The 110,852-nt window shown below is 70.5% G+C and carries 109 protein-coding genes, 4 tRNA genes, 2 pseudogenes and 1 riboswitch (1 of these 116 running past the window's edge); of the genes and pseudogenes, 56 read left to right on the top strand and 59 right to left on the bottom strand.

Annotated features, from left to right (window positions below):
• Both ABZ386_RS29020 and ABZ386_RS29015 read left to right on the top strand, forming a co-directional pair.
• Positions 1–55, top strand: partial view of a helix-turn-helix domain-containing protein gene (locus ABZ386_RS29020; RefSeq protein ID WP_351342023.1) — the final stretch only. Its footprint begins 587 nt before the window's first position; only the last 55 of its 642 coding nucleotides appear in the window; its start codon lies beyond the left edge, outside the window; the stop codon is at positions 53–55.
• 120 nt (positions 56–175) lie between these two features.
• Entirely contained in the window at positions 176–967 is a 792-nt protein-coding gene (locus ABZ386_RS29015) for a S16 family serine protease (RefSeq protein ID WP_351342021.1), read from the top strand.
• Here ABZ386_RS29015 and ABZ386_RS29010 read toward each other — a convergent pair.
• The 7 genes from ABZ386_RS29010 to ABZ386_RS28980 are packed head-to-tail and all read right to left on the bottom strand — an operon-like array spanning position 964 to position 5,937.
• Positions 964–1,134 carry a hypothetical protein gene (locus ABZ386_RS29010; RefSeq protein ID WP_355716190.1) on the bottom strand — a complete coding sequence of 57 codons (171 nt, stop codon included), beginning with the start codon at positions 1,132–1,134 and terminating at the stop codon, positions 964–966. The two genes, ABZ386_RS29015 and ABZ386_RS29010, sit on opposite strands and share 4 nt — an antisense overlap.
• 14 nt (positions 1,135–1,148) lie before the next feature.
• Positions 1,149–1,724, bottom strand: a complete 576-nt coding sequence (locus tag ABZ386_RS29005; protein WP_358966505.1) for a helix-turn-helix domain-containing protein — start codon at positions 1,722–1,724, stop codon at positions 1,149–1,151.
• Positions 1,725–1,780: 56 nt separating this feature from the next.
• Positions 1,781–2,746, bottom strand: a complete 966-nt coding sequence (locus ABZ386_RS29000) for a glycine betaine ABC transporter substrate-binding protein (RefSeq protein WP_351342015.1) — start codon at positions 2,744–2,746, stop codon at positions 1,781–1,783.
• Complete coding sequence (locus tag ABZ386_RS28995) at positions 2,743–3,555, bottom strand: ABC transporter permease (protein ID WP_358966502.1); 813 nt, start codon at positions 3,553–3,555, stop codon at positions 2,743–2,745. Before ABZ386_RS28995 ends, ABZ386_RS29000 begins: the two co-directional genes overlap by 4 nt.
• Entirely contained in the window at positions 3,552–4,808 is a 1,257-nt protein-coding gene (locus tag ABZ386_RS28990) for a betaine/proline/choline family ABC transporter ATP-binding protein (RefSeq protein ID WP_358966500.1), read from the bottom strand. Before ABZ386_RS28990 ends, ABZ386_RS28995 begins: the two co-directional genes overlap by 4 nt.
• On the bottom strand, positions 4,801–5,448 hold the full coding sequence (locus ABZ386_RS28985; protein WP_351342009.1) for an ABC transporter permease: 648 nt from the start codon (positions 5,446–5,448) through the stop codon (positions 4,801–4,803). The genes ABZ386_RS28990 and ABZ386_RS28985 overlap by 8 nt, the downstream gene beginning before the upstream one ends.
• An 18-nt stretch (positions 5,449–5,466) precedes the next feature.
• Positions 5,467–5,937, bottom strand: coding sequence for an Lrp/AsnC family transcriptional regulator (locus tag ABZ386_RS28980; RefSeq protein WP_031113178.1), 471 nt, complete (start codon positions 5,935–5,937; stop codon positions 5,467–5,469).
• Between the two features lie 123 nt (positions 5,938–6,060).
• On the opposite strand from ABZ386_RS28980, the gene hppD reads away from it, so the two are divergent.
• Positions 6,061–7,206, top strand: coding sequence for a 4-hydroxyphenylpyruvate dioxygenase (gene hppD / locus ABZ386_RS28975; protein ID WP_351342005.1), 1,146 nt, complete (start codon positions 6,061–6,063; stop codon positions 7,204–7,206).
• Between the two features lie 85 nt (positions 7,207–7,291).
• Complete coding sequence (locus ABZ386_RS28970; RefSeq protein ID WP_358966614.1) at positions 7,292–8,698, top strand: FAD-linked oxidase C-terminal domain-containing protein; 1,407 nt, start codon at positions 7,292–7,294, stop codon at positions 8,696–8,698.
• A gap of 10 nt (positions 8,699–8,708) precedes the next feature.
• Here ABZ386_RS28970 and ABZ386_RS28965 read toward each other — a convergent pair whose 3' ends face one another.
• Positions 8,709–9,119 carry an SsgA family sporulation/cell division regulator gene (locus ABZ386_RS28965; RefSeq protein WP_351342003.1) on the bottom strand — a complete coding sequence of 137 codons (411 nt, stop codon included), beginning with the start codon at positions 9,117–9,119 and terminating at the stop codon, positions 8,709–8,711.
• A gap of 245 nt (positions 9,120–9,364) precedes the next feature.
• Between ABZ386_RS28965 and ABZ386_RS28960 the strand changes: the two genes are divergently transcribed.
• Both ABZ386_RS28960 and ABZ386_RS28955 read left to right on the top strand, forming a co-directional pair.
• The gene (locus ABZ386_RS28960; RefSeq protein ID WP_358966498.1) at positions 9,365–11,242 is read left to right on the top strand and encodes an RDD family protein; all 1,878 of its coding nucleotides are present in this window, start codon (positions 9,365–9,367) and stop codon (positions 11,240–11,242) included.
• Between the two features lie 91 nt (positions 11,243–11,333).
• Entirely contained in the window at positions 11,334–12,056 is a 723-nt protein-coding gene (locus ABZ386_RS28955) for an RDD family protein (protein WP_358966495.1), read from the top strand.
• 54 nt (positions 12,057–12,110) lie between these two features.
• On the opposite strand, the gene ABZ386_RS28950 is transcribed toward ABZ386_RS28955, so the two are convergent.
• A complete protein-coding gene (locus tag ABZ386_RS28950; RefSeq protein WP_351342177.1) occupies positions 12,111–12,389 on the bottom strand; it encodes a hypothetical protein in 279 nt (92 codons plus the stop codon).
• 403 nt (positions 12,390–12,792) lie between these two features.
• Here ABZ386_RS28950 and ABZ386_RS28945 point away from each other — a divergent pair, with 403 nt between their 5' ends.
• Positions 12,793–15,153: an immune inhibitor A domain-containing protein gene (locus ABZ386_RS28945; RefSeq protein WP_358966493.1), complete on the top strand. Its 2,361-nt coding sequence runs from the start codon at positions 12,793–12,795 to the stop codon at positions 15,151–15,153.
• Positions 15,154–15,275: 122 nt separating this feature from the next.
• Positions 15,276–15,620 carry a hypothetical protein gene (locus ABZ386_RS28940; RefSeq protein ID WP_351341995.1) on the top strand — a complete coding sequence of 115 codons (345 nt, stop codon included), beginning with the start codon at positions 15,276–15,278 and terminating at the stop codon, positions 15,618–15,620.
• A gap of 15 nt (positions 15,621–15,635) precedes the next feature.
• Here ABZ386_RS28940 and ABZ386_RS28935 read toward each other — a convergent pair whose 3' ends face one another.
• Together ABZ386_RS28935 and ABZ386_RS28930 are read right to left on the bottom strand one after the other, a co-directional pair.
• Positions 15,636–16,226 (bottom strand): isochorismatase family protein, encoded by a 591-nt coding sequence (locus ABZ386_RS28935; protein WP_351341993.1) that lies wholly within the window; start codon positions 16,224–16,226, stop codon positions 15,636–15,638.
• Positions 16,227–16,363: 137 nt separating this feature from the next.
• Entirely contained in the window at positions 16,364–17,710 is a 1,347-nt protein-coding gene (locus tag ABZ386_RS28930; protein WP_351341991.1) for a nicotinate phosphoribosyltransferase, read from the bottom strand.
• A gap of 97 nt (positions 17,711–17,807) precedes the next feature.
• On the opposite strand from ABZ386_RS28930, the gene clpS reads away from it, so the two are divergent.
• From clpS to ABZ386_RS28895, 7 genes are all read left to right on the top strand, one after another.
• Positions 17,808–18,125: an ATP-dependent Clp protease adapter ClpS gene (gene clpS, locus ABZ386_RS28925; RefSeq protein ID WP_356501083.1), complete on the top strand. Its 318-nt coding sequence runs from the start codon at positions 17,808–17,810 to the stop codon at positions 18,123–18,125.
• A 32-nt stretch (positions 18,126–18,157) separates the two neighbouring features.
• Positions 18,158–18,766, top strand: coding sequence for a DUF2017 domain-containing protein (locus tag ABZ386_RS28920; protein ID WP_351341989.1), 609 nt, complete (start codon positions 18,158–18,160; stop codon positions 18,764–18,766).
• Between the two features lie 365 nt (positions 18,767–19,131).
• Positions 19,132–20,559: an amino acid permease gene (locus ABZ386_RS28915; protein ID WP_351341987.1), complete on the top strand. Its 1,428-nt coding sequence runs from the start codon at positions 19,132–19,134 to the stop codon at positions 20,557–20,559.
• A gap of 133 nt (positions 20,560–20,692) precedes the next feature.
• Complete coding sequence (locus tag ABZ386_RS28910) at positions 20,693–21,115, top strand: M67 family metallopeptidase (RefSeq protein ID WP_114253083.1); 423 nt, start codon at positions 20,693–20,695, stop codon at positions 21,113–21,115.
• A 99-nt stretch (positions 21,116–21,214) separates the two neighbouring features.
• Entirely contained in the window at positions 21,215–21,310 is a 96-nt protein-coding gene (locus ABZ386_RS28905) for a putative leader peptide (protein ID WP_311688247.1), read from the top strand.
• Between the two features lie 123 nt (positions 21,311–21,433).
• The gene (locus ABZ386_RS28900) at positions 21,434–21,712 is read left to right on the top strand and encodes a MoaD/ThiS family protein (RefSeq protein WP_031113213.1); all 279 of its coding nucleotides are present in this window, start codon (positions 21,434–21,436) and stop codon (positions 21,710–21,712) included.
• Positions 21,713–21,718: 6 nt separating this feature from the next.
• Positions 21,719–22,669, top strand: a complete 951-nt coding sequence (locus ABZ386_RS28895) for a cysteine synthase (RefSeq protein ID WP_358966489.1) — start codon at positions 21,719–21,721, stop codon at positions 22,667–22,669.
• Positions 22,670–22,729: 60 nt separating this feature from the next.
• Here the strand turns inward: ABZ386_RS28895 and ABZ386_RS28890 are convergent, their stop codons facing one another.
• The gene (locus ABZ386_RS28890; protein ID WP_355715917.1) at positions 22,730–23,179 is read right to left on the bottom strand and encodes a type II toxin-antitoxin system PemK/MazF family toxin; all 450 of its coding nucleotides are present in this window, start codon (positions 23,177–23,179) and stop codon (positions 22,730–22,732) included.
• A gap of 211 nt (positions 23,180–23,390) precedes the next feature.
• Here ABZ386_RS28890 and ABZ386_RS28885 point away from each other — a divergent pair, with 211 nt between their 5' ends.
• Positions 23,391–24,143, top strand: coding sequence for an MBL fold metallo-hydrolase (locus ABZ386_RS28885; RefSeq protein ID WP_114253075.1), 753 nt, complete (start codon positions 23,391–23,393; stop codon positions 24,141–24,143).
• 62 nt (positions 24,144–24,205) lie between these two features.
• Here ABZ386_RS28885 and ABZ386_RS28880 read toward each other — a convergent pair whose 3' ends face one another.
• Positions 24,206–25,468 carry a PTS transporter subunit EIIC gene (locus tag ABZ386_RS28880; protein WP_351341965.1) on the bottom strand — a complete coding sequence of 421 codons (1,263 nt, stop codon included), beginning with the start codon at positions 25,466–25,468 and terminating at the stop codon, positions 24,206–24,208.
• A gap of 555 nt (positions 25,469–26,023) precedes the next feature.
• Between ABZ386_RS28880 and ABZ386_RS28875 the strand changes: the two genes are divergently transcribed.
• Complete coding sequence (locus ABZ386_RS28875) at positions 26,024–26,257, top strand: PTS glucose/sucrose transporter subunit IIB (RefSeq protein WP_351341963.1); 234 nt, start codon at positions 26,024–26,026, stop codon at positions 26,255–26,257.
• 32 nt (positions 26,258–26,289) lie between these two features.
• On the opposite strand, the gene ABZ386_RS28870 is transcribed toward ABZ386_RS28875, so the two are convergent.
• Positions 26,290–27,492 (bottom strand): transposase, encoded by a 1,203-nt coding sequence (locus tag ABZ386_RS28870; protein WP_358966486.1) that lies wholly within the window; start codon positions 27,490–27,492, stop codon positions 26,290–26,292.
• 253 nt (positions 27,493–27,745) lie between these two features.
• On the opposite strand from ABZ386_RS28870, the gene rph reads away from it, so the two are divergent.
• The 3 genes from rph (at position 27,746) to rdgB (ending at position 29,771) form a co-directional block, all read left to right on the top strand.
• Positions 27,746–28,483 (top strand): ribonuclease PH, encoded by a 738-nt coding sequence (gene rph / locus ABZ386_RS28865; protein ID WP_358966484.1) that lies wholly within the window; start codon positions 27,746–27,748, stop codon positions 28,481–28,483.
• A gap of 142 nt (positions 28,484–28,625) precedes the next feature.
• The gene (locus tag ABZ386_RS28860) at positions 28,626–29,027 is read left to right on the top strand and encodes a hypothetical protein (RefSeq protein WP_351341957.1); all 402 of its coding nucleotides are present in this window, start codon (positions 28,626–28,628) and stop codon (positions 29,025–29,027) included.
• A 141-nt stretch (positions 29,028–29,168) separates the two neighbouring features.
• The gene (gene rdgB / locus ABZ386_RS28855) at positions 29,169–29,771 is read left to right on the top strand and encodes an RdgB/HAM1 family non-canonical purine NTP pyrophosphatase (protein ID WP_355715907.1); all 603 of its coding nucleotides are present in this window, start codon (positions 29,169–29,171) and stop codon (positions 29,769–29,771) included.
• 52 nt (positions 29,772–29,823) lie between these two features.
• Here rdgB and ABZ386_RS28850 read toward each other — a convergent pair.
• The 4 genes from ABZ386_RS28850 to bcp form a co-directional block, all read right to left on the bottom strand.
• Positions 29,824–29,896: transfer RNA gene (locus ABZ386_RS28850), tRNA-Leu, on the bottom strand.
• 15 nt (positions 29,897–29,911) lie between these two features.
• Positions 29,912–30,406, bottom strand: coding sequence for an HNH endonuclease (locus ABZ386_RS28845; protein WP_355715904.1), 495 nt, complete (start codon positions 30,404–30,406; stop codon positions 29,912–29,914).
• Positions 30,403–31,044, bottom strand: a complete 642-nt coding sequence (locus ABZ386_RS28840) for an HNH endonuclease signature motif containing protein (RefSeq protein ID WP_356501075.1) — start codon at positions 31,042–31,044, stop codon at positions 30,403–30,405. Before ABZ386_RS28840 ends, ABZ386_RS28845 begins: the two co-directional genes overlap by 4 nt.
• A gap of 149 nt (positions 31,045–31,193) precedes the next feature.
• Positions 31,194–31,661 carry a thioredoxin-dependent thiol peroxidase gene (gene bcp / locus ABZ386_RS28835; protein ID WP_351341951.1) on the bottom strand — a complete coding sequence of 156 codons (468 nt, stop codon included), beginning with the start codon at positions 31,659–31,661 and terminating at the stop codon, positions 31,194–31,196.
• A gap of 95 nt (positions 31,662–31,756) precedes the next feature.
• On the opposite strand from bcp, the gene ABZ386_RS28830 reads away from it, so the two are divergent.
• The 3 genes from ABZ386_RS28830 to ABZ386_RS28820 all read left to right on the top strand — a co-directional run bounded on the left by ABZ386_RS28830 (position 31,757) and on the right by ABZ386_RS28820 (position 32,980).
• A complete protein-coding gene (locus ABZ386_RS28830; protein ID WP_114253056.1) occupies positions 31,757–32,086 on the top strand; it encodes a DUF3618 domain-containing protein in 330 nt (109 codons plus the stop codon).
• A gap of 44 nt (positions 32,087–32,130) precedes the next feature.
• A complete protein-coding gene (locus ABZ386_RS28825) occupies positions 32,131–32,487 on the top strand; it encodes a co-chaperone GroES (RefSeq protein WP_010040015.1) in 357 nt (118 codons plus the stop codon).
• Between the two features lie 65 nt (positions 32,488–32,552).
• A riboswitch (guanidine-III (ykkC-III) riboswitch) is annotated at positions 32,553–32,625 on the top strand.
• A gap of 34 nt (positions 32,626–32,659) precedes the next feature.
• On the top strand, positions 32,660–32,980 hold the full coding sequence (locus ABZ386_RS28820; RefSeq protein WP_031113232.1) for a multidrug efflux SMR transporter: 321 nt from the start codon (positions 32,660–32,662) through the stop codon (positions 32,978–32,980).
• A gap of 7 nt (positions 32,981–32,987) precedes the next feature.
• On the opposite strand, the gene ABZ386_RS28815 is transcribed toward ABZ386_RS28820, so the two are convergent.
• Positions 32,988–35,387, bottom strand: a complete 2,400-nt coding sequence (locus tag ABZ386_RS28815; RefSeq protein WP_355715897.1) for a transglycosylase domain-containing protein — start codon at positions 35,385–35,387, stop codon at positions 32,988–32,990.
• Between the two features lie 472 nt (positions 35,388–35,859).
• Here ABZ386_RS28815 and ABZ386_RS28810 point away from each other — a divergent pair, with 472 nt between their 5' ends.
• Genes ABZ386_RS28810 through ABZ386_RS28795 form a run of 4 tightly spaced genes read left to right on the top strand, consistent with a single transcriptional unit; the run spans position 35,860 to position 39,266 of the window.
• Positions 35,860–36,660 (top strand): ABC-2 family transporter protein, encoded by an 801-nt coding sequence (locus tag ABZ386_RS28810; RefSeq protein WP_358966480.1) that lies wholly within the window; start codon positions 35,860–35,862, stop codon positions 36,658–36,660.
• Positions 36,653–37,507: an ABC transporter permease gene (locus ABZ386_RS28805; protein ID WP_351341945.1), complete on the top strand. Its 855-nt coding sequence runs from the start codon at positions 36,653–36,655 to the stop codon at positions 37,505–37,507. Before ABZ386_RS28810 ends, ABZ386_RS28805 begins: the two co-directional genes overlap by 8 nt.
• Positions 37,508–37,532: 25 nt before the next feature.
• Positions 37,533–38,501 carry an ATP-binding cassette domain-containing protein gene (locus tag ABZ386_RS28800; protein WP_358966611.1) on the top strand — a complete coding sequence of 323 codons (969 nt, stop codon included), beginning with the start codon at positions 37,533–37,535 and terminating at the stop codon, positions 38,499–38,501.
• 33 nt (positions 38,502–38,534) lie between these two features.
• A complete protein-coding gene (locus ABZ386_RS28795; protein ID WP_351341943.1) occupies positions 38,535–39,266 on the top strand; it encodes a DUF1707 domain-containing protein in 732 nt (243 codons plus the stop codon).
• Positions 39,267–39,390: 124 nt separating this feature from the next.
• Here the strand turns inward: ABZ386_RS28795 and ABZ386_RS28790 are convergent, their stop codons facing one another.
• The gene (locus ABZ386_RS28790) at positions 39,391–40,725 is read right to left on the bottom strand and encodes an SGNH/GDSL hydrolase family protein (RefSeq protein ID WP_351341941.1); all 1,335 of its coding nucleotides are present in this window, start codon (positions 40,723–40,725) and stop codon (positions 39,391–39,393) included.
• A 194-nt stretch (positions 40,726–40,919) separates the two neighbouring features.
• On the opposite strand from ABZ386_RS28790, the gene ABZ386_RS28785 reads away from it, so the two are divergent.
• Positions 40,920–42,260: a DUF445 domain-containing protein gene (locus tag ABZ386_RS28785; protein WP_356501067.1), complete on the top strand. Its 1,341-nt coding sequence runs from the start codon at positions 40,920–40,922 to the stop codon at positions 42,258–42,260.
• Positions 42,261–42,358: 98 nt separating this feature from the next.
• Positions 42,359–43,852, top strand: coding sequence for an MFS transporter (locus ABZ386_RS28780; protein ID WP_358966477.1), 1,494 nt, complete (start codon positions 42,359–42,361; stop codon positions 43,850–43,852).
• A gap of 60 nt (positions 43,853–43,912) precedes the next feature.
• Here ABZ386_RS28780 and ABZ386_RS28775 read toward each other — a convergent pair whose 3' ends face one another.
• Together ABZ386_RS28775 and ABZ386_RS28770 are read right to left on the bottom strand one after the other, a co-directional pair.
• Positions 43,913–45,379: an alginate lyase family protein gene (locus ABZ386_RS28775; RefSeq protein WP_358966608.1), complete on the bottom strand. Its 1,467-nt coding sequence runs from the start codon at positions 45,377–45,379 to the stop codon at positions 43,913–43,915.
• A gap of 431 nt (positions 45,380–45,810) precedes the next feature.
• On the bottom strand, positions 45,811–46,113 hold the full coding sequence (locus ABZ386_RS28770) for a hypothetical protein (RefSeq protein WP_031113249.1): 303 nt from the start codon (positions 46,111–46,113) through the stop codon (positions 45,811–45,813).
• 213 nt (positions 46,114–46,326) lie between these two features.
• On the opposite strand from ABZ386_RS28770, the gene ABZ386_RS28765 reads away from it, so the two are divergent.
• The 4 genes from ABZ386_RS28765 (at position 46,327) to ABZ386_RS28750 (ending at position 48,884) form a co-directional block, all read left to right on the top strand.
• Entirely contained in the window at positions 46,327–46,749 is a 423-nt protein-coding gene (locus ABZ386_RS28765; protein ID WP_351341933.1) for an Hsp20/alpha crystallin family protein, read from the top strand.
• A 166-nt stretch (positions 46,750–46,915) separates the two neighbouring features.
• Positions 46,916–47,437, top strand: coding sequence for a DUF2267 domain-containing protein (locus tag ABZ386_RS28760; RefSeq protein WP_356501053.1), 522 nt, complete (start codon positions 46,916–46,918; stop codon positions 47,435–47,437).
• An 83-nt stretch (positions 47,438–47,520) separates the two neighbouring features.
• On the top strand, positions 47,521–48,321 hold the full coding sequence (locus ABZ386_RS28755; RefSeq protein WP_358966473.1) for an alpha/beta hydrolase: 801 nt from the start codon (positions 47,521–47,523) through the stop codon (positions 48,319–48,321).
• A gap of 86 nt (positions 48,322–48,407) precedes the next feature.
• Positions 48,408–48,884, top strand: a complete 477-nt coding sequence (locus ABZ386_RS28750) for a MarR family transcriptional regulator (protein WP_358966470.1) — start codon at positions 48,408–48,410, stop codon at positions 48,882–48,884.
• A gap of 233 nt (positions 48,885–49,117) precedes the next feature.
• Here the strand turns inward: ABZ386_RS28750 and ABZ386_RS28745 are convergent.
• From ABZ386_RS28745 to ABZ386_RS28730, 4 genes and pseudogenes are all read right to left on the bottom strand, one after another.
• A pseudogene (locus ABZ386_RS28745) lies at positions 49,118–50,008 on the bottom strand (DMT family transporter); the annotation flags it as partial.
• Between the two features lie 52 nt (positions 50,009–50,060).
• Entirely contained in the window at positions 50,061–50,198 is a 138-nt protein-coding gene (locus ABZ386_RS28740; RefSeq protein ID WP_358966467.1) for a hypothetical protein, read from the bottom strand.
• A gap of 73 nt (positions 50,199–50,271) precedes the next feature.
• Positions 50,272–50,931, bottom strand: a complete 660-nt coding sequence (locus tag ABZ386_RS28735; protein WP_358966464.1) for a haloacid dehalogenase-like hydrolase — start codon at positions 50,929–50,931, stop codon at positions 50,272–50,274.
• A gap of 89 nt (positions 50,932–51,020) precedes the next feature.
• Complete coding sequence (locus ABZ386_RS28730) at positions 51,021–51,818, bottom strand: SDR family oxidoreductase (RefSeq protein ID WP_358966461.1); 798 nt, start codon at positions 51,816–51,818, stop codon at positions 51,021–51,023.
• Between the two features lie 59 nt (positions 51,819–51,877).
• On the opposite strand from ABZ386_RS28730, the gene ABZ386_RS28725 reads away from it, so the two are divergent.
• Entirely contained in the window at positions 51,878–52,258 is a 381-nt protein-coding gene (locus ABZ386_RS28725) for a MerR family transcriptional regulator (RefSeq protein WP_351342169.1), read from the top strand.
• A gap of 184 nt (positions 52,259–52,442) precedes the next feature.
• Here ABZ386_RS28725 and ABZ386_RS28720 read toward each other — a convergent pair.
• The 4 genes and pseudogenes from ABZ386_RS28720 to ABZ386_RS28705 all read right to left on the bottom strand — a co-directional run bounded on the left by ABZ386_RS28720 (position 52,443) and on the right by ABZ386_RS28705 (position 55,422).
• Positions 52,443–52,964 (bottom strand): annotated as a pseudogene (locus ABZ386_RS28720) (DUF6879 family protein).
• A 28-nt stretch (positions 52,965–52,992) separates the two neighbouring features.
• Positions 52,993–54,201, bottom strand: a complete 1,209-nt coding sequence (gene tgmC / locus ABZ386_RS28715) for an ATP-grasp peptide maturase system methyltransferase (RefSeq protein WP_351341919.1) — start codon at positions 54,199–54,201, stop codon at positions 52,993–52,995.
• Positions 54,179–55,186, bottom strand: coding sequence for an ATP-grasp ribosomal peptide maturase (gene tgmB / locus ABZ386_RS28710; RefSeq protein WP_358966458.1), 1,008 nt, complete (start codon positions 55,184–55,186; stop codon positions 54,179–54,181). Before tgmB ends, tgmC begins: the two co-directional genes overlap by 23 nt.
• A 2-nt stretch (positions 55,187–55,188) precedes the next feature.
• Positions 55,189–55,422 (bottom strand): putative ATP-grasp-modified RiPP, encoded by a 234-nt coding sequence (locus ABZ386_RS28705; RefSeq protein WP_358966605.1) that lies wholly within the window; start codon positions 55,420–55,422, stop codon positions 55,189–55,191.
• Positions 55,423–56,162: 740 nt separating this feature from the next.
• Between ABZ386_RS28705 and ABZ386_RS28700 the strand changes: the two genes are divergently transcribed.
• Positions 56,163–57,437, top strand: coding sequence for a transcriptional regulator (locus ABZ386_RS28700; protein WP_351341913.1), 1,275 nt, complete (start codon positions 56,163–56,165; stop codon positions 57,435–57,437).
• On the opposite strand, the gene ABZ386_RS28695 is transcribed toward ABZ386_RS28700, so the two are convergent.
• Together ABZ386_RS28695 and ABZ386_RS28690 are read right to left on the bottom strand one after the other, a co-directional pair.
• Positions 57,418–58,080: an HAD family hydrolase gene (locus ABZ386_RS28695; protein ID WP_351341911.1), complete on the bottom strand. Its 663-nt coding sequence runs from the start codon at positions 58,078–58,080 to the stop codon at positions 57,418–57,420. The two genes, ABZ386_RS28700 and ABZ386_RS28695, sit on opposite strands and share 20 nt — an antisense overlap.
• A gap of 60 nt (positions 58,081–58,140) precedes the next feature.
• The gene (locus ABZ386_RS28690) at positions 58,141–58,920 is read right to left on the bottom strand and encodes a hypothetical protein (RefSeq protein WP_351341909.1); all 780 of its coding nucleotides are present in this window, start codon (positions 58,918–58,920) and stop codon (positions 58,141–58,143) included.
• A gap of 182 nt (positions 58,921–59,102) precedes the next feature.
• On the opposite strand from ABZ386_RS28690, the gene ABZ386_RS28685 reads away from it, so the two are divergent.
• Entirely contained in the window at positions 59,103–60,860 is a 1,758-nt protein-coding gene (locus tag ABZ386_RS28685; RefSeq protein WP_351341907.1) for a DUF262 domain-containing protein, read from the top strand.
• A 137-nt stretch (positions 60,861–60,997) separates the two neighbouring features.
• Here the strand turns inward: ABZ386_RS28685 and ABZ386_RS28680 are convergent, their stop codons facing one another.
• From ABZ386_RS28680 to ABZ386_RS28665, 4 genes are all read right to left on the bottom strand, one after another.
• Complete coding sequence (locus ABZ386_RS28680) at positions 60,998–64,165, bottom strand: DUF3427 domain-containing protein (RefSeq protein ID WP_358966455.1); 3,168 nt, start codon at positions 64,163–64,165, stop codon at positions 60,998–61,000.
• A gap of 336 nt (positions 64,166–64,501) precedes the next feature.
• On the bottom strand, positions 64,502–64,960 hold the full coding sequence (locus ABZ386_RS28675; protein WP_358966453.1) for a DUF3592 domain-containing protein: 459 nt from the start codon (positions 64,958–64,960) through the stop codon (positions 64,502–64,504).
• Between the two features lie 153 nt (positions 64,961–65,113).
• The gene (locus ABZ386_RS28670) at positions 65,114–66,130 is read right to left on the bottom strand and encodes an SEC-C domain-containing protein (protein WP_355716263.1); all 1,017 of its coding nucleotides are present in this window, start codon (positions 66,128–66,130) and stop codon (positions 65,114–65,116) included.
• 120 nt (positions 66,131–66,250) lie between these two features.
• Positions 66,251–67,726, bottom strand: coding sequence for a beta-1,6-galactanase (locus tag ABZ386_RS28665; protein WP_358966450.1), 1,476 nt, complete (start codon positions 67,724–67,726; stop codon positions 66,251–66,253).
• Positions 67,727–67,963: 237 nt separating this feature from the next.
• Here ABZ386_RS28665 and ABZ386_RS28660 point away from each other — a divergent pair, with 237 nt between their 5' ends.
• From ABZ386_RS28660 to ABZ386_RS28650, 3 genes are all read left to right on the top strand, one after another.
• Complete coding sequence (locus ABZ386_RS28660) at positions 67,964–68,275, top strand: DUF6412 domain-containing protein (protein WP_358966448.1); 312 nt, start codon at positions 67,964–67,966, stop codon at positions 68,273–68,275.
• Positions 68,276–68,359: 84 nt separating this feature from the next.
• The gene (locus ABZ386_RS28655; RefSeq protein WP_351341897.1) at positions 68,360–69,070 is read left to right on the top strand and encodes a YidC/Oxa1 family membrane protein insertase; all 711 of its coding nucleotides are present in this window, start codon (positions 68,360–68,362) and stop codon (positions 69,068–69,070) included.
• A gap of 168 nt (positions 69,071–69,238) precedes the next feature.
• Positions 69,239–70,096 carry a fumarylacetoacetate hydrolase family protein gene (locus tag ABZ386_RS28650; RefSeq protein WP_351341895.1) on the top strand — a complete coding sequence of 286 codons (858 nt, stop codon included), beginning with the start codon at positions 69,239–69,241 and terminating at the stop codon, positions 70,094–70,096.
• An 80-nt stretch (positions 70,097–70,176) separates the two neighbouring features.
• Here the strand turns inward: ABZ386_RS28650 and ABZ386_RS28645 are convergent, their stop codons facing one another.
• The 3 genes from ABZ386_RS28645 to ABZ386_RS28635 form a co-directional block, all read right to left on the bottom strand.
• Entirely contained in the window at positions 70,177–71,043 is an 867-nt protein-coding gene (locus tag ABZ386_RS28645; RefSeq protein WP_356501024.1) for an LLM class F420-dependent oxidoreductase, read from the bottom strand.
• Positions 71,044–71,130: 87 nt separating this feature from the next.
• Positions 71,131–71,652: a heme-degrading domain-containing protein gene (locus ABZ386_RS28640; RefSeq protein WP_351341891.1), complete on the bottom strand. Its 522-nt coding sequence runs from the start codon at positions 71,650–71,652 to the stop codon at positions 71,131–71,133.
• A complete protein-coding gene (locus ABZ386_RS28635) occupies positions 71,649–72,752 on the bottom strand; it encodes a Gfo/Idh/MocA family oxidoreductase (RefSeq protein WP_358966444.1) in 1,104 nt (367 codons plus the stop codon). The genes ABZ386_RS28640 and ABZ386_RS28635 overlap by 4 nt, the downstream gene beginning before the upstream one ends.
• Before the next feature lie 95 nt (positions 72,753–72,847).
• Between ABZ386_RS28635 and ABZ386_RS28630 the strand changes: the two genes are divergently transcribed.
• Positions 72,848–73,933 (top strand): ROK family transcriptional regulator, encoded by a 1,086-nt coding sequence (locus ABZ386_RS28630; protein WP_358966602.1) that lies wholly within the window; start codon positions 72,848–72,850, stop codon positions 73,931–73,933.
• A gap of 86 nt (positions 73,934–74,019) precedes the next feature.
• Here ABZ386_RS28630 and ABZ386_RS28625 read toward each other — a convergent pair whose 3' ends face one another.
• Positions 74,020–74,790: a TetR/AcrR family transcriptional regulator gene (locus ABZ386_RS28625; RefSeq protein ID WP_358966441.1), complete on the bottom strand. Its 771-nt coding sequence runs from the start codon at positions 74,788–74,790 to the stop codon at positions 74,020–74,022.
• Between the two features lie 187 nt (positions 74,791–74,977).
• Between ABZ386_RS28625 and ABZ386_RS28620 the strand changes: the two genes are divergently transcribed.
• The 5 genes from ABZ386_RS28620 to ABZ386_RS28600 all read left to right on the top strand — a co-directional run bounded on the left by ABZ386_RS28620 (position 74,978) and on the right by ABZ386_RS28600 (position 79,526).
• Positions 74,978–75,739: an LPXTG cell wall anchor domain-containing protein gene (locus ABZ386_RS28620; RefSeq protein ID WP_358966438.1), complete on the top strand. Its 762-nt coding sequence runs from the start codon at positions 74,978–74,980 to the stop codon at positions 75,737–75,739.
• Positions 75,740–75,924: 185 nt separating this feature from the next.
• Entirely contained in the window at positions 75,925–76,704 is a 780-nt protein-coding gene (locus ABZ386_RS28615; protein WP_351341881.1) for an HAD-IIA family hydrolase, read from the top strand.
• Positions 76,705–76,830: 126 nt separating this feature from the next.
• Positions 76,831–77,466 carry a hypothetical protein gene (locus ABZ386_RS28610; RefSeq protein ID WP_356669241.1) on the top strand — a complete coding sequence of 212 codons (636 nt, stop codon included), beginning with the start codon at positions 76,831–76,833 and terminating at the stop codon, positions 77,464–77,466.
• Positions 77,467–77,468: 2 nt separating this feature from the next.
• The gene (locus ABZ386_RS28605; RefSeq protein WP_358966434.1) at positions 77,469–78,140 is read left to right on the top strand and encodes a class F sortase; all 672 of its coding nucleotides are present in this window, start codon (positions 77,469–77,471) and stop codon (positions 78,138–78,140) included.
• 348 nt (positions 78,141–78,488) lie between these two features.
• Positions 78,489–79,526, top strand: a complete 1,038-nt coding sequence (locus ABZ386_RS28600) for a glycoside hydrolase family 6 protein (protein ID WP_355721296.1) — start codon at positions 78,489–78,491, stop codon at positions 79,524–79,526.
• On the opposite strand, the gene ABZ386_RS28595 is transcribed toward ABZ386_RS28600, so the two are convergent.
• The 5 genes from ABZ386_RS28595 to ABZ386_RS28575 all read right to left on the bottom strand — a co-directional run bounded on the left by ABZ386_RS28595 (position 79,523) and on the right by ABZ386_RS28575 (position 89,160).
• Entirely contained in the window at positions 79,523–83,722 is a 4,200-nt protein-coding gene (locus ABZ386_RS28595; RefSeq protein ID WP_356616330.1) for a trypsin-like peptidase domain-containing protein, read from the bottom strand. The genes ABZ386_RS28600 and ABZ386_RS28595 overlap by 4 nt on opposite strands.
• A 165-nt stretch (positions 83,723–83,887) precedes the next feature.
• Entirely contained in the window at positions 83,888–85,828 is a 1,941-nt protein-coding gene (locus ABZ386_RS28590; RefSeq protein ID WP_356616328.1) for a kelch motif-containing protein, read from the bottom strand.
• Entirely contained in the window at positions 85,825–87,828 is a 2,004-nt protein-coding gene (locus ABZ386_RS28585) for a cellulose synthase catalytic subunit (protein WP_356671203.1), read from the bottom strand. Before ABZ386_RS28585 ends, ABZ386_RS28590 begins: the two co-directional genes overlap by 4 nt.
• 326 nt (positions 87,829–88,154) lie before the next feature.
• A complete protein-coding gene (locus ABZ386_RS28580) occupies positions 88,155–88,868 on the bottom strand; it encodes a FadR/GntR family transcriptional regulator (protein WP_114252961.1) in 714 nt (237 codons plus the stop codon).
• A 218-nt stretch (positions 88,869–89,086) separates the two neighbouring features.
• Positions 89,087–89,160: transfer RNA gene (locus tag ABZ386_RS28575), tRNA-Lys, on the bottom strand.
• A gap of 199 nt (positions 89,161–89,359) precedes the next feature.
• On the opposite strand from ABZ386_RS28575, the gene ABZ386_RS28570 reads away from it, so the two are divergent.
• The 5 genes from ABZ386_RS28570 to ABZ386_RS28550 all read left to right on the top strand — a co-directional run bounded on the left by ABZ386_RS28570 (position 89,360) and on the right by ABZ386_RS28550 (position 94,951).
• Entirely contained in the window at positions 89,360–90,712 is a 1,353-nt protein-coding gene (locus tag ABZ386_RS28570) for a peptidoglycan-binding protein (RefSeq protein ID WP_358966429.1), read from the top strand.
• 105 nt (positions 90,713–90,817) lie between these two features.
• The gene (locus tag ABZ386_RS28565; protein WP_356501013.1) at positions 90,818–91,939 is read left to right on the top strand and encodes an SPFH domain-containing protein; all 1,122 of its coding nucleotides are present in this window, start codon (positions 90,818–90,820) and stop codon (positions 91,937–91,939) included.
• Positions 91,940–92,040: 101 nt separating this feature from the next.
• The gene (locus ABZ386_RS28560; protein ID WP_351341860.1) at positions 92,041–92,646 is read left to right on the top strand and encodes a lytic polysaccharide monooxygenase; all 606 of its coding nucleotides are present in this window, start codon (positions 92,041–92,043) and stop codon (positions 92,644–92,646) included.
• A 99-nt stretch (positions 92,647–92,745) separates the two neighbouring features.
• Positions 92,746–93,240 (top strand): hypothetical protein, encoded by a 495-nt coding sequence (locus tag ABZ386_RS28555; RefSeq protein ID WP_358966426.1) that lies wholly within the window; start codon positions 92,746–92,748, stop codon positions 93,238–93,240.
• 40 nt (positions 93,241–93,280) lie between these two features.
• Positions 93,281–94,951, top strand: a complete 1,671-nt coding sequence (locus ABZ386_RS28550) for an AMP-binding protein (RefSeq protein WP_358966423.1) — start codon at positions 93,281–93,283, stop codon at positions 94,949–94,951.
• Positions 94,952–95,006: 55 nt separating this feature from the next.
• Here the strand turns inward: ABZ386_RS28550 and ABZ386_RS28545 are convergent.
• The 6 genes from ABZ386_RS28545 to ehuB all read right to left on the bottom strand — a co-directional run bounded on the left by ABZ386_RS28545 (position 95,007) and on the right by ehuB (position 99,199).
• Positions 95,007–95,080, bottom strand: a tRNA-Lys gene (locus tag ABZ386_RS28545).
• A gap of 97 nt (positions 95,081–95,177) precedes the next feature.
• Positions 95,178–95,939 (bottom strand): IclR family transcriptional regulator C-terminal domain-containing protein, encoded by a 762-nt coding sequence (locus ABZ386_RS28540; RefSeq protein WP_351341854.1) that lies wholly within the window; start codon positions 95,937–95,939, stop codon positions 95,178–95,180.
• Between the two features lie 198 nt (positions 95,940–96,137).
• Complete coding sequence (gene ehuA / locus ABZ386_RS28535; RefSeq protein WP_356501007.1) at positions 96,138–96,935, bottom strand: ectoine/hydroxyectoine ABC transporter ATP-binding protein EhuA; 798 nt, start codon at positions 96,933–96,935, stop codon at positions 96,138–96,140.
• The gene (ehuD, locus tag ABZ386_RS28530; protein ID WP_114252947.1) at positions 96,925–97,575 is read right to left on the bottom strand and encodes an ectoine/hydroxyectoine ABC transporter permease subunit EhuD; all 651 of its coding nucleotides are present in this window, start codon (positions 97,573–97,575) and stop codon (positions 96,925–96,927) included. The genes ehuA and ehuD overlap by 11 nt, the downstream gene beginning before the upstream one ends.
• Complete coding sequence (ehuC, locus tag ABZ386_RS28525) at positions 97,572–98,273, bottom strand: ectoine/hydroxyectoine ABC transporter permease subunit EhuC (protein ID WP_351341849.1); 702 nt, start codon at positions 98,271–98,273, stop codon at positions 97,572–97,574. Before ehuC ends, ehuD begins: the two co-directional genes overlap by 4 nt.
• Entirely contained in the window at positions 98,270–99,199 is a 930-nt protein-coding gene (ehuB, locus tag ABZ386_RS28520) for an ectoine/hydroxyectoine ABC transporter substrate-binding protein EhuB (RefSeq protein WP_351341847.1), read from the bottom strand. The genes ehuC and ehuB overlap by 4 nt, the downstream gene beginning before the upstream one ends.
• 107 nt (positions 99,200–99,306) lie before the next feature.
• On the opposite strand from ehuB, the gene ABZ386_RS28515 reads away from it, so the two are divergent.
• Positions 99,307–99,801, top strand: coding sequence for a DUF3830 family protein (locus ABZ386_RS28515; protein WP_351341845.1), 495 nt, complete (start codon positions 99,307–99,309; stop codon positions 99,799–99,801).
• On the opposite strand, the gene ABZ386_RS28510 is transcribed toward ABZ386_RS28515, so the two are convergent.
• The gene (locus ABZ386_RS28510; RefSeq protein WP_355717616.1) at positions 99,782–101,191 is read right to left on the bottom strand and encodes an amidase; all 1,410 of its coding nucleotides are present in this window, start codon (positions 101,189–101,191) and stop codon (positions 99,782–99,784) included. The genes ABZ386_RS28515 and ABZ386_RS28510 overlap by 20 nt on opposite strands.
• Before the next feature lie 17 nt (positions 101,192–101,208).
• Positions 101,209–102,156 (bottom strand): D-2-hydroxyacid dehydrogenase, encoded by a 948-nt coding sequence (locus ABZ386_RS28505; RefSeq protein WP_351341841.1) that lies wholly within the window; start codon positions 102,154–102,156, stop codon positions 101,209–101,211.
• 197 nt (positions 102,157–102,353) lie between these two features.
• On the opposite strand from ABZ386_RS28505, the gene ABZ386_RS28500 reads away from it, so the two are divergent.
• Together ABZ386_RS28500 and ABZ386_RS28495 are read left to right on the top strand one after the other, a co-directional pair.
• Positions 102,354–103,169, top strand: a complete 816-nt coding sequence (locus ABZ386_RS28500) for an aspartate/glutamate racemase family protein (protein WP_114252934.1) — start codon at positions 102,354–102,356, stop codon at positions 103,167–103,169.
• On the top strand, positions 103,166–103,897 hold the full coding sequence (locus tag ABZ386_RS28495) for an aspartate/glutamate racemase family protein (RefSeq protein ID WP_351341838.1): 732 nt from the start codon (positions 103,166–103,168) through the stop codon (positions 103,895–103,897). Before ABZ386_RS28500 ends, ABZ386_RS28495 begins: the two co-directional genes overlap by 4 nt.
• Before the next feature lie 57 nt (positions 103,898–103,954).
• Here ABZ386_RS28495 and ABZ386_RS28490 read toward each other — a convergent pair whose 3' ends face one another.
• Complete coding sequence (locus ABZ386_RS28490; RefSeq protein WP_358966420.1) at positions 103,955–104,143, bottom strand: hypothetical protein; 189 nt, start codon at positions 104,141–104,143, stop codon at positions 103,955–103,957.
• Positions 104,144–104,342: 199 nt separating this feature from the next.
• Between ABZ386_RS28490 and ABZ386_RS28485 the strand changes: the two genes are divergently transcribed.
• On the top strand, positions 104,343–104,612 hold the full coding sequence (locus tag ABZ386_RS28485; RefSeq protein WP_351341836.1) for a hypothetical protein: 270 nt from the start codon (positions 104,343–104,345) through the stop codon (positions 104,610–104,612).
• Between the two features lie 94 nt (positions 104,613–104,706).
• The gene (locus tag ABZ386_RS28480) at positions 104,707–105,798 is read left to right on the top strand and encodes an LLM class flavin-dependent oxidoreductase (RefSeq protein WP_356500996.1); all 1,092 of its coding nucleotides are present in this window, start codon (positions 104,707–104,709) and stop codon (positions 105,796–105,798) included.
• Here the strand turns inward: ABZ386_RS28480 and ABZ386_RS28475 are convergent.
• On the bottom strand, positions 105,774–107,633 hold the full coding sequence (locus ABZ386_RS28475) for an EAL domain-containing protein (RefSeq protein ID WP_351341832.1): 1,860 nt from the start codon (positions 107,631–107,633) through the stop codon (positions 105,774–105,776). The genes ABZ386_RS28480 and ABZ386_RS28475 overlap by 25 nt on opposite strands.
• Before the next feature lie 307 nt (positions 107,634–107,940).
• Here ABZ386_RS28475 and ABZ386_RS28470 point away from each other — a divergent pair, with 307 nt between their 5' ends.
• The gene (locus ABZ386_RS28470) at positions 107,941–109,206 is read left to right on the top strand and encodes a M6 family metalloprotease domain-containing protein (protein ID WP_351342165.1); all 1,266 of its coding nucleotides are present in this window, start codon (positions 107,941–107,943) and stop codon (positions 109,204–109,206) included.
• 61 nt (positions 109,207–109,267) lie between these two features.
• Here ABZ386_RS28470 and ABZ386_RS28465 read toward each other — a convergent pair.
• From ABZ386_RS28465 to ABZ386_RS28450, 4 genes are all read right to left on the bottom strand, one after another.
• A tRNA-Lys gene (locus ABZ386_RS28465) sits at positions 109,268–109,341 on the bottom strand.
• Positions 109,332–109,940 carry a bifunctional DNA primase/polymerase gene (locus ABZ386_RS28460; RefSeq protein ID WP_351341830.1) on the bottom strand — a complete coding sequence of 203 codons (609 nt, stop codon included), beginning with the start codon at positions 109,938–109,940 and terminating at the stop codon, positions 109,332–109,334. Before ABZ386_RS28460 ends, ABZ386_RS28465 begins: the two co-directional genes overlap by 10 nt.
• A gap of 124 nt (positions 109,941–110,064) precedes the next feature.
• A complete protein-coding gene (locus ABZ386_RS28455; protein WP_351341828.1) occupies positions 110,065–110,433 on the bottom strand; it encodes a hypothetical protein in 369 nt (122 codons plus the stop codon).
• A 122-nt stretch (positions 110,434–110,555) separates the two neighbouring features.
• The gene (locus tag ABZ386_RS28450) at positions 110,556–110,705 is read right to left on the bottom strand and encodes a hypothetical protein (RefSeq protein ID WP_351341827.1); all 150 of its coding nucleotides are present in this window, start codon (positions 110,703–110,705) and stop codon (positions 110,556–110,558) included.
• Between the last annotated feature and the right edge of the window lie 147 nt (positions 110,706–110,852).

Here is a 110,852-nt window from a genome sequence, read left to right as displayed (position 1 = left end):
GGTCGGACAGCGGGTCGTCGAAGCGGCCCGGGAGGTCGCGGACGCACTGCGCTGACGACGGCGGTGTCCCGGGCCGGGAGGTCGCGGGCGTACCGCGCTGACGGCGGCCGTGTCTCGGGCCGGGCTCCGGTGACCTGGGGCCGGCCGTATCCCACCCCCGCGTTAGATTGATCCCGTGTTCTCTCGCCTCACGCGCCCCCAGGCCATCGCCGTCTGCGCCCTGCCCGTCGTGGCCCTGCTCGCCACGGCGGTGTTCGCGCCGCTGCCGTTCTCGGTGGCGCAGCCGGGCGAGACGGCGAACGTGCTCGGCGAGCACAAGGGTGAGCCGGTGATCACCATCTCGGGGGCGCCGGCCCGGGAGACCCGTGGACAGCTGCGGATGACGACCATCGTGGCGACCTCCCCGGACACCCGCGTCTCGCTCTCCGACGTCCTCGACGGCTGGTTCCGCACCGACGAGGCCGTCATGCCGCGCGACGCCCTCTACCCGAGCGGGGACAGCGTCAAGGAGATCGAGCGGCACAACGAGAAGCAGATGAAGGAGTCCCAGGACGCGGCGACGCAGGCCGCGCTGGGCTACCTCGGTCTCGACGCCAAGGACGTCAAGGTCAGCCTGAAACTCGCCGACGTGGGCGGGCCCAGCGCGGGGCTGCTGTTCTCCCTGGGGATCATCGACAAGCTCGACGGCGACGGCACCGGTGGGGATCTCACGGGCGGCCGTGTCATCGCCGGTACGGGCACGATCGAAGCGGACGGCACGGTCGGTGCGGTGGGCGGGGTCTCCCTCAAGACGCAGGCCGCGAAGCGCGACGGTGCGACGGTGTTCCTGGTGCCGAAGGCGGAGTGCGCGGACGCGCGGGCGGAGCTGCCGGAGGGCCTGCGGCTCATCCCGGTGACCACGCTGAAGAGCACGGTGAATTCCCTGGTGGCCCTGGAGACGGGCAAGGGGTCCGTGCCCAGCTGTTAGTGGGCGGGGAGGGGCCGGGGCTGGGTGGCGAGCTTCAGCCCGACCTCGATGAGGGTCCAGCCGAGGCGCGTACGGAGTGGGTGCCGGCGCGCCGGGCGGGGGCCGGCCTCGGCACGGAGTTCCGCGGCGCGGGCGTGGTGCAGGGTGAGGTGGATGTCAGGGTGCATCGGGTGGTCGCCTCTCACAGCGTCGTCTGACTGGGGAAGACGTGCGTGTGGACGCGCACCGTTTCCGCGTCCGGGGTGCCCTCGGGCAGAGGGCGGTAGCTCTGGATGAGCTCGTGCATCTTCCCGACCAGCTCACGGGCGAGGTCGGGGGTGAGCCGCAGGGTGAAGTCGCTCAGATCGGTGGCGCCGTCCCATTCCTCGGCCCAGTCGTCCGTGGTGCCCAGCCAGGTCGCGACCTCGCGGGTGTGCACGTTGGCGATCTCGTAGCGGAACATGGCGACGGCTCCGCGCACGGCCGGGTCCGGGTCCTTGATCAGGGTCTCGTCGAGCTGGACGCCCTGGTCCATCGCTTTCCACCAGCGCTCGCGGCCCTTGCCGCGCTCCGGGTCGTCCGCGACGAAGCCGTGCGCGGCGAGCTGCCGGAGGTGGTAGCTGGTCGCGCCGCTCGACTCGCCCAGTTTCTCGGCGAGTTGGGAGGCGGTGGCAGGGCCGCCCCGGCGCAGCGCGATCAGCAGCTGCATGCGCAGGGGATGGGCCAGTCCGCGCAAGGAGCGGGCGTCGAGCAGACGGGGAGCCGGTTCTTCGAGCATGGATGCAAAGGTATCCTTGCAAAGAAACCCTTGCAAGGGTTTCTTTGCAACTCGCCCTACCCCTCCCTGACCAACCCCTCCTCCACCATCCAGTCCAACGCCACCTGATGCGGATCCTCCCCGTCCACATCCACCTTCGCGTTCAGCTCCTGCGCGACCGCGTTGTTCAGCCGTGCCGTCACCGGGTCCAGGACGTCCGCGATCGCCGGCCACTCCTTCAGCGTCCTCGCGTTGATCATCGGCGCGGCGTTGTAGTTCGGGAAGAACTTCCGGTCGTCGTCCATCACGACCAGGTCCATCGACTTGATGCGCCCGTCCGTCGTGAACACCTCGCCGTACGGGCAACTGCCCTTCGCCGTCTGCGTGTAGATGATCCCCGTGTCCATCTGCGTGACGTTCCGCGCCGGCAGGTCCATCCCGTACCGCCGCTGCATGCCCGGCAGCCCGTCCGCCCGGTTCGCGAACTCGACCTCCACGCACAGCCGCACGGCACCGGGGTCGGACTTCGCCAGCTCCGCCACGTCCGACATGGTCTTCGTGCCGTACTTCTGCGCGTTCCGCCGGTTCATCGCCAGCGCGTAGGTGTTGTCGAGGGACGACGGCCGGAGCCAGGCCAGCCCGTTCGCGGCGTCCTCCTTCTTCACGGCCTCCCACTGCCGCCGCGGATCGGCGATCGGCTCGCTGTGCCCCAGGTACGTGATCCAGGCCGTGCCCGTGTACTCGTACCCGGCGTCCGCGTCGCCCTTCCGTACCGCCTCCCGGCTGCCGACGGAGCCCTGGATGCCCGTGCGGTCGAGCACCTCCGCCCCGGCCGCCTCCAGGGCGATGCCCATGACCGCGCCGAGGATCAGGCCCTCGGTGAACGACTTCGACGTCACCGTCAGACGCGCGCCCTTGAGCGGCTCGCCCCGCCCGACCGACCCGGGCCGGACGTCGTCGGCCATGGGGGAGCCGCTGGTCAGGCCGCAGCCGGAGGCCGCCACCAGCAGCCCGAGCGCGGCGAGGCCCGCCCGCCCCCTCATGCCCGCAACCCCCGGGGCCGCAGCAGCAGTTCCGCCAGCGAGGCCAGCCAGTCCACCAGCAGCGCCAGCACCACCGTGAGGACCGAGCCCAGCACCAGCACCGGCATCCGCTGGTTGGTGATCCCGGTCGTGATCAGGACACCGAGGCCGCCGCCCCCGCCGAAGACCGCCAGGGTCGCCGTACCGACGTTGAGGACCAGGGCCGTGCGCACGCCCGCCAGGATCAGCGGGACCGCCAGCGGCAGCTCCACCCGGGTCAGCACGCCTGTGGGGGACATGCCGATGCCCCGCGCCGCCTCCAGCAGGGCCGGGTCGTTCGCCTTCAGGCCGGTGATCGTGTTCGACAGCACCGGCAGGACGGCGTAGGCGATCATGCCGATCAGGGCGGCCCGGCGGCCGATGCCCAGCCAGATCACCAGGAGCGCCAGCAGGCCGATCGCGGGGGTCGCCTGGCCCATGTTGGCGAAGGCCATCGCCACCGGAGTGGCCCTGCTGAACGCCCTCCGGGTCAGCAGGACACCGAGCGGGATCGCGATGACCAGCACGAAGAACGTGGAGATCGCGGTGAGTTGGATGTGCTGCCACAGCGCCTTGGACACCTGCCCGCCGGACAACGCGTTCCGCGTCAGCGCGTCCAGGTCGGCCTGCTGGAACCAGAGCCAGGTGGCCAGCAGCACGGCGATCAGGCCCACGGGCAGGAACGTCAGCTTCCGCCAGCCGACGCGGGCCGGCCGGGGTCGTCGCCCGGGCCGCCGCCGGGGCGCCTCGCCGAGAGGCCCGGGGGCTTGCCCGGCCTCCGTGGCCGTCACTGCCGCCCTCCGGGGCCCACGCCCGTCACACCGCCGGCCCCCTCCTGCTCCGCGTGGGTCTGCGCGGCCCGCAGTTCCTCCAGTTCGTGCTGGTGCTCCCGCGCGTCGAGCCGGTCGGCCTCCAGCATCTCGTGCACGGAGTTCAGGAGCGTCTCCATGTCGACGACGCCCGTGTACTCGCCGCGCCGCCCGGTCACCGCCACGCGTCCGGCGTTGTCGGTGAGCACCGCCTCCAGCGCGTCGCGCAGGGTCGCGTCCCGGGTGACCGTGTCGTGCACCAGCGTCCCGGCCCGGGCCAGTGACCCGCGCGCCCGCATCAGGTCGCCGCGCCGCAGCCACTTGTAGGGGCGGCCGCGCCGGTCGAGCAACAGGACCTCGTTGGTGCCGCCGGCCCGCAGCCGGTTGAAGATCTGCTGGAGCGGATCGTCGACCGTGACGGTCGGGTAGTCGGTGATCTCCACGTCCCGTACGCGGGTCAGGTTCAGCCGCTTCAGCGCCGCCCCGGCGCCCACGAACCCGGAGACGAAGTCGTCCGCCGGGTTGGTGAGGATCGCCTCGGGGGTGTCGAACTGGGCGATGTGCGAGCGCTCGCGCAGCACGGCGATGCGGTCGCCGAGCTTGATCGCCTCGTCGAAGTCGTGGGTGACGAAGACGATCGTCTTGCGCAGCTCGTGCTGCAGCCGGATCAGCTCGTCCTGGAGGTGGTCCCGGGTGATCGGGTCGACCGCCCCGAACGGCTCGTCCATCAGCAGCACCGGCGGGTCGGCGGCGAGGGCCCTGGCCACGCCCACGCGCTGCTGCTGGCCGCCGGAGAGCTGGCGCGGGTAGCGGCCGTGGAACTCGCCGGGGTCGAGGCCGACGAGGTCGAGCAGTTCCTCGGTCCGCTCCCTGACCCGGGCCTTCGGCCAGCCGATCATCCTCGGGACCAGGCCGATGTTCTGCGCGACCGTCATGTGCGGGAAGAGCCCGGCGGACTGGATCGCGTAGCCGACCTTGCGGCGCAGCCCCACCGGGTCGATGTCGGTGACGTCCTCGCCGCCCATCCGGATCCGGCCGCCGGTCGGCTCGATCAGCCGGTTGATCATCCTGAGCGTGGTCGACTTCCCGCAGCCCGAGGGCCCGACGAGGACGACGACCTCGCCCGCCTTGATCTCCATGCTCACGTTGTCCACGGCCGGCCGCGCACCGCCGGGGAACCGCTTGGTCAGGTTCTCCAGCTCGATGGAGGCGCCGTGGCCATGGGTGTCAGGCACGGATCCCCCTGGGGATGGTCAGCCGCCCGATCAGGACGTACGCGGCGTCGAACAGCAGCGCCAGGACGATGATCCCGAGCGTGCCCGCGAGGACCTGGTTGAGCGCGTTGGCGCTGCCCAGCGAGGCCAGCCCGCGGAAGATGACGTTGCCGAGTCCCGGGCCCGAGGCGTACGCGGCGATGGCGGCGATGCCCATCAGCATCTGCGTCGCGACCCGGATCCCGGTCAGGATCGGCGGCCAGGCCAGCGGCAGCTCGACCCGCAGCAGCCGGGCCGGGCGGGACATCCCGATGCCCGTGGCCGCGTCCACCAGCGCCGGGTCGACGCCGCGCAGCCCGACGATCGCGTTGCGCACCACCGGCAGCAGCCCGTACAGGGTCAGCGCGATCACCGTGGGCGCCACGCCGAGCCCCACGACCGGGACGAGCAGGCCGATCAGGGCGAGCGCCGGCACGGTCAGGACGGTGGCGGTGGCCGTGGTCGCGAGGTTCCCGGCCCACTCGCTGCGGTAGGTGGCGACCCCGATCAGCACCCCGAGCAGGGCCGCCACGACCACGCACTGGAAGACGGCGCTCGCGTGCTGGTAGGCGTCCGCGAGCAGCTGCTCGTGCCGGCCCGCCAGGTACTCCCAGAAGCTCACACGCGCTCACCCCACGACTCAGGTCTCCTCCGCGGCCTGCTCCACCAGCGGGATGATCCGCGGCGGGACGGGGTTCTCCATGACGATCGCCGTGGAGGCCCGGACGATGCCATCAAAACCGACGACCCGGTCGATCACACGCTGGAGATCGGCGTTCGAGCGGGCCACGAGACGGCACAGCATGTCCCCGCTGCCGGTGGTGGTGTGCAGCTCCAGCACCTCGGGCACGGACGCCAAGTGGGCCCGTACATCGGCTCCTTGGCCCTGGCGGATCTGCAGCGTGGCGAAGGCGGTGACCGGATAGCCGAGCGCGGCCGGATCCACCTCCGGGCCGAATCCGCGGATGACTCCGTTCGACTGAAGCCGGTCCAGCCGCGCCTGCACCGTGCCCCGGGCCACGCCCAGCCGCCGCGACATCTCCAGCACCCCGATCCGCGGCTCCCGGGCGAGCAGCAGGATGATCCGGCCGTCCAGACGATCGATCGACACAGCAGCCTCCCGAGGTGGTCATCCTGTACAGAAGGACCGATACTTCGGCCGTATTGCTGAACAGATTGCCCAGCGGAAACGCAAACTATTGCGCACCTTGCCGAGCGGGGAGACCCTGCGGCTATGACGCAGACCACACACCACACTCCCGACACCGCCCGGCAGGCCGACCCCTTCCCGGTCAAGGGAATGGACGCGGTCGTCTTCGCCGTGGGCAACGCCAAGCAGGCGGCGCACTACTACTCCACCGCCTTCGGCATGAAGCTGGTCGCCTACTCCGGACCGGAGAACGGCAGCCGCGAGACCGCTGCCTACGTCCTGGAGAACGGCTCCGCCCGCTTCGTCCTCACCTCGGTCATCAAGCCGTCCACGGACTGGGGCCACTTCCTCGCCCGGCACGTCGCCGAGCACGGCGACGGCGTCGTCGACCTCGCCATCGAGGTCCCGGACGCGCGCGCCGCGTACGCCTACGCCATCGAGCACGGCGCCCGCTCGGTCGCCGAGCCGTACGAGATGAAGGACGAGCACGGCACGGTCGTCCTGGCCGCCATCGCCACCTACGGCGAGACCCGCCACACCCTCGTCGAGCGCAGCGGCTACGACGGCCCCTATCTGCCCGGTTACGTCGCCGCCCGGCCGATGGTCGAGCCGCCCGCGCAGCGCACCTTCCAGGCGATCGACCACTGCGTCGGCAACGTCGAACTCGGCCGCATGAACGAGTGGGTCGGCTTCTACAACAAGGTCATGGGCTTCACGAACATGAAGGAGTTCGTGGGCGACGACATCGCCACCGAGTACAGCGCGCTGATGTCGAAGGTCGTCGCCGACGGCACGCTCAAGGTCAAGTTCCCGATCAACGAGCCGGCCATCGCGAAGAAGAAGTCGCAGATCGACGAGTACCTGGAGTTCTACGGCGGCGCGGGCGTGCAGCACATCGCGCTGAACACCAACGACATCGTGCAGACGGTCCGCACGATGCGCGCGGCCGGCGTCGAGTTCCTCAACACGCCCGACTCCTACTACGACACGCTGGGGGAGTGGGTCGGCGAGACCCGCGTCCCGATCGACACCCTGCGCGAACTGAAGATCCTCGCCGACCGCGACGAGGACGGCTACCTGCTGCAGATCTTCACCAAGCCGGTCCAGGACCGTCCGACGGTCTTCTTCGAGATCATCGAACGCCACGGCTCCATGGGCTTCGGCAAGGGCAACTTCAAGGCCTTGTTCGAGGCGATCGAGCGCGAGCAGGCCCGCCGCGGCAACCTGTAGCCGACGGCGCTTCATGGGCCGTGCGGGTGTCACGGGGCACCCGCACGGCCGCGGGGTTCACAGCGCCCGCCCCGGATGCGAACCTCTGATCATGAGCCGTATCGAAGCGCCTCGCGACGACCGGACCGGCAACCTCGTCGACCTGCTGCTCGGCGGCCTCCCCGCCGAGGCGGTGCTCACCGACCCCGACATCACGGGCTCCTACGCCCACGACATGGCGAGCTTCTGCCCGGCCGGCACCCCGGCCGTCGTCGTACTGCCCCGTACGGCCGAACAGGTCCAGCACGTGATGCGCACCGCCACCGCCCTTCGCGTCCCGGTCGTCCCGCAGGGCGCCCGCACGGGCCTGTCCGGCGCCGCCAACGCCTCCGACGGCTGCATCGTGCTCTCCCTGACGAAGATGGACCGGATCCTGGAGATCAACCCGGTCGACCGCGTCGCCGTCGTCGAGCCCGGCGTCGTCAACGCCGCCCTGTCCCGGGCCGTCGGCGAACACGGCCTGTACTACCCGCCGGACCCCTCCAGCTGGGAGATGTGCACCATCGGCGGCAACATCGGCACGGCCTCGGGCGGCCTGTGCTGCGTGAAGTACGGCGTCACCGCCGAGTACGTCCTCGGACTGGACGTGGTGCTGGCCGACGGGCGGCTCATGTCCACCGGCCGCCGCACCGCCAAGGGCGTCGCCGGCTACGACCTCACCCGGCTGTTCGTCGGCTCGGAGGGCTCGCTCGGCATCATCGTCCGGGCCGTCCTCGGCCTGCGTCCCAAGCCGCCGGAGCAGCTGGTGCTGGCCGCCGAGTTCGCCTCCTCGGCCGCCGCCTGCGACGCCGTGTGCCGCATCATGGAGGGCGGCCACGTCCCGTCACTCCTCGAACTCATGGACCGTACGACGGTCAAGGCCGTCAACGACCTGGCGCAGATGGGCCTCCCCGAGACCACCGAGGCCCTGCTCCTGGCCGCCTTCGACACCACCGCCCCGGCCGCCGACCTGGCCGCCGTCGGCGCGCTGTGCGAGGCCGCCGGCGCCACCCAGGTCGTCCCCGCCGACGACACGGCCGAGTCCGAACTGCTCCTCCAGGCACGCCGCCTGTCCCTCACCGCCCTCGAAGCCGTCAAGGGCGTGACGATGATCGACGACGTGTGCGTACCGCGCTCCCGGCTCGCCGAGATGCTCGACGGGGTCGACCGGATCGCCGAGAAGTACCGGCTCACCATCGGCGTCGTCGCCCACGCGGGCGACGGCAACACCCACCCGACGGTCTGCTTCGACCCGGCGGACCCCGACGAGTCCCGCCGCGCCCGCGAGTCCTTCGACGAGATCATGGCCCTCGGCCTGGAACTCGGCGGCACCATCACCGGCGAGCACGGCGTGGGCGTCCTGAAGAAGGAGTGGCTGGCGCGCGAGATCGGCCCCGTCGGGATGGAGATGCAGCGGGCCGTGAAGCAGGCCTTCGACCCGCTGAACATCCTGAACCCCGGCAAGCTGTTCTGAGGCCGGCGGCTCACTGGGCGAGCAGCTCGGCCAGCTCGTCGTCGAGCCCGAGCCGCTCGCCCTCCGTCCCCGGCGGGACCGCCCGCAGCGTGCGCTCCAGCCACGCCGACACCTGCGCCGCCGGGGCCTCCAGCAGGGCGTCCCCGTCGGGTGAACTCAGCGCCATCAGCACGACACCGCGCCCCCCGCTCTTCGTCGGCCACACCCGCACGTCCCCCTGCCCGCACGGCCGGAACACGCCCTCCACCAACAGGTCCCGGGCGAACGTCCAGTGCACGGGGTGCGCGGAGTCGACGTGGAAGGTGACGTGGACGGCGTACGGATCGCCGGTGAGGTACCCGAGCCGGGCCGGCACCGTGACCCTGCGCTCCGGCGACAGGACGAGCTTCAGCTCCAGTTCCCGCTCCACCACGTTATGCATGGCGGTCTTCCCTTCTCCTGACGGCTGCCCTCGCGGGCCGGTCGGGAGGAGAGAGCGGGCGGGGGCCGCGCCATTACGCGCGTTGCCGGAAGTTTTTTCGCAGGGGGACGCGCCGGGGCCGGGCGACGCGTAGCACATCGGTGCTCGAAAGGGGTGGGTCCGGTGGGAGCGGCGGTGGGGGTTGCGCTCGTCTGATAGATGTGGAGGCCCCCATTTGGCCCCCGAGCAGATACGGGACGACGGACATGAGCGCCCCAACCCCGGCCCCCGGTGACGACAGGCCCCGCGAAGGGTATTACCCGGACCCGTCCATTCCTGGATATGTCCGGTACTGGAACGGTGCCTCCTGGGTACCGGGCACCAGCCGTCCGGCGCCCAAGGACGGCGAGTCGCTCGCGCCGCCGCCCGGTGCGGGGGCCCCGGCCGCCTCGGTCGAGGAGACCGGCCCGCACTTCTTCGACGAGGACCCGGTCGAGGACCGCTCCGCCGCGGACGCCCAGCACGGCAGCCGTCCCGAGCCCGCGTCCGCCTGGGGCGCGGACCGCTCCCGCCAGTCCGGTTTCGGCGGCGGCCAGGACCGCCGCGTCTCGTGGGGCGCACCACAGGGCGCGCAGGGCGCGCAGGGGGCCCAGGGGGCTGACCCGAGGGTGGCGCCCGGGGACCGGCAGGACCGGCAGCCTGACGGCGAGTCCGCGGCCCGCCCCGCCGAGCAGGAGGAGAGCGCCGCGGCCGCCGGCAGCACGTTCGTCTTCCGACGCCCGAAGGGCGAGTCCGGGGGCGGGGCAGCGGCCTCCGCCGACCGCCCCGACGAGGGCACGATGACGTTCCGCGCGGTCTCACCGCGCACGGGTCCGGGCACGCCCCCGTCCGCCGGCGACGCACCGTCGGCGGGCCCCGGCGGCAAGTCCGGCGCCGCGGGCTTCGGTTCGCAGGGCCCCGCGGGGGCCGCCTTCGGCGCCCCGGGCGCCCCGGGCGCCCCGGGCGGCGCGGCCGGTTCGGGCGGTGGCCCGGCGGGGTCCGGGTTCGGTGGGCAGGCCGGGGCGGCAGGCCGGGGTGGTAGCTCTGGAGCTTCCGGCGCGGCCGGTTCGGGAAGTGGTCCGGCCGGGTCCGGATTCGGTGGGCAGTCTGGAGCGGCGGGCCGGGGTGGTAGCTCCGGGGCTTCCGGCTTCGGACCGGCGGGCTCGGGCGGTTCCGGCGGTTCGGGTGGTGGTTCGGCCGGGCCGGCCTTCGGGGCGCAGGCCGCCGGCTCGGGTGGTGGTCCGGCGGGGCCCGCCTTCAGCGCGCAGGGCGGTGCCGCCTCCGCCGGGGCCCCGGACCGCCCCGGCTTCGGCGCAGGCAAGGCCGCTGCCGCCCGGGCCGCCGCCGCGCAGGCCGGTGCGGCCGCCTCGACCGCGCTGTCCGGACCGCAGGCGGCCCCCACGGTTCCTCCGCAGTCCGGCGGACCGCAGCCGGGCGGGCCGCAGCCCGGTGCCGTCGCCTCCGCCGCCACGCCCCTCAGCCCCGGCCCCGGCGGCGGTCAGTCGTCCTGGGCGCAGCAGGTGCACCGGCTCGCCGGAGCCGGCGGGGACGACGAGCAGCCCGTCGCGCCCTGGAAGCCCCCGGTCGACGACCCGTTCCAGGCGGCCGCCCGGCGCCAGGCGGCCGCCCGCCCCGCGGGGCTCGGCAAGCGCCTGGCCGCCCGGCTGCTGGACACCGTCGTCCTGGCCGGCCTGACCGCCGTGGCCGCCGTCCCCCTCGGCGGCAAGGCGATCGACCACGTCAACGAGAAGATCGACGCGGCCAAGCTCTCCGGCGAGACGGTCACGGTCTGGCTGCTCGACGGCACCACGTCGGTCTACCTCGGCATCATCCTGGCCGTCCTGCTGCTCGCCGGTGTCGTCTCCGAGGTGCTGCCCACCGCCAAGTGGGGCCGCACCCTCGGCAAGAAGCTGATGGGCCTCGAAGTACGGGACATCGAGGGCCACGACGCCCCGGAGTTCGGCGCGGCCCTGCGCCGCTGGCTCGTCTACAGCGTGCCCGGCCTCCTCGCCGTCGGTCTCGTCGGCGTCGCCTGGTGCCTCTTCGACAAGCCGTGGCGCCAGTGCTGGCACGACAAGGCCGCGCACACGTTCGTCGCGGGCTGAGCGGCCGCCGGGGGACCGGGCCAGGTGAGCCCGTGCCTCGGACGGCCGTCCGCCGGATGCGGAGCCGAGGGGTTCGCGGTCGACTCGGGCCATGAGCAGTGAACCGCCCCCCGGCTCCGGTCAGCAGCCCCCGGAAGACGACCCGCTCAGAAAACGGCCCCCGAGCGAGCCGCCCGGCGAGGGCACGGGCGGCCCGCACGACGGCAGCGGACTCCCGCCGTATCCGGGCGAAGGCCCTTACGGCGACGGCCCGTACGGCGGTGGTGCTTACGGAGGTGGCCCATCCGGTGGTGGCCCGTACGGCGGTGGTCCTTACGGTGGTGGTCCCTACGGCGGCGGCCCCTACCCCGACGCCCCCGTCTCCGACCTGCCCCCGCTCGCCGACGGCGCCAAACGCACCCTCGCCCGCGTCATCGACCTGATCCTGGTCGGCGCCGTCATGTGGCTGCTCACCTGGGGCCTCGGCGTCAACGAGTACGACGTGGACACCGACCGCATCGACGTCGCCCAGTCGCTCTGGCGGTCCGTGGTCGCCGCCGTCCTGTACGTCGCCTACGACACCGTCCTGACCGCCAGGACGGGCCAGACCCTCGGCAAGAAACTGCTGGGCCTCCGGGTGGTCGACCTCGACAGCGCCGCCACACCCTCCGCGCAGAACGCGCTGACGCGCGCGGCGGTGCTGTGGCTCCCGGCCACCTTGTGCTGCCCCTGCCTCTGGCTCGTGATCTGCGGCGGCTGGAGCTTCTTCAACGAGCCCTACAAGCAGGGCCTGCACGACAAGGCGGCCAAAACGGTCGTGGTCAGCGCGAATTGAGGCACAGCGGGATCAACTGGTGGTACGGAACAGTACGCAAGGATCAGCGGGCGGTCAGGAGGCCGCCCGCTCGCGCACCGGCTCCTGGACCGGCGCGGTGACCGAGGCCCGTACGGGCTCCACGGGCGCGGGCTGTTCCACCGCGGCCGGGCGCTTGCCGGGCAGCGGCACCGTCATGGCGACCAGCAGCCCGAGGGCGAGCGCCGCGACGGTGATGGTCGCGATCCCCGCGCCCGAAGTCGTCTGTGACAGCAGCAGCATGGCGAGGGTCGAGAAGATCACGGTGCACGAACCGTAGGCGAGCTGTGCGGCAGTCGGACGGGGCATGGCCATCATGTCCTCGAAAGTGGGGGTCCACGGGGGCGTCGGCCTGGCATTCCGCCAGCTTTCGGGCGTTCCGTCAAGCGACTCTAACCGGCAGCGTGCCCGAGCGGAACGAACGGTAAGCGTGACCTAATCAACAAGGGCGGTGCACAGGGGGCGCACGGAGTCATGGCGTCCACCTGGTGGACAGCTGCACGCGCCCACAGGGCGGCGGGACCCAGGGTTGGTTGTCCGTAAAACGAACCTCGGATCCGCATAGTGCACTTGTCCTGTGCAAGTCAAGGTCTGTCTTTTCTTCTAAACCTCTAGTCAAATGTCGTCACTTGACTACACGCGTTGATCACGCGCGCGCGGACCTTCCATGACCGGGACCCCTTCCTTCCGCGCGCTCGGACGCGGGGGAGGAACTCAAGTGACCAGCAGACCCTGGACGTTCCGAGCGGCTGCCATCGGTGTGGCGCTCGCGGCGGCCACCGCCACCCTCTCGGCCTACGGCGTGGCCCAGGCGGACGACCACACCTCCGCTCCCCGGCCCGCCACCGTGGACCGGCGCGACCCGGCGGATCACCAGCACGACGAGCACGACCTCGAAGGCCCGCTGAGCAAGACCCAGGAGGCGCAGCGCCAGGAGGCCCTGAACCAGGTCATCTCCGGCAAGGCCACGGTCAAGAACCGTGAGGGCTCGAAGGTCGTCCAGCTCAAGAGCAAGAAGGGCGACAGCAAGTACGTCGAGCTCGGCCGCGAGAAGACCGACAAGATCTTCACGATCCTGGTCGAGTTCGGCGACCAGATAGACAGCCGCTACGGCGGCACCCCGGGTCCCCTGCACAACCAGATACCCAAGCCGGACCGCAAGAAGGACAACTCCATGGCCTGGCGCGCGGACTACGACCGCACGTACTTCGAGGACCTCTACTTCGGCACCGGCAAGAACACCGAGTCGGTGAAGAAGTACTACGAGAAGCAGTCCTCCGGCCGCTACTCGGTCGACGGCGAGGTCTCCGACTGGGTCAAGGTCCCCTACAACGAGGCCCGTTACGGCAACAACGCCTGCGGTGACAAGAACTGCCCGAGCGTGTGGAACGTCGTCAGCGACGGTCTGAACGCGTGGGTCTCCCAGCAGAAGGCAGCTGGGAAGACCGACGCCGAGATCAAGGCGGACGTCAAGCAGTACGACCAGTGGGACCGCTACGACTTCGACGGCGACGGCGACTTCAACGAGTCCGACGGCTACATCGACCACTTCCAGGTCGTGCACGCCGGCGAGGACGAGTCCGCGGGCGGCGGCGCCCAGGGCGAGGACGCGATCTGGGCCCACCGCTGGTACGCCTTCGGCACCGACGCCGGCGCCACCGGCCCCGAGGACAACAAGCTCGGCGGCGCGAAGATCGGCGACACCGGCGTCTGGGTCGGCGACTACACCGTCCAGCCGGAGAACGGCGGACTCGGCGTCTACGCCCACGAGTACGGCCACGACCTCGGCCTGCCCGACCACTACGACACCGCGGGCGGCGAGAACTCCACCGGCTTCTGGACGCTGATGTCCTCCGGCTCCTGGCTCGGCACCGGCAAGAACGAGATCGGTGACCTGCCCGGCGACATGACCGCCTGGGACAAGCTCCAGCTGGGCTGGCTGAACTACGACCGCGCCAAGGCGGGCGTCAACTCCTGGCACAAGCTGGGCGTGGCGGAGTACAACACCAAGCACAAGCAGGCGCTGGTCGTCGAGCTCCCCAAGAAGGCGGTCACCACCGAGCTCGTCACCCCCGCCGAGGGCAAGACGCAGTGGTGGAGCGGCAGCGGCAACAACCTGCAGAACACGCTGACCCGCTCCGTCGACCTGACCGGGAAGAAGTCGGCGTCGCTGACCCTCGACGGCTGGTACGAGATCGAGGCCAACTACGACCACCTCTACGCCGAGGTCTCGACCGACGGCGGCGCCAACTGGACCGCCCTGGACGGCACCGTGGACGGCAAGCCGATCCCGCGGGACGGCAGCGACAAGCCGGCCCTGAGTGGCGCGGTCGACGGCTACAAGAAGCTGGCGTACTCCCTGGACGCCTACGCGGGCAAGAAGTTCGACCTGCGCTTCCGCTACCAGACCGACGGCGGCCTGGCGATGAAGGGCTTCACGGCCGACCGGATCGCCGTGACCGCCGACGGCGCCGCCGTCTTCTCCGACGACGCCGAGTCCGCGGACGCGGCCTGGACGGCGAAGGGCTTCTCCCGCATGGGCGAGTCCTTCACCAAGGACTACGCGCAGTACTACATCGCGGAGAACCGCCAGTACGTGTCGTACGACAAGACCCTCAAGGCCGGCCCGTACAACTTCGGGTTCACCGACACCCGCCCGGACTGGGTGGAGCACTACGCGTACCAGAACGGTCTGCTGATCTGGAAGTGGGACACCTCCCAGGCTGACAACAACACCAGCGAGCACCCGGGCGCCGGTCTGCTGCTGCCGATCGACTCGCACCCGGCCCCGCTGAAGTGGGCCGACGGCACGCTGATGCGCAACCGCATCCAGAGCTACGACGCGCCGTTCAGCACGTTCCGTACGGACGGCATGACGCTGCACAAGGCGGGCGTGGCGACCCGCATCCCGTCGTCGAAGGGCGTGCCGGTCTTCAACGACCGCACCCACGACTACTACGACGAGTCGAACGACGCCGCCGGCGTCAAGATCACTGACACCAACACCAAAATCAAGATCCTCAAGGAGGCCGGCGACGGCTCGACGATCGAGCTCGAGGTCGGCCCCGCGGTGAAGTAGATCGCGTTTTAGCAGGTCAGAGCATGATCGGCGGTGACCCACTGGCGGGTCACCGCCGATCCGTGTTTAGGTGCGTCCTGTGGCTCGCTTATTGACACCGACCGACACGGGGGTATGACCACATGGCCGCAGGAGGTTTCTGCAAGCTGCCGAACGGCACGGTGGTGGTGGCACTGAACCTGCCCAGCCCCGCCGCCGACGGCCCCGGCGCCGTCCGCGTCCTGGTTCATTCCGCGAACCGCGCCCGAGCCCTGACCAGGCTCCGCAACCTCGGCCTGCGCTCGGTGTACCTGCGCGGCAACGCCTCCCCGCCGACCCCGGACGAGGTCACCGCGGTCCTCCACCACCCCGACGGCCTCATATGGCGCACGGCCCCCGACAACGGTGTCGTCGGCGGCCCGGACCTGGTCCAGGAGCTGTGGCGCCCGATCAGGTCGCTGCTGCGGCGCCCGACGGCCCAGACCTGACCTGCCGGGCGCGTCCTACTGGACCACCGGCTTCCCCGACAGCTCCACGCCCGCTTCCCGCAGCTCCTCCAGGGCCCGCTCGGTGGTCGCCTGGGCCACCCCGGCCGTGAGGTCGAGCAGGACGTGCGTGCGGAAGCCCTCCTTCGCGGCGTCCAGGGCCGTGGCGCGCACGCAGTGGTCCGTGGCGATGCCGACGACGTCGACCTCGGTGACCTCGCGGGAGCGGAGCCAGTCGGCCAGTTTCGTGCCGTTCTCGTCCGTGCCCTCGAAGCCGCTGTACGCCGCCGCGTACGCCCCCTTGTCGAACACGGCGTCGATCGACCCGGAGGCGACCGCGGGGGCGAAGTTGGGGTGGAAGCCGACGCCCTCCGTGCCGGCGACGCAGTGCGCGGGCCAGGAGCGGACGTAGTCGGGGTTGGTGGAGAAGTGCCCGCCGGGCGCGATGTGGTGGTCGCGGGTGGCCACCACGTGCTGGTAGCCGGACCCGCCGGCCTGTCCGATCAGCTCGGTGACGGCGGCGGCCACATCGGCACCGCCGGCCACCGCGAGGCTGCCCCCCTCGCAGAAGTCGTTCTGCACGTCTACGACGATCAAGGCGCGGCGCATGGTCGGTGTCCTTCGGCTATGAGGTCGGCAAGCCCGGCCGGTGAACTTCCGAGCCTATTGACTTGGGGGAGGAGACGGGAGGGGCACGGGTCGGCGCATCGCCGCACGCCCGTCGGCCAGGGGCTGTCCGGCAGGCTCTAACTACCCGAAGGCCCCTGGACGTACTCCGTCGGAATGACCGGTTCCCCGCGCGAGAGCTGCGTCGCCGACATCGGCAGGCCCGCGCGCGCCGCCGCGTGCCGGTCGCGCGCCGCGTCCAGCGGTTCGCGGGCCACGACCTCGCCGCCCTTGACCAGCTCCACCAGCAGCTGCCGGTCCGCGAGCCGCCCGGGCACCGGCCCGGTGCCGATCACCTCGGCCTCGGCGACCCCGTGCGCGTCCAGCCGCCGCGCGGCCCACTTGCGTCCGCCCACCGACGTCTTGCCGCCGCTGGACTTCTTCGCCACCGGCACCAGCGGCGCCTTCGGGTCGGCGGACTCGGCCCGGGCGACCAGCTTGTAGACCATCGAGGAGGTCGGGTGGCCGGAGCCGGTCACCAGCTGCGTGCCGACGCCGTAGGCGTCCACGGGCGCCGCCGCCAGCGAGGCGATCGCGTACTCGTCCAGGTCCGAGGTCACGATGATCTTCGTGTCCGTCGCGCCCAGCTCGTCCAGCTGCTGCCGCACCCGGTGCGCCACCAGCAGCAGGTCCCCGGAGTCGATCCGCACCGCTCCCAGCTCGGTCCCGGCGACGTCGACGGCCGTGCGGACCGCCTCGGCGACGTCGTAGGTGTCCACCAGCAGCGTGGTGCCCCGGCCCAGCGTGTTCACCTGGGCCTGGAAGGCGTCCCGCTCGCTGTCGTGCAGCAGGGTGAAGGCGTGCGCGGAGGTGCCGACGGTCGGGATGCCGTAGCGGAACCCTGCGGCCAGGTCGGAGGTGGTCGCGAAACCGCCGACGTACGCGGCCCGGGAGGCGGCCACCGCCGCCAGTTCGTGGGTGCGCCGGGCGCCCATCTCGATCAGCGGCCGGCCGCCCGCCGCCGCCGACATGCGCGAGGCCGCCGCGGCGATCGCGGAGTCGTGGTTGAGGATCGACAGGATCACGGTCTCCAGCAGCACGCACTCGGCGAAGGTGCCCTCGACGCGCATGATCGGCGAGCCCGGGAAGTACACCTCGCCCTCGGGGTAGCCCCAGATGTCCCCGCTGAACCGGTAGCCGGCGAGCCACTCCAGGGTCTGCTCGTCGACGATCTCCCGCTCGCGCAGGAAGCCGAGGACGCCCGCGTCGAAGCGGAAGTTCTCCACCGCGTCGAGCACGCGCCCGGTGCCCGCCACGACGCCGTAGCGGCGCCCGTCCGGCAGCCGCCGGGTGAAGACCTCGAACACGCTGCGCCGCTCGGCCGTGCCCGCCTTCAGGGCGCCTTGCAGCATGGTCAGCTCGTACTGGTCCGTGAAGAGCGCCGTCGAGGGAACATCCACCGGCAGCCCAAGGTCCGCTGTGTTCATGAGCGGGATCGTACCCCCATTTCGTCAGTTTGACGATTTGCATCAAGGTCCCCGGTTTCCAGGCCCGTTTGTGCGACTACCCCCCTCGGGTGGCAGCATGGGCAGTGTGACGTCACCCGCGCCCCTGGAGATCGAACGCACCGAGTCGGCGGAGGAGGTCTTCGCCGCACCCGAGCCGGACGTCCCCTGGGTCACCATCGTCCACAACGACCCGGTCAACCTCATGAGCTATGTGACGTACGTCTTCCAGACGTACTTCGGCTACTCCAAGGACAAGGCCACCAAGCTCATGCTCGACGTCCACCACAAGGGCCGGGCGGTCGTCTCCAGCGGCAGCCGCGAGGAGATGGAACGCGATGTGCAGGCCATGCACGGCTACGGCCTGTGGGCCACCCTCCAGCAGGACCGCAAGTAGCCAGCAGCCCGCCCAGCAGTGAAAAGGCGTTCATGCCCGGAACCTTCGAACCGCTTCCCGGCGGCGGCGCGGCCGTCGCCCTCGACGACGTCGAGATCTCCATCATCCGGTCGCTGGCCGTCCAGCTCCTGGAGCTCATCGGCCCCGGCCCCGCCGCGGACGCCCCCGACGACCCGCTCGCCGAGCTGTTCGCGGAGGGCCCGAGCGAGCCGCCCTCCGACCCGGTGCTCAAGCGGCTCTTCCCGGACGCCTACAGCGACCCCGAGCAGCCCTCCTCGCCCCGGGACGCCGAGGAGCAGCGCGCCTACTCCGCCGAGTTCCGCCGCTACACCGAGAACGACCTGCGGGCCGGCAAGCGGGACAACGCCCTCGCGGTGATCCGCTCCCTGGACGCGCTCGCCTCGGCCTCGGCCGGTGAGGGCGGAGCGGTGCTGAAGCTGTCGCCGGGGGAGTCCCAGCAGTGGCTCGGCGCCCTGAACGACCTGCGCCTCGCGATCGGCTCGCGCCTGGAGATCACCGAAGAGGAGGACACCGACCTCCTCTACCGGCTTCCGGACGAGGACCCGCGCAAGCCGATGGTGATGGCGTACCTGTGGCTGGGCGGCCTCCAGGAGACGCTGGTCGGAACGCTTATGCCCTGATCTGTGGGGATTCTGTGACCGGTGGGTGACCCTTCGGTGTTCGCTCAGAGGACACTCAAATCCGGATAACGATCCCGTCACCGCACCCGCCCTCTATGGCCTCTTCGGGTGCGCTTTGTCCGTATTCCCCTGTGTGGTGCGCCACATCGCGCCCCTGTGATCAGTATTGCGGCCGTGATAAATCTTCACGACCGCCCGGCGAGCACCACCCGAATGTTCGGCCGGGTGCGCCACCGAGCCGGCAACCGCCGGCCAGGCACGAGCGGGCTCCCGAGATCCGCTCAGCTCCATCAATCCGGGGGGATCGAGACCCGATCCGAGGCCGACGAGAGGCCCGGGTCGGCATGGAGAAAGGCGCACCACACATGACCTCTGCGCAGGTCGACACGGACAACGTGCCCGAAGAGGGGTACGAGCGCGGACTCGGCAGCCGCCAAGTCCAGATGATCGCGATCGGCGGCGCCATCGGCGTCGGCCTGTTCATGGGTGCCGGAGCGAACATCGCCAAGGCAGGCCCCAGCATCATCCTCATGTACGCCCTCGCGGGCGTCGTGATCTTCTTCATCATGCGGGCGCTGGGCGAACTGCTCCTCTACCGGCCCGTCTCCGGCTCCTTCGCCGAGTACGCCCGCGAGTTCCTCGGCCCGTTCTTCGGGTTCGTCACGGGCTGGACGTACTGGCTCATGTGGGTGGTCACCGGCATGGCCGAGCTCACGGCCGCCGCGATCTACATCCACTTCTGGTTCCCGGAGATCCCGCAGTGGGTCAGCGCCCTGGTGTTCCTGGTGGTGCTCTTCGGCGTCAACCTGATCTCCGTCAAGATCTTCGGCGAGGTCGAGTTCTGGTTCTCGATGATCAAGGTCACGGCCATCATCGGCATGATCGTCATCGGCCTCGGCGTGCTCACCCTCGGCTTCTCCGACGCCGGTGACACCGCCACCGTCTCCAACCTCTGGTCGCACGACGGCTTCTTCCCGAACGGCATCGGCTCCAGCCTGATGACCCTCCAGGGCGTCATGTTCGCCTACCTCGCCGTCGAACTCGTCGGCGTCACCGCGGGCGAGTCCGAGAACCCCGAGAAGACCCTGCCCAAGGCCATCAACACCCTGCCCTGGCGCATCATCGTCTTCTACGTCGGCGCCCTGCTGGTGATCCTCTCCGTCGTCAAGTGGACCGAGTTCTCCGCCGGTGAGAGCCCCTTCGTCCACGCCTTCGGCGAGATCGGCATCCCGCTCGCCGCGGGCATCGTCAACTTCGTGGTGCTCACCGCGGCCCTGTCGTCCTGCAACTCGGGCATGTACTCCACCGGCCGGATGCTGCGCGACCTGGCCGCCAACAGCGAGGCCCCGCAGGCGTTCGGCAAGCTCAACGCCCGCAAGACGCCCGCCGTCGGCATCACGGTCTCCGTGGCGCTCATGGGCATCGGCGTCGTGCTGAACTACGTCGTCCCGGAGAAGGCGTTCCTCTACGTCACCTCCGTCGCCACCGCGGCCGGCATCTGGACCTGGATGATGATCCTCGTCAGCCACATCCGCTACCGCGCCGCCGTCGACGCGGGCCGGCTGCGCGCCTCGTCCTTCCCCGCCCCCGGCGGAGCGCTCTTCAGTTGGGTCGCGCTCCTCTTCCTCGTCGGCGTGACCTGCATGATCGCGTACGACAAGGACGCGCGGATCTGCCTGTACGTCGCGGCCGGCTGGGCGGTCGCCCTCGGCATCGGCTGGGCGGTCCTCAAGAGCCGCAACCCGCAGATCGCCGAGCGCCGCGGCGACGCGGAGTTCGAGAAGGTCGGCTGACCAACCCCGCGGGACGCCCGCCGCAGGGAGTTCTCGTGGCACTCCCTGCGGCTGCCGCTCAGGGCGTCCGGCATGTGGGCCGTTCCGTACCAACCCTCGGTACGGAACGGCCCTTCTGCTTATCCTGACGAGCATGCTGACCATCACCCAGGCCCTCGTCGACCAGATCGTCGCCCATGCCCGCAAGGACCACCCCGACGAGGCATGCGGCGTCGTCGCGGGCCCGGCGGGCTCGGACCGCCCCGAGCGCTTCATCCCCATGCTGAACGCGGCCATGTCACCCACGTTCTACGAGTTCGACTCCGGCGACCTGCTCAGGCTCTACCGCGAGATGGACGACCGCGACGAGGAGCCGGTGGTCATCTACCACTCCCACACGGCGACCGAGGCCTACCCCTCGCGCACCGACATCTCCTACGCCAACGAGCCCGGCGCGCACTACGTCCTGGTCTCCACCGCCGACACCGACGGGGCCGGAGAGTTCCAGTTCCGCTCCTTCCGGATCGTCGAGGGCGAGGTCACGGAGGAGGAGGTCACCATCGTCGAGGCGTACTGAGCAGGCCCTGAACTCGGGAATCTCGACATGCGGATGAATGACGTCCGAAGTGTGGGATCACACTCCGGAGGCCCGGCCGGGAATCGATACGATGAGCCCATGGTTTTCCACGACGTGAGCGAAAAGACGCCGGGCGATCTGCTCGTGGCGCGGCTGCACGTCGACCTGTGCAGGCTCGCCAGCGCCATCTGTTGACGCAGCACCCTGCCGCCGTACGGCCGTGAGCCGCGGCGAAACGCTCCACCTGCGTACGACCACGCACGCCCGCGCCGCCGCGCGCCACCACCCGACGACACCTTCCGACAGGAGCCCTGAGCCATGGCCATCGAGGTCCGCATCCCGACCATCCTCCGCCAGTACACCGACGGCCAGAAGGCGGTGGAGGGCACCGGTGACACCCTCGCCGAGCTGTTCACCGACCTCGAGACCCGGCACGCGGGCATCCAGGCCCGCATCGTGGACGGCGACCAGCTGCGCCGCTTCGTCAACGTGTACCTGAACGACGAGGACGTCCGCTTCCTCGACGGCATCAACACCAAGCTGTCGGACGGCGACAACGTCACGATCCTGCCGGCCGTGGCCGGCGGCATGGTCTGATCACCCATGCGCTACGACTCACCCCTGGCCGCGGTCGGCAACACCCCCCTGGTGCGCCTGCCGCGGCTGTCGCCGTCCCCCGACGTCCGCATCTGGGCGAAGCTGGAGGACCGCAACCCCACCGGCTCGGTCAAGGACCGCCCCGCCCTGCACATGATCGAGCAGGCGGAGAAGGACGGCCGCCTCACCCCCGGCTGCACGATCCTGGAGCCCACCTCGGGCAACACCGGCATCTCCCTGGCCATGGCGGCGAAGCTCAAGGGCTACCGCATCGTGTGCGTGATGCCCGAGAACACCTCGCAGGAACGCCGTGACCTGCTGGCCATGTGGGGCGCCGAGATCATCTCCTCCCCGGCCGCGGGCGGCTCCAACACCGCCGTGCGCGTCGCCAAGGAACTCTCGGCCGAGTACCCGGACTGGGTGATGCTGTACCAGTACGGCAACCCGGACAACGCGGGCGCCCACTACGCGACCACGGGCCCCGAGATCCTCGCCGACCTGCCCTCCGTCACGCACTTCGTCGCGGGCCTCGGTACCACCGGCACGCTCATGGGCGTGGGCCGCTACCTGCGCGAGCACAAGCCCGACATCCAGATCGTCGCCGCCGAACCGCGCTACGACGACCTCGTCTACGGTCTGCGCAACCTCGACGAGGGCTTCGTGCCCGAGCTGTACGACGCGTCCGTGCTCACCACCCGCTTCTCGGTCGGCTCGGCCGACGCGGTCACCCGGACCCGCGAACTGCTCCAGCAGGAGGGCATCTTCGCCGGCGTCTCCACGGGCGCCGCGCTGCACGCCGCGATCGGCGTCGGCCGCAAGGCCGTGAAGGCCGGTGAGCCGGCCGACATCGTGTTCGTCGTCGCCGACGGCGGCTGGAAGTACCTGTCGACCGGCGTCTACACGGCGGCCACCACGGAGGAGGCCATCGAGACGCTCCAGGGCCAGCTCTGGGCGTAGCCCACGGCACGGACACACCGAGGGGCCGGAGTCGCGACTCCGGCCCCTTCGCCGTCCGGATCACCCGGCCAGGTACCGCACCTGGTCCCACAGCGCCGGATCCACCACCCCGACCCGCCGCCGGAAGCCCCACACCGGCACCTCGCGCAGCTCGTCCGTCTCCAGGAAGCTCGCGCGGCCCTGCGTGTCGCCGACCGAGCCCGGGGGGAGCGGGATGACGCCGGTGCGTGCGTCGCGGAAGCGGGTGGTGATCTTCGCGACGGTGGCCCGCTCCCCGCGCACCGCCAGGACCAGGCAGGGCCGGTCCTTCGTCCGGGCCTCGTCCTCGTAGGGGACGTCCGCCCACCAGATCTCCGCCGGCTGCGGCCGCCCGGTCCCCGGGCCGGCCGGTGCCGTCACCCCGGTCCGCCGCTCCCGCCACCGCCGCCCGCGCCCCCAGCCGTCGACGAGCGTGGCGACGAGCGCGAGCAGTACCACCGCGGCGAGCGCCAGCCACCAGGACGTGTCCATACTGAGACGTTACCGGCGCCATCGCTCCAGCGCGCCCCCCTCGCGAGGATCACCGCCGGCCCTGCCAGCCGAACCGGTGACAGCACAGGTGAGTTCGCCCACAACAGCCCTTGGCGGAGGAGCTACCGGAGGTTTTGCGCCTTACGCTCGACGAACCGCACGACCCCCGACGCCCCTCTCAGACATTCCCGCCAGCGGAGGTTTCTGCTTCATGAAGCTCACCGTCGTCGGCTGCTCGGGGTCGTTCCCGTCCGCGGAATCGGCCTGCTCGAGCTACCTCGTCGAGGCCGACGGCTTCCGGCTGCTTCTCGACATGGGCAACGGTGCCCTGGGCGAGCTGCAGCGCCACTGCGGTCTCTACGACCTCGACGCGATCTTCCTCAGCCACCTGCACGCCGACCACTGCATCGACATGTGCGCGTACTTCGTCGCGCGCTACTACCGCCACGACGGCGGCCGCTGCGACCCGCTCCCCGTCTACGGACCCGAGGGCACGGAACACCGGCTGACCACCGCCTACGCGGACACCCCCTCCGCCTCGTCCATGAGCGAGGTCTTCGACTTCCACACGGTCAAGCCGTCCACCTTCGAGATCGGCCCCTTCACGGTGCACACCGAGCGGGTGGCCCACCCCGTGGAGGCGTACGGCATCCGCGTCGAACACGACGGCAAGGTCCTCACGTACTCCGGCGACACCGGCGTGACCCCGGCCCTGGACGAACTCGCCAGGGACGCCGACCTGTTCCTGTGCGAGGCGGCGTTCACGCACGGCAAGGAAAACATCCCCGACCTGCACCTCAACGGCCGCGAGGCGGGACAGACGGCGGCCCGGGCCGGTGCCCGCCGCCTGGTCCTCACCCACATCCCGCCGTGGACCGACCCGCAGGTCAACCTCGTCGACGCCCGCGAGGTCTACGACGGTCCCGTGGAGCTCGCCGTACCCCGGCAGACGTACGAGATCTGAACGATCCACCCGCGCGAAGGCCCCGGAACCGAGCGGTTCCGGGGCCTTCGGCGGTCGGCGGACTACTTGGCCTCCGCCTTCTGCAGCTCGGCGAGTTCCTCGTCGGACTCCCGGCCGGGCGTCGGCAGGTTGAACTTGGTGATCGCGAAGCGGAAGACCACGTAGTAGACCGCCGCGAAGCACAGGCCGACCAGGGCCAGGCCCCACGGGTTGGTCGCGATGCCCAGGTTCAGGAAGAAGTCCACCGCGCCGGCCGAGAAGCCGAAGCCGTCCTTCATTCCGAGAGCCCAGGTCAGGGCCATGGAGACACCGGTGAGCACCGCGTGGATCGCGTACAGCACCGGGGCGATGAACATGAAGGTGAACTCGATCGGCTCGGTGACACCGGTGACGAACGACGTCAGCGCGAGGGAGAACATCATGCCGCCGACGACCTTGCGGCGCTCGGGCCGGGCGCAGTGCACGATCGCCAGGCAGGCGGCCGGCAGCGCGAACATCATGATCGGGAAGAAGCCGGTCATGAACTGCCCGGCGCTCGGGTCGCCCGCCAGGAACCGGGCGATGTCGCCGCTCTTGCCCTCGTAGGTGCCGGCCTGGAACCAGGGGAAGGAGTTCAGCAGGTGGTGCATGCCGATCGGGATCAGCGCGCGGTTGGCGACACCGAAGATGCCCGCGCCGACCGCGCCGGAGCCGACCAGCCACTCGCCGAAGTTGTGCAGGGCCGTGCCGAGGACCGGCCATATGTAACCGAAGACGATGCCGATGACCAGGCCCGCGAAGGCCGACAGGATCGGCACCAGGCGGCGGCCGCCGAAGAAGCCCGCCCAGTCGGGCAGCTTGGTGCGGTAGAACCGCTGGTAGAGCAGGGCGACGACGAGGCCCATCACCACACCGCCGAGCACCTTGGCGTCCACCGGCGCGTCCGTCATCACGATCTTGCCGTCGACGACCTTCGCCACCTGCGGCAGGCTCTTGTCGGTGAACGTCGCCAGCACGTTCTTGAAGACCAGGTAGCCCACCACGGCCGCCAGCGCGGTCGAGCCGTCCGACTTCTTGGCGAAGCCGATCGCGATGCCCACGGCGAACAGCAGCGCCATGTTGTCCAGGATCGCGTTGCCGCCGGCCGCCATGAAGCCCGCGATCTTGGTGATGAAGGCGGGGAACGACTCGCGCCCGAGCATGTCGGTGTTGCCGAGGCGGACCAGCAGGGCGGCGGCGGGCAGCACGGCGACGGGCAGCATGAGGCTGCGGCCGATGCGCTGCAGGACGGCCATCACGGCCGAGCCCTTGCCCGGGCTCGCGGGCGCGGCTGTATCAGTGGACATGTACTTCCTCCAGGGGGCGCGGCGCCGCCCAGGAAGAATGCGACGGGGGACGGCGGCGTCTCGAAGAATGGGGAACGCGGTCTCCACCGCGCGGCCTCCACCAGGGAGTGGTGTAGACCAGTTGTAGCACGGTAGGCCGAACGAGTGGAACCCGCCAATTCCGCCCGCCCCGACGATCACGCCTTGGCGCTGTCCTCGACGTCCTCCACGGGCTCCCGCCCCGGAGTCCTCAGGTCGAACCGCGTGAGTCGCCGTCGTTGGCGCCAGGCCGGGCGCGTGTGGGTGAACCATAAGTTCAACCCTTGAAACAGCTAGTTCCAGCGAGCGCGGAGGGGACTGACGGCGGCCTCGGTGCCGACGGGGTTGTCGGCACTCATTCCGGTCCCCTTTGTCGAGAGACTTTTGTCGAGAGGCGGGCTCGTGGTGTAGACCAGTCGAACGGATGGCCGCACGCTGACGTGACGCCATCCTTCGGCACGCACGACATGGCCGCTCGCAAAGACGGGCCAACTGTGGGTTACTGCGATAAAGCGGTTCGGATCAGGGAGAACGAACATGGCCACCAAGGCTGAGAAGATCGTTGCCGGGCTCGGCGGCATCGACAACATCGAAGAGGTCGAAGGCTGCATCACCCGCCTCCGCACCGAGGTCGTCGACCCCGCCAAGGTCGACGAGGCCGCCCTGAAGGCCGCCGGCGCCCACGGCGTCGTCAAGATGGGCACGGCCATCCAGGTCGTCATCGGCACCGACGCCGACCCCATCGCCGCGGAGATCGAAGACCTGATTTGAATGCTCCCCTCTCTGAAGAGGGGATTCCTGGCTCAGGCCGCCTCCTGGAGCAGCGCTCCAGGAGGTCTCACGCCCTCGACGCCAGCCGGGTTCAGACCAGCCCGGACGAGCATCACGCCGGCGGAGTTCTTGTCCCTGGGGGATACGGCTCCGCAGGCGGTGCATGTGTAGGTGCGTTCCGACAGAGGCAGTGCGTGCTTGGTTCTCGCTCCGCACTGCGCGCAGTCCATGGTGGTGTGTGCGGGATGCACCAGGCGCACGTCGCGCCGGTGTTTGCGGCCCATCTCGACCAGGGCGCGCTTCGTGGCGCCGATGGCGGCGTCCGCTGCCTTACGGGCCATCGGTGTCCGAGCGAGGAACTTCGGGCGGAAGTCCTCCACCGCGATGGCGTCGTGGTCGGTCACGACCTTCTTCGCCCACTTGCGTGCGGTGTCCTGCCGCTGCCGGGCGACCTTCTTGTACGCCTTGGCGCGCAGCTTCTTCGCCTGCCGGTAGCCCTTCGACGCCGGCTGCCCCGTGGCGGTTTTGCGGCGGGCCATCATCCGGTCGTACCGGGTGAGCTTCGCCCTGCACTTCCTTCCGTGTTCGGCGTGCGGGAGGTCGTGGGCGTCGGATGTGGTGGTGGCGGTCTCCTTCACCCCCCAGTCGATCCCGATCACGCGGCCGGTGGCGGGCAGTGGCTGGACTTCGGCGGGAACGACGAAGGAGGCGTACCAGTGACCGAGGCAGTCCCGGTACACGCGCACACTGGACGGCTCGGCGGGCAGTGCGCGGGACCACACCACTGTCAGGAGGATGTTCCCGGCCAAGTGCAGGCGCCCATCCTTGAGCCGGAAACCGCGCCGCGTGTAGTTGAGAGTGGGGTCGGCTTCGCGCTTTTTCCTGTACCTCGGCATACCGGCCCGCTGTCGCTGCGGAAGACGGTCCTTGATGTCCTTGAGCGCCTTTGCGCGGGACTTGCCGAAGTCACGAATGAGCTGCTGCTGCGGCACCGACGAGCCCTCGGCCAGCCACGGCGTCACGGCACGCGCCTCGGTCAGCATCCTGTCCAGCCGGGCGGGACCGCACGCCTCCCCCTCCTGGTGGGCCTTCCTGGAGCGGGCAACGCACTCATTCCAGATCCACCGGCAGCGGGCCCACTCCGCCAGTAGCGCCGCGCAGGCCGTCGACGACACGCGCAGCCGGTACGTGTACCGGGCATGGCTGCCCGCCACGGCCTCCCTCGCCTCCGCCACGACCTCCTCCTCCCGCGCGCCGCCAACTCGATCCGGCTAATGACTGCACGGTACGTGCGACATGCGCACACCCGTACCCTCGTCCCGGCACGGCCATCACAATCGGCGAGCATGGGAACAAGCGTTCGCTTCTTTGGTGATGTGCCGTGTCATCGGCACGGCATGTGATTCCTCTCAGACATGAGCGCCGGGTCCTCCGTCCCTCCCCACCACGGGAGGGGTCCCTTCCGCAGGTACGGATAGGCTCAGCGCCATGTCTCGAATCGACGGCCGCACCCCCCCGCAACTCCGCCCCATCACCATCGAGCGCGGCTGGAGCAAGCACGCCGAAGGATCCGTCCTCGTCTCCTTCGGCGACACCAAGGTCTTCTGCACCGCCTCCGTCACCGAAGGCGTCCCGCGCTGGCGCAAGGGCAGCGGCGAAGGCTGGGTCACCGCCGAGTACTCCATGCTGCCCCGCTCCACCAACACCCGCGGCGACCGCGAGTCCGTCAAGGGCCGCATCGGCGGCCGCACCCACGAGATCAGCCGCCTCATCGGCCGCTCCCTGCGCGCCGTCATCGACTACAAGGCCCTCGGCGAGAACACCGTCGTCCTCGACTGCGACGTCCTCCAGGCCGACGGCGGCACCCGCACGGCCGCCATCACCGGCGCCTACGTCGCCCTCGCCGACGCCGTCGCCTGGGCCCAGCGCAAGAAGCTCATCAAGGCCGGCCGCCAGCCCCTCACCGGCACCGTCTCCGCCGTCTCCGTCGGCATCGTCGGCGGCGTCCCCCTCCTCGACCTCTGCTACGAGGAGGACGTCAAGGCCGAGACCGACATGAACGTCGTCTGCACCGGCGACGGCCGCTTCGTCGAGATCCAGGGCACCGCCGAAGCCGAACCCTTCGCCCGCGAGGAACTCAACGCCCTCCTCGACCTCGCCGTCGCCGGCTGCACGGAACTCGCCGCCCACCAGCGCACGGCGCTTGATACCGTCCTCGAAAAGTAAAGGGCGCGCCAAGACAGGTGCTCGGCACGGGCAACCGCGCCGAGCACACTCGCGTCTGAAGGAGTACGGGCGCACGGCTCATCCCTGTGCGCTCGGCCAGCCACACGGGCCGCCCGGCCCGACCGACGAGAGGGACCGTTCCATGGCCGCGAGCCGCCGCCGACGCCGCACCGCAGCCGTCGCCGCCACCCTGGCGGCCGTCGCGCTGACCGCCGGACTCACGACCGGCTGCGCCGCCGTCGACAAGGCGCTGGACTGCGTCCAGACCGCCGACGCCATCGCCGACAGCGTCACGGAGCTCCAGCAGGCCGTGGACAACGCCGCGAACGACCCGACGCAGCTCGACGAGTCCCTCGACTCCATCGACAAGAACCTCGGCGAGATCGGCGACAAGACGGACAACGCGGACGTCAACAAGGCCGTGGACGACCTCAACGCGGCGGTGGACAACGTCCGCACGGCCATCAAGAACGGCGACGAGACGCCCGACATCAGTCCGGTGACGGACGCGGCGGGCGAACTGACGAAGGTCTGCACGCCGTAGCGCTGCGCTGGCTGGGCCGGGCTTCTCGTGTGCCGGGTTTCCGCGCGTGGACGGGTGCGGGTCCACGGGGGCTGGTCGCGCGGTTCCCCGCGCCCCTTACGGGGCGCGGCCCCACAGGGGAAGGGTCATACTGTTGGGTCCATGACCCGCCTGATCCTCGCCACCCGTAACGCCGGAAAGATCACCGAGCTTCGCGCGATCCTGGCCGAAGCCGGGCTGCCCCACGAACTCGTCGGCGCCGACGCCTACCCGGACATCCCCGACGTCAAGGAAACCGGCGTGACGTTCGCCGAGAACGCGCTCCTCAAGGCCCACGCCCTGGCCCGGGCCACGGGCCTGCCGGCCGTCGCCGACGACTCCGGCCTGTGCGTCGACGTCCTGAACGGCGCGCCCGGCATCTTCTCCGCCCGCTGGTCCGGCCGCCACGGCGACGACAAGGCCAACCTGGACCTGCTCCTCGCCCAGCTGTCGGACATCGCCGACGAGCACCGCGGCGCCCACTTCGCCTGCGCGGCGGCCCTGGCCCTGCCGGACGGCACGGAGCGGGTGGTCGAGGGCCAACTCCGCGGCGTCCTGCGCCACTCGCCGGCCGGCACGAACGGCTTCGGCTACGACCCGATCCTCCAGCCGGAGGGCGAGACCCGTACCTGCGCGGAACTGACCCCCCAGGAGAAGAACGCGATCAGCCACCGGGGGAAGGCGTTCCGGGCGTTGGTGCCGGTGGTCCGGGAGCTGCTGGGCTGAATGGGACAGCCCCGCGCCCTTGAATCGAAGGTGCGGGGCTGTGCCCTCTCTGTACGCCCGGTCGGATTCGAACCGACAGACACGACCACCTAAAGATCGCCGCTCAGCCGTTGGCGTACGGGCGCCAGCAGGTTTCTACTCTACTGGGCGAGATTATGTCGCCGCTGCCCTCCCCGACACCAGGTGTTCGTGACCGCGTGGCAGTTGGGGCACAGCAACCGCAGATTCTCCAGCCGGTCGTCGCTCCAGTCCCCGTTGATGTGATCGACCTCCAGCGTCATGGGCTTGCCGAGCCACTCGGGACCGATCCCGCAGTCGGCGCACTCTTCGGGCAGGCCCACCTCGTGGAGCGCCCGGCGCAACACAACCGTGCGGGTCCGACGCTTGCCGTCGTGCTTGACCAGAATGTCCTGAGGGCGTCTGGCCGAGGTCGGGCGGGGTTTCCCACGCTGGTGCGCCTGTCCCAGGAAGTGCTCCGTGCTGAGCCGGTCCTCGGCGATCCACTGACGCAGCTGCGCGCGCTGTGCGCCGCTGTCCGTGCGCCCCAGGCGGCGCAGCGTGCCCGCAAGCGAGACGGACTCGGCGACCGCGACACGAAGTTCCTCGGGGGTGGGCCGTGCCCGTCGGTCGCTCATGAGGCACGCCTTTTGCCGCGCCCTCGGTAACTGTCCGTCGTCGCGTGGCAGTTGGGGCACAGGAGTCGAAGATTCTCGATCCGGTTGTCCCGCCAGCGGCCGTTGACGTGGTCGACCTCCAGGGGAAGCGGGCGGCCCCGCCAGACCGCTTCGGTGCCGCACAGCGCGCATCGCTCCGCCACGCCACAGGCCGCCATCGCCCACTTGAGGCGGTCGCTCGGAATGCGCCGGGCGCGATCGGCCGGCTGCTCGACGAGGAGCGCCTCCGGGGTCCGCGGCCGCCAGGGTTTCCCACGTCTCGTCGGCACCTGGAAGTGCGAGGTGTCGATGCCGTACGCCTTGATCCGACGGCTGATGTGCGTGTGATGTCCGCCCACCACGTCAAGCCCGAGATGCCGCAGCACTTCGCACATGTTCGTCGAGGCCGCGACCGCCCGCTCGAGGACGTCCCTGGTCCACTTCACCCCCTCTCGCTCGAAGTGCGACACATCCACCCCGAGCCTCTTCATCCGCTCAAAGACATACCGCCGGGTAGAACTCCGCGGATCCACCCCCAGCCTCCCCAGCGCCTCCGACAACGTCCGTGCCCCCCGAGCCGCCTCCTCCAGCCGCTCCTTGGTGTACGCACTCGCCCCCATCGGACCCTCTCCGCCGCTCCGCTCCCGACCATCCGTTCGTGATCCGTGCGAAGTAACGAACCGATGGTCGGACAGTCACGCTCGGAATACGGAACGGCCCGTACCGGAGGGCTCCCGGTGCGGGCCGTTCGCTGGAGAAGTGGCGGGGTTCAGATCCCCAGGTCCTTGATGATCTTGGCTACGTGGCCCGTCGCCTTGACGTTGTACAGGGCGCGTTCGACCTTGCCCTCCTCGTCCACGATCACCGTGGAGCGGATGACGCCGACGACCGTCTTGCCGTACAGCTTCTTCTCGCCGAAGGCGCCGTAGGACTCCAGGACCTTCTTGTCCGGGTCGGCGAGGAGGGTGACCTTGAGGGACTCCTTGTCGCGGAACTTCGCGAGCTTCTCCGGCTTGTCGGGGGAGATGCCGATGACCTCGTAGCCCGCGCCGGCCAGCAGCTCCAGGTTGTCCGTGAAGTCGCAGGCCTGCTTCGTGCAGCCGGGGGTGAGGGCGGCCGGGTAGAAGTAGACGATGACCTTGCGGCCCTTGTGGTCCGACAGGGACACCTCGGTGCCGTCGGCGTCGGGCAGGGTGAAGGCGGGGGCCACGTCCCCCGGCTGGAGTCGCTCGCTCATCAGGCCAGGGTAACCGGGGGTCGGGACAGTGCGATGAGCCGTGGAGCTGACAGACTGTCCGGCACAGGCTTCATACCGACTTCGGAGGCGACACGGTGGCGGACACGGCGGACACCAGGACCCCGGCGCAGATCGAGGCGGACATCAGGCGCCGCCGCGAGACCCTGGCCGAGACCCTCGACGAGATCGGGGTGCGGGTGCACCCGAAGACGATCGTCGGGGACGCCAAGGCCAAGGTCGCGTCGAACATCGATCACACCCTCGGGCGGGCCTACGTGGAGATCAACAGGGCCGTCACCGATGTCCGGGCCCGCTTCGTGGACGAGGACGGGGCGCCGCGGCTGGAGCGGGTCGTGCCGGTCGCCCTCGTGGTCGTCGGCGTGGTCGGCCTGCTGGCCGTCGGTACGCGGCGCCGCAAGGGCTGACCCGACTGCGTACGTCCGCCGGGAAGACAGGTAGGTTTCAGGGCGTGAGCGCCAAGAGAAACGAGCACAGCACCCATCCCGACAAGCTGCCCATCCGGATGCTGCACGACCGCGTACTCGTGCGGCAGGACACCAGCGAGGGCGAGCGGCGTTCCGGCGGCGGCATCCTGATCCCCGCCACGGCGGCGGTCGGCCGGCGGCTGGCCTGGGCCGAGGTCGTCGCGGTGGGGCAGAACGTACGGACCGTGGAGCCGGGCGACCGGGTTCTGTTCGACCCGGAGGACCGTGCCGAGGTCGAGGTGCGGGGCATCGCGTACGTGCTCATGCGCGAGCGTGACCTGCACGCCGTGGCCGCGGACCGGTTCGAGGGGTCGGAGGACTCGACGGGCCTGTACCTGTAGGGCGGAGACCTGTAGGCGAGCGGCACGCGCGAAGGGGCCGGTGACCCAGGTCACCGGCCCCTTCGGCGTGCCTTTGCTACGTTGGGGGGACCCCCGACGAGACGCGCCGTACCGGGATCAAGGCAAAGACGACGCACCGACACCGTCAGCCCGTTTCCCGGAGGTGCCCGTCATGGCCTGGGTTCTGCTCGTCGTCGCCGGTCTGCTCGAAGTCGGGTGGTCCGTCGGTATGAAGTACACCGACGGCTTCACGCGCCCGCTGCCCAGTGTGCTCACCGGCGCCGGCATCGTCGCCAGCATGCTGCTGCTGTCCCAGGCCGCAAGGACCCTCCCCATCGGTACCGCCTACGGCGTGTGGGTGGGGATCGGGGCGGCCGGGGCGGCGGTGTTCGGCATGGTGGTGCTCGGGGAGCCGGCCACCGCCGCCCGGATCTTCTTCGTGTGCCTGCTGCTGGTCGCCGTGGTGGGGCTCAAGGCGACGTCAGGCCACTGAGGCCGGCCTATTCGCGGCGCGCGCCCTGCGGCATCACGCCCCAGCCGGGGCCCGTCGGGCCGCCCGTCGCGCCGCCGTCGGTCGCGTCGCCGCCGCCCTCCGTCGTACCGCCGTCGGTGGTGCCTCCGTCGGTGGCGGTGCCGCCGTCGCCGGTGCCGCCGTCCGCGGTGCCGCCGCCGGTCGGGGACTCGCCGCCCGTGCCGCCGTCGGTGGTGCCGCCGTCGGTCTGGCCCTGGGTCTGCCCCTCGGGCGCGCTCGGCGACTGGCCGGGCGTCTCGGTGCCGGTCTCCTGGCCGCCGGTGGACGTGCTGCCGCCGTCGGTGGTGCCCGTGGTCGGGTCGGCCGGGGGCTCGGTGCCCGGCGCCTGGGAGACGTCGGCGCCCGGCTGGAGCCGCAGGTCGAACTCCTTGACCGGCTTGCCCTTGAGGGCGTCCTGGGTGAACTGCGTCCAGATCTCCGTGGGCGCCCCGCCGCCGTTGATGCGCGGCAGGCCCATCGCGCCGTACAGCGACTTGTGGGCGGCGGTGACCGGGTCCTGGCCCATCACGGAGACGACCGTGGCGAGCTCGGGGGTGTAGCCGGCGAACCAGGCGGCGGTGTCCTCCTCGGCGGTGCCGGTCTTGCCGGCGACGGGGCGGCCGAGGGCCTGGGCGGCGGAGGCGGTGCCGTTCTGGACGACGCTCTGGAGCATGGAGGTGGTGGTGTCGGCGGCCTCGCGGCTGACGGCCTGCCGGGTGCGCCGCTCGGGCAGCTCGATCGGCATGCCCTCCTTGGTGACCTTCTTGACCATCGTGTACGTGCCGTGGCGGCCGTGGTTGGCGAGCGTGGCGTAGGCCTCGGCCATGTCGAGGACGCTGGCGGTGGCCGTGCCGAGGGCGATGGCGGGGCCGTCGGCGAGGTCGGGGGTGTTCTCGGGGATGCCGAGGTCGATGGCGGTCTGCTTGACCTTCTGGGGGCCGACGTCGGCGGCCATCTGCGCGTACACCGAGTTCACGGAGCTGTCGGTCGCCTCGGTGACGGTGATGTCGCCGTAGGAGTGCTGGTCCTCGTTCTCGGGGGCGTACGGGTCGCCGGTCCAGCCCTGGACGGGGCGCTTGTTGGTGCCGTCGTAGATCGTGTTCGGGGTGATGACGCGGCCGTCCTGCGTCTCGGAGTGGTTCTCGACGGCCGAGGTGAACACGAACGGCTTGAAGGTGGAGCCGACCTGGAAGTCCCTGCGGGTGGCGTTCGGGGTGTACTGCTTGACGTAGTCGATGCCGTTGTACATCGCGACGACCTCGCCGGTCTTCGGGTCGACGGCGGCGCCGCCGGCGCGGACGTAGCGGTCGACCTTGTTGTTCTTCTTGTCGAGCTTGGACATCAGCTTGTCGTCGACGGCCTTCACGAAGGCGTCCTGCTTGGGCTTCTGCAGGGTCGTCGTGATGCGGTAGCCGCCGGCGTCGAGCTTGCTCTCCTCGACGATCTTGTTCTGGATCAGGTAGTCCTTGACGGTCCGGACGATGTAGCCGCGCTGGCCGGACATGCCGGTGGAGAGGGTGGACTCCTTCGGGACGGGGAACTTCATGCCGGCCCGCTTGGACTCGCTGAGCCAGCCCTTCTTGACCATGCCGTCCAGGACGTAGTTCCAGCGGGACTCGGCGGCCCTGCGGTTCTCGGGGTGGGCGACGACGTCGTACTGGCTGGGGGCGTTGACGAGCGCGGCGAGGTAGGCGGCGCGGGCCGGGTCGAGGTCCTTGGCGTCCATGCCGTAGTAGGCCTGGGCGGCGGCCTGGATGCCGTAGGCGTTGCGGCCGAAGAAGCTGGTGTTGAGGTAGCCCTCGAGGATCTGGTCCTTGCTCTTCTCGCGGTCCAGCTTGATCGCGATGAAGAACTCCTTGGCCTTGCGCGTGACGGTCTGATCCTGGCGCAGGTAGTAGTTCTTCACGTACTGCTGCGTGATGGTGGAGCCGGACTGCTTGCCCTTGCCGAGGGCGGTGTTCCAGGCGGCGCGGACCATGGCCTTGGGGTCGACGGCGGACTCCGTGTAGAAGTCGCGGTCCTCGGCGGCCAGGATGGCGTGCTGGGCGTCCTTGGAGATCTGCGCGAGGGTGACGTTCTCCCGGTTGATCTCGCCGTCGCGGGCGATCACGGAGCCGTCCGCGTACAGGTAGACGTTGGCCTGCTTGGTGGCGAGCGCGTTGGCGGGCGGGATCTTCACCAGCGAGTAGCCGAGGAAGAAGCCGCCGACCAGCAGCATGACGACGATGATGAAGCCGCCCAGCGTCATGCGCCAGGTCGGGATCATCCGGCGCCAGCCGGTCCGCTTCGGTTTCCCGGCCGCCGGGCCCTGAGGCGCGCCGGGGTCGCCGTCCGCCTGCGGCTCTCTCGGTGCCCAGCCCGGGTTCGGCTGCTGAGGCTCGTCACTCATGTCGTGCACGGACTCCGTTTCGCGTCGTACGTCGTTCCCGTACGTCTCTGCTCGCTCTTGCGCCCCTGTGGTGAAGACTGTCCCATCCGGCGATCAGTTCCCTGATCGAGGGCCGTGTCGTGCGGCGTGTGCCCGGGCGGGCGGCAGGCGGGCGGGCGCGCAGGCGACCGGGGGGCGCGTTCGCCACCCTGCACGCCTGTTCGAGGTGCGTTCCTGCTTGCGTGATGTCCCCCGAAGGGGGACACGACCGAGATGCGACTGCTCGCACACTCCGCCCTGGCCGGCACCGCCGCCACGCTGCTCGCCCTGGCCACGGGCGCCTCGGCCCACGCGGACGTCTCGGATCGTACCGTCTGGGCCGGTGCGGGCTCGCCCCGCGCCGCCCCCGGAGCCCGGAAAACCCGTGGCACGGTTGATCGTCGGCCCACTAGGCTCCTGCGCTTCGGTGCCGGCGGCGAGGAGGGCGGTGGATGTGGGCTCGGGACGGTTGTACGCGGCCGTCGCCGCGGGCGGTTTCAGGCGGTACGCGACCTATCGGGCGGCCATGCTGGCCGGGATCTTCACCAACACCGTCTTCGGCCTGATCCTGGTGTACACGTATCTCGCGCTGTGGGACGAGAGACCCCACCTCGGGGGGTACGACCAGGCGCAGGCCATCACCTATGTGTGGATCGGCCAGGCGCTGTTCAAGACGCTCGGCATCAGCGGCGGCGGCTTCGAGGACGAGCTGATGGAGCGCATCCGTACGGGGGACGTCGCCGTCGATCTGTACCGGCCCGCCGACCTCCAGCTGTGGTGGATGGCGGCCGACGGGGGCCGGGCCCTGTTCGAGCTGTTCGCGCGCGGGGTGCCGCCCTTCGTCATCGGGGCGCTGCTCTTCCCCCTGGCGCTGCCCGGGGACGTGACGGCCTGGGTGGCGTTCCTGGTGGCGGTGGCGCTGGCCTGGGTGGTCGGCTTCGCCATCCGGTACCTGGTGGCGCTGTCGGCGTTCTGGCTGATCGACGGCACCGGGGTGGTCCACATGGCGTGGTTCGTCGGCTGGTTCTGCTCGGGGATGATGCTGCCGCTGAACGTCTTCCCGGGCGTCTTCGGCGATGTCGTGCGGATGCTGCCCTGGTCGTCGGTCCTCCAGGCGCCGGCCGACGTCCTGCTCGGCGAGGCCGACCCGTTCGGCACGTACGCCTTCCAGGCGGCCTGGGCGGTGGCGCTGCTGGCGGCCGGGCGGCTGGTGCAGTCGCTGGCGACGCGGCGGGTGGTGGTCCAGGGTGGCTGACACGGTGCGTGAGCGCGCGGAGGTCCTCGGTGTGCCCGGCCGGGTGCGGGAGGGGCTGCGCGCCTACGGGCTGATCGCCGCGATGTGGATCCGCTCCACGATGGCCTACCGCGCCTCCTTCGCCCTGACGACGTTCACCAACTTCGCGGTGACGGGGCTGGACTTCGTCGCCATCCTGCTGATGTTCTCCAGCGTCGACGCGCTGGGCGGCTTCTCCCTGCCCGAGATCGCCTTCCTGTACGGCCTGTCCAGCCTGGCCTTCGGGCTCGCCGACATGCTGATCGGGTCGATGGAGCGGCTGGGGCGCCGGGTGCGCGACGGCACGCTGGACACGCTGCTGGTGCGGCCGGCGCCGGTGCTGGCGCAGGTGGCCGCCGACCGCTTCGCGCTGCGCCGCCTGGGCCGGGTCACCCAGGGCGTGCTGGTGCTGGGCTACGCGCTGACCGCGCTGGACATCGACTGGACGCCGCTGAAGCTGCTGCTGATGCCGGTGATGGTGGTCAGCGGCGGGGCGATCTTCTGCTCGGTGTTCGTGGCGGGCGCGGCCTTCCAGTTCGTGGCGCAGGACGCCTCGGAGGTGCAGAACGCGTTCACGTACGGCGGGGCGACGCTGCTGCAGTACCCGCCGGTGCTGTTCGCGCAGGACCTGGTGCGCGGGGTGACCTTCGTGCTGCCGCTGGCCTTCGTCAACTGGCTGCCCGCGTCCTATGTGCTGGGGCGGCCGTATCCGCTGGACCTGCCGACCTGGGTGGCGTTCGCGTCGCCGCTGGTGGCGGTGGTCTGCTGCGCGCTGGCCGGGGTGGCGTGGCGGGCGGGGCTTCGTTCGTACCGGAGTACTGGGAGTTGAGTTGACCGGTTCCGAAAGCGGGTTCATCGAAAGCGGGTTCATCGAACTCGACGGTGTCGAGAAGGTCTTCGAGGTGCGCAAGAAGACCGGCTTCATGAAGCGGGAGCGGCGGCAGGTGCGGGCCGTCGACTCGATCTCCTTCCGGGTGGGACGCGGCGAGATGGTCGGCTACATCGGCCCGAACGGCGCCGGCAAGTCGACCACGATCAAGATGCTGACCGGCATCCTCACGCCGAGCGCGGGCCGGCTGCGGGTGACGGGCATCGACCCCTCCCGGGAGCGGACGCGTCTCGCGCACCGCATCGGGGTGGTGTTCGGGCAGCGCACGACGCTGTGGTGGGACCTGCCGCTGGTCGACTCCTACCGGCTGATGCACCGCATGTACCGGATCCCGGACGCCCGTTACCGCGAGAACCTCGACCGGCTGGTCGAACTCCTCGACCTGGGCGACCTGCTGGACGTGCCGGTGCGGCAGCTCTCGCTCGGGCAGCGGATGCGCGGCGACATCGCGGCGGCGCTGCTGCACGACCCGGAGGTGCTGTACCTCGACGAGCCGACCATCGGGCTCGACGTCGTCTCCAAGGCCAAGGTGCGGGAGTTCCTGCGGGAGTTGAACGCCGAGCGCGGTACGACGGTGCTGCTGACCACGCACGACCTGCAGGACATCGAGCAGTTGTGCAAGCGGGTGATGGTCATCGACCACGGGCGGCTGATGTACGACGGGCCGCTCGCCGGGCTGCACGAGGCGGGGGAGAGCGAGCGGACCCTGGTGGTGGACCTGGAGCGGGAACTGCCGCCGATCGACGCCCCCGCACCCGCCCGGGTCGTGCGGGTGGACGGCCCGCGGCAGTGGCTGGCGTTCCCGGCGGCGGAGTCGGCGGCTCCGCTGGTGGCGCGGATCGCGGCGGAGTATCCGCTGGTCGACCTGTCGGTGCGGGAGCCGGACATCGAGGCGGTGATCGCGAAAATGTACGCGGAGCGTGCGACCACGTAGTGCCCGGCTCGGGCGACTCGTAATCTGCTGTGTATGACCGACGACTCAGTCCCGGACCTCCGCGCCTCCGACGCCGACCGTGAACGGGTCGCCGAGATCCTGCGGGACGCCCTCGCGGAGGGCCGTCTCGACATGGCGGAGTTCGAGGAGCGGCTGGACGCGACGTACCGGGCGCGGACGTACGGGGAGCTGGCGCCGATCACCCGGGACCTGCCGGCCGCGGGCGTCACCGCGCCGGTGGTGTCGCTGAGCAAGGAGCCCGCCGTCGGCCCGGACGGCTCGGACTGGTCCGGGCGGATCGTCGGCGGTGAGGGTTCGTCCACGTGGGCCGTCGCCGTGATGTCGGGTTTCCAGCGCAAGGGGCGCTGGACGGTGCCCCGGCGGTTCACCTGCTTCGCCTTCTGGGGCGGCGGGGAGCTCGACCTGCGCGAGGCGGACTTCACGGAGCGTGAGGTCGAGATCAACGCGATCGCGATCATGGGCGGGGTGGACGTCATCGTGCCGCCCGGGGTGGAGGTCGTCGTCCGCGGCATCGGGATCATGGGCGGCTTCGACCACCGCGAGGAGGGCGTGCCGGGCGCACCCGGCGCACCGCGCGTGATCGTCACGGGCTTCGCGCTGTGGGGCGGCGTCGGGGTCCAGCGGAAGCTGACGCGCGCGGAGAAGCAGCGGGTCAGGGAGGAACGGCGCCGGGAGAAGCTGGAGCGGGGGACGGAGGGGCGGGAGCTGGGCGGCTCCCGCCGGGATTCGCACTGGGAGCACTGAGGCCGCTCGGCGGGTGCTCGGCGTCGCCGCCCGGGCCGGGCGTTGCGCAGCCCGGCGCGACGGGGTGCCGCCGCGCCCACCCGTGCCGCCCCAGCGGCACGACTGCCCGCGGCGGAGCTGTCTCCTACAGCTCCGCCGGCGCCGACCCCTTCAGCGACTCCAGGTCGAACGCCTGCGCCATCCGCGCGTACCCCTGGTCGCTCGGGTGCAGATGATCCCCCGAGTCGTACACCGGCCGCAGCCGCCGCGGGTCGTACGGATCCCGCAGCGCCGCGTCGAAGTCGACGACCGCGTCGAACACCCGCCCCGCCCGGATCTCGGCGTTGATGGCCTGCCGCACCCCTTCACGCGCGTCCGTGTAACCCCGGTGCCCGTAGAACGGCATGAGGGTCGCGCCCACGACCTTCAGCCCACGCGCGTGCGCCTGCCCCACCATCGTGCGCAGGCCGCCGACGATCGCGTCCGGGTCGGCGAGCCGCGGGTTGCGCAGGATGTCGTTGACGCCGAGGTCGATGACGACGACCTTGACGTTGGTCCGCTGCAGGACGTCCCGCGCGAAGCGGTTCAGCCCGCTGGGGTTGTCCGCGGGCCGGCCCAGCCCGTCGGTGAGGACCCGGTTCCCGCTGATGCCCTGGTTGACGACGCTGTAGCGCGGCAGGTCCCGCCCGGCCGCGATCTCCGCGCGTAGCCGGTCCGAGAGAACGTCGGTCCACCGCCTGTTGGCGCCCGACGTGGAGGTGATGCCGTCGGTCAGCGAGTCGCCCAGGGCGACCACCGTCCCGTCGGACTCGTTGCTCAGCACGTCCAGCGCGGTCAGGTAGCGCCAGTACCTGGTCTCCTCGGTGTACGGCGTGCCCGTCACGTCCCGCGCCTGGTCGCCCCGGGCGACGTAGGAGGTCTGCCGGGCGTGCGGGTGGTACGTGACCGGGCCGGAGCTGGTCGGCGTGTACGTGGTGATCAGGACGTCCGCGTCGTGCGGGATGGCGATGCGCACGGCGTCGCTCATCACCTGCCCGCCGGGCGGGACGACGACCGCGGGCCCGCCGTTGAAGGTCAGCTGCCGCATGGTGTCCGCGAGCGCGGCGGGCGTGCCGCTGCCCGCGGCGACGGCGATCGACGCCTGCGTGATGTTCAGCGGCGACTGGCCGTAGAGATTGGACAGCGTCACGCGGGCACTCGTACCGCCGACGCTGGTGTGGACGACGTTGCGTACCGAGCGGTCCGCCATGCCGGTCGTCTCCGTGCCGGGCTCGGCGCCGGCCGGGGACGTGGACCAGGTGCCGACCCAGGTGCCGGTGGAGGCCGGGGCGGCGGGGTTGTTCGGGACGCGGCCGTCGGCGAGTGCGTTCCGGTTGCGGGTGCCGTTGTCGGACGCCACTCCGACGTATATGGCGGTGGAAAGGGCCACGATCGCTGCGACGACGACGGCCAGGAGGGCGTAACCACGACCCCGGGTCATGCTCTTCAGTTCTCCTCGGGCGATGGGAGCCTCAGGCTCCGATCTGATGTTCCCATGATGCGGCATGGGCACGGGGAAGCTGACAGGACCCCGTCGCATTACCCCCTCCCGACAGACGCCGGGAACTCCTGTTCCGTTCCAGGAGTCGGTCAGGAAGGGACAATGTGTGCGGGATCACCGAGCGGGTGGAGCGGATGGAACGGACCAAAGTGGAAGAAAAGGGCAGCGTCGCGGGGCAGCATGCCCGCCCCCGGCCCGCCGTGAACCGTGCGATGACGACCTTCAGCCCGGCGGACGAGGAGAAACAGCGCGGCGTACGCCGGATGAAACTCACCGCCACCGGCCTCCTGCTGTTCGTCGCCGTGGTCTACGTCCTCGCCAAGTGGGCGCAGAACTCCGGCGCCGGTCCCTGGGCGGGCTATGTCGCCGCCGCCTCCGAGGCGGGCATGGTCGGCGCGCTCGCCGACTGGTTCGCCGTCACCGCCCTCTTCCGCCACCCCCTCGGCATCCCCATCCCGCACACGGCGATCATCCCCACCAAGAAGGACCAGCTCGGCGTCTCCCTCGGCGAGTTCGTCGGCGAGAACTTCCTCTCCGAGGACGTCGTACGGCAGCGGCTGCGCGCCGTCGGCATCGGCAGCCGCCTCGGCGCCTGGCTCGCCGTCCCCGAGCACGCCGACCGGGTCACGGCCGAGCTGTCCACCGCCCTGCGCGGCGCCCTGACGGTCCTGCGCGACTCCGACGTCCAGGCCGTGGTCGGCGAGGCCATCACGCGCCGCGCCAACGCCCAGGAGATCGGGCCCGGCATCGGCAAGATGCTGGAGAAGGTCGTCGCCGACGGCGGCCACAAACGGGTCGTGGACCTCATCGTCAACCGCGCCCACGACTGGCTGGTCCTGCACCGCGACGAGGTCATGGACGCCGTGGAGGGCGGCGCCCCCGGCTGGACGCCGAGGTTCGTCGACCGCAAGGTCGGCGAGCGCGTCTACAAGGAACTGCTGCGCTTCGCCACCGAGATGCGCGACATGCCCGCCCACCCCGCCCGCGGCGCCCTGGACCGCTTCCTCACCGACTTCGCGGGCGACCTCCAGTCCGACACCGACACCCGCGCCCGCGTCGAACGGCTCAAGGGCGAGGTGCTCGGCCGCGGCGAGGTGCAGGACCTCATCGCCAGCGCCTGGACGGCCGTCCGGTCCATGATCGTCGCGGCGGCGGAGGACGAGCGCAGCGAGCTGCGGCTGCGCGTCCGCGCCTCGCTGCTGTCGCTGGGCGCCCGGATGGCGGCCGAGCGCAAGGTGCAGGACAAGGTCGACCAGTGGGTCGAGGACGCGGCCGTGTACGTCGTCACCACCTACCGCAAGGAGATCACCTCCCTCATCACGGACACGGTGGCGAGCTGGGACGCCGAGCACACCACGCGGAAAATCGAGGCCAACATCGGCCGCGACCTGCAGTTCATCCGCATCAACGGCACGGTGGTCGGCTCGCTGGCCGGCCTGCTGATCTACACCGTGTCGCACGCGCTGGGGGCGTGAGCGGCAGGTCGTGACGCACCGGTGGCGCCGGGTGCCAGCGCGTAAGCGAACCCGCTCAGGGCACTCGGCCCGGGTTCTTCTCGATGAGGAGGGAGCCCATGACCACCGCGCAGGCCGCCACCGGCCGAACCGTCACCACCGACATCCCCGCCCGCCTCGACCGCCTCCCGTGGTCGCGCTGGCACTGGACGATCGTCATCGGCCTCGGCACGGTGTGGATCCTCGACGGCCTGGAAGTCACCGTCGTGGGCAACATCGCCAGCCGCCTGTCGGAACCGGGCAGCGGCCTGCCCATCACCTCCGGCGAGGTCACCGGCCTCGCCGCCGCCCTGTACGTCGCCGGAGCCTGCTCGGGCGCCCTGTTCTGGGGCCGTCTGACGGACAAGTGGGGCCGTAAAAAACTCTTCATGATCACGCTGGCGGTCTACCTCGCCGCCACCGCCCTCACCGCAGTCGCCTTCGACACCTGGTGGTTCTTCCTCTTCCGCTTCCTCACCGGCTTCGGCATCGGCGGCGAGTACGCGGCCATCAACTCCGCGATCGACGAACTGATCCCCAAGGAGTACCGCGGCCGCGTCGACCTCATGATCAACGGCAGCTTCTGGCTGGGCGCGGTCTTCGGCTCCCTGCTCGCGATCGTCGCGCTGGACACGGACATCTTCGCGGCGAACGTCGGCTGGCGCCTCACCTTCGCACTCGGCGCGGTCCTGGCCCTGGTCATCCTCCTGGTCCGCCGGCACGTCCCGGAGAGCCCCCGCTGGCTGCTGATCCACGGCCGTGACGACGAAGCGGAACGCATCGTCTCCGCCATCGAGCGGCAGGTCGAGGAGGAGCACGGCGAGCCGCTGCCCCGCCCGGACGGCGAGATCACCATCCACCAGCGCCGCAGCGTCTCCTTCCTGGAGATCGGCCGCACGGTCTTCTCCGACTACCGCCGCCGCGCGATCCTCGGCTTCTCCCTCTTCATCGGCCAGGCCTTCCTCTACAACGCCATCACCTTCGGCTTCGGCGCGATCCTCACGACGTTCTTCGACGTCCCGAGCGGCAGCACCGGCTACTACTTCGCCGTCATCGCGCTCGGCAACTTCTGCGGCCCGCTGCTCCTCGGCAAGCTCTTCGACACGGTCGGCCGCCGCGTGATGATCTCCGGCACCTACCTCCTCTCGGGCCTGCTCCTCTTCGGCACGGCCTGGCTCTTCGACCAGGGCTCGCTGAGCGCGAGCACGCTGACGGCCTGCTGGTGCGCGGTGCTGTTCTTCGCCTCGGCCGGCGCGTCCAGCGCCTACCTGACGGTCTCCGAGGTCTTCCCGATGGAGACCCGCGCCATGTCCATCGCCTTCTTCTACGCCATCGGCACGGCCGCCGGCGGCATCAGCGGCCCGCTCCTGTTCGCCGACCTCACCGGCACGGGCAAGGTCGGCGACACGGTCCTCGCGTTCCAGATCGGAGCGGCGCTGATGTGCCTGGCGGGCCTGACGGCAGCGCTCCTCGCGGTCCGGGCGGAACGCCGCTCCCTGGAGGACATCGCCAAGCCCCTGACGGCGTCGGCTTCGACGGACCAGGCGAAGCCGAGGTCCAGGATGGCGACCTGAGCGGCGGCCGTGCCGCTGGGCGGTCGGGGTCCCAGGGGCACGGCGACGGGCGCCCAGGCGTTACTGGGCGCCGCCGCCCCGCCGCCGCAGCAGCAGCAACCCACCGGCGACAGCGGTGACGCCCGCGGCAGCGGCCCAGCCCACCACCTCCTCGGACCCGGTGGAGGCCAGGTCACGGCCCGTGCCGGGGGACGCCGAGGCACTCACCGTCCCCTGCGGCCGAACACCCCCGGCCCCACCGGACGGGCGCGGCGCCGACGCCGCACCGGTCGGGCTGGGTGTCGGCGCCCCACCGGCAGGGCTCGGCGCCGGCGCCGCAGGATCCGCCGCCCTGTCCCGCGTGTACGCCAGCGTGCCGAAGCCCAGCTGGTCGTAACCCCCGCTGTTGGGCCCGTAGTCGCCGCCCCCGCCCTCCGGAGCGGCCTTGGCGGCGGCACGCGTGAGGTACGAGGCCGACAGCCCCCGCCGCTTGGTGTAGTGATTGGCGATCATCGCCCAGATCGGCCGGGTCATCGCCGGATTCGCCACCGCCACATCAGAGGCCGTCTCAGTCCCGGACCACCCCCCGATCGCGCCCTTCTTCCGCGTGTTCGCCGTGTACGGCACATCCCCGCCCAGGCTCCACTTGGCCACGTACTGCGCGCCCTTGAGGAACCGGCTGTCGTCGTAGCCGTACAGGTCGATGCCCTGGTTCCACGCCATCTCGCACACCGTGCCCATCAGCCCGACCCCGAGCAGCGCGTGCCCCTGGTCCCGCCCGGCCTCGACCCACTCGGCGAGCCCGTCCTCGTGCACGACCGGGATCGCGTGCCGGACCGACCCCATGCCGTCCCCGTGCTTGAAGTACTCCACCGCCCGGTCCACGATGGCCCGTTCGTCGCAGAAGATCCCGGTGGCGAGCACGCAGGCCATCGCCGTCAGGTCCCAGTTGGGCCAGTAGTTCGTCACGACGGCGTTGTTGTGCCGGGTCAGGAAGTCGTCGCTGAGCGGGTGGAAGACGTCCAGCAGCAGCTTCCGCGCCCGCCCGAGTTCGAAGTCCCCGTGGTCCCGTACGAGTTCGGCGGCGTTGGCGAACTGGTAGCCGTACAACCCCGCCGCCAGGAACCGGTCCGCGCTGCCCTTCAGCGCGGTCAGCTTCCCCGACCAGGCGTTGAGGATCGCCACGGCGGTGTCGGCATGGGCCTCCTCACCGCTGACGTGGTACCGCAGGGCGTTCTGGTAGGCGGCGTGGATGTCGTTGTAGAGGAGCCGGTAGTTCTCCGGCGTACCCGACCCCCGGTACACGGTGGCCTGCGGATTCGCCCGCCATCCGCTCTGTGAATGCCGGTTGGCGGTGAGCTTGGCGAACCCGGCCGTGTACGGTCTCGCGCCCGCCTTCACCTTGGCCGCCATACGGTCCAGATCGGTACGGGTGTGCAGCAGGCCGGGGTGGGCGAAGGGGCCGCCGGCCGCGGCGGCGGGCACGGCCGTAGCCACACCGGCCGCGGTCCCGACGGCTCCGGCTGCCGCGCCCGCGGCCTTCAGCATGCTCCGGCGGCTGATCTGTCGTGTCACGTCGTCGTACCTCAGCGTCGTAGGTCGCGTTCTTGCGGGGGACGGTGAGGAGACGTCCGGGTGGTCAAGGCGATAACAAAAACTGGGTTATAGTTGATCTGCGTCCGGTCGCCGGAACTCCGGCAGGCGGACAGTGCGTTGGTGGTCCAAGGAAAGACGCCCCACTTCCTGTGGGGAGATGCAGGTGCAAGGCCTGCCCGGCGCTCCAAACAAGAACCCGGCCCTGGGTTACAGGGCCGGGTTCTTTGCTGTGCGCTCGGCTCGGTGGACCGGCTGTACTGGTGCGGCGGGCCGTTGCACTGGCTGGAGGGGGGCGGCCGGTCGGCACGCCCCTGGTGACCGGCCGCCCGCCGCGCCGTAGGAAACGGCCCTTCGCCGCGGGGTAGGAAACGGCCCTCCGCTCCTCAGCCGCGCCGGTCCGCCACCACCCACGACGCCAGCCCCACGGCCCCGGCCACCCCGAACACGGCAGGCCACGCCCCGACCTTCTTCGCCAGCGGATGAGACCCGGCGAACGCGGCGACGTACGCGGCCGACAACGCCCCCGCGGCCACCCCGCCGGCCTGCTGCCGCCACTGCCGCGCGGCCGCCGCCCCGGCCACGGCGAGCACGACCCCGCCGAGCTGCCGCTTCCTGCTCCAGCGGGCCACGCCGTACCCGCCCACGAGACCGCTCGCGGCGACCACCGCGCTGGGAACCCTCGCCATATCTGCCTCCTGATTCCTGTGCCCTCGCTCGCGAGACCAGGACGAGCTTCGAGGCTAACGCCCCAGGTGGCAGGCTCCCGCGCCGGGGCACCACAAGATCGACCGCCCCGATATGAGTCGAGGCTTGTCAAGTTTCCTCCTCCGAGCTATATAAGAAGACGCAGAACGTAAGGGCATCGCACAGGCAGCGCCTGAAGAGAGGAGTGACCAGTGATGCTCATGCGCACGGACCCCTTCCGTGAACTCGACCGACTCACCCAGCAGGTCTTCGGCCCCGCCACCCGCCCGTCGGCGATGGCGATGGACGCCTACCGCTCCGGGGACGACTTCCTCGTCCACTTCGACCTCCCCGGCATCGACCCCGAGTCGATCGAGCTGGATGTCGAGCGCAACGTCCTCAACGTGCGAGCGGAGCGCAGGTCCCCCGCCCCCGGGGACGCGGAGATGCTGGTCGCCGAGCGCCCCACCGGCACCTTCACGCGCCAGCTCTTCCTCGGCGACACGCTGGACACGGAACGCATCGACGCCTCGTACGAGGCGGGCGTCCTGACCCTGCGCATCCCGGTGGCCGAGCAGGCCAAGCCCCGCCGCATCCAGATCACGGGCGGCGACAGCCGCAAGCAGATCAGCGGCTGACCGCGGCCCCGTACCCACGCATCCAGCGGGCTGTCCCGAGGCCCCGAGGACGTCCCACCCCGGGACAGCCCCACACCCCCACGCATCCCCCCCCACGCACCCCGCGCCGTCGGCGTCGTAGCCCGGCGGCCCGGGGGCAGGACAGGATCCGGAGGAAGACCCGCACATGAGCGCGACGACGGTGCCCAGTGTGACGACCGTGCCCCCTGCGACGACGGCACTCACGCCCCCGTCCCCGACGACCCTGATCCCCGCCCCGCCGCACCACCCCCGCCCCCACGGCGACGACGACGCCTGGACCGAACTGGTCGAGGCGGTACGGGAGTCGGGCCAGTACACCACCAGGTCGGAGGCGGAGCGGGTCACCCGTATCGTCCTGTCAGCCCTCGGCGGCCACGTGATCGGCGACGAACGGGTCGACCTCGCCCGCGCCCTCCCCGAGGAGGCCGCCAGAGTGGTCGCCGGCCAGATCCCGGTGACGCGCCGGCTCACCGCCGCGGAGTTCGTCGAATCGGTCGCGGCCCGCATCGAGGGAGCCACCCCCGCCACGGCCCGCTGGGACGTCAGCTCGGTCCTGAGCGTCCTGCCACGCCTGGTCGGCGACGACCTGGTGACCCGCATCCTCACCCAACTCCCGGCGGGATACGCCCTCCTGTTCGGCCGAGCGGACCTGAGCCCGGCGCCGTGACGCCGTGACGCCGTGATCCGAGGCGGGCGGTGAGGGGAGAATCGGGGAGCACCGGGCCGGATCACCCACCGGAAGAGAGCCAGTTGAACGCCCCTGACCCGACCGTCCTCACGACTGCGGACGGCACCCGCATCGCCTACCGCGATCACCGGGCCACGCCGGAGTCCGCCCGCGACCCCGTCCTCCTCCTGCACGGCCTGGCAGGCCACCAGGGCGAGTGGGACGGGGTCGCCGCCCGCCTGGCCGCCGACGGCCACCGCGTGGTGACGTACGACGCCCGCGGCCACGGCGCCAGCACCCGCGTCCCGCGCACCACGACCCGAGCGGCCCACGTGCAGGACGCCGTCACCCTGATCGAGGAACTGGCCCTGGCCCCCGTGACCCTGGTGGGCCAGTCCCTGGGCGGTCACACGGCGATGCTGCTGGCCGCGTCCCACCCCCACCTCGTCGAGTCCCTGATCCTGGTCGAAGCGGGCCCCGGCGGCCCGGCCCCGGACCTCCCCACACAGATCGCGACCTGGCTGGACAGCTGGCCCACCCCCTTCACGTCCCTCGACGAGGCGAAGGCATTCCTGGGCCACGAGGCCTGGACGAAGACCCTCGAAAAACGAGAGGACGGCTGGCATCCGGCCTTCGACCGCACCACGATCATCGCCACCGTCGCCGAACTGGCCACCACCGCCTACTGGCCCGAGTGGACCCGCATCACCTGCGCGACCCTCCTCGTCCAGGGCGAACACGGCACGATGCGCCCCGACGAACCGGCCACGATGCTCACCCGGCGCCCGACCACCAGCCACACCCGCATCCCGGACGCCGGCCACGACGTCCACCTGGATCAGCCGCACCGCCTCCACGAGGCGATCAGAACCTTCCTGGCGTGAGCCCACCGTCGCTTGACCTCAACCAAACTCGAGGTCCTACGTTCCTCGTGTCCGAGCGACCACGACACGAACGGGGCGAGGCACACATGACCACACACGCCGAGGGCCTGAAGGAATACCCCCACGAGGAACTGGCAGCCCAGCCCATCGGCGCATGGACCGGGCAGGCCTACCTCAGGGTGGTCGGAGCCCTCCGCGCCCAGCTGGCAGTGGAGGGCCTGACCCAGCCCCACTGGTGGACCCTCAACCACGCGGCCGGCGCCCCCGGACGGTGGACCCGCGCGACCCTGACCGAACGCCTGACCCCGTACGACGACCTCGACACGGACTTCGAGGCCGTCTACGACGACCTGGTGGCTCGCGGCTGGCTGATCGAGGACGAGACCGGCGGCATGGCCCTGACCGAGGAGGGCGAGGCCGGCCGCATCCGGGCCAGGGACCGCAACCTGCCTGTCCACCGGCAGACGCACGAGGGCATCGACACGGCCGACTTCGTCACCACGATCAACGTCCTGCGCCGGATCGTGGCCAACCTCGGGGGCAACGGGAACCTGCCCGAGTAGCCTCCGGCACCCGCCTCGGCAGCCCGGGCACACCGCGGGCAGCCGCGCGGATGCCCTGAGGGTCAGGCGGGCTCGGCCGCCCTGTCGTGTGCCGGCGGCTGCTCGGCCGCCTTGTCGCGCGGGGACAGCGCGTCCGGAGCGGTCACCGAACCCCGCTCCGCGCGCCCCCGGTCCGCCACCGCACGTCCCTGATCCGCCCCCACACGCCCCGGGTCCGCCCCCGCACGCCCCCGATCCGCCGCCGCACGCCCCCAAGCCGTGCCCACGAGGACCAGCACCGCGCCCACCAGGCCCAGCCAGCCCGGCCGGTCCCCGGCCACGGCGATGCCGACGGCCGCGGCCCACACCGGCTCCGTACCGAGCAGCAGGCTCACCCGCGACGGAGAGGTACGCCGAACCGCCCACATCTGCACGAAGAACGCGAACAGCGTGCAGAACACCGACAGGTACAGCAGCCCCGCCCAGTCCCCGACCCCGAAGTCCGCCGCGGCCGCCCACGGCGACGCCCCGGTCCCCGGCACCGCCGACAGCACGGCGAACACCACCACCGCACCACCCAACTGCACGGTCGTCAGCGACAGCGCGTCCGCGCCGCGCACCGACTCCATGCGCGCCATGGCGAGCACGTGCACGGTACGGACGACGGCGGCCCCCAGCATCAGCAGGTCGCCCCCGGACGGGGCACTGAACCCGGCGCCCTGCGTCAGCAGCGCCACTCCCAGCACCGACAGCCCGGCTGCCGCCATGAAGGAGCCCGGCAGCCGCGTCCCGCGCACCCGGCTCTCCGCGAGCGGCGTGAACACCATGGTGAGGCTGATGATCAGCCCCGCGTTCGTCGCGGAGGTGTGCACCACGCCGTACGTCTCCAGCAGGAAGATCCCGGCGAGGATCAGCCCCAACAGCCCCGCGCCCCGCACCTGGGCGGCACTCAGCGCCCGCAGCCGCCGCCACCCCGCGACCAACAGCACCGGCAGCACCACGGCGAACCGCAGCACCAGCACCGCCAGCACGGTCTGCGCCGTGGTGACGCCCTTGGCGGCCAGGTAGCTGGAGCCCCAGACCACCGCGACCAGCAGCACGGGAAGATCGATCAGCCGGCCTGCGCGGGCCGCGGTCGCGGTCATGGGGACTCCTCTACGGGGCTGGGCACATGCGTCCACGGACGTCGACGGACGTCTACGGAGGGGGAGGCGGCTGTGGACGACGATGTCCGGGCCACGGGCATTCAGCGCGCGCGGTGTACGCGATCACCAGTACGTCGCGGTGGGCAGGCAGCTCGGCATCCACCGGGCGCACTGGCGCCACCGAGCGCAACGTGCGGCGATCGTCGCCCAGCAGCAGACCGCCGGGCTCGGACAGCGTAGTCGTCGATGCCGCCGTCGGCCGTTCAAGCGGCTGTGACCAGGCGACTCAGTTGGGGAATCACGCTGCGCAGATCATCACCGTCCACCGCGACCATCGCCGCCGCCCGCGCCCCGGCCGAGGCATTGAACGCCACACTCAACCCGACGGACGCGAACAGCGGCAGGTCGGATCGGCTGTCTCCGACGGCACCGCACGAGTGGGGCGCCAACCCCAGCTCCCGGGCCTGCGCAAGGGCGAAATCGCGCTTGTCGTGCTCGTCGAAATGGCGGGCGACCCGGCCCGTGAACCGCCCGTCGGAGATCTCCAGCTCGGGCCCGCTGAACGCGTGGAAACCGAACCGGTCCGCCAGGTACCCGCCGATCGGCGTCCAGGCGAGGGTGGCCAGCACGGGCACCAACCCGTTCCGCCGGCACCAGACCACGGTCTCCGCGATGCCCGCGACCAGGGGAAGCCCGTCGAGCCAACCGGAAACCCGTCGCTCGGCCGTCCCCGCCCACCCAGCGGCATCCAGCTCGGAGACCTGCCGATTGTCCAGAGCCCCGGAGGCGTAGGCGCCCTCGGCCCTGGCCAGCTCGTCCCGATGGCCGAGGAAGCCCGCGAGAAAAACCCCTGAACTCGTGCCAGGGACAAGCGTGCCGTCGACATCGAAGAACACGGCACCCACATGATCGGATGAGAACACGGCCCCAGAATGTCACCGCGACGGAGACCCGCGCTCCACTCGGCCGACGACGCGGAGTCGCTCCGGGGCGGCCTGCCGGGCTGGGTCTGTCACTCGCCGAGGCCTTGGCCGAACCCGCCGTCCACGGGCAGCTCCACGCCGGTGGTGAAGGTGGCCTCGACGGCCAGGTACAGCGCGGCGGCGGCGATCTCCTCCACGGCGCCTCCCCGGCCCATCGGCGTAGAGGCGTTGCCCTGTTCGATGAACTCGGCGCGCTGCTCGTCGGTCAGTTCGGCGACGCCCATGGTGGGGGTGAGGATGAACCCGGGGGCGATCGCGTTGACGCGGATCTTGCGGGGGAGCAACTCGGCGGCGAGCACCTTGGCGAAGGCGGCGACGGCCTCCTTCGCCCCGGAGTAGGCGCTCAGACCGGGGAAGATCCGGTCGTTGGAGACGGTGGTGAACACGATCGAGCCGCCCTCGGACACCAGTGGCGCCAGCCGCTGCACGGTGAAGAAGGCGCCCTTGGCGTTGACGTCGAAGATGCGGTCCCACGATTCCTCGGTGACCTCTTCGAGGGTCTGGAACTCGGCGATGCCCTGGTTGACGAACAGGTAGTCGATGCCACCGAGACGTTCGGCGACCTGATCGCCGAGCGCGGCGATGGCGACGGCGTCAGTGGCGTCGGAGCGCACCGGGTGGGCCAGTGGGGTGTCGAGCGCCGCCTGGGCCTCGGCGAGCCGCTGGTCGCTGCGTCCGGTGTACATCACCTCGGCGCCACGGTCGGTTAAGGCCTGGACGATGGCCCGGCCCATGCCGATGGTGCCGCCGGTGACGACGGCCTTCTTGCCCGCCAGGGACTTCGGATCGATGGTTCGAGCTTGCTGGGTGCTCTGGTTCGTTGCCATGGCGGCTACGCTAAACATTGACATTGATGGCAGAGTCAAACCTCTGTGTCGGGGGTCACATGTTCATCGGCGAGCTGTCGAGTCGCACGGGGATCAGCACCAGGAGCCTGCGGTACTACGAGCAGCAAGGACTGTTGCGACCGCAGCGGCGGGCCAGCGGCTACCGCGAGTTCGACGAATCCGATGTGGCCACCGTGCGCCGGATCCGGATCCTGCTGGCGGCCGGACTGAACACCGACCTGATCCGGGAGATGCTGCCCTGCATGGTCGACGAGGGAGCCATCCTGGCGCCGACCTGCGAGGAAATGGCCCAGGACCTCAAACGCGAACGCGACCGCCTGAGCCGCTCCATCGAACAACTCCAAGCCGCCCACACCATGCTCGGCTCGATCATCCACGCAGGAGAACCGGCCACCGTCCGCACCGGCTGCGACGAATAGAGACACGAGCCCCACAGCGGACGCGCCCACTACCTCGCCGACACCGTCTCACCGGCCGGCCTGCAGAGGACTGGCCCCGAACCCGCCACCCGGCCACGCACGCGCTCCCACCGTCCGCCGTTCCCCGCCGCCCCACCTTCGGGCCGCCCGGCCGGGCATGAACTCCGCGGTGGAGGGGCGAGTGTCAAGAGTGAAGCGAAGCGCAATCGGCGAAAGGCGCCACGTCGCCCTCATGCACTTCGCGACTGATCTGAGTACCGTCGGCCTGGTAGTGCATAAGGACGACCTCCGCCTTGTCGAACATCCAGGAGTCCTGGACGTCGGCCAGCGGGTTCTCCCGGTCGGTCACATCCATAATTCGGATGTCGTCTCCCGCCCATGCGTTAGGGCGATAGCACATGAACTCGCACTGAAAGTACGAGGTCAGGGGGCGCGTGACGATGTGCACTCGCCCCTTGCTCCTGCCTTCGCGGTGTACCCTCCGGATATCCCGGATATACGCATTCGTGTACCTGGGGGGATTGATACGTTCTCATGCCAGGAAGGCCCGGAAATCCTCTTCCTCCTGTGGAACCCTGTACACGGGCAGTGTCTCCAGCCGCCATGCCTCCCTCTGGTAGTTCCGGCACTTCGCCTGCCAGGCTGCACCATCCAGGCACACGAACGAACCTCCTGATTCCCACCCTGAAGTAACCCCGGGCGTCATCAGAATCGTCACACGGCGAGTCTGCACCTCAGCGGAGTGTGGACCCGGGCAGCAGCAGAGCAGGGAAGTCCGGGTGCCGCAGGTGCTGTCTTCCATCACGCACGTGCAGCGTGAACGCCTCGGGACCTGGTCGGCCCGCGGAATCAAAGGCGTCCATCACATTTTCGACGCGTTCCCACAGCCTCACCGGACCGCCCTCACGTACATCCCAGACACCGTCCCCGGGCGTGAGGGTGGCTGCCGAACCGCTCACGACATCGACCAAATGCACAACGTCACCGACGGTGACCAACTGTGCGTCCGGGACCGCACATTGTGCGAGGAACAGAAGATGGAATGCCTCGTCCGTCGCGGCCATGAGGCGCTCTGGACCGTAACGGGCCTTCCTGGGTTTGTCCGGAAGGCCGGCGGCCCAGTGGGTCGGATTGCCGAACGCCGGCGCGGCATGCGTCCGGGCGGCCATGAAGGAGACGGTGCCGGGCAGCAACGCCCCGTCCGCCGTGCCATCCTCGGCGACGGTGAGTAGCACACGGGCATAGCCGTAGAGCCACCCCGAGAGAGTGAGCAGCACCTTCCCGCCTGGCCGCGTCTGGGCGAGAAGCGCAGGCGGGACGTTGCGGAAGGAACAGGCGGCGACGACTCGATCGAAGCGAGCCTCGGGCCAGTAACCGTACAGTCCGTCCGCGACGGCCAGGGTCGGGGTGTAATCGCAGCCGTACAGCGCGTCGGCTGCCGTGTCCAACCGCCGCGGGTCGACCTCGACGCTGGTGACATCTCCGGAGTCGAGGCGCTCACAGGCCAGCGCGGTTGAGTACCCGGTTCCGGTGCCGATCTCCAGCACCGTGTGCCCCTCGGCCACATCGGCGTCGGCCCACATGCGGACTACGAGTGACGGCAGCGTGGATGAGGAAGTGGGCACTCCACCACGCCGGACGACTGGGGCTTTCCAGTCGGGTTCCTCTCCGTCGAACTGGGTGATGAGTGTGGTGTCCGAGTACGCGGCCGCCAGCCACCGTCCGTAGTCGAGTTCGGCGGTGACCGGTTCCCAAAGCGTCAGTCCGTGCTCGTCGCGATCGTCGGTGGCCAGATAGAAACCGGGCACGAACCGGTGCCGTGGTACCGCCTGCACCGCCGCCCGCCAGGCCGGGTCCACCAGCACACCGTCCTGGGCGAGAGCGTCCACCATGGCTGCGCGCAGGCAGACCGCGTCGTTCTCAGGGTCGGCGGGCAACGCCATGGCCTGCCGCCTCCTTCCGTACTTCGGTAGTCAGAATGTCGGCGAACGCCTCGGTGATGTCCGCCGCGTCCGGGAGCCAACCCCACTGCCCGTTCGGGTTGCACTCGATGGCCCACCAGTCGTCGGGGTCGTCCCCGTCCCCCGTCAGCGCGAAGTCGAAGCAGCCGAAGACCAGGCCGAAGGAGTCCAGGTACGTGTGCAGGGCGGCCCCGATCGAGGCGGGGACGGCGATAGGGGTGTGCGACAGCTCGCCCCAGTCGCCCCGACGCCAGTCCAGGGCCCCGTCCGGCGCGACGATCCGCTGGGCGAAGACCTGACGGCCGACCACGGTGATGCGCACGTCCCCGCTCTTGGGAATCTCGGCCTGGAACAGGTGCGCAGTAACCGCCAGGGTTTCGTCGAAGCTGTCAGGCTTCACGCGTTGGGTCCAGATCGCGCCGGTATGGCCGTCCAGGCTGCGGGGTAGTCCGCGGAACGTCTTGTAGACGACCTGCCCGTGGTCGGCGGCGAACTTTCTGGCCGCTTCCACCTCATTGGTGATCAGCGTGGGCGGCACCCGCAGCCCGAGCTCGGTGAACGTCTGCAACTGGGCGGGCTTGAAGTCCGCACGAACCACCGCGTGTGGGTGATTGACGTACACCGCCCTGTGCAGGGCGTTCAGAACGCCATCGAGCCCGTGCCTTGCCTCGGCGGCCGCGAAGTCCCGTTGCTGCTGGGGGAGATGCCCGAAGCGGGAGCTGTATGCGGTGGGGCGACGGTAGTAAACCGCCGCTACCTCCCGCACCTCCACTTCGCGACTCGACGTGCGCAGCCGCCCACCCCAGACGGGGGTGTCCGGGCCGAGGTTGAACTCGAAGGCCAGATCGGACCCGATATCGGCGGGATCGACGCGTGCCACAGGCACCTCGCGCTCATTCAGCGCATCGATGACGCGGTCCGCAGTGAGGTCTTCCAACGCGGTGACGACCAGGACAGTGGATGCCATCGTCAGTCCGACTCGTAATCGGTGGTGTGGTCGTCCTGGGTCTGTGGCTGCGGGCTCTGCCCGTCCCCGCCTCCGGAGGTAGACGCGGTCCCGATGGTTTTCGACGTACCGTGCTTACCCATCTCTACCGCCCGACCTGCGGAGTCCGCGTACCGAGCCGTCTGCGTGAAGCCGTCCAGTGCGACGGTGGCGTACGACGGCGGACACACGGGCAGCCGATCCGACACCAGACGCATGGCCCAAGGGCTCTGAACGGCCCGAGTCGTCATGTGTCCACCCTGGTGGTGAGGACGATCCTCGCCTTCCGCAGCCAGACGAGCACGGCCCACCTCGACCAGGTCGAGGACCGAACGTGGTGGACACAAGTTCCCCTCGTACCGTGGTGGTACCACCCAGTGCGTGCCCGGTGGGCGTCGTCGCTCGATGCGCGGCACTCCCAAGTAGGTGCCATGCCCGAGGCAGGTCACGACGTCGTCATAGGCCCACGCGGGACCGGCATGTCCTGCGACCAGTGCGTAATAGGTGCCACCCGCCACCCGACGGTCGTAGATGATCGCCCCGCCGAGTAACTCGCTGAGCGCAGTCGCCACTCGGTCCTGGTCCTCGGACCGCACGGCGGCATGCACGATCCGGGACGCGATGCGCACCGCTGCAAAACGCTCGCCGAGCGGCAACAGAGCGACGCCGTGGGCGGCCCACTCTCTTCGTACGCGCTCAGGCGCCGGGTGGGTCCGAGCCAGCCACTCCGAGACCGCTCCGTCCAAACCCTCGTGTGTGTACACAGCGTGCTCCTTTGCCGTCCGTCGGTGGGTACGGCACACAGGGTCCACGAATCACGCTGCCTATTCGAGGACTTTGAAGGGTCTCTCAAAGGACCTACAAAGGGCCTATGGGACTCCTTGCGGAGGAAAAGGTGCTGTGCAGCGGACCTCCGTGGGAGAGTTGAGGCAGCCGTCAGCAGCAGGAGGAGGTGGCCGTGCCAAGACCCACGGGCAACGTTCGACTCAAGGCCGCTCGGGTGGCCGCCGGCTTCAACTCGCAGCAGGACCTGGCCGACGCCCTCACCGAGCACGCGAAGGGCATGGGCATCCGCGGCTTGTCCATCGGGGTACGTCAGGTTCGTCGCTGGGAGTCGGACAATCCGCCGTGGCCGCAACCGGACTGCCAGCGTGTACTGGTACACCTGCTCGGCCAGAACATGGAGGCTCTCGGCTTCATACCCCCGTGGGGCTCGGAGGGGTCGGCCCTCGATCCTGTCCGGCGCACCCTAGTCGCCAGCGGCCCGACGGCCCTCGGCCTGGCGATCGGCCCAAGCCGAGCCGCAACCCCTACGCAACCCGCAAGCGTCGGAGCAGACTTTGCAGCGGTCACCCGCTCCCATTGTCGGCTCTATTGGTCGGTGGCCCCGACCAAGCTGCACCCGGCCGTTCTGGCGCACGCCACGCTGGGCTATGCGCTACTGCCGGAAACGTCTGACTCCACCCGACGCACGCTCGCCGCGGCACTGGCGGAGACATACCTCCTCGCTGGCAGGATCGAGTTCTTCGACCTCTCAGAGCCGGCCGCCGCGCACGACACGCTTGTCCTCGCCTTGCAAGCCGCAGGCGAGGCCGATGACCCGCTGCTCGGTTCGGCGATCATCGCGCACATGGCTTTCATCCCGGGCTGGGCAGGCGATCGGGATGGAGCACAGGAGCGAATGATCGCGGCACGCACGTACGCTCGCCGCGCCCCCGCCTCCGCGGAGTTCCTCGCGTGGCTGGACGCTGTGGAGGCCGAATGCGAGACCAGGTGCGGCGACACCCGCACCGCGCTGCACCTGATCGCCCACGCCGAGGACATCCTCCAGCAGGGCGACGAGCACGCCTCACCGCAGTGGATGGACTGGTTCTCCCCGGCGCGACTCGCGGCCTTCAAGGGGAACACCCAGCTACTCGCCGGCCACCTTCCGCAAGCCCGTGCCGCATTGCTCCAGGCCCTCGAAGCCATGACTCCAGGAGAGGAGAAGCAACGCACCGTCGTGTACGGGGACTTGGCGGCTGTCGAGGCAGCGTCGGGCAATCCTCAGGCCGCCTGTGAGTACGCGGGCAAGGCTCTCGATCAGCTGGCACTCACCTGGTACGCCACCGGCATGGACCGTGTACGCGAAGTCCGTCGCGCGCTTGCTCCGCACCAGCACGAGAGCTGCGTTCGCGACCTCGACGACCGCCTCTACGACTGGCCCACGACCCTCAGCGCGCTGCGGCGTTGAACTCAGCCACACGGACGGCAAGTTCGTCCAGGCCATCGACACGGAAGGTCGGCAACTCCTTGGCCTCGCCACTGTTCCACTGAATGCTGGCCCACGGCCCGCGATGCACGAGTGCGGTGTGCATCCCCGCTTCCTTGGCCGGCCTGATGTCGTTGTCACACCGATCACCGACGTACAGAATCTCGCCGACCTCGAAGGGCACGACCTCCGCCACCCGCTTGAAGAACTCGGGGTCGGGCTTGCTGGCACCCCAGTCGTCGGACGTACCGATCAGGTCGACGTCGTCGGAGAACAGCTCCTGAAGGATCCTCCCGGCCCGGACTGTCTGGTTACCAGCGATACCGAGCCACAGCCCGTCGGCCCGGAGCTGTCTGAGAGCCGGCCGGACGTCCTCGTACAGATCCTCTTCCCCAAAGCTCTCCGGCTGTCCGGCAGCAGCCCGCTTCTCCCGCTCCTCGTAGAGATCGAACCCGGGCCGGAACTCCTGGAACGTCTCCCGGTAGTCGCGGCCCTGGGCGATCACGGCCCCGAACATCGCATGGAAGGTGTGCCGGGGGACACCCAACCAGTCGGCCCAAGTCCCGTACTCACGGGTCTCGTCCACGAGGCACTCACCGACGTCGAAGACCACTGCGCGAATCATGAGAGAAGGTTATACGAGGACGGAGACCTGAAAGCGCTGAGGGCCTGTACCTTGCTTTACTTACTCGCTCCAGTTCTCGGCAGCAGCAGTGATCTCCTTGACTATTGCTCCCCCGGCAGTGATCGACTCCTGAATGATGGGAGTGGCCTGATTGAGGACAACGCAGGCGGTGATGAGCGCTAGCATCGCGGTTTTCCATCGACTGGCATTATCGGGCCGCACATTTACCAGCGTTGCTCCTGCTTGAGCAAGCGAACCGATGACAGTGCTGGCCTCTTCAGCCACCCGTGCCTCACCGAACAGATTTGCATTCTCGATGAGCCAGATAAGGTGGCGAATCTGCGATATCAACTGATTCCGCAAAGGCTCGTTTATTTCCTCAGCCCCCATGGAAGTGAGGAGATCGATCCACTCCTGGCACTGCGTGACAATCTCTTCGAATTTCGAAGTCTGCGGCGCTGCATTGGACCCGCCTAGGTATCCCGATATCAAATCAGCAGTCGACTCGAGATGGTCAAGCTGATTTGCGTCAAACAGAGCGTGAGGCGATCGGTTCGTGTCAGCCCAGTTCAGAATTGGTTGCATGACCAGAATCCACCACGAACCAACATGGCGCTCGCACCGCGATCGAGGTCTTTCTGGAAGGGAGTCAAGCTGACGAATTGTCATTTGCAGCAGGGTGACGACTTCCGAGTGGCGTTTTGCGAACTCCAAACTTTCCCATTGTGCGCCAAGGACTTGGCACCATGCCTCCCGCAGATTCGACTTTCCTGAATCGCGGACATTAGTGAGCAGGGTGTGCAAGTGATGCGCAGCGGTATTCTCGACGGAAACGTTCATAACCCCCACCAGTCATGAGTACCTGGCGTCCAAATGTATCAGTTGGCCTCTGTGGGTGGCTCACTCCTGCGTGGTCATGGGCAGGTAAGGGTGGATATTCTTCGCAGATCCCCCTCTACCTCCACACACATCACAGTCGGACGGTACGCTCTCCGTGTCAGACGGCATGTGGAGGTTCCAAGATGGCCATCATCAAGCAGGCGCAGCGGCAAACTCTCGGACAGCTGATTGGTGCTAACAATCCCGTGGTGACTGTGCCAGATGACAGTCAACGCCAGTATGCGTGGACTAAGAAGGAAGTAGACGTCTTCTGGGCGGATATCGAGAAGTTCAAAGAGGCGCGTGAGAGTGGACGAGAGTCGGCTTCTGAGTACTTCATCGGCCCGGTTGTGACTATCACAGGCGAATCGATGAAAGGGCGGTCACTGCTTGACGGTCAGCAGCGGTTGACCACTTCAACAATCCTAATTGCCGCCATTAGGGACACTCTGTGGAGTATGAAGTCCTCAGAGGGCATGTCGAGCGCTAACAACATTCAGAGGGACTATATTGCGCGTAAATCTGGCCGCAAAGAACCTATGGAATATTTCCTGGTGCTGTCGCTGTTCGACCGAGATTTTTTCCGTGACAATATTCAGGACTGGAATGAGGCCACGGGCGAATGTCCCAGGGTTGAGAGTCCTTCCCGTCCTTCGCATAAGTTGATACTGGATGCCTACAATAACTTTCGGGCTAAAATAAATAGCCGACTGCAGTCCTATGTTGATGACGAGGACCGTTTGGACTATCTCGACTCCCTGCGTGAATGTTTGATTAATGGCCTCGTCTTTGTGGAGATCCAGACGCCTTCTTCGAGTGATGCGAATGAAGTCTTCGAGACTATCAACTCGCGTGGTAAGGATCTGTCCACGGTGGACCTGGTTCGTAATTTCTTGATGGAGAAGAGTCGAAGTGATCACGAGAAGTCTCGTGTCAACGATGCCTGGCGCTCGCTTCTTGACGGGTTTGATCGACGCGAAGAGATAGAGAAGTTCCTTCGCCACTTCTGGGTTTCCAAGCACGGGGACGTCAAGTCACACAGTCTTTACTCGATCATTCGCAAGGATTTGACTGGGCATTTTGATAAGCGTCCTCAAGAGTACGGTGTTGGGGCCTTCTCGGCGGAGCTGGAAAACGCGGCAGGACGGTATGCTGAGTTGATCACGGGGAGTACGGGAGACGTGAACCTCGACGCTTCTCTCGGAGAGGTCAAGGCGATGAATGCTGACGCTCTCTATCCGCTCCTCCTGTCGGCATCGGAAGGTTACAACTACTCCGCTCTGCAAACTCTCTTGGATGCCTCGATCAGCTATTACGTGCGCTGGACGGTAGTCGGCAGGCGGGAGTCGACCCTGTTGGAGGAGAATATTTTTGGTGCGGCTAAGGAGCTAGCCAAGGGTGGGTCGCTCGAGGGTGTAATCCACAGGATCCTGACTTGGATTCCGGATGACGAAACGTTCCAGACTGATTTCCAGGAAGCCTCTATTCCCAAGCAGTCTCAGTCTCGCTACTTGCTAGCTAAGATCGAGCAACACCTGCGCGCCCAGCATGACGTACATGAAGAGGTGGCTCTCGGTGACGGAAAGGTATATGTGGAGAATATCTACCCTCAAAAGCCGACACCAGAACTGCGCCTAGAAGAGCACGACAGTTTTGTAAGCCGTCTGGGTAACCTCACGCTCCTTGCCGGTAAGCGAAATGCGAATATATCTGGGCTCTCCTTCCCTGAGAAGGCGCATCTTTATGAGGGGTCCGCGCTTCTGGTCTCTTCCCGAACGGGAGTTCAAGATCTGTGGGACAGTGAGCGATCAGAATGGCGAGTCGCTGGCATCGAGGCGCGTCAGGCGATGTTGTCGCGGATAGCGCTCGAAGTATGGCCTAGCGGGAGCAGGTTGGCTTAGATCGACGGTGGTTGAAGAAGAGAACGGCGTCGAAGACTGAACAGGCTTCCCTATAGTCGCAACGGCGGTTGAGGATCCAGCTAGAATCACCCGGAGACGCCTTCTCTTAGGATGCATGAAAGGCTCAGTTTCATTCGTCAATAACTGCCCGACTGGCCTTGCCCTGTGACGATGGCAGAGTAAGCCAGCACGTCGGCCGGCATTGCGTGATGGAGCTCCCACGTGATCGCCATAGGCTTGCTCCCGCTGTGATGTTTATAGGTAGCAGGCCCAAGAAGCATCCACGGCTGAGATTTGCCGATGTCGGTGTTCTTGTACCGGCGCATGAAGAGCAGGACGTGGCTCCCTCGCTCGGCATGCTGTTGGTAGCGCAGGCCTGTGGGGGAGTTGGCGGCTGTGGAGTTCTGCGACTCCCAGTGGAAGAGGGTGGGGCTCAGGGCGTAGTCCCGGTACCGGATGGTGGGGGAGAAGTCCTTCTCGTTCTTCTCCAGGGTGATCAGGAGGGCGTCGGTCTGGATGTCCTCCACCCACTGGACGCCCTGGGCGAAGGACCTGGGCATCTGGCCGCCGAAGCGTGCTACCCCGAGGGCCGCCAAGATTTCGGAGCGGTTGTAGGAGCAGTGGACCTTCAGCGGGAGGTGACTGTGGCTGCCGGATAGAGGGATCGGGAAGTGGTCCGCTTGTTCGACGACGTAAGACAGGGCCTGGCGCAGTTCATCGCGGAGGACAGCCTGTTCTCGAAGGGCGTCCAAGCCCTGCTGGAAGCTGGTGAAACCGCCGGCGTTGTCCCACAGGTTGAAGAAGAGCATGCGTGCGTAGGTCTGGTCTGCGGGGTCCAGCTCGTCGTAAGGCCGTACGTCGTCAGCGAGGAGGCGGAGGTAGGCGTCGGCGCGATCGGGGTCGTCGATGTGCAGGAAGGCATGGACGCGTTTGAGAAGAGCTGACTCCCCAGCTGGCGCTGCTGTTTTGACCAGGCCTGCCCGGCGAAGGACAGACGTCCAGGAGTTGTCACTCTTGTACAGCTCCTTGATCTCTCTGCGGCTCTCGCGGAGGTAGTCCGCCAGACGTGGGGTCTCGTAAGCCTTGACTTCGCTCACCAACGTTCTGACATTGGCGCTCAGTTGGGTGCGGATGTTGTCCAGCACTAGGTCCTTGGCCTTGCCCTCCAGGATGATCTGACATCCGGAAGGCAGGAGCGGAAAGTCATGTTCAATGTGGTCGACGAGCCGGTTCCTGGAGAGGTTCGTCATGGCTCGGAACTGTTCTTCGAAACGGAACTCCGCTCGATGCTGTCCGATGAAGTCGAGGACTGTGAGTACGGGCTTGGTCTCTGTGCGCCGTAGCCCGCGGCCCAGCTGTTGGAGGAAGACCGTCGCGCTGTTGGTGGGGCGCAGGAGGAGCAACGTATCGACATCGGGAATGTCGAGACCTTCGTTGAACAGGTCCACGGAGAAGATGACCTGAAGCTTCCCCTCCCGGAGATCAGCAAGCGCTTGGGCTCGTACTGCGGGGGGTGAGTCGCTGGTGAGGGCGGCTGCCTGGAAGCCGGCCTTTTGGAAGAAGTCCGCCATGAAGCGGGCGTGCTTCTTGTCCACGCAGAAGCCCAGCGCGCGCATAGCGCCGGGCTGAGAGACCTTGTCCCGGATCTGCTTGACGACGATCCGGGCACGGGCCTGGTTGCCTGTGTAGAGGTTGCCGAGCTCTTGGTCCGTGTAAGTGCCGCGCTGCCAGCTGAGGTTCGTCAGGTCTGTGCCGTCAGGGATCCCGAAGTAGTGGAAGGGGCACAGCAGATCGTTTTCCAATGCTTCCCAGAGCCGCATCTCGGCGGCAATGCGGCCTTCGAAGAACTCGTCCTGCACATTGAGTCCATCCATCCGCTCGGGGGTAGCGGTCAGACCGAGCAGTTCTTTGGGATTGAAGTGGTCGATAACTCGGCGATACGTGGTGGCGGTGGCGTGATGGAACTCGTCGATGACGATGATGTCGAAGTGATCGGGAGACAGTTCTTCAAGGCGCTGGACGTTGAGTGACTGGACGCTGGCGAAGACGTGGTTCCACGTCTGCGGGTCCTCACCGCCGTAGAGCAGCTCACCGAAGGAGGCGTCGTCCAGCACCTCCCGGTAGGTGCGCAGGGACTGCTTGAGGATCTCCTTGCGGTGCGCGACGAAGAGCAGCTTTGGCCGGCGGTCACCGTAGCTCTTGGACAGGCTGCGGTAATCCAGGGCTGCCATCACGGTCTTACCCGTACCGGTGGCAGCCACCAGCAGGTTGCGGTTCCGTCCGCGGAGCTCACGCTCTACCCTCAGACGCTCCAGCATGTCCTGCTGGTAGGGGAAAGGGCGTACCTCCAGCCCTGAGAGGTTGATCTTCAGGTCGGCGGCCGAGGTGTTGCCGCTCGCCTGGGCTAGGGCTTGATCGAGGCGCTCGCTGTGACTGTCGGGGTCGTAGGTCTCAAATGCGGAGTCGCTCCAGTACGCGTCGAAAGTCGCCTCGAACTTGTTCAGCACCGCCGGTGTGGCGACGGAGGAGAGGCGGACGTTCCACTCCAAGCCGTCGAGGAGGGCAGCTTTCGAGAGGTTCGAGCTGCCGACGTACGCCGTATCGAAGCCCGTATGGCGCCTGAAGAGCCAGGCCTTGGCGTGTAGCCGAGTGGACCGGAGTTCGTAGTTGACCTTGACGATGGCCCCGAAGTCGCGGACCAGGCGGTCGAGGGCGTGGCGGTCTGTGGCGCCGATGTAGGTGGTCGTGATGACACGGATTGGCACGCCCCGTTCTTTCGCGGCGCGCAATGAATCCTCTAGGACGCGAATGCCGTACCACTTCACGAAAGCGCAGAGCAGGTCGATGCGGTCTGCGGTGGCCAGCTCGGCCCTTAGCTCGGCACCGAGGCTGAGGTCTTCGGGGGAGTTCGTGATGAGTGATGTCTCGGACAACGGGGTGAGAGGGCGAAGGGCATAGACACCCGGAGCCTCCTGCTGCGCGAGAGCCAGCAGTTGTCGAGGGCCCTCGACGATCGCGTCTGCCGCTGCGGTTTCGCTTGGACCAGGGACGGCGGAAGCCAGCGACTCCAGGACGCGGTTCGCAACCGAGACCCGGTCTTCGGGGCGAAGCTGGAGGAGTCTTTGGCTTACGGCATCAGCGATGTAGCGAGCCAGTACGTGCGGAGCGGACTCAGGGGTGACCTCAGCGTCGATGGCTTTCCAGCCAGCGGCCTTGAATTGTTCCAGCTGGTCGTCGACGTCGCGGGTGATGAGCTTCTCGTAGACACCCGCGATCGGCTTCGACTGGCCCCCGGCTTCTGCCATGACTGTTCCCCCTGATCCTTCGCACCCACGCACGATCACTCGTTGCGCTACGGATCAGTTCTAACAGCAACTACTGACACCTGACGGGTCATACCGAAAGGTCAGCTGCAGTTGGGCCGCCCGCTTCCTGGTCAGTGTCGTGCTTCCGCACCCCGCCTCAAGGGCGCTTCAGCACCGGAGAGAAGCGAGCGGGCGGCCCGGAGAGGCGTGGGTCACAGGTAGGGGCGCAACTGGTCGGCCGTTCAGTCACCCGGCGTCGGTGAGCGCCTCAGCGGATCGGCGCACGCCGGGTCGGTTCGGCGGCGGGGCGTCGGCGGGGGCGTGGCGGCCGGGGCGTCACCAGAACGCGCCCGCTCCCATCCCCAGCCCGAGCAGCACGCAGCAAACGCCCCAAGCCGCATGCGCCCCGGCCGAGTACGACACGTTCGCCGGCCTTCCGTCCTTCTGGTGTACGACCACCACCCGGCGTGGGTCCCTCGGGTCGTAGCGGAGGACGACCGGGACTCCGGCGTGGAGAGGGTGCTGCTCGTGGTTGAGCGGGGTGCGGCGGTACGTCTGGGCGGGTGGGGCGTCGGGGCGGTTGAGTGGTGGAGCTTGGTAGCGGACCTGGGGCGGGTGGAGGGTGGGGCCCTCCCGGCGGGGGCCCCGGGCCACCTCGCCCCTGGTGCGGATGCCCCGGACGCCGAGGCGGGAGAGAGCCCGGCGTTGGCGTTGGGCTATGCCTAGGTTCCAGATGCCGAAGGCCGTCATGGCGGCGGCCATGATGAGTGTGATCGTGAGCCAGGGCTGGTCCACGTGACGCTCCCCCCCCCGGAGCCGACGTCAGTCGTCAGTTGTCAGTCGTCTGTCGTCAGGGGAGACGGGGAGCGTGTCGTGGCAGTTCCGTGGGCCGGCCGTCGGGCCGGCCCGGAGTGGGTTGGTGGGCCGCCGGAGGGCCCGCTGCCCGTGTCAGGCCGTGCTGCCGTGGCAGGCGCCGTACGGTCGGCCCGAGCCGCACCAGCACGCCGCGGTGCTCTGTGGGGGCCAGGCCACCGCTCGCCCCCGTGCCGCCAGGGTCGTCGCGTACTGGGGGAGCAGGGTCGCGTCGTCCGGTGATGTGCCCTCCGACGCCGCGAACGCCTCGTACGACGGGACCGTGCCGGTGACGATGCCCAGGTTCGGGGTGCCGGAGGTGGAGAGTTCGCGGAGGGCGCGCTCTATTGAGGTCAGGTGTTCGGTGTGGGAGGGGTACTCCGTCGCCAGCGTGGGGTACGCCTCGAGGAGTTCCGTCAGTTCGTCCGCCGGCCAGTGGAGGATCGCCACCGGGAAGGGGCGGGAGAGGGCCTCGCGGTAGGCGCCCAGTTCCGCGCGGAGGCGGAGGATCTCCGCTTCCAGTTCCGCCGGGTTCTCCGAGCCGAGCGACCACACGCGCTTGGGGTCGTGGAGCTCGTCCAGGGAGACCGGGAGGGAGTGGACCGAATCCGCCACCGCGTCCCACTCGTCGTGGGAGCGGCCCAGCATGCGGCGGACCCGGTGGCGGCCGAAGAGGAGGGGGTGCGTCGGCTGCGGGGGTTCCGGGACGTCGGAGAGGAGGAGGCGTACGGCCTCCGTGAACGTGTCGTGCGCCGCTTCCAGCTCGTCGTGGGACTCCAGGGCCTCGGCGACGATCACCCAGGGGGCCGGGTCCCGGGGGGACGCCACCCGGACGCCCTCGATGATCGCCCTGGCCTCGGCCTCGTGGCCGTACTCCCAGAGGTTCGAGGCCTTGAGCGCCCGGATCAGGTGGGGGGCGTCGAGGCCGTCGGAGGAGGACAGCAGGCGGTCGTAGAGCTTCGTCGCACCGGGGCGGTCGCCGGAGAGTTCCAGGTGGGCCGCTGCCCGCAGCAGCAGGGCCTCGGCGTCCTCGGGATACAGGCCGGCGGTTCGCTCCAGGCGTGCCGCCTCGGCGGTGTGGTCGACGTTTTCGGCAGGCGTGTCGGGGCGCATGGGGGACACCGTACTGCCGGGAGGTGACGAGCGTGAGGGATGCGCAGGCCAGACCCCCGGCCGACTCTCACGCTCATCACCAGGGCTTTACGGTTCGCTCCGAACCGTCGCCGAGTCCGGCTACAGCGTCACGTTGTCTATCTGGAGCGTTTGGACCGACTTCGCCGCGAAGGGGACGCTTACCGATTTGCCGTTCAGGCGGATGTCCGAGCGCGGGGTGTACAGGTCGCCACCACCCGTCGTGACCGTGTTCCAGCGGGGGACCAGGCCCCCGGAGCCGCCCGTCACCGTCGAGAAGCGGGAGAGGTCGAAGGTGAGGGTCTGGGCGGAGGTGGCTGTGTTCACGGCGACGATCACCAGGCGGCGGGTCGTCGCGTCGTACGCCGCCACCGCGTAGCTGACGCCCGTGTCCAGGATCGTCATGCCGGGGCGGATGTGGCGGCTGAACTGGGCCAGGACGTAGTGCTTGGTCTGGACGGTGGTCGGCTGGAGGGTGTTCGCGTCGTAGGCGATCATCGCCCAGCCCGTCGACGGGTCCATGACCTGCCAGTAGCACCAGGCCGTGGGGTGCAGCCAGCGGAAGTCGTAGCAGAGGTTGGAGGCCATCGTCAGGCCCGTGCCGTCGCTGTCGCCGGTCTCGGAGTTCCACAGCTTCTTGCGGGACGTCGTCACCACGTCCGTGTAGAGGAGGTCGCGGCGGCCGCCCGAGCCCTGGTAGCCGTGCACGTTGACCTGGGAGACCAGGGACTTGGTGGAGGAGCTGAACGACGCCCAGGTGGAGCGGGCCGTGTCGTAGTTCGTCTCGTCCGAGGCCGCGATGCGGATGCCCGTCAGGCCGCGCTTGTCCAGCTCGCTGCGCATGTACGGGAGGACGGCCGCCTGGACCGCCGGGTCCATGTGGCAGCCTTCCTGGGTGCCGGTCGCGGTCCACCAGGTGGAGGCCGGCTCGTTGAACGGGTCGACCGTCGCGAAGTTCACGCCCCAGTTCGACTTCGCGTACAGGGCGGTCGCCGCCAGGTGGCTCGCGTGCTGGCGGTAGTTCCAGGTCTGGAGGTTGTTGCCGCCGCCGGCCGCGCCCGAGGGGTTGTGGTTGCTGCACATCCACCACATCGGGGAGTTCGCGAACAGTTCGGTTGTCGCGCCCCGTTGCACCGCCTTGACCAGCATCGCGCGCTGGTTGGCGTCCGCCGTCCACTTCCAGGCCGAGGAGGTGGGGTCCTCGTTGTTCCAGTCCTGCCAGAAGCCCTCGATCTGCTTGAAGGCGGGGATGTTGGGCGACTCCACCATGGTCTCGCCGCCGACGCTGTTCCAGCTGCACGCGCCGAGGTTGTAGCGGGCGATGTTGAGGCCCAGGCCGGGCAGGGAGCGGCCGTTGTACGTGACCGACTTGGTGGTGAAGAACAGGTCGGCGAAGTCGTCCCGGGCGCCGAAGACGTTGGCCCACCAGGCGAGGGAAGTGCCCCAGCCCTCCCAGGTGCCGTACGTCGTCGACGGGTTGACGGCGATCGTGGCGTCCGCGTGCGCGGTGCCCGTCGCCAGGGCGCTGCCGAGGAACGTACCCCCCGCTGCGGCCAGCAGGGATCTGCGTCGGATCACGGCTCCTCCGTAAAGGAATCGGGGCAGGCGCCGGTCCCCGGCCCGGCGTCGCGGGTGTTGGCCCGTTCATGGCAACGGGCCGGTGGCATCGAGAAGCATCGGGTGCGGCGGGTGGGTTGTCGAGAGTTCTGACGAACCTTTCTCAAACCCGTGTACGAAGTCGCGGATCCGTTCGGCGGGGCAATCCTGTATAACGAACAGCAGGGCATACACACGTACGAGAGGAGGGGCAGCCGGATGGACCGTGGTTGGGCGACTCTGCGTCCCGCTCTCGCGCTGCTCCTCCTGATCGTCGAGGTGGCGCTGCTCGACACCGGCAGCCTCTCCGCCACCGTCGCGCTCGCCGCGACCGCCGCGGCCTCCGCCGCCCTCGCGGTCTGCGCCGTCGTCGCCTCGCGCTGCGCGCCCACCGTGCCGCGCACCTGGGTGCGTACGGCCATCCGCGACCGGGATCGCCGTACGGCCTTCCTGCCCCAGCGCGATCCCGACGCCCGGGGGCGCACCCGTCCCCGCGCGCCCGGACACGCCCTCCGGGCGACCGTCGCGTAGGGAACCTCCTTCGAGCTGACCCGCGCGGGTCGTCATGCCGCCATGTCTCATTCCGGCACGACGAGACCCCCGGAGGGCTCACCCATGTCCGTCTTCGCCAGCCTGGTCGAGCGACTCGCCGACCTGCTCCAGCCGCTGTTCGGCGCCTCCGCGGCCGCCGCCGCGATCGTCCTGTTCACCGCGCTCGTACGACTCCTCGTCCACCCCCTGTCCCGGGCCGCCGCGCGCGGCCAGAAGGCCCGCACCGCGCTCCAGCCGAAGATCGCCGAGCTGCGGAAGAAGCACGGCAAGAACCCCGAGAAGCTCCAGAAGGCCGTACTGGAGCTGCACGCCGAGGAGAAGGTGTCGCCGCTGGCCGGCTGCCTGCCCGGGCTGCTCCAGATCCCGGCGTTCTTCCTGCTCTACCACCTGTTCTCCAGCGACACGATCGGCGGGCGGGCCAACGAACTGCTCGGCCACCAGCTGTTCGCCGCGCCGCTGGGGGAGCGGTGGGTGGACGCGCTCGACGGCGGTCTCCTCGGCGGGGCGGGGCTGGTGTACGCCGGGCTGTTCGCGGTCGTCGCCTGCGTCGCCGCGTTCAGCTACCGCCTCAGCAAGCGCATGATGGCCAGGAACCCGGTCGTCCCGGCCGGGGAGGGCGAGCAGGTGCCCGGGCTGGGGGCGATGACCAAGGTCGTGCCGTTCATGTCGTTCTTCACGCTCGTCACCGTGGCCGTGGTGCCGCTGGCCGCCGCGCTGTACGTGGTGACGAGTACGACGTGGAGTGTCGTCGAGCGGGCCGTGTTGTACCGGTAGGCGTTCGTCGTATCGGCAGCCGGTCGGTGCGGTGACGGTCCAGTACGTGAACGGGGTATTGCGGAGTGCACTCCCACCTTGGAGGATCGACCAGTCCTCCGATGGCTGCCCCGCCGCATCCGGGTCACGCGCGTCGGGCGGGCGCCCGCGATCGAGGGAGACGTGATCATGAAGCTGCTGCGAGTCGGTACGGCGGGGGCGGAGCGGCCCGCGCTGCTCGACGCCGAGGGGACCCTGCGGGACCTGTCGGGCGTCGTCGCGGACGTGGACGGCGCGCTGCTCGGCGACGAGGCCGCGCTCGGCCGGGTCCGGGCCGCCGCCGACGCCGGCGAGCTGCCCGCGCTGGACGCCACCGGGCTGCGGATCGGACCGCCGCTGGGGCGGATCGGCAAGATCGTCTGTATCGGGCTGAACTACCACGACCACGCGCGCGAGACGGGCGCCGAGCCGCCCGCCGAGCCGGTCCTCTTCATGAAGGCGCCGGACACGGTCGTCGGCCCGCACGACACGGTGCTCGTGCCCCGCGGGTCCCGCAAGACCGACTGGGAGGTCGAGCTGGCCGTCGTCATCGGGCGTACGGCCAGGTATCTGGAGTCCGCGGAGGAAGCGCTCGCGCATGTCGCCGGGTACGCCGTCGCGCACGACGTGTCCGAGCGGGAGTTCCAGATCGAGCGGGGCGGCACCTGGGACAAGGGCAAGAACTGCGAGACGTTCAACCCGCTGGGGCCGTGGCTGGTGACGGCGGACGAGGTGCCGGATCCGCAGGACCTGTCGCTGAAGCTGTGGGTCAACGGGGAGCTGAAGCAGGACGGGACGACGGCCGAGCAGATCTTCCCGGTGGGGGAGGTCGTGCGGTACCTCAGCCACTTCATGACGCTGTACCCGGGTGATGTGATCAATACGGGGACGCCGGCGGGGGTGGCCCTCGGGGCGCCCGAACCGAAGCCGTTCCTGCGGGCCGGGGATGTCGTGGAGCTGGAGATCGAGGGGCTCGGGCGGCAAAGGCAGGAGTTCAAGGACGCCTGAGGGGCGGGGAGTTGCGTGACGTCCGGCGGCTGCGGGCCGTGTGTGGCTTGTCGCGCAGTTCCCCGCGCCCCTCAGGAGGGTCAGTCCAGCAGCGCTGCCAGGTTGCGCCACGCCTTTCGCGGCAGGGCGTCCCGCGGTTCCTCGTTCACCACCTGGAGGGCGACGTGGTCCGCGCCCGCCTGGAAGAAGGTGTCGATCTTGGCGCGGATCGCCTCGTCGTCGCCCCAGGCGAACAGGGCGTCGACCAGGCGGTCGCTGCCGCCGTCCTTGAGGTCGTCCTCGGTGAAGCCGTGCCGGAGGAAGTTGTTGGTGTAGTTCGGCAGGGGGAGGTAGATCTCCAGGAACTCGCGGGCCAGGGCGCGGGCCCGGGCCGGGTCCGTCTCCGGGACCACCGCGAGTTCGGGGGCCAGCAGGGGGCCTTCGCCCAGGACCTCGCGGGCGTGGGCGGTGTGCTCCGGGGTGACCAGGTAGGGGATCGCCCCCGCGGAACGGTCGCGTGTCAGCCGCAGGCTCTTCGGGCCGAGGGCGGCCAGGACCCGGCGGTCCGCGGGCATCCCGGCGGCGTCCAGGCCGTCCAGGTACGAGACGAGGGCCGAGTACGGACGCCGGTACTGCTCCGCGCTCCTGGCGTGGCTGACGCCCAGGCCGAGCACGAAACGGCCGGGGTGCGTGGACTCCAGCTCGGCGAAGGCCGCGGCGGTGGCGTCCGCCTCGTGCTGCCAGATGCTCTGGATGCTGGTGCCGACGGTGAGCCGGGAGGTCGCCTCGATCAGCGGGGCGGCGTGGGCGGCGGAGGTGTTGCCGCCCAGCCAGACGGCTCCGTAGCCGAGTTCCTCCAGTTCGGCGGCGGCCTCGGCGAGTTCGCCGCGCCGGTCCGGGTCCTCCGAGCGCAGGCCCACGCTCCAGATGCCGTACCGGCCGACCGCTTCCTTCACGGGAGTGCTCATCTGTTCGGTTCCCTCCGGTGGGCGCCATGCTTGATCACGTGTACGCAGGTGCCAACCGGAGGGAGCCGGTGATGATTCCGACGCGGCTCAGCGGTCGAGGAATTGCTCCAGGGCCTCCACCACGAGCCGGTGGTCCTGCAACTGCGGCAGGCCCGACACCGTCACCGCGCCGATGACGCCGACGCCCTCGACGGTGATGGGGAAGGAGCCGCCGTGCGCCGCGTACGTGTCGGGGTCGAGGCGCGAGGACTCCTCGAACGTCGTGCCCTTGGCGCGGAAGCGGGCGCCGACCAGGTAGGAGGCCGAGCCGTAGCGCTCGACCACCCGGCGCTTGCGGGCGATCCAGGCGTCGTTGTCCGGGGTGGAGCCGGGCAGCGCCGCGTGGAAGAGCTGCTGGCCGGCGCGGTGGATGTCGATGGCGACCGGGGCCTGCCGCTCCCGGGCCAGTTCCACGAGGAGGGAGCCGAGCGCCCAGGCGTCGTCGTACGTGAACTGGCGGAAGACCAGGAGGCGTTCCTGCTTCTCCAGCTCCTCCAGGCTCGGGGTGAGCTCCGGGTGGAACTTCGGGGTCAGCTCCTGGCTGTGTGAGGGGTTGCTCTTGTGGGTCACAGGGTCACCGTCACCTTCTCGCGGGCCGAACGACGGGCGGCCTCCAGGACGTCCAGGGCGGCGGCCGCCTCCCGCGCGGTCACCGGGTTCGGGGCGCCCTCCAGCAGGGCCTTCGCCACGGCCGCATAGTAGGCGGGGTAGTCGCCCGGCAGGGTCGGTTCGGCGCGGCCGCCGCCGGTCACCGGGGACTCGCCGGAGCCGACCCGGCCCCACAGCGACTCGGGTTCGGCGCCCCAGTCCGGGCCGGGGCGGCGTCCCTCGCGCAGGGCCGCCTCCTGGGGATCCAGGCCGTACTTCACGTAACCCGCCCGCGAGCCGAGGACGCGGAAGCGGGGGCCGAGTTGGGCGGTCGTCGCGGAGACGTGGAGGTGGGAGCGGACGCCGCTCGCGTGGGTGATCGCGATGAACGTGTCGTCGTCCGTCTCGGCACCCGGGCGGCGGACGTCCGACTCCGCGTACACGGCCGCCGCCGGGCCGAAGAGGACCAGAGCCTGGTCGACGACATGACTGCCGAGGTCGTAGAGCAGACCTCCGATCTCTGCCGGGTCGCCGGACTCGCGCCAGCCGCCCTTCAGCTGCGGACGCCAGCGCTCGAAGCGGGATTCGAACCGCCAGACGTCGCCCAGCTCGCCCTCCTCCAGCAGCTTGCGCAGGGTGAGGAAGTCGTTGTCCCAGCGGCGGTTCTGGAAGACGGAGAGGAGCAGGCCGCGCTCCTCGGCCAGGGCGGCGAGCGCGCGGGCCTCGGCCGCCGTGCCCGCGACGGGCTTGTCGACCACGACCGGCAGGTCGGCCTCGAGGGCGGTGGTCGCGAGCGGCACATGCGTCTTGTTCGGGGACGCGACGACGATCAGGTCCAGCTCGGCGGCCCGGTCGAACAGCTCGTCCGGCGAGGCGGCGAGGCGCACGTCCGGGAACTCGGCACGGGCCTGCTGCTGCCGTTCCGGGTTCGAGGTGACGACCGTGTCGAGGGTGAGGCCCTCGGTGGCGGCGATCAGCGGGGCGTGGAAGACGGAGCCGGCGAGGCCGTAGCCGACGAGGCCGACGCGCAGGGGCGAGCCGGGGGCTGCGCCGGGAGCTGTACCGAGGGGTGTGCCAGTCATGCCGTCCACTTTCGCAACGCTGTTGCCAAAGTGCAAGCGCCGGGGACAATGGGGGCGTGAACAGGGCGGACGACGGTACGGGCGGGGTGGGCGGCATGCGCGGCGGGGGCGGGGCGAACCTGCTCGCCCTGCGCAGCCACAACACCGCGCTGGTGCTCGACCTGCTGCGGACGGCCGGGGCCGACGGCATCAGCCGGCTCGAACTCGCCGAGCGGACCGGGCTCACCCCGCAGGCCGTCAGCAAGATCACGGCCCGGCTGCGGGAGGACGGGCTCGCGGCGGAGGCGGGCCGCCGGGCCTCCACGGGGGGCAAGCCGCGCACGGTGCTGCGACTGGTGCCCGAGGCGGGGCACGCGGTGGGGGTCCATCTGGACCGGGACGAGGTACGGGTCGTCCTCGTGGACCTGCGGGGGAAGGTGGTGGGGGAGCGGCGGGCCGCGCTCGACCTGGGGGGCGGGGCCGGGGCCGTGCTGGGGGCGGTACGGGAGGCGGTGGCCGCGGTGCTGCCGGACGGGTTCGACGGGGCCCTGCTCGGAGCGGGAGTCGCGCTGCCCGGGCCGCTCGACCACGCCCGGGGCGTGCTGCACCGGGTGACCGGGTTCCCCGAGTGGGACGGCTTTCCGCTGCGGGAGGCGCTGAGGGGCCGGCTCGGGGTGCCGGTGGTGGTCGACAAGGACACCAACGCGGCGGCGCTCGGCCTGGCCGCCGGGGGCGAGGGCGGCTCCTTCGCCTACCTGCACCTCGGTACGGGGCTGGGGGCCGGGCTGGTGATCGGCGGCAGCGTGCACCGGGGCGCCAGGACCGGGGCGGGGGAGTTCGGCCACCAGGTGATCCAGTTGGACGGCCCGCCGTGCACCTGCGGCGACCGGGGCTGTGTCGAGGCGCTGTGCCTCGGCGCGGTGGCGCGGGGCGACCTGGAGGAGGCGGCGCGGGTACTGGGGGCCGGGGCGGCGAACCTGGTCGGCCTGCTCGACATCGACGTCGTCCTGCTCGGCGGCCGTACGGTGAGCGCGGCTCCGGAGGCGTTCGTGCGCGGGGTCGCCGCGGTCCTGGCGGAGCGGGCCCGGCGAACGGGGCAGGACGCCGTCCCGGTACGGGTCGCCCCCGGCGGCGGACGGACCGTGGCGGTGGGGGCGGCGCAGCTGGTGCTGGGGCCGGTGTTCGGGCGCGGGGGTGGGTGAGGGGCCTGCCGGGGTGCCGACGACCGGGCCGGTGCCTGGACCCTCGCCCGCCCGCACGCCGGCCGCTGCCCGGACCCCGCCCGCCCTCACGCCGGCCGCTGCCCCGAGGACCTAGCCGGCCTCGGCCCTCTCGGCCGCCCCGGTGGGAAGATCCGGGCCAGGTGGTAGTCCAGCACCCTCCGCACGTCCGCCAGGAAGCGGCGTTCGTGCAGGACGTCCAGGCCCAGGCCGATGGCTCCCGACACCAGCAGGTCCGCCTCGTGCGCCCGGTCGATGCCCGGTGCCGTCGCCCCGGTCGCCTCGGCCACGCCGATGATGTCCGCGACGAGCCGCTCCAGCGGCTGCTCGGCGGCCAGGAAGACCCCGGCCAGCGCGGGATCCGTCAGGCTCCGCGCGTAGTACGCCGTGAACACGCGCAGGGCGAAGGCGCGCTGGTCGTCCAGTGGCAGGAACTCGTCCAGCACCGCCCGCAGCAGGGCGCACGGGTCCGTCATGCCGTACGGGATGCGCGCCCGGGCCAGCCGCTCGTTCTCCTCGTGCAGCAGGCGCAGCGCGTCGACGAGGAGGGCGTGCTTGGAGTCGAAGTGGTACTGCACGACCCGCAGCGACACCCTCGCCTCGGCCGCGATCCGGCGCATGCTCGCCGCCTCCAGGCCCTGCCCGGCCGCGATACGCCACACCGCCTCGGCGATCCGCAGCCGCTGCCGCGTCCGGACCCCCGTCGGCCGGGACACCGGCGGCGTGCCCGGCTCGGGCAGCGGCTGCCGGCGCCGCCGGTAGGCCCGGGCCTGGCAGCTCCGCGAGCAGTAGACGGGCGGACGCCCCCGCTCCGGTCGGGCCAGACGCGTGCCGCACACCGGGCTGGCCGCCGCTGGCCGTGTGCGCCCAGGCGCTCGTCCGGCTCCTCGTCGACCACGGGGAGCGAGGGGGGTGGGGCCCTCGGGCGCCGCTAGGAGCTGTCCGCCGACCGGGCGGATTCGCGCCGCCGTTCGGGGCCGATTCCGGCGACACCGGCACGAGGTCCTTCCGTTCCGGCAAGGTCACATGTCCATGCGACTCTGCACGCCCGCTCTGCTCTGCCTGGCGGCCACCGCCGCCGTCCTGCTCCCTGGTGCTCCCCCGGCGTACGCGGACGACCCGGCGCCCGCCTGTGCCGCGCCCGACGACCACACCTTCCCGCTCACCACCCGCATCCACGGCGGGCCGGACTCCTACACGGCCGGGGGCGGCTTCGGGACCTGGTACCTCGACCTGACCAACACGACCGACCGGACCTGCTCGGGCATCCACCCCGTCGTCGTGCTCGTCGACGACCGGCGCGCCATGGAGCCGTCCCAGCCGCGGCTGGAGTTCTTCGAGGGCGCGCGGGCCCGTCCCGTGCGGTTCGAGAAGACCGGCGAGGACGAACTCGTCGGGGCGTTCGCGGACGACGAGGGCGGCTTCGGCGGGTTCACCGTCGGCCCGGGGAAGACCGTCACCGTGAAGGTGCGGCTCGCGGTCACCTCGGACGCCGTGGCCAACGACGTCACCGCCAACGCGGCCGTCGTGCAGCGGCACGACGACGACGGCGACTGGGTGGGGCAGTCCAACGACTACCGGTTCGGCATCGAGGGCGGCGGGGCGGGGGACGGCGACGGTACCGGCACCCGGCCGGAGGGCGACGCCACCGCCCCGCCCCGCGAGGACCGGTTCCCCTTCGCCGAGGAACTGGCCCGCACCGGAACCGGCGTCCAGCTCGCCGCGGCCGCCGCGGCCCTGCTGCTCACCGGGGGCGGGGCCCTGCTCCTCGCGCGCCGCCGCCACTGACCCGCCGTCGGCCGGTAGGGATGCCACCCGCCGACCCGCAGGTAGATGCCACTCGCCGTCCCGCCGGCCGGGACGCCCCCCGCCGTCCCGCCAGTCGGGATGCCAGGAGCGGCCCATTCCGCAAGATCCCGCCACTGTTTAGGCTGGGGCGACGCAGGACCGCGTACGGCAGGGAGATCCCGCACATGGCAGACCGCAAGCCCATCGAGTCGTGGCTCACCGACATGGACGGGGTGCTCATCCACGAGGGCGTACCGATCCCCGGCGCCGACGCCTTCCTGAAGAAGCTGCGCGAGTCCGGCAAGCCCTTCCTGGTGCTCACCAACAACTCGATCTACACCCCGCGCGACCTGCACGCCCGGCTGCGCCGCATGGGCCTGGAGGTGCCGATCGAGTCCATCTGGACCTCGGCCCTGGCCACGGCCCAGTTCCTGGACGACCAGCGGCCGGGCGGCTCGGCGTACGTCATCGGCGAGGCCGGCCTGACCACCGCGCTGCACGACATCGGCTACATCCTGACCGACCACGAGCCGGACTACGTCGTCCTCGGCGAGACCCGCACGTACTCCTTCGAGGCCATGACCAAGGCGGTCCGGCTCATCCTCGGCGGCGCCCGCTTCATCTGCACCAACCCCGACGAGACCGGCCCGTCCACCGAGGGCCCGCTGCCCGCGACCGGCGCGGTGGCCGCGCTGATCACCCAGGCGACCGGCAAGAAGCCTTACTTCGCGGGCAAGCCGAACCCCCTGATGATGCGGACCGGGCTGAACGCCATCGGGGCGCACTCCGAGACCAGCGCGATGATCGGCGACCGCATGGACACCGACGTGCTGGCCGGCATGGAGGCCGGGATGCAGACCTTCCTGGTGCTCACCGGTCTGACCCGGCCCGAGCAGGTCGACGGCTTCCCGTACCGGCCCTCGCAGGTCGTGGACTCCATCGCGGACCTGGTCGACCGGGTCTGACCCGGGCCCCGTCGGACGGCGTCCCGGGACTCAAACCCGTCGTCACCCGTACGGAGCAGCCGCCGCGTCCCTGCGGATGCGGCGGGCCGCCGCGCGGGGGAGGCTCCAGGCGTCTGGAGGTTCACGATGGGTTCCCTGAGAGTCACTCTCTGCACGACCGTCCTGGCCGCGGCCGCCCTGACCCCGGCGGCGTACGCGGCGGACACGGGGGGCGTCTCGGTGATCCCGGCGACCCCCGCGCCCGGCGGTGACGTCACGGTCCGCGTGACCGGCTGCGCCCAGCGGACGGCCGTCGCCGCGTCGGCGGCGTTCGTCGCCGACGCCCGGCTCACCGTCACCGACGGCGGGCTCACGGTCACCGACGGCGGGCGCGAGCTGGCCGGCGAGAGCCGCGTCCGCTCCACGCTCGCGGCGGGGACGTACGCCGTGAAGGTCACCTGCGGAGACACCGAACGGACCGGCACGCTCACCGTCCGGGACGGCGAGAGGCAGCGGGCCGTTCCGGGGAAGGGCGGGCAGTCGCCCGCATCGGGGGCCGGTGGGGAACCGTCCGGGCCGGAGGAGTCCCGGCCGCCGAGCCCGTACGCCTCGCCCGTCGCTCCCGTGCGGGCGGGCGGTGGTGGCGCCGCCGACCTGGTCGCCGCCGAGGAACGCGGGACCGGGCCGGGCACGGCCCAGGGCGTGACCGGCCTGGTGCTGGCGGGAGTGGCCGCGGTGGTCGTCGCGCTGGGCGGTGTCCGCCGGAGCCGCGGGACGGACTGACCATGTCCGACCACGAACAGAGGTTCTCTTCGGGTACGGGCCGCCTGCTGACCGGCGTGGCCTGGGTGGTGCTGCTGCTCGGGCTGTGGCTGTGGGGCCGCGAGGTCACCGACGTACGGCACGGCATGTCCGCCCCCACCACGGGTGACATGGCGGCGGCCGGCCGGCCCCCGGACGTGAAGCTGCCCCCCGCCCACCGTCCCCTCGCCGACGCGCTGCCGCAGCGCGTCGACATCCCCGGGTTCGGTGTCCAGGCACCCGTCGTGGCGCGCGGCCTGGACGCGCGCGGGGCGCTCGACCCGCCGCCGTACGATCAGCCGGGCGTGGTCGGCTGGTACGCGGGCGGCGTGGCCCCCGGGGCGCCCGGCACCGCGCTCCTGGTCGGCCACGTCGACACCGACACCCGGCCGGCCGTCTTCTACAAGGTCAGTGCCATGCGGCCGGGCCAGACGATCCGGGTGATCCGGGCCGACGCCAAGGTCGCCGAGTTCACCGTCGAGTCGGTCCAGGTCCTCACCCGCGATCGCTTCGACGCCCACCAGGCGTACGGCCCCCGGCAGTCGGGCCGGGCCGAGCTGCGGCTGGTCACCTGCGGCGGCAGCTTCGACCGCGCGACCCGCAGCTACACGGCGAACGTGGTGGTGTCGGCGTACCTCACGGGGACCGGCCTGTGATACCTCACGGGAACGGCCTGTGACGTGCCCACCCAGCCCGGTCGACGGCCCGCTCCCCCTGAAGCCGCCGACCGGGCCGGTCCTCGACCGCGCGCGCACGGGCCGCGGGAGTGACCCGGCGAGCTGCGCGGGAGGCCGCGGGAGCACGGTGGGTGAATCTCTGGCCGAGGCCGGGCCCGGCTGAGACGACTCTAGAACCAAAGGGCCGTCCGGGCCTAGAGGTTGAATAACGCCAAGTCCCGATACGGTGGCTCTGCGTCATCCACGCAGGTCGGGTTCGGCCTCGTGGGTGCCGCGGGACGTATGTCAGGATTGAGACTTGGAACGGTGCACCCAAGGGGGAGTTGGATGTACGGCAGCAGGGGGGTAAGGGCGTCCGCGGGGAGGCGGATGTCCGCGGTGGTGCTGGGGGCGGCACTGCTGATCACGGGGTGTTCCTCGGACGGCGGGAGAGACGAACCGGACAAGAGCGCCGACCCGGGCGCCGGCATCACGCAACAGCCCAAGGAAACCGCCCCGTTCTGGGTCAACCCGGACGGCACCGCGGCCCGGCAGGTCGCCGCCCTGGAGAAGTCCGGCAAGAAGCGGGACGCCGAGGCGATCCGCAAGATCGCCGAGCAGCCGGTCGCCGAGTGGGTGGGCCCGGACAACCCCGAGGAACAGACCCGGGGCTTCACCGAGGCAGCCGACAAGGCCGGCCGTACGGCCCTGCTCGTCCTCTACAACATCCCGCACCGCGACTGCGGCCAGTACTCCCAGGGCGGCGCCGCCGACGGCAACGCCTACCGCGCGTGGGTCGACGGCGTGGCCGCGGGCATCGGCGACCGGCCGGCCACGGTCATCCTCGAACCGGACGCGCTGCTCCACCTCGTGGACGGCTGCACCCCGGAGCAGTTCCACGAGGAGCGCTACGACCTCCTCAAGGGCGCCGTCGCCAAGCTGAAGTCCCTGAAGAACACGAAGGTGTACCTCGACGCGGGCAACGCCGGCTGGCAGAACCCCGACCAGATCTTCGAGCCGCTGAACCGCGCGGGCATCGACCGGGCCGACGGCTTCTCGGTCAACGTCTCGAACTTCTACTCCACCGAGGACTCCATCGCCTACGGCAAGCAGCTCTCCGCCAAGGTCGGCGGCAAGCACTTCGTCATCGACACCAGCCGCAACGGCAAGGGCCCGTACACCGAGGGCGACCCGGGCGAGCGCTGGTGCAACCCGCCCGGCCGCGCCCTGGGCGAGACGCCGACGACGAAGACGGCCGACCCGCTGGTCGACGCCTACCTGTGGGTCAAGCGGCCCGGCGAGTCGGACGGCGAGTGCAAGGGCGGCCCGAAGGCGGGCCAGTGGTGGGCGGACTACGCGCTGAAGCTGGCGAAGGCCAGTTCCTAGCAGACGTCCTCGACCTGGTCCGGATCGACCGCCAGTTCCTTCTCCCCCTCGGTCAGCTCCCGCTCCGCGAGGGCGCACAACCGGTCGGCCCAGCGCTCGGGATCGAGGGGGACCACGGAGGTGCGGGAGCCGTCCAGCATGGTGAGGGACCTGCCGTCGGTGCTCGGGGAGACGATCGAGCCGTAGCCCATGTAGTAGCGGTAGGTGTCCCGGCGTTCGGCCACGTCCCAGACGACCAGCTGGCCGGCGGCGGTCGTCGTGTGCAGCAGCCGGCTGTCCAGGAAGCGGCCGAGGTAGTAGACGCCGTCGGAGGCGAGGTCCGGCTCCCTGAACTTCTTCTTCCGCACGTCCCAGAGGCGCACCTGCCCGCCGGCGTACTGCACGGCGAGCAGCTTTCCGCCGGGGGAGAGGCTGAAGGACTGGATCGACCGGTCCTCCCCGGGTTCCGGCTTGTGCCACCTCGTGAACTCACCACTGGTGAAGTCCCAGACGCCGAACTGGTCCAGCTTCCGCACCAGCGCCTGGGGCTTGCCGGGGACGGCGATGGCGAAGGTGCCCGCCGCCTCGTTGGCGAGCTGCCAGTCCTCCTGGACCGAGGGCCGGTAGATGTCACCGTCCGGCTTCCCGGTGTCGAGCCGCCAGCGGGAGACGTACGACAGCCCCGAGATCACGGCGTGGTTCTCGTCGGAGAAGCTCATGTTGATCCAGGACGGGGTGAGCCCCGTGCGGGGGTCCGGGCCGGCGGCCGTGATGTCCGGCGGGGCGGGCAGTTCGAGGGCGTGCTCCTCCGTCAGGGTGCCGCCGTCGATCCGCCAGGCCAGGACCGTGCGCCGGTCCTCGGCGACGGTCAGCATCCACCGCCCGTCCGGGCTGAACGCCGCGTACAGGGGGGCCAGCGGCCGGGACGGCCGCGCGGTCGCGAGGAGCTTGCGGCCCGCCAGGTCCCACAGCCGCAGGACCTTGCCGCTGGGGTCGACGACGGCCATCCGGCCGGACGGTCCGTCCGGTGTGCGGATGCGGTTGAGGAGGGCGTTGGTGTCGAACGACGTCGGCGGCCGCACCCGTACGGTGACGATGCTGCCGCCGGCGGCGACGACCGCGCGCAGGTCACCGGGCGGTCCGGCGAACGCGACGGGCGGGGCGAGCCCGCGGCCGGTGATGTTCTGGTCCTCCGGAGCGGCGGCAGGCACGTCGAAGGTGGCCGGCCAGCCCTTCTCCAGGTCGACGACGAGGAACCGCAGCCGGCCGAGGTCGTTGCCGATGCGCCCCGTGGGGTTGATCAGATAGCGGCCCGAGGCGTCGAGCCGGGGCGTGTTGAGGGGGCACAGCCCCTGGAAGACGGAGTTGTTCCAGTTGCGGAAACGCTTCGGCGAGGCACCCAGCCGCCACGCTTCGAGCACGCCCTGGGTCGTGCAGGTGACCAGGACGCGGCCGTTGCCACTGACCGTCGCCCTGGCCGCGGCCTGCTCGCCCCAGGGGCGGCGCAGGGCACCGCTGCCGAGGTCCCAGGAGACCAGCCGGCCCCGGCTGTCGTCCGCGGCGGCGTCCTTGGGGACGATCCGCGCCACCACCGTGCCGTCCGCGCCGAACCACGCCTGCGCCGCGTCCCAGCCCTTCGGCGGGGCGAGCGTACGGCCCGTGCGGCGGCCGTCGTCCGTCGTCCACACGAGCACGCCCTCGCGGGGGATCGCGGCGAGGATCCGCCCGCCGTCCCCGTCGAAACGCAGGTCGTGCACGCCGCGCAGGTTCTCCCGCAGTTGCTGCCCCTGCCGGAGGACGACGGTCCGCAGGTCGCCGGAGGGATCCGGCACGCCCATGGAGATCACGCCCCAGTCGTCCGCCCGGGCCGCGATCCGGCCGTCGGGCGACACGGCCATGTGCGCGTTGTCGGTCGCCTCGTTGTAGCGGACGGGCTTCGGCCGGGTCTTGCTCCGCAGGTCGAGCCGCACGTAGTGGCCGCTGGCGAGCAGGGCGTACGCAAAGGCGCCGTCCTCCGCGAGCGCGACGTCCTCGACGTCGTGACGCCCCTCCATCACCACCCGCTCCACGTCCTGCATCCGCAGGTACTGCGCCAGCAGGGCGGACCGCGCGTCCGGCCGGGCCTCCGACCGGTACGCCCCGACCGTGTACAGCGAGGACACGGTCAGGGACGTGCCGTCGAGGCTCGCGGCCTGCTGGGCCAGCCGGTCCGACGCCAGCCGCCGCTGCTCCGTCAGCAGGTTCAGATACAGCACGGACACCACGGCCGCCGCCACCACGGCCAGCACGGTGACCACCGCCCCCAGCATCCGCAGATACCGCTTCCGGCGCTCCGATCTCGCGGCCTCGGCCTGCTTGCGATCCCGCAGCGCGACACCCGCCTCGATGAACTCCCGGTCCTCGTCGGTCAGTTCGTCCCCGCGCTCGGCGAGCCAGCGCTCCGCCACCGGCAGCGCCGGATCCTCCAGCAGCAGCCCGTCCGGCCGCCCGGCCCGCCACCAGCGGGCCCGGTCGTAGCGGAGTTCGCCGCGCCAGGTGAGGAACGTGCGGTCGCTCTCCACCTGCTCGGCCAGGGGCTGCCAGTGCTCGATGAGCGCCTCGTGGGCCAGCTCGACCGTCTCGCCCCGCTCGGGGTCCGCGCCGAGGACGAGGACCCGGGCCTCGGCGAGCTCGCGGGCGATGGCCCACTGCTCCTCCCCGGCGTCGCGGCGGGCGAGCCGGGCGCGCAGGGCCGTACCGCTGCCCGGCGGGACCTGCACCAGCGCGCGCAGCAGCCCGGTCCCGGCCTCCCGCGTCGCACCGCGCAGCGCCCGCTGCCACGCCGAGTCGGCCCGGCTGCTCAACACCCCGCCGAGACCGCCCAGTTCACGGTAGGTGTCGAGGCGGAGCCGGCCGCCGACCTGCCGGTCCCACAGGGTGGTGAGGACGAAACCGAGCAGGGGCAGGGCGCCGGGGCGGCCCGCCGCGTCCTCGATGAGCCGGTCGGCCAGACCGCTGTCGTATTCCACGCCCGGGAAGGCCCGCAGCGGCAGCCGGACCACCTCGGTGAGCTGTTCGCGGGTCATCAGGCCCAGCTGGTGCGCGGGTGCCCCGCCGATCAGGCGGCTCAGCTCCGGATGGCGCAGGGTCGCGTCCTGGAAGTCGGTCCGCAGCGCCACCAGGACCGCCACTCCCGGGTGGCGGCCGGCGTCGAGGAGCGCGTCCACCAGGGCCCGCAGCTCCTCCTCGGGGCGCAGCAGCAGCGCCTCCGCCTGGTCGACGGCCAGCACGAGCCCGCGAGCGGACCGGTGCTCCCGCAGGGCCTGCCCGACCGAGGCGGCGTCGGGCAGGCGGCCCTCCGCGCGCAGCGTGACGACCTCCGCGTGCTGTTCCTTCAGCCGGGGCAGCACGCCCGCCATGAGCAGGGAGGACTTGCCGGATCCGGACGGGCCGGTCAGGGTCACGCAGCCCTCGGGCGTCCCGTGCGGGCAGAGCAGGGCGAGGACGGCGTCGACGTCCTCGTCCCGGCCGAAGAAGTGCGCGCTGTGCTCCTCGGTGTACGGGCGCAGCCCGGGGAAGGGGGAGGAGGGCGCGAGCAACTCGGCCAGGCCGGGCAGTTCGCCGAGGATCGTGCGGGTCGGGATGCAGAAGCTCTGTCCCCGGTGCGCCGGTGAGATCGAGGCGACGATGCCGACGACGGCACCGAGGTCGTCGTCCCAGACGGCGGAGCCGCTGAAGCCGGGCTGGATGGGGTCGGTCTGGCCGTCGAGCGGGGACATCTGCAGGCGGCCCGTGCCGGTGCGGGCGCGGAGCCGGGCGGTGTGCCAGCCGCCGCCCGTGTCGTCCCTGGGCAGTCCGAAAACGATGGCCGGGTGGTCCCAGACGTCCCGGGGCGCCACCATGACGACGGGCCGGGCCGCGGGCAGCGGTCGGGTCAGGGACAGGACGGCCACGTCCCCGGTGCCGTTCGCGCGCACCGGCACCCAGTCGCGTACGACGGCGTCCACCGGCTCGCCCTCCCGGAGGACGAGGGTGAGGCGCACGAGCCCCTCGGGCCGCTCGCTCTGCCGCTCCGGCAGACCCAGCGCGTCCAGCACGACATGGGCGCAGGTCAGCACCAGCGTGGGCGCGATGACCACGCCCAGACCGCCGATGTGCCCGTCCGCGCCCGTGACCTGGACGGTCGCGGCGGCCAGGACCTCCTCGGCCACCGGACCCGACGTGGTCGACTCGGTCATCTCCCGTTGCCCCCGCCACCGTTGACCACACGTGCCGATCTCGTACCGAGAGAGCACACCAGGTGCCGTGCGCAGGTCAAGCCGGTTTCCCGTCAACGGCCCGTGCGCGGAGACATGCGAAAGGGGCGCCCTCCGCACCGGAGAGCGCCCCCAACGAGCCGTCGGTTACGGCACCTTGACCCACTGCGCCTTGCTGGGCGTGCCCCGGTCGTCCGTCACGAACAGCATGTACCAGCCCGCCTGGACCAGGTTCCGGTTCTCCGGCACGGTCACCGTCAGCTTGTCGCCGGACGCCTTGAAGTCCAGCGCGATCGAGCGCTGGTCGACGTCCGTGACGTGCGTGGCGGCGCTCGGCCGGATCAGCCGGACCTTCTTCACCTTCGCCGCGTCCGACGAGGTGAACGTGCCCGTACCGCCGCGCTCGATGGTCTGCGGCCCGCCCGACAGCGCGGGCCGGTCCGCGTCGCCGTAGAGGTACGGCGGGGTGTAGATCTCGATGCGCTGCTCGAACTTGCCCGGCTTGGTGTTGGCCTTGTCGGCGTAGAGCGAGTCGGAGCCGAAGAACATCACGCGCCCGTCGGGCAGCAGGATCGAACCGGAGTGGTAGTTGCGGCCCACCAGCGGATCGGCGACCCGCTTGAGCTCGTTCTTCTCCGTGTCGTACAGCCGCGCCTCGAAGATGTTGGAGTCGCCGCGGCCCCGGTAGTCCTCCGAGCCGCCGGAGATCAGCACGCTGTCGTCGGGCAGGATCGAGGCGTTCGGGTAGCGCGTGCCCTTGTCCAGGGACGGGCCGTCCACGAAGCTCGGGTTCGGCTTCTTCAGGTCGACGATCCGGGTCTTCTCGCTGGACTCCTGGGACTCGCCGACGCCGCCGCCGCCGATCACCATGTACTTCTCGTCCTGCGCCGGCGGCAGCAGCACCGTGCCGGACGTCTCCATCAGCTTGGGGTCGCTCAGCCCGGGGACCTTCGTGAACTTGTTGGTGGCCACGTCCCAGACGCCCGGGTCGCGCCCCACGTTGTCCGGCCCGTAGCCCGCGTTGGAGCCCGAGTAGAAGACCTTGCCGTTCTGCATGAGGAACAGCGCCGGGTAGGTCGGGAACTGCCGGACCTTGTCGGTGTAGGTCCACTTCTTGGTCTTCGGGTCGAAGATCTCGTTCTTGCCCGGGACCAGCTGGCCGATGTCGTCGAGGCCGGAGACGCTGAGGATCCTCCCGTCGCTCAGGGTGGTGAGCGTCGGGTACCAGCGGGCCTCCTTCATCGGGTCGACCTTGATGTACTTCTCGGCCACGGGGTCGAACTCGAAGGCGTCCCGGATCCCCTGGAAGTCCTTCTTGTCGAGGGCGAGCTTCTGCGCGATGCCGTACGTGTTGCGCGCGTCGGCGCCGTCGAGGCCGTGCACGCGGTAGTTGTCCTGCGTGCCCGTCTCGAACTTCTTGCCCCGCTTCTGCGCCTCGACGTAGATCCGGCCGAGGCCGGGATCGTTGCGCAGGAACTTGCCGGTCGCCTTGTCGAAGACCTTCTTGGCGCGCGGCACCAGCACCGGGTCCTTCGAGACGAAGGTCTTGCCGTTCTCCTTGCCCGTGAACTTCGTGCCCGCGGGCAGCGTGATCGGCTTGTCCGGGTTCTCGTTGTGGACGATCATCAGGCCGCCGGCCTTGGTGACGTCACCCTTGAGCTTCTCGTACCGCTTGGTGCCGCCCGCGATCAGCAGGTTGCCGTTGGCGAGCTGGGTGTGGCCGGTGCAGAACAGGTCGGCCGGGGTGGGGACCTTCTTGATCGTGCCCTTGACCGGGTCCCAGATGCGGGTGTCGAACTTCTTCGCGTCGAAGTTCTCCTGGTTGTTGCCCGACCCCGCGACGAGCAGCACCTTGCCGGTGCGCAGCAGCGCCGCGTGGATCGTGTTCTGCCGGTACTCCTCGGGAAACTCGATGATCTCCCACTTGCCGTTCGCGGCCTTGTACTCCGGCTGGTTGATCTTGTACTGGTGGTATTTCTCGGTGCTGAAGCGATAGAGCCACGGCCCGTTCATCCCGGCCAGCGCGAGTACCACCGCCGTGCCGATCGCGAGTCGACGGGCCCGGCGGCGGCCTGCACGGTCGTTCATTCCTTACGTCCCCCAAGTCCACCAAGGGCGATCTGCATGGTCTGGTCGGTTCCCCCGACCTCCCCGTTGCCGCCAGGGGTGGCGGCCCAACTGGGCTTGTTCTGCGGGGCGTGCGGCGCCTGCTGCTGCGGGATGGGCAGCGGCTGCGTCCGGTGCGGCCCGGCAGGGTCCTGAGGCTGCTCCGCCGCGTCGGGGGCGGGCTTCTTCGCGTCCTGCCGCAGCTGCCAGCGCCAGGCGAAGATCGGCGAGGCCGTGATCAGCAGCGCGAACGTCGCCCAGATGATCATCGCGGGGTGGGAGTTGCCGAAGACGAAGCCCGCCGTGATCGAGGCGGCGAAGATCAGGATGAAGTACCAGTGGTAGCGGAACGTGGCGAACCAGCGGTCCGGGCTCGCCGAATCGCCCTTGGGGGTGACCACGAACTTGCTCTTGCGCCGCAGCACCGAGTCGATCAGCGCCTTCGCGTACAGCGGCGCCGACAGCGCGGACATCACCATGCCGGCCACACCGCCGGAGCCCTCCGGCTCGTGCGGCGAGACGTTGTGCCGGCGGTTCCAGACGTACAGGCCGATCTGCAGGGCGGAGGCGTTGCCGTAGAGCATCAGCCAGACCGCCGGGTCGATGTTCACACCCGAGGCGCCCAGGCCCAGGAACAGCGCGCAGCTGAGCGCCGCCAGGATCCAGTTCAGGGCCGACATCGGGTAGAAGATGATCATCATGGTGTAGTTGAAGAGCTTGCTCGGCGGCAGCGAGTACCAGCCCTTCCAGTACTGCCCGATGATCGTCTCGTACGTCCCTCGTGACCAGCGCATCTGCTGGGTGAAGAAGTCCGTCCAGGCGCTCGGGCCCTCACCGACCGCGAGCACGTCCGGCGTGTACACCGAGCGCCACTTGTTGCCAGTCGCCGGGTTCTTGTGGCGGTGCATCTCGAAGCCGGTCGCCATGTCCTCGGTGATCGAGTCGTACAGGCCGCCGATCTGCTTCAGCGCCTTGATGCGCACCGCGTTGGAGGTGCCGACGAACATGGGGGAGCCGTAGCGGTTGCCCGCGCGCTGGATCAGCGCGTGGAAGAGGAACTGCTGCGACTCGGCGGCCTTGGTGATGGGGTTGTCGTAGTTGCCGTACACCTGCGGGCCGATGACGAAGCCGACGTCCGGGTCGCGGAAGAAGCCGAGCATCCGCTCCAGGTAGTTGGGCAGCGGCACGTGGTCGGTGTCGACCGAGGCGAAGAAGTCGTAGTCGTCGCCGTGCGCCTCCAGCCAGGCGTTGTAGTTGCCGTGCTTGGTCTTGGCGCGGTGCGGGCCCTTGGCCTGGTTCCACTTCGCGACGCCCTTGCGGGAGAAGTGGTGCACGCCGAGGCGCTCGCAGACCGCCTTCACGTCGGGGTCGTCGCCCTCGTCCAGCAGCCAGACGTGCATCAGTCCCCGGTGGCGGATCCTGACGGCCGCCTCCAGGGTCTTCGTCACCATCTCCAGCGGCTCCTTGCCGGGCACGAAGGAGGTGAGGAAGGCCACTCTCGTGCCGGTCTCGGGCACCACCGGGATCGGGTCGCGGGCGACCAGCGTGGCGTGCGCGTTGGACAGCACGTTCATGCAGCGGAAGAACTCGATCAGGCCGATCGAGACGAGCATGACGACGTCGAGCGCCGGCAGCCAGTCGAAGGCCGGGTAGTCGCGCTCGGTCCAGTGCTCGGGCTGGAGCAGCCAGAACAGCAGCACCAGCGAGAGCACCGGGGCCGCGGCCAGCATCAGGGCGACCCGGATGCGGTGCGGCTCCTGCGAGATGAGCGAGCGGTACTGCACCTTGTACGGTCTGCCCGGATCGGGCTGGGTGAGGGGACCCGCGAGCCGGCTGTAGTGCTCGTAGTCGTATCTCGGCAGCGTCTTCTTGATCCGCCGGAATGTCCCCGTGGTGCTCATCCGATGCGCCGGCACCCTGAGCTGGGTGGTCTGGGACGGGTCGTGGTCCTGCTGCCGGGCGCCCGTCGGCCTCGACGTCATGAGTCATCCCCCCACACGCGGAACAGCCGCGTGTTTCGTCGCTTCCTACCGTCTGCTCCAGGTCCCCCTCGACCTTCACAGACGTATCAGTGGTGGGTCGCTGTCACCACGTCATCCACACCCTATAGACACGGCAACGCGACCTTCCGGTTGCATGATGCCCCCCACGGCATCGCTTCATGAACGGGGCCCCTACCCCCGCTCGATCCGCAACCGGCTCCGAATCCCCCCAACTGCCGCGAAAGCGCAGCATCTTGAAAAACCAGAAAACCAGGGTTCTACGGCGTTCATCATGATCGCAAGATGCGAAACGCGGTGTTTACCGGTCATACGCGTTCATTGTGGCGGGTGTGAGGGCCCTGTGGAGCCGTTGTGGACAGGCGGGCGCGGATGTTGCCGAAGTGCTCTCTTATGGCCTCCTCCGCCCGCATCGAGTCGCCGGAGCGGACCGCGTCGAGGATCTCCCGGTGCTGCCGGCAGGTCACCTTCGGGTCCTGCGGCTCGCCCCCGAGGTCCGTGCGGACCCGGTGGAAGGCGTCCCAGAAGGCTTCCAGGACCTCGCTCAGCAGCACGTTGTCCAGCCCCCGGTAGAGGGTGGCGTGGAAGGCCCGGTCGGTCTCGGCGAGGCCGGCTCCGCGCGCGGCCTGCTCTTCCATACGGTCGACGAGCGCGTCCAGTTCAACGAGGTCCGTGCGCGGTATCCGCCCCGCGAGCCGGGAGACGAGCCCCGTCTCCACGGCCTCTCTGAGTTCGAGCAGCTGGAGCAGGGAGTCCTCGCCCCGGTAGTGCCCGGCGACCGTGCGGAAGGCGAGGCCCTCGATCATCGGGGCCAGGGACATGGGACCGACGTACGTCCCGAACCCGTGCCGGATCTCCACGATGCCCATCGCCTGGAGCGCCTTCAGCGCCTCCCGCACCGAGTTCCGGCTCGCGCCGAGGTACTCCATCAGCTCGGGCTCGGTCGGCAGCGGGGCCCCGGAGGCCAGCCGGCGGTCGATGATGAGCTTCTTGATCCGCTCCTGGAGGTCACGCGCTGCCATGGCGAGAGGGTATCCGGCCAATCGCGCGGGGGGCCGGGTTCCGGCCAGAGAAGAGGGAGCACCCTCCGGCTTCCGGGGATGATCCCCGGTCGCCATGACGCCGAGCAAAGGGGGGTGTGGGTGGCGGAGCCCCCACAGCGCGCGGCGGAGCCGCGCAGAAAACGACGGTGGCGGCTTGCGTTCGCGTTGTCTGCGAACACAAGCCGCCACCGGCATCGTGCGCCGCCAGGGACTCGAACCCCGGACCCGCTGATTAAGAGTCAGCTGCTCTAACCAACTGAGCTAGCGGCGCGCGCTGACGTCGTAACTCTACAGGACGCCGGGAGGTGCTCCCGACCACCCGCCCGGGCCCGGGCGGTCCCCCGGAGGGCCCCCGCGTACATCATTCGGACCGTCAGCATGCGCGTGCGGAAGACAGTTGCGAAACTGACGACGCGCGCCCGGACGTGCACGGGTGCCGCATTTTCCGCCGGAAGTGTGAGGGGAATCGCATGGAGTCTCCGGTATTCGAGGAATTCGACCCCGCGAGCGACTGCGACTGCCCCGGCTGCGTCCACTGGCGCCGCGTCCTGCCGCATTCCCCGGCCGGCCGCACCACCGCCCACCCGGCCGCCCGCCCCCAAGCTCTCGGCTGCGCTCGAGCAGGGGGGACCCCCATCGCCCTGGCCCTGGCCGCCGTCGCCTCCGCCGCACTCGGCGCGGGCCACACCGCACCGGCCGCCGCCGCCCTGCACGCCCCCCACCGCCAGGGCGTTTCCGCAGGTGAGGAGCCCGACACCCCACAGGGAAGCAAGGCCCCGCTGCACGGCCCCGGCGGCCGGCCCGCCAGGCCCGCGGCCTCCCTCAAGCCCACCGCCACCACCCGCGCGGAGATCATCAACCGGGCCAAGACCTGGGTCGCCGCGAAGGTGCCGTACAGCATGACCGCCTACTGGTCCGACGGTTACCGGCAGGACTGCTCCGGCTATGTCTCCATGGCCTGGCAACTGCCCCGGAACGAATGGACGGGCAGTCTCGCCCAGTACGGGGAGCGGATTTCCAAGGAGGAACTCCAGCCGGGCGACATTCTGCTGTTCCACAACGCGAACGACCCCGAGAAAGGCTCGCACGTCACCATTTTCGGCGGCTGGACCGACTACACGCACAGCTACTACATCGCCTACGAGCAGACCCGCCCGCACACCCGCCGGCAGTCCACCCCGTACGCGTACTGGAGCGATTCCGACCAGTACGTCCCCTATCGCTACAAGGGACTCGCCCCCGAGGAGCCGGAGCCCGAGCCGGACAGCGGGAAGCCCGGCGCCCCGGCCGCCACGCCGTATCCGGGGGCGGCGTATTTCGGCCCCGGCGCGCACAACAAGTACGTCACGCTGCTCGGCCGCATGCTCGTCGCGCGCGGGGCCGGCGCCTCCTACGCCTCGGGCCCGGGACCGCGCTGGACGGACGCGGACCGGCGGGCGACCCGGGCCTTCCAGCTGGCCCAGGGCTGGACCGGCGCGGACGCGGACGGCCTGCCCGGGCCGCGCACCTGGGAGCTGCTGGTCACGGGCCGCGGCAAGGACGTGAAGGACGGGGCGGTCGGACCCCCGCCCGCCTCGCACGGCGTCCCCGGCTACCCGGGCCGGGCGATGTTCCGGCCCGGTGCCAGCAACGCGTACGTCACCCGGCTCGGGAGGCAGCTGGTGCGCAAGGGGTTCGGCAGGTTCTACACCGTCGGGCCGGGGCCGCGCTGGGGCGAGGCGGACCGGCGTGCCGTCGAGGCCTTCCAGCGGACCCAGGGCTGGCGGGGCGGCGCGGCGGACGGCTACCCGGGGCCGGAGACCTGGCGCCGGCTCTTCTCGTAGGCCCGGCCGGCGGGTCCCGAACCCCGGTCGGGCCCTTCCGGCGGGCCCCGCACCCGACACCGGGGACCACCTGTGACGCATCTGGCGCGGAGGCTGGAGGCAGGCATGAGTACGACCACTTCCCACACGTCCGAGCCCGACGGACCGGCCGAGGGGCCGGCCCGGCCCGGCCGGCTCATCCAGAACGAGGCCACCACCGAGATCCCCGTCCACCTGCTGTTCCGGGACGACCCCGACCCGGCCACGGTGGCGCTGAAACCCGCGGTGGTGAGCCGCAGGCAGGGCACGGGCGAGCAGCCACGCCTGCGGCGCGCGGTCGCCGCGGCACCGCGGCCCGTGCCGCAGGTCGACCCCGACCTGGTAGAGCGGCCGGCCCGGGTGCTGCCCGGTGCGGCGGGCGTGCTGGCCGGGGCGTGCGGTGCGGCCGGGTGTGTGGCCACCTCCTGGTGGGCCGGGGTGCTGCCGCCGCTCGCCCTGGAGGCGCTGCGGCTGCCGGCGCACGCCGGGGCCGGGCTCGGTCCGGCGCAGTGGGCGGCGTACGCGGGGGCCGCGGCGCTCGGGCTGTTCGGGTTCGGCGGGCTGGCCCGGGGCCGGACCGGGCGGGCCTGGGTGCTGGACCTCTTCGGCCGCTACCGGGGGACCGTCCGGCGCTCCGGCCTGCTGTGGGTCAATCCGCTGCTGCTGCGGCGCCGGGTGGACGTACGGCTGCGGCACTGGCGCAGCGAGCCGGTGCCCGCGGCCGACGCGGGCGGGGTCGCGCTGCGGGTGGTCGTCCTGGTGGTGTGGCGGGTGCGGGACACCGCGCGGGCCACGCTGGGGGTCGAGGACCACGAGACGTATCTGCGCGAGTGCGTGGAGGCGGCGCTTGCCCGGGTTCCGGTGGAGACGCCGGGCGGGGCGAAGGGGGCCGGGGACGCGGCGGCCGAGGCGCTGACCCGGCTGGTGGCGGCGGACGCGGCACCGGTCGGCCTGGAGGTGTTCTCGGTGCAGCCGGTCCGGGTGGAGTACGCCCCCGAGGTGGCCGCCGCCATGCACCGCCGCCGGATCGCCGCGCTGGACGCCCAGCATCGGGCGAGCGTGCTCACCTCGGTCGTCGACTCGGTGGAGGACACGGTGACCCGGCTGACCATGCGGGGCCTGGTCGAACTCGACGACTACGAGCGGAAGGCGCTGGTGAAGGACCTCACGGTGGCGTTCTGCGCCGGGCGCGGGGAAACGACCCCGTGATTGGTATGGACATGTTCAACTGACGCTCCTACTCTCAGACTTGGTCTAGACCTACCTGCACAGCTCACTGCACCTCCCCCACGTTCTCCAGGAGCGGCAGCATGCGCACAAGGACCAAGTTGTCCGCAGCCGCGGTGGGACTGGCCACGACCGGAGCCCTCGTACTCTCCTCCGGCGGCGCCAGCGGCCACGGCTACACCGACCTCCCCGTCAGCAGGCAGAAGCTCTGCCAGAACGGCACCGTGACCGACTGCGGCGCCATCCAATGGGAACCGCAGAGTGTCGAGGGCCCGAAGGGCTTCCCGGCCTCCGGTCCGGCCGACGGGCAGATATGCAACGCCGGCCTCGGCCACTTCAGCCGGCTCAGCGCACCCCGGACGCCGTCCGGCGGCGCCTGGCCCGCCACGAAGGTGACGGGCGGCCAGAACTACACGTTCCGCTGGCAGTTCACGGCCATGCACGCCACGACCGACTTCAGGTACTACATCACCAAGCCGGGCTGGAACCAGAACCACAACCTGGCCCGGTCCGACCTCGACCTCACGCCGTTCTTCACGGTGCCGTACCACGGGCAGCGCCCGCCGTCGACCCTCTCCCACACCGGCAGGCTGCCGTCCGGGCTCAGCGGCCGGCACGTCATCGTCGCGGTGTGGACGATCGCCGACACGGCCAACGCGTTCTACGCCTGCTCGGACGTCACCTTCTGAACCTCTGAGGTTCTCTTGAGTCACCGGTGCGGCCGGCGTGGGTACGTTCCTCCCACGCCGGCCGATCGGGGCCGGCGCATCGACCTCGGGGGATGCGCGATGCACTTGATCTTCTACGTCGTGCCCGGCCTGATCATGGCCCTGGCGGTCTTCATGGCCTACCGCGTTCTCCGGCGCTGGCTGCAGATCCGGGGCGCGTGGAACAGCGGCCTGACGGCCGAGGCCCGGTGCCTGCGGACGTTCACGACGGTGAGCGGCGGCCACGGCGACACGTCGGTCCGCACCGCACTCCACCACGTCTACGAGTTCATCACCTACGACGGCCGGGTCATCCGCTTCGAGGAGGACGGCGGCCCCGCCACGACCGTCGAGGGCGACTACGTCACGGTCCACTACACCGACGGCCACCAGGTCGTGGCCACGGCCCAGCCGCCGAGCCCGGTGAGGCAGGTCATGACCACCGTCGGCATCCTGGCGTTCCTCGGCGTGGTCGTCGTCTTCTGCGCCGGCTTCGTCGCCGTGTACAGCCAGACCTTCGGCCCGTACGGCGACTTCGTCTTCAGCGTCGACAGCGAGACGTCCGTGACGCCCTGACCCTCCACATCTGACGGTATGTCAACTACCGTGCCCGCTCATGGACTCCAGGGCGAGCACGGTCGCGGAACTCGTAGCCGCCCGATGGGGCGACCACCGGCCGGGGCTGCGGTGCGAGGAGCTGGTGCTGACCCACCACGAGGTGGGGGCCGGAGCCGCGGCCCGGGCGGCACTGCTCGGGGACCTCCTCCCCCCGACCGCCGAACCCCACCTCGGCGTCCTGCTCGACAACACCCCCGAGTTCCCCCTGTGGCTGGGCGCGGCGGCCCTGGCCCGGACGGCGGTCGCCGGCGTCAATCCCACCCGCCGGGGCGCCGAACTCGCCCGGGACATCCTCCACACGGAGTGCCGGGTCCTGGTCACCGAGCGGGCCCACCTGCCGCTGCTCACGGGCCTGGACCTGCCCGGCGTCCGCCTGCTGGTGACGGACGACGCGGAGTACGCCGGCCTCCTCGCGCCCTACGCGGACGCCCGGCCGGACGCCTCCCGCGCCACCCCGCGCGACCGCCTCCTGCTCTACTTCACCTCCGGCTCGACCGGCGCGCCCAAGGCGGCGCTCTGCTCCCAGGGGCGACTGGCCGCGGCCGGACACGCGCTGGCCGGGCAGTTCTCCCTCGGCCCGGACGACGTCCACTACCTGTGCATGCCGATGTTCCACGGCAACGCGGTGATCGCCGGCCTCGCGCCCGCGCTGGTGACCGGGGCGGGCGTGGCGCTGCGCCGCCGCTTCTCGGCGTCCCGCTTCCTGCCGGACGTGCGCCGGTTCGGAGCGACGTACTTCACCTATGTGGGCCGGGCGATCCAGTACGTCCTGGCCACCGAGCCCGGCCCCGACGACCGGGACAACCCGCTGCGGCTGGGCTTCGGCACCGAGGCGGGCGCCGTGGACGCGGCGGCCTTCGAGCGGCGGTTCGGGGTGCGGCTGGTGGAGGGGTACGGCTCCTCGGAGGGCGGGGCGGCCGTGCAGTGGTCGCAGGGGACACCGCCCGGGGCCGTCGGCCGCGCGGCGCCCGGGCTGGTCGTCCTCGACCCGGCGACCGGCGAGGAGTGCCCGCCGGCCCGCTTCGACGCGGCGGGGCGCCTGCTCAACGGGGACGAGGCGATCGGCGAACTGGTCAACCAGGGCCCGAGCCCCTTCGAGGGCTACTGGCGCAACGCGGCGGCGGAGGCGGAGCGGCGCAGGGGAGGCTGGTACTGGACGGGTGACCTCTTCTACCGGGACCGCGAGGGCTACCTCTACTTCGCCGGCCGCACCGACGACCGCCTCCGCGTCGACGGGGAGAACCTGGCCGCCGCGATGATCGAGAACATCCTCGCCCGCTACGTGGGAGCCGCGGCCGTCGCCGTGTACGCGGTGCCGGACCCGGTGACCGGGGACCAGGTCATGGCCACGATCGCCGGGACGTTCGATCCGGAGGGCTTCGCGGCGTTCCTGCGCGCACAGCCCGACCTCGGGACGAAGATGGCGCCCCGGTTCGTGCGGGTGGTGGAGCGGATGCCGGTGACAGCGACGAACAAGATCCACCGGGCGGCTCTGCGCAGGGAGGGCGTCCGGTGCGCGGACCCGGTGTGGTGGCGACCGCCGGGGGAGTCCACGTACCGCCGCCTGACCAGGGAAGACGCCGAAGGGCCTCTCGCTCCCACGAGAGGCCCTTCGGCAGGGGGTGTGGGTGGCGGAGCCCCCACCGCGCGCGGCGAAGCCGCGCAATAACAGAGATGGCGAGGTGGTTCGCGCTGTCTGCGAACACGCCTCGCCATCGTCATCGTGCGCCGCCAGGGACTCGAACCCCGGACCCGCTGATTAAGAGTCAGCTGCTCTAACCAACTGAGCTAGCGGCGCATGACTCCCGCCGACCGCTGAGATTTCGTCTTCGCGGTGGGCGACGGAGAAAATAGTACCTGGTCCCGAGGGGTGCTCCGAACCACCCGGCGCTGCCCTAGATCGCCATGGACAGCAGGACCGGTGCCGCGTTGCGGTTGAGGGTGTCGGCGGCCTGGCGCAGGCGGTGGGCGTGCTCGACGGGGAGGGACAGGGCGAGGCAGCCGACGGTGGAGCCGGCCGTGATGGGGACGGCCGCGCAGACCGTGCCGACCGCGTATTCCTGGAGGTCCAGGACGGGCACGGTGGGCGGCTGGGCCTCCAGCCGGGAGAGCAGCAGCCGGTCGCTGGTGATCGTGCGCGAGGTGAGGCGGGCCATCTTGTGCCGGGCGAGGTGGTCTCGGCGGCCGGCGTGGTCGAGCTGCGTGAGCAGGCTCTTGCCGATGGCGGTGGCGTGGGCCGAGGAGCGGAAGTCGACCCACTCGTTGACCTTGGGGGTGGCCGGGCTGTCGGCGTACTGGGTGACGCTGATCTCGCCGTCGACGTACCGGCTCATGTAGACGGCGGCGCCGACCGAGTCGCGCAGCCGGTCGAGGGTGTGCTGGAGCTTGTCGCTCAGGGCCTGCTCGCGGTGGTGGGCGGAGCCGAGACGGGCCAGGGTCTCGCCCGCGACGTAGGCGCCGTCGGTGATCTGCTCGACGTAGCCCTCGCGGCGCAGCATGCGCAGAAGCGTGGTCAGTCGCTCCTGGCCGATGCCGGTGCGCCGGGCGAGCTCGGCGTCGGTGACGCCCGAACTGTTGCGCGCCACCGTCTCCAGGACGCGCAGGGCTTCCTGGGCGGAGTGGTACGGGGTGGTCGGCGGCTCGTGCTTCAGCGCCACGGTGGTCTCCCCCTGCGCTTGCTGTTAGGGCCGTAATCCGGTCAGTGAACCTTTCTCAGGTTAACCGGCAAAGGGCCCGCGGGGAGCGGGGGTTGACAAGATTCCCGGGCGCCCGGACCGGGGCATTGACCCGCTGGCATATGCCAGGAGCATGCCCCGGTTCGGCGGTGGCGCGTTCCGCCTGGTCACGGCCCGTAGTCACAGCACTGCGCTGAGAAACTCCCGCGTCCGGTCCTTCTCCGGGTCGCTGAAGATCTTCTCCGGCGGGCCCGCCTCGATGATCCGGCCCGAGTCGAACATCAGTACCTGGTCGGAGATGTCCCGGGCGAAGTTCATCTCGTGGGTCACGCAGAGCATGGTGATGTCGGTGGAGCGGGCGATGTCCCTGAGGACGTCGAGCACGCCCGCGACCAGCTCCGGGTCGAGCGCGGACGTCACCTCGTCCAGGAGCAGCACCTGCGGCCGCATCGCCAGCGCCCGGGCGATCGCCACCCGCTGCTGCTGGCCGCCGGACAACTGCGCCGGGTGCTTGTCGACGTGGCCGGTCAGCCCGACCAGCTCCAGCAGCTCGCGCGCCCGCTCCTCGGCGGCGTCCTTGGACAGGCCGAGGACCGTGACCGGCGCCTCGGTGATGTTGCGCAGGACCGTCATGTTCGGGAACAGGTTGAACTGCTGGAAGACCATGCCGATCTTCTTGCGGACCTCGCGCACCTGCTTCTCGGGCGCCGGGAACAGCCGCTCCCCGTCCACGGTGATCGTGCCCTCGTCGGGCTTGAGCAGCGTCATCAGCAGGCGGAGGATCGTGGTCTTGCCGGACCCGGAGGGGCCGATCAGCGTCACGTGCTTGCCGGCGTCCACGGAGAAGTCCAGATGGTCCAGGACCGTGTGGTCGCCGAACCGCTTGGTGACCTGCTCCAGCCGGATCAGCTCGCCGCTGCTCCTGGCCGGGTTCTTCTCGGGGTTCGTCTCGGGGGTGGGAACGGTGTCAGTGGACAAGGCGTCGCTCCAGGGCTCGCAGGGCAAGGGAGGCCAGGTAGGAAATGACGATGAAGGCCACTCCGATCACCGTCAGCGGCTCGGTGAACTGGAAGTGCTCCTGCGAGAACAGGCGCGCGTGGCCGAGCATCTCCAGGACGGTGATCGCCATCAGCATCGGCGTGTCCTTGAGCATCGCGATGACGTAGTTGCCGAGCGCGGGCACCACCCGGCGCACCGCCTGCGGCAGGATCACCGCGGTCCACGTCCGGCGCAGCGGCAGGTTCAGCGCCGTCGCCGCCTCCCACTGGCCGACCGGCACGGCCTCGATACCGGCCCGGTAGACCTGCATGGTGTACGTCGAGTAGTGCAGCCCGATCGCGAAGACGCCGGTGGCCAGCGCCGAGAACGTCAGACCCCACTCGGGCAGCACGTAGAAGAGGAAGAACAGCTGCACCAGCAGCGGGGTGTTGCGGACGAACTCCGTGACCGCCCCGACCGGCCAGGTCACCCAGCGCGTCGGCACCCGCATCAGCAGCGCCCACACCAGGCCCAGCACGAAGGAGATCAGCGAGCCGATCACCAGGATCTGCAGGGTGACCTGAAGGCCCTCCCAGAAGTCCGGCATGAAGTCGGAGACCGCGCTCCAGTCCCAGTTCATCGGACCGCCTCCACCACGACCGGCTCAGGCGCCCGGGTCTTGTCGGCGGGCTTCTTGCCGACGCCCGCCTTGAGCTTCTTCTCCAGACCGCGCATGACCCGGGTGAGCAGGAAGGCGATCACGAAGTAGATCAGCAGGATGTACGTGTAGATCTCCGCGCTCTCCTGCAGCGCCAGGCGCACCAGGTTGCCGCTGAACGCCAGGTCGCCCATGCCCATGATCGACACCAGGGCGGTGCCCTTGAGCAGTTCGATCAGCAGGTTGGAGAACGGCGGGATCATCTCCGGCACCGCCTGCGGCAGCAGGATCAGCTTCATCCGCTGCCAGGGCGTGAAGCTGAGCGCGATCCCGCCCTCCTTCTGCGCCGGGTCGACCGCGTTCAGCGCGCCGCGCACGATCTCGGAGCCGTACGCCCCGTAGGTCAGGCCGAGCGCCAGCGTGCCCGCCCACAGCGGCACCAGCTGCCAGCCGAAGGCCGGGGGCAGCACGAAGAACACCCAGAAGATCATCACCAGCGCCGAGGTCCCGCGGAACACCTCGGTGTAGAAGCCCGCCAGGAAGCGGACGATCCACAGCCGGTGGGTGCGCGCGACGCCGACGACGAAGGACACCGCCGCGGCCAGCAGCGCGCTGCAGACGAGCAGCTGGATCGTGACCCAGACGCCCTTGAGCACCAGTTCCCAGAGTCCCGAGGTCATCCGCCGCAGAGCTCCTTCGCCGTCAGGTCCGTCATCTCGGCCTCGGTGAACCCGAACGGCTTGAGGATGCGGAAGAGTTCGCCGCTCTTCTTGAGCTTGCGCAGCTCCACGTTGAAGGCGTCCCGCAGGTTCGTCTCGGTCGGCCGGAACGCGAAGGCGCCTCCGTCGACGTGCGGTTTGCCGTCCACGATCGGCTTGAACGGCTCGGTGGCCTCCGCCTTGGCGGACTTCTTCACCACCTCGCGCACGGTGAGCGCCGTGCCGGCGAACACGTCCACGCGTCCCGCCTCGACCGCGTTCAGCCCCGCGACCTGGTCCGGGACGATGAGGATGTCGCTCTCCTCGTACCCCGCCTCGACGGCGTACTGGATCTCGGCGTACCCGGTCCCGGTGGCGAACTTCGCCTTCTTCCCGACGACGTCCTTGTAGCTGTGCAGCCCCTTCGGGTTGCCCTTGCGGACGATGAACGCGTCGAGCATCTGGTAGTCGGGGTCGGCGAAGATGACCTGCTCGCAGCGCTCGGGGTTGACGTACATCCCGGCGGCCACGACGTCGAACTGCTGGGAGTTCAGGCCCGGGATGAGCGAGCCGAACTCGGTCGGCACGGGCTGCACCCGGTCGACGCCGAGACGCTTGAAGATCACCTTGGCGAGCTCCGGCGCCTCGCCGGTCAGCTCGCCGTTCTTGTCGATGAAGCCGAACGGGATCTCGCCGGCGATGCCGAGGCGGACGACGCCCGCCGCCCGGAGCCGGCCGAGGAGGTCGCCGCCCTTGACGTCCGAGGCGGTGGCGACCCGGCTGCATCCGGCGGCGCCCACTGCGCCGAGCGCCGCGACCCCCGCGAGCAGCGACCGGCGGGTGGGCCCGGATATGGCCCGGAGTAGGGGTTCGGGTTTTCTCGATGGGCTTCTGCGTGGTGGAGCCATGGGCGCGCGGCTACCCGACCGCATGCGAGTTATGCCGATCTTTTCAAGCCCCGCACTCTCCCCCTGCGCCCTTGACCGCGGGGGCGGGGGGCACTCCCATGGAGGGCATGAGTGATCGCTATATCGAAGTCTCGCTGGTCAAGCGGGACGTGACCTGCAGGGCCAGGCTGCTGGACGACCGCGCGCCGATCACCTGCGCGGCCGTCTGGGACTCCCTTCCGCTGGCCGGCGACGTCTACCACGCGAAGTACGCACGCAACGAGATCTACGCCCTTTTCCCGCCCTTCGCCGCAACCGAACCACCCCTGGAAAACCCGACCGTCACTCCCATTCCGGGCGATCTGTGCTATTTCACCTTCGCCGGTGCGGAGTTGGGGACCAAGTCCTACGGCTACGACCGCGAGGTCCGCGCCGGGACCACGCTCGTCGACCTGGCCCTGTTCTACGAGCGCAACAACCTGCTGCTGAACGGCGATGTCGGCTGGGTCCCCGGCATCGTCTGGGGCCAGGTCGTCGAAGGCCTCGACGCCATGGCCGAGGCCTGCAACGACCTGTGGCGGTCGGGAGCGGCGGGGGAGACGCTCAGCTTCCGGCGGGCGTAGGCCGGCCGGCCCTCGCCACCCCGGCCTCGTACAGCGCGTGCGCCGCCCGCAGCACCAGATCGTCCCGGTGCCGGGCGGCCACGAGCTGCAGCCCGACCGGCAGCCCGTCGGCGTCCGCGCCGACGGGCACGCTCGCCGCGGGCTGCTGCGTCATGTTGAACGGGTACGTGAACGGCGTCCAGCCCGTCCACCGCCGGTGACCGGATCCTTTCGGCACCTCGGCGCCCGCCTCGAACGCCGTGATCGGCAGCGTCGGCGTGACGAGCAGGTCGTACGTGTCGTGGAAGCGGCCCATCCGGCGGCCCAGGTCCATCCGGACGTCCACCGCGGCCAGATACTCCAGCGCCGAGTAGCGGGCGCCCTGTGTGCAGATCTCGCGCAGACCCGGGTCCAGCAGTTCCCGCTGCTTCGGTCCCAGATGCTGCGTCACCCGGGCCGCCCCGCTGAACCACAGGGTGTGGAAGGCCTCCACCGGTTCGGTCAGGTCCGGGTCGGTCTCGGTGACGTACGCGCCGAGGTCCGCCAGCCGTTCCACGGCGTGCCGCACGGCCGACGCGACCGCCGGCCGCACCGCCACCTGCCCGCCCAGCGAAGGCGAGTACGCCACGCGCAGCCCGCGCACCCCGCCCGCCAGGCCCTCCGCGTACGCGCCGGGCGGCGGGGCGAGAGCCGACCAGTCACGCGAGTCCGGATGGCCGATGACGTCCATCAGCAGCGCCGCGTCCGCCGCGTCCCGCGTCATCGGACCGACGTGTGCCAGCGTGCCGAAGGCGCTCGCGGGATAGAGCGGCACGCGCCCGTAGGTCGGCTTCAGCGCGAAGATCCCGCAGAACGACGCCGGGATGCGGACACTGCCGCCGCCGTCGGTGCCCAGCGACAGCGGTCCCGCGCCGAGCGCCACGGCCGCCGCACTGCCCCCGCTCGACCCGCCCGCCGTGCGCGTGGGGTCCCACGGGTTGCGGGTCACACCGCTCAGCGGCGAGTCCGTCACGCCCTTCCAGCCGTACTCGGGGGTCGTCGTCTTGCCGAGGAAGACCGCCCCGTGCTCCCGCAGCCGCGCCACGGACGGCGCGTCCTCGTCCCAGCGCCCGGCCGGATCCACGGCCTTCGACCCGCGCAGGGTCGGCGCCCCGCGCAGCAGCAGGATGTCCTTGACGGTGACCGGCACCCCGTCCAGCAGCCCCCGGGGCTCACCGCGCCGCCATCGCTCCTCCGACTCCCGGGCCCGGGCCAGCGCGTCCTCGGCGGTCAGCCGGACGAAGGCGTTCACCTCCGGCTGGATCGCCTCGGCCCGCTCCAGCGCCGCCCGCGTGGCCTCCACAGGGCTCCACTCGCCCTTGCGGTAGCCGTCGAGGAGCCGTACGGCGGTCAGCTCGGTGAGCTCGGTCATCCACCCTCCCAGGAACGTCAGTGGCCCGGTACATACCCACGCTGCTTGTCGACCACGTTCACCAGCGGCTTGCCGGTCTCCCACAGCTCGTACAGTTCCACGAACTGCGCGCCGAGGTCGTCCCGCCAGCCGATCGTGTCGCCGCTCATGTGGGGCGACACGATCAGGCCCGGGAGCCGCCACAACGGGCTGTCGGGGGTCAGGGGTTCGTCGGCGAAGACGTCCAGCGCGGCGCCCGCGATCCACTGCTTGGTCAGGGCGTCGGCCAGGTCCTCCTCGACGACGAGCTGGCCCCGGCCGATGTTCACGAACCGGGCCGACGGCTGCATCACGCCGAAGCGGCGGGCGTCGAACATGCCGTGCGTCTGCTCGGTGAGCGGCGCGGCCGCGATCACCCAGTCGGCGCGCGCCAGCAGCCGGTCCAGGTCTTCCGGGCCGTGCACGCCGGCGCGCGGGGCGCGGCCCACGAGCGCGGTCGTGACGCCCAGCGCCTCGAGCGTGCCGGCGATCGCCCGGCCGATCGGTCCGGAACCGACCACCACGGCCCGGGTCCCGGCCACCTTGTGCGACTCGCGGTGCCGCCAGGTCCGCTCCCGCTGCAGTTCCAGCGTGCGCGGCAGGTCCTTGGCCATCGCCAGCACGAGCGCGGCGACGTACTCGGCGATCGGCTGGTCGAAGATGCCCCGCGCGTTCGTCACCACCGTGTCGGAGGCGGCGAGTTCCGGACACATCAGGTGGTCCACGCCGGCGCTCGCCGTGTGCACCCAGCGCGGCCGGGGGCCCTCGCCCGGCCAGGCGTCCCGCACGGCGCGCGAGGTGAAGTCCCACACCAGCAGTACATCCGCGCGCGGGAGATGCTCCGCGAGCCCGGCTGCGTCAGTGTGTTCGATACGGGCGCGGCCGGTGAGGCGACCGAGGCGGGGGAGGGGTTCGGCGTCCAGGACGAGCAGGGTGGGGGTGGGCATGAGCAGCCGTTTCTCCAGCCGTGCGGCGGGGGCGGCCTGCCTTCGGGAGGCGGCCGGTGACGACGAGTTAACACGGTGTTGACCAAGGAATGATCCGGGCGGATTGACCACGCTCGCACCCGAACCTACCGTCGTCAACACGGGCGTTCCCACGATCCGTTGCACACTCGTTGCCCAGCGTGAGGCCGGTGCCTGCCATGGACGTCTCATTTCTCGGCGGGCCCAGCCCGCAGCGCGGGGTCGGCGTCGTCGCCCCCTTCGACTTCGCACTCGACCGCGAACTGTGGCGCTGGGTGCCGGACGGGGTCTCCCTGCACATGACACGCACGCCGTACGTGCCGGTCGAGGTCAGTCTCGACCTCGCCCGCCTGGTCAGCGAGCACGAGACGCTGAGCGAGGCGGTCCGCACGCTCAACGCGATCGCCCCCGAGGTCATCGCCTACGCCTGCACGTCCGGCAGCTTCGTCGGCGGCGTCATGGGCGAGCGGGCGATGTGCGAGGCGATGAGCCGGGCCGGTGCCGTCCCGGCGATCACCACCTCCGGCGCCCTGCTGGAAGCCCTGGTGGAGCTGGACGTCCGGCGGGTCGCGCTGGTCACGCCGTACACGGTCTCGGTCACGCAGGCCCTGGAGGCCTACGTCGCCCAGGCCGGCGTCGCGATCTCCGGCTGCGCCTTCATGGGCCTGACCCGGCACATCTGGAAGGTGCCCTACCGGGAGGTCGTGGACATGGCGCGCCAGGCCGTCCGCGGCGACGCCGACGCGTTGTTCATCAGCTGCACCAACCTGCCCACCTACGACGTGATCCCCCAGTTGGAGGCGGAGCTGCGCATCCCGGTGATCTCGGCCAACCAAGTGACGATGTGGGCGGCGCTGCGCCGACTGGGTACCCGTGCCGTGGGGCCGTATCAAGCGCTGATCAATCCGGCGGCGCGGTCCGGCCCCGTACCGCCGGGGGCGGACCCCGGTCCCGTCGTGCCGGAAGAAGAGCAGCAGCAGGAAGGCTGGACATGACAGCACTGGGATTCCTCTACCCGGGCCACTCCGCCGAGGACGACTATCCGCGCATCGAGCAGTTGCTGGGCAGCGACATCCGGGTGGACCTGGTGCACACCGACATCGGTGAGGACGCGCACCGGGTGGACGCGCTGCTGGAGATGGGCGCGGCCGGGCGGCTCGCGGCCGGCGTCCAGGAGCTGCGGCACGCCGGTGCGGACGCCGTGGTGTGGGCCTGCACGAGCGGCAGCTTCGTCTACGGCTGGGACGGCGCGCAGGAGCAGGTGCGCGCGCTGGCCCAGACGGCGGGCATGCCGGCCTCGTCGACGTCCTTCGCGTTCGTGCACGCGGTACGGGAGCTGGGGGTGCGGCGGGTCGCGATCGGGGCGACGTACCCGGAGGACGTGGCGCAGCTCTTCGCGCAGTTCCTCCGCGCGGACGGCGTCGACGTCGTGTCGGTCAGCAGCTCAGGCATCATCACGGCGGCCGAGGTCGGCACCTGGGGCGAGGCGGAACTCCTCACCCTGGCCCGGAACTCCGACCACCCCGACGCCGAGGCCCTCCTCCTGCCCGACACGGCCCTGCACACGGCCGCGCACATCCCGGCCCTGGAGAAGGAACTCGGCAAGCCGATCCTCACCGCCAACCAGGTCACGGTCTGGGAGGCCCTGCGCCTGGCCGACCGCCGGGTCAACGCACCGGAACTGGGGGCGCTGTTCACACGGGAGCCGATCATCCAGGCGTGATCCCCGCGTTTTGGTGAGGCGGCCTCATGCCCTCCGTCGCCTCTCTGTGGGGCGGCCTCATGCCCTCCGCTCGGGCGGCGGATACGGCGGCGGCGGGACGGCGGGCCGTTCCCGGCGCCGCCGGGGCAGGGCGGAGGGGAAGACGAAACCGACGACCGCGCCCACCGCACGCCGCGCCATGAAGTCCAAGGCGTGTCCTCCCAGCAGCCGATCGAAGGGGCCCGTGCCCTCGAACCGGCCTGCCACGTGGGCCGGAATCGGTCCTACCGCTTATTCGGGGCAAAGTGGGGCACATGCGCTCCTGTACTCCACCGGAAGCTGAGGAACGCTCAACTCCGCCGCCCCACACGGCTCTTGAGTTGACCGAAAGCGCGTTCCCCTTCCGGTGTCCATCGCGTGCACACTGGCCACGTCCGCAGCCAGTCGTGCCGTGAAGGATTCCCCGATGGCCGCACCGGGCCCGTTCAGATCCCCCGCAAGCGCTGTCCAGCTCTCCGCCCGTCTGCTGTGCTGGAGCCTGGCCGCGGCCATGATCAGCGCCGCCGCGGATGCCTTCGTCCATCCCCGGGCCGGCTGGTGGGGCGCCGTGTGGACCCTGCCGTGGTGGCTCTTCGGTGCGACCGCCCTCGCCTGGATCGTCCTGCGGGCCCGCGAGAAGACCGACTCCCCGCCCCCGCCCGACTGCGCCCGGAGCGACTGGGAGCAGGCCGCCTGACCGCCCCGGGCCGCCACTGCCGGGAATAACCGGAGACAGTCCCCTGTTAGAGCCGGGACGACAGCACACGGCCCACAGCAGGAGGCACCCCACCGTGGCGGCAGACGAGATACGCGGCGCAGCACAGGGCAGCGCCCCCGTCCCCCTCTCCGTACTGGACCTGGTCACCGTAGGGGCCGGCCGCACCGCCACCGACGCGCTGCGCACCAGCGTCGACCTGGTCCGTCTCGCGGAGCGGCGCGGCTTCCACCGCTACTGGGTCGCCGAGCACCACTCCATGCCGGGCGTGGCCTCCTCGTCCCCGGCCGTGATCCTCGCCCACCTCGCCGCCCACACCGACCGCATCCGCCTCGGCTCGGGCGGCGTGATGCTGCCCAACCACGCCCCGCTGGTGATCGCCGAGCAGTTCGGGACGCTGGAGGCGATGGCCCCGGGCCGGATCGACCTCGGCCTCGGCCGCGCGCCCGGCACCGACGGCGCCACGGCCGCCGCCCTGCGACGCACCGACAGGCTCAACGAAGGCGCCGACGACTTCCCCGAGCAGCTCGCCGAGCTGACCCGCTTCCTCGACGACGACTTCCCCGACGGGCATCCCTACCGCCGCATCCACGCCGTCCCCGGCCCGGTCCAGGCCACGTCCCCCGGCGGCGTCCAGTCCCCGCACCGCCCGCCGCTCTGGCTGCTCGGCTCCTCCGGCTTCAGCGCCCGCCTGGCCGGGGCGCTCGGCCTGCCGTTCGCCTTCGCCCACCACTTCTCGGCGCGGAACACCATCCCGGCCCTGGACCTGTACCGCGAGTCCTTCCAGCCGTCCGCCGTGCTCGACCGGCCGTACGCCCTGATCGGCGTCTCCGCGCTCGCCGCCGACGAGGAGAAGGAGGCCCGCCGCCAGGTGCTGGCCGCCGCCCTCAGCATGGTCCGGCTGCGCACCGGCCGCCCCGGCCTCGTGCCCACCCCGGAGGAGGCGGAGGCCTACGAGTTCAGCCCGATGGAGCGCGATTTCGTCGACTCCTGGAACGCCAACGTCATCCACGGCACCCCGGACCAGGTCCGCTCGGGCCTGGACGACCTCGCCAAGCGCACCGGCGCCGACGAGCTGATGATCACGGCCAACGCGCACGGCGGAGACGTCCGCGTGCGCTCCTACGAACTCATCGCCGACGCCTACGGGTTGCCGACGCCCGCCTGAACGCCCGGCGTGCCCAGCAGCTCGGAGATACGATCCGGCGGCACCGGACGGGAGTACAGCCAGCCCTGTCCGGTGTCGCAGCCGATGCTCCGCAGCCGCGTGGCCTGGGCCGAGGTCTCCACGCACTCCGCGGTGACCGTCAGGCCCAGCCGGTGGGCCAGCTGGATCATCGCCTCGACGACGACCTCGTCGGCCGGGTTCGCCCGGGCGGCCGCCTCCCGGTCGTCGTACTGGAAGCCCCGCACGAAGGACCCGTCCAGCTTCAGCACCGACACCGGCAGCCGGCTCAGATACGCCAGGTTCGAGTAGCCCGTGCCGAAGTCGTCGATGGCGATGCGGACGCCCATCTCGCTGAGGGCCTTCAGCGCCTGCAGCGGACGGCCCGCCGAGCCCATCACCGCCGATTCCGTCAGCTCCAGTTGCAGCAGGTGCGGCGCGAGGCCCGTCTCGGCCAGGGTCTCGGCCACGTCCGCGACCAGGTCGGAGTCCCACACCTGACGGACCGCCACGTTCACGCTCACGAAGATCGGCGGCCCGTCGGGGTGGTCCAGCTGCCAGCGGCGGGCCTGCCGGCAGGCCGTGCGCAGCACCCAGCGGCCCAGCGGAACGATCGAACCGTCCTCCTCCGCGAGTCCGATGAACCGATTCGGCGTGAGGACGCCGAACTGCGGATGGTTCCAGCGGACGAGCGCCTCGACCCCGTGCAGCCGGTCGTCCTCCATGCCGACCAGCGGCTGGTACTCCAGCTGGAACTCGCCCCGGTCGATGGCCGGGCGGAGCGTGGAGGCGAGGGCCTGGCGGGTCATGCGGTGGGCGTTGCGCTCCGGGTCGAACAGCGTCCAGCGGGCCTTGCCGTCGGCCTTCGCCCAGTACAGGGTCGTGTCCGCGGCCTGCATCAGGGCGGTCGGGCTCGTCCCGGCCGCGTGCCGTTCGACGACACCGATCGACGCCGACACCGACAACCGCTGGCCCAGGATGTCGAACGGGTCCTGGATCGCCCGCAGCGCCGACTCGGCCAGCTCGGCCAGTTGCTCGGTGCCGGTGGAGTCCTCGACGAGCAGCGCGAACTCGTCACCGCCGAGCCGGGCCACCAGCGGGATGCTGGGCCGGGAGTGGCCGGCCTCCTCCGCGCAGCGCGTGAGCCGCTCGGCGACGGCGGCCAGCAGCCGGTCGCCCACGCGGTGGCCGAGGGTGTCGTTGATGGCCTTGAAGCCGTCCAGGTCCAGGTAGCACAGCCCGATCCGGCCCGTGCCGCTCTGCTCGTACGCCTCCGCCTCCAGCGCGGCCGACAGGCGTTCGAAGAACAGCGTGCGGTTGGGCAGCCGGGTCACCGGGTCGTGCATCTGCAAGTGCCGCAGCCGGGCCTGGAGTTCCCGGCGGGCGCTGATGTCGGCGACCGACAGCAGCACGCCCCGGTCCTCGGCGGGCAGCGGCGCGACCGTCACCTGCACCCACAGCGAGTGCCCGTCGGGGTGCTTCAGGCGGCGCGTGCAGCGCAGCCGGGACTGCCGGCCGCGCAGCACCTCGCGGTAGGCGTGCCAGGTGCGGGCGTCGGAGCCGAGGTCGACCAGGTCGGCGGCGACGGATCCGGCGAGGGAGTCCGGGCTGCCGCCGAGCAGCGCGGCGAGCGAGTCGTTGGCGCTGACGACGAGGCCCTCGCGGTCGACGACGGCCATGGCGAGCGGGGCGGCCGTGAAGACGGAGCGGTAGGGCGGCTGCGGCCGGGGATCGGTACGGGGAGGCGTATCAATCTCACTCTCTGTGACGATCGGCGCGTCGAGGTCTGCCGCGGGCGCCGGCCCTTCGGAGGTTCCGCTCACCGCTCGCTCCCGCATGTATTCGATCTCTGTCCGTGCAGGAAAGGTCAGGAAAGTGTGCCGATCATAGAGGCTGGCTCCAGGGGCTTCCAGCCGGTGTCCAGTCTTCCCGGCCAGTCCGCGCTTCTGCCAGATCGTTTCTGCTCGCACCTGGACGTCCTCTTCAGGCCCCCGACCAGTTGTGACGTTCCGTGAGTGCTTCGGGGGTGTCGGCTTCCGCGAATTTTCGGCTTTCTCACCCAACTGGTGCAGGCAAACAGGGCGCGGTACGACAAATCCCCACAGGCTGGGTGCGGTGTCCCGCGAACCGTACCCGGAGGTCTCCGTGCCGCGTCCGTTCCCGCGCGCCCGACTGCGCAGCACCGCGGCCGTGTTCACCACCATGTCGGCGCTCGCCGCCACCTCCCTCGGCACCGGCCCCTCGGCCGCCGAGGCCGACTCGGCCGCGCCCTGCGCCCTGACCCGCACCGACGCCCACCACTCGGAGGGTTTGGACACCTGGAACGCCGCCTATCCGCGCCCGGCCCGGGCCCTGGACGCGGTCATGGTCTTCCTGTCCTTCCCGGACGCCCACCCGCTGACCACGCCGCAGGAGCTGACCGCCGACCACTTCCCGGCCACCACCCGCTTCTTCGAACGCGCCTCCTACGGCCGCTTCACGCTGCGCCCGCACCCGCTGAGGCACTGGATCCAGATGCCCCGGCCGTCCACCGCGTACGACATACAGCGCGACTGGAGCCCCGAGCACCGGGCCGCCTACCTGCGCGACGCGCTCGCCGTGGCCGACCCGCGGGTGGACTTCTCGCGCTACGACGTCGTGTACTTCGTCGCCGACCCGGACGCGCCGGGCGTGGACTCCGACGCGACGAAGGTCGTGAACCTCACGAGCCCGATGCGGGCCGACGGCACCGACCTGCGCCGGGTCGTCACGGTGTTCGAGCAGCATCCGCCGGACCGGCTCGTCCTCGCCCATGAGACCGGGCACGTCTTCGACCTGCCCGACCTCTACCACCGGCCCGCCGACGGCAAGGGCGACTGGGACACGCACGTCGGTGACTGGGACCTGATGGGCAGCCAGTTCGGACTGGCACCGGATCTGTTCGGCTGGCACAAATGGAAGCTGGGCTGGCTGGATTCGCGGCAGGTGCGGTGTGTGCAGGACGCCGGTCCCGCCCGGCTGACGCTGGAGCCGCTGGCCGCGGGGCCGGGGGTGCCGGTGACGGGCGCCGCCGGGGCGCCGGCCTTCGGGCTCGGGCGGGGCACGAAGCTCGCCGTCGTGCGGACGGGCCGCGACAGCGTGCTCGCCTTCGAGGCGCGGGGGCCGGTGGGCAACGACGCGGCGGCGTGCCGGCAGGGGGTGCTCGTGTACCGGGTGCGGGGCGGGGCGCAGTCCGGGGGCGGGCCGATCGAGGTGATCGACGCCCACCCGCGCACGGAGGCCTGCTGGGAGGACTCGGTCTACCCGCCTCTCGCGGACGCGCCGATCGCCCTCGGGGAGAGCTTCACGGTGCCGGGGGAGGCGGTACGGGTGGAGGTGGAGGGGCGCACGGCTTCGGGGGCCTGGACGATCAAGATCATGGTGGCCCGTTGAAGGGCCTCCGGGCATGCATGCAAAAGGCCCCTCGCTCTCGCGAGGGGCCCTTCACCGTCTGTGCGCCGCCAGGGACTCGAACCCCGGACCCGCTGATTAAGAGTCAGCTGCTCTAACCAACTGAGCTAGCGGCGCCTGCTGACGTCGTAGACCTTAGCACCCTGGTCCGGAGGAGGAAAAATCGATATCCGCACGGCCGAGCGGGCCGCCCGGACGGCCGCCCACAGCAGGACCTCGGGGCCCGGCAGCCAGGGCTGACGGGTGTCCGGCGCGACGAGCCAGCGGGCGGTGGAGCGGGCGGGGGTGAGGGGGGAGGGGCCCTGCGTGGGGGCCGGGACGGTCACCGCGTCGCCGGTGCCGTGGCACAGCAGCGGAGGTACGGCGTCCGTGCGGCGGCTCTCCCGGCCCTCCCAGCCCCGCGTGCCCCACTCCTCCCACTCCAGCAGCGCCGGCAGCCGCTGGGCCGTGCCCGGGGCGGCGAACAGCAGCATCCTGCCGCGGAGCTCCGCGACCGGGCCCGAGCCGGGGCCGTCGTCCCACAGCCGGTCCAGCATCCGGCGCCCGAACAGGGCCGGTGCGCTGACCACGTCGAAGACCGACCCGCAGGGCAGCACGACCGGGGCGTCCGGCCGCTCCTCCCAGAGGGCGAGCGTGCTTCGCGGATACGTTCCTGCCGAGGCGAGCCAGGCGGCTCCGTCGGGGGTGACGTGGGAGGCGTTCCATGCGCTGCTCATGGCATCCAGGTGTACCCGCCGTGAGGGCGCGGTTCCCGAGGGTTGCCGGAAATCGGGACAGGAGGGGGTGGGAGCGGGTATCTTGCCCGCCTGGCATATGCCAGGTGATCGGTGCGGCCCCGTCTCACACCGGCTCGCCGGGCTCCCGGCCCTCGGTGCCGCCCCGCATCAGGTCCCGCCCGAACTCGACCATCTTCTTGGCGTAGTCCTCGGTCCACTCGGCCCGCTCGGCGATGTCCGCCGTCGTCAGCCGGTCGAACCGCCGCGGATCGGCCAGCTGGGCCGCCGCCATCGCCTGGAACTCCACCGCCCGGTCCGCCGCCGCCCGGAACGCCAGCGCCAGCTCGGTCGCCCGGGCCAGCAGCGCCCGTGGGTCGTCGATCGACTCGAGGTCGAAGAAGTGCTCAGGGTCGGAGGCCGCCTCCGCGGGCTCGAAGAGCAGGGGCGCGGGGCGTAGCCGCGGTTCGTTCCGACGCGGCGTGGGCTCCGCCATGTCTTCTCCTCCTCGTACGTCGCGCTGACCCTCCAGGTGGAACGGGCCACCGTCCATTGTCTCGCGGGTGCGCAAGTGGGCATCGCGGTTGTGGATACGGCCGCCCCACCACCCCGCGTTCGCTACGGCCGCCAGGCCACCCGGTGCTCCGCGAGATGCGCCAGCACCGCGTGATTCGCCTCCCAGCCGTCCGGGCTGTGTTCATCGGCCGCCTCCGGGGGCGTGCCGGCCTCCGGCCGGCGGGGTGCGGCGTTTCCGCTTGCGTGGGTCATGGCCGCCAGGTCACCCGGTGCTCCGTGAGATGGGCGAGCACCGCGTGGTTGGCCTCCCAGCCGTCCGGGCTGTGTTCATCGGCCGCCTCCGGGGGCGTGCCGGCCTCCGGCCGGCGGGGTGCGGCGTTTCCGCTTGCGTGGGTCATG

This window comes from Streptomyces sp. NPDC006140 (assembly GCF_040628815.1).
Classification (GTDB): Bacteria; Actinomycetota; Actinomycetes; order Streptomycetales; family Streptomycetaceae; genus Streptomyces.
This window is presented reverse-complemented; position numbering and strand designations above follow the sequence as displayed.

Bases quoted from the DNA above. Each gene is read 5' to 3' on its own strand.
- ABZ386_RS29010 (WP_355716190.1), bottom strand. From the start codon at position 1,134: ATGCACCCTGACATCCACCTCACCCTGCACCACGCCCGCGCCGCGGAA.
- ABZ386_RS29005 (WP_358966505.1), bottom strand. From the start codon at position 1,724: ATGCTCGAAGAACCGGCTCCCCGTCTGCTCGACGCCCGCTCCTTGCGC.
- ABZ386_RS29000 (WP_351342015.1), bottom strand. From the start codon at position 2,746: ATGAGGGGGCGGGCGGGCCTCGCCGCGCTCGGGCTGCTGGTGGCGGCC.
- hppD (WP_351342005.1), top strand. From the start codon at position 6,061: ATGACGCAGACCACACACCACACTCCCGACACCGCCCGGCAGGCCGAC.
- ABZ386_RS28965 (WP_351342003.1), bottom strand. From the start codon at position 9,119: ATGCATAACGTGGTGGAGCGGGAACTGGAGCTGAAGCTCGTCCTGTCG.
- ABZ386_RS28960 (WP_358966498.1), top strand. From the start codon at position 9,365: ATGAGCGCCCCAACCCCGGCCCCCGGTGACGACAGGCCCCGCGAAGGG.
- ABZ386_RS28955 (WP_358966495.1), top strand. From the start codon at position 11,334: ATGAGCAGTGAACCGCCCCCCGGCTCCGGTCAGCAGCCCCCGGAAGAC.
- ABZ386_RS28950 (WP_351342177.1), bottom strand. From the start codon at position 12,389: ATGGCCATGCCCCGTCCGACTGCCGCACAGCTCGCCTACGGTTCGTGC.
- ABZ386_RS28940 (WP_351341995.1), top strand. From the start codon at position 15,276: ATGGCCGCAGGAGGTTTCTGCAAGCTGCCGAACGGCACGGTGGTGGTG.
- ABZ386_RS28935 (WP_351341993.1), bottom strand. From the start codon at position 16,226: ATGCGCCGCGCCTTGATCGTCGTAGACGTGCAGAACGACTTCTGCGAG.
- ABZ386_RS28930 (WP_351341991.1), bottom strand. From the start codon at position 17,710: ATGAACACAGCGGACCTTGGGCTGCCGGTGGATGTTCCCTCGACGGCG.
- clpS (WP_356501083.1), top strand. From the start codon at position 17,808: ATGGGCAGTGTGACGTCACCCGCGCCCCTGGAGATCGAACGCACCGAG.
- ABZ386_RS28920 (WP_351341989.1), top strand. From the start codon at position 18,158: ATGCCCGGAACCTTCGAACCGCTTCCCGGCGGCGGCGCGGCCGTCGCC.
- ABZ386_RS28915 (WP_351341987.1), top strand. From the start codon at position 19,132: ATGACCTCTGCGCAGGTCGACACGGACAACGTGCCCGAAGAGGGGTAC.
- ABZ386_RS28910 (WP_114253083.1), top strand. From the start codon at position 20,693: ATGCTGACCATCACCCAGGCCCTCGTCGACCAGATCGTCGCCCATGCC.
- ABZ386_RS28905 (WP_311688247.1), top strand. From the start codon at position 21,215: ATGGTTTTCCACGACGTGAGCGAAAAGACGCCGGGCGATCTGCTCGTG.
- ABZ386_RS28900 (WP_031113213.1), top strand. From the start codon at position 21,434: ATGGCCATCGAGGTCCGCATCCCGACCATCCTCCGCCAGTACACCGAC.
- ABZ386_RS28895 (WP_358966489.1), top strand. From the start codon at position 21,719: ATGCGCTACGACTCACCCCTGGCCGCGGTCGGCAACACCCCCCTGGTG.
- ABZ386_RS28890 (WP_355715917.1), bottom strand. From the start codon at position 23,179: ATGGACACGTCCTGGTGGCTGGCGCTCGCCGCGGTGGTACTGCTCGCG.
- ABZ386_RS28885 (WP_114253075.1), top strand. From the start codon at position 23,391: ATGAAGCTCACCGTCGTCGGCTGCTCGGGGTCGTTCCCGTCCGCGGAA.
- ABZ386_RS28880 (WP_351341965.1), bottom strand. From the start codon at position 25,468: ATGTCCACTGATACAGCCGCGCCCGCGAGCCCGGGCAAGGGCTCGGCC.
- ABZ386_RS28875 (WP_351341963.1), top strand. From the start codon at position 26,024: ATGGCCACCAAGGCTGAGAAGATCGTTGCCGGGCTCGGCGGCATCGAC.
- rph (WP_358966484.1), top strand. From the start codon at position 27,746: ATGTCTCGAATCGACGGCCGCACCCCCCCGCAACTCCGCCCCATCACC.
- ABZ386_RS28860 (WP_351341957.1), top strand. From the start codon at position 28,626: ATGGCCGCGAGCCGCCGCCGACGCCGCACCGCAGCCGTCGCCGCCACC.
- rdgB (WP_355715907.1), top strand. From the start codon at position 29,169: ATGACCCGCCTGATCCTCGCCACCCGTAACGCCGGAAAGATCACCGAG.
- ABZ386_RS28845 (WP_355715904.1), bottom strand. From the start codon at position 30,406: ATGAGCGACCGACGGGCACGGCCCACCCCCGAGGAACTTCGTGTCGCG.
- ABZ386_RS28840 (WP_356501075.1), bottom strand. From the start codon at position 31,044: ATGGGGGCGAGTGCGTACACCAAGGAGCGGCTGGAGGAGGCGGCTCGG.
- bcp (WP_351341951.1), bottom strand. From the start codon at position 31,661: ATGAGCGAGCGACTCCAGCCGGGGGACGTGGCCCCCGCCTTCACCCTG.
- ABZ386_RS28820 (WP_031113232.1), top strand. From the start codon at position 32,660: ATGGCCTGGGTTCTGCTCGTCGTCGCCGGTCTGCTCGAAGTCGGGTGG.
- ABZ386_RS28815 (WP_355715897.1), bottom strand. From the start codon at position 35,387: ATGAGTGACGAGCCTCAGCAGCCGAACCCGGGCTGGGCACCGAGAGAG.
- ABZ386_RS28795 (WP_351341943.1), top strand. From the start codon at position 38,535: ATGACCGACGACTCAGTCCCGGACCTCCGCGCCTCCGACGCCGACCGT.
- ABZ386_RS28790 (WP_351341941.1), bottom strand. From the start codon at position 40,725: ATGACCCGGGGTCGTGGTTACGCCCTCCTGGCCGTCGTCGTCGCAGCG.
- ABZ386_RS28785 (WP_356501067.1), top strand. From the start codon at position 40,920: ATGGAACGGACCAAAGTGGAAGAAAAGGGCAGCGTCGCGGGGCAGCAT.
- ABZ386_RS28780 (WP_358966477.1), top strand. From the start codon at position 42,359: ATGACCACCGCGCAGGCCGCCACCGGCCGAACCGTCACCACCGACATC.
- ABZ386_RS28775 (WP_358966608.1), bottom strand. From the start codon at position 45,379: ATGCTGAAGGCCGCGGGCGCGGCAGCCGGAGCCGTCGGGACCGCGGCC.
- ABZ386_RS28770 (WP_031113249.1), bottom strand. From the start codon at position 46,113: ATGGCGAGGGTTCCCAGCGCGGTGGTCGCCGCGAGCGGTCTCGTGGGC.
- ABZ386_RS28765 (WP_351341933.1), top strand. From the start codon at position 46,327: ATGCTCATGCGCACGGACCCCTTCCGTGAACTCGACCGACTCACCCAG.
- ABZ386_RS28760 (WP_356501053.1), top strand. From the start codon at position 46,916: ATGAGCGCGACGACGGTGCCCAGTGTGACGACCGTGCCCCCTGCGACG.
- ABZ386_RS28750 (WP_358966470.1), top strand. From the start codon at position 48,408: ATGACCACACACGCCGAGGGCCTGAAGGAATACCCCCACGAGGAACTG.
- ABZ386_RS28730 (WP_358966461.1), bottom strand. From the start codon at position 51,818: ATGGCAACGAACCAGAGCACCCAGCAAGCTCGAACCATCGATCCGAAG.
- ABZ386_RS28725 (WP_351342169.1), top strand. From the start codon at position 51,878: ATGTTCATCGGCGAGCTGTCGAGTCGCACGGGGATCAGCACCAGGAGC.
- tgmC (WP_351341919.1), bottom strand. From the start codon at position 54,201: ATGGCGTTGCCCGCCGACCCTGAGAACGACGCGGTCTGCCTGCGCGCA.
- tgmB (WP_358966458.1), bottom strand. From the start codon at position 55,186: ATGGCATCCACTGTCCTGGTCGTCACCGCGTTGGAAGACCTCACTGCG.
- ABZ386_RS28705 (WP_358966605.1), bottom strand. From the start codon at position 55,422: ATGCGTCTGGTGTCGGATCGGCTGCCCGTGTGTCCGCCGTCGTACGCC.
- ABZ386_RS28695 (WP_351341911.1), bottom strand. From the start codon at position 58,080: ATGATTCGCGCAGTGGTCTTCGACGTCGGTGAGTGCCTCGTGGACGAG.
- ABZ386_RS28690 (WP_351341909.1), bottom strand. From the start codon at position 58,920: ATGAACGTTTCCGTCGAGAATACCGCTGCGCATCACTTGCACACCCTG.
- ABZ386_RS28685 (WP_351341907.1), top strand. From the start codon at position 59,103: ATGGCCATCATCAAGCAGGCGCAGCGGCAAACTCTCGGACAGCTGATT.
- ABZ386_RS28680 (WP_358966455.1), bottom strand. From the start codon at position 64,165: ATGGCAGAAGCCGGGGGCCAGTCGAAGCCGATCGCGGGTGTCTACGAG.
- ABZ386_RS28670 (WP_355716263.1), bottom strand. From the start codon at position 66,130: ATGCGCCCCGACACGCCTGCCGAAAACGTCGACCACACCGCCGAGGCG.
- ABZ386_RS28660 (WP_358966448.1), top strand. From the start codon at position 67,964: ATGGACCGTGGTTGGGCGACTCTGCGTCCCGCTCTCGCGCTGCTCCTC.
- ABZ386_RS28655 (WP_351341897.1), top strand. From the start codon at position 68,360: ATGTCCGTCTTCGCCAGCCTGGTCGAGCGACTCGCCGACCTGCTCCAG.
- ABZ386_RS28650 (WP_351341895.1), top strand. From the start codon at position 69,239: ATGAAGCTGCTGCGAGTCGGTACGGCGGGGGCGGAGCGGCCCGCGCTG.
- ABZ386_RS28645 (WP_356501024.1), bottom strand. From the start codon at position 71,043: ATGAGCACTCCCGTGAAGGAAGCGGTCGGCCGGTACGGCATCTGGAGC.
- ABZ386_RS28635 (WP_358966444.1), bottom strand. From the start codon at position 72,752: ATGACTGGCACACCCCTCGGTACAGCTCCCGGCGCAGCCCCCGGCTCG.
- ABZ386_RS28630 (WP_358966602.1), top strand. From the start codon at position 72,848: ATGCGCGGCGGGGGCGGGGCGAACCTGCTCGCCCTGCGCAGCCACAAC.
- ABZ386_RS28620 (WP_358966438.1), top strand. From the start codon at position 74,978: ATGTCCATGCGACTCTGCACGCCCGCTCTGCTCTGCCTGGCGGCCACC.
- ABZ386_RS28615 (WP_351341881.1), top strand. From the start codon at position 75,925: ATGGCAGACCGCAAGCCCATCGAGTCGTGGCTCACCGACATGGACGGG.
- ABZ386_RS28610 (WP_356669241.1), top strand. From the start codon at position 76,831: ATGGGTTCCCTGAGAGTCACTCTCTGCACGACCGTCCTGGCCGCGGCC.
- ABZ386_RS28605 (WP_358966434.1), top strand. From the start codon at position 77,469: ATGTCCGACCACGAACAGAGGTTCTCTTCGGGTACGGGCCGCCTGCTG.
- ABZ386_RS28600 (WP_355721296.1), top strand. From the start codon at position 78,489: ATGTACGGCAGCAGGGGGGTAAGGGCGTCCGCGGGGAGGCGGATGTCC.
- ABZ386_RS28595 (WP_356616330.1), bottom strand. From the start codon at position 83,722: ATGACCGAGTCGACCACGTCGGGTCCGGTGGCCGAGGAGGTCCTGGCC.
- ABZ386_RS28590 (WP_356616328.1), bottom strand. From the start codon at position 85,828: ATGAACGACCGTGCAGGCCGCCGCCGGGCCCGTCGACTCGCGATCGGC.
- ABZ386_RS28585 (WP_356671203.1), bottom strand. From the start codon at position 87,828: ATGACGTCGAGGCCGACGGGCGCCCGGCAGCAGGACCACGACCCGTCC.
- ABZ386_RS28580 (WP_114252961.1), bottom strand. From the start codon at position 88,868: ATGGCAGCGCGTGACCTCCAGGAGCGGATCAAGAAGCTCATCATCGAC.
- ABZ386_RS28570 (WP_358966429.1), top strand. From the start codon at position 89,360: ATGGAGTCTCCGGTATTCGAGGAATTCGACCCCGCGAGCGACTGCGAC.
- ABZ386_RS28565 (WP_356501013.1), top strand. From the start codon at position 90,818: ATGAGTACGACCACTTCCCACACGTCCGAGCCCGACGGACCGGCCGAG.
- ABZ386_RS28560 (WP_351341860.1), top strand. From the start codon at position 92,041: ATGCGCACAAGGACCAAGTTGTCCGCAGCCGCGGTGGGACTGGCCACG.
- ABZ386_RS28555 (WP_358966426.1), top strand. From the start codon at position 92,746: ATGCACTTGATCTTCTACGTCGTGCCCGGCCTGATCATGGCCCTGGCG.
- ABZ386_RS28550 (WP_358966423.1), top strand. From the start codon at position 93,281: ATGGACTCCAGGGCGAGCACGGTCGCGGAACTCGTAGCCGCCCGATGG.
- ehuD (WP_114252947.1), bottom strand. From the start codon at position 97,575: ATGAACTGGGACTGGAGCGCGGTCTCCGACTTCATGCCGGACTTCTGG.
- ehuC (WP_351341849.1), bottom strand. From the start codon at position 98,273: ATGACCTCGGGACTCTGGGAACTGGTGCTCAAGGGCGTCTGGGTCACG.
- ehuB (WP_351341847.1), bottom strand. From the start codon at position 99,199: ATGGCTCCACCACGCAGAAGCCCATCGAGAAAACCCGAACCCCTACTC.
- ABZ386_RS28515 (WP_351341845.1), top strand. From the start codon at position 99,307: ATGAGTGATCGCTATATCGAAGTCTCGCTGGTCAAGCGGGACGTGACC.
- ABZ386_RS28510 (WP_355717616.1), bottom strand. From the start codon at position 101,191: ATGACCGAGCTCACCGAGCTGACCGCCGTACGGCTCCTCGACGGCTAC.
- ABZ386_RS28505 (WP_351341841.1), bottom strand. From the start codon at position 102,156: ATGCCCACCCCCACCCTGCTCGTCCTGGACGCCGAACCCCTCCCCCGC.
- ABZ386_RS28500 (WP_114252934.1), top strand. From the start codon at position 102,354: ATGGACGTCTCATTTCTCGGCGGGCCCAGCCCGCAGCGCGGGGTCGGC.
- ABZ386_RS28495 (WP_351341838.1), top strand. From the start codon at position 103,166: ATGACAGCACTGGGATTCCTCTACCCGGGCCACTCCGCCGAGGACGAC.
- ABZ386_RS28485 (WP_351341836.1), top strand. From the start codon at position 104,343: ATGGCCGCACCGGGCCCGTTCAGATCCCCCGCAAGCGCTGTCCAGCTC.
- ABZ386_RS28475 (WP_351341832.1), bottom strand. From the start codon at position 107,633: ATGCGGGAGCGAGCGGTGAGCGGAACCTCCGAAGGGCCGGCGCCCGCG.
- ABZ386_RS28460 (WP_351341830.1), bottom strand. From the start codon at position 109,940: ATGAGCAGCGCATGGAACGCCTCCCACGTCACCCCCGACGGAGCCGCC.
- ABZ386_RS28455 (WP_351341828.1), bottom strand. From the start codon at position 110,433: ATGGCGGAGCCCACGCCGCGTCGGAACGAACCGCGGCTACGCCCCGCG.
- ABZ386_RS28450 (WP_351341827.1), bottom strand. From the start codon at position 110,705: ATGACCCACGCAAGCGGAAACGCCGCACCCCGCCGGCCGGAGGCCGGC.